103 protein-coding genes and 2 pseudogenes (2 of these 105 only partly in view) are annotated in these 115,343 nt (G+C 67.7%); 35 read left to right on the forward strand and 70 right to left on the reverse strand.

The genetic code is table 11. The features are described 5' to 3' along the window. The 5 genes from MMF94_RS05565 to MMF94_RS05585 all read right to left on the reverse strand — a co-directional run. On the reverse strand, window positions 1–365 hold the start of the coding sequence (locus tag MMF94_RS05565) for a carboxymuconolactone decarboxylase family protein (protein WP_241035178.1). 403 nt of this gene lie to the left of the window's left edge; only the first 365 of its 768 coding nucleotides appear in the window; the start codon lies at window positions 363–365; its stop codon lies off the left edge, out of view. Between the two features lie 189 nt (window positions 366–554). Next, window positions 555–1,427 carry a helix-turn-helix transcriptional regulator gene (locus MMF94_RS05570; protein WP_241035179.1) on the reverse strand — a complete coding sequence of 291 codons (873 nt, stop codon included), beginning with the start codon at window positions 1,425–1,427 and terminating at the stop codon, window positions 555–557. A gap of 131 nt (window positions 1,428–1,558) precedes the next feature. Then, a complete protein-coding gene (locus MMF94_RS05575) occupies window positions 1,559–2,545 on the reverse strand; it encodes an aldo/keto reductase (RefSeq protein ID WP_241035180.1) in 987 nt (328 codons plus the stop codon). A gap of 181 nt (window positions 2,546–2,726) precedes the next feature. Next, window positions 2,727–3,497: a tyrosine-type recombinase/integrase gene (locus MMF94_RS43545; protein WP_338104169.1), complete on the reverse strand. Its 771-nt coding sequence runs from the start codon at window positions 3,495–3,497 to the stop codon at window positions 2,727–2,729. A gap of 389 nt (window positions 3,498–3,886) precedes the next feature. Beyond that, window positions 3,887–4,210 carry an AbrB/MazE/SpoVT family DNA-binding domain-containing protein gene (locus tag MMF94_RS05585; RefSeq protein WP_241035181.1) on the reverse strand — a complete coding sequence of 108 codons (324 nt, stop codon included), beginning with the start codon at window positions 4,208–4,210 and terminating at the stop codon, window positions 3,887–3,889. Window positions 4,211–5,001: 791 nt separating this feature from the next. On the opposite strand from MMF94_RS05585, the gene MMF94_RS05590 reads away from it, so the two are divergent. The 4 genes from MMF94_RS05590 to MMF94_RS05605 all read left to right on the forward strand — a co-directional run bounded on the left by MMF94_RS05590 (window position 5,002) and on the right by MMF94_RS05605 (window position 9,894). Then, entirely contained in the window at window positions 5,002–5,832 is an 831-nt protein-coding gene (locus MMF94_RS05590; RefSeq protein ID WP_241035182.1) for a hypothetical protein, read from the forward strand. Window positions 5,833–6,143: 311 nt separating this feature from the next. Continuing rightward, window positions 6,144–6,599 carry a hypothetical protein gene (locus MMF94_RS05595; protein WP_241035183.1) on the forward strand — a complete coding sequence of 152 codons (456 nt, stop codon included), beginning with the start codon at window positions 6,144–6,146 and terminating at the stop codon, window positions 6,597–6,599. A 32-nt stretch (window positions 6,600–6,631) separates the two neighbouring features. Then, a complete protein-coding gene (locus MMF94_RS05600) occupies window positions 6,632–8,638 on the forward strand; it encodes a hypothetical protein (protein WP_241035184.1) in 2,007 nt (668 codons plus the stop codon). Further along, a complete protein-coding gene (locus MMF94_RS05605) occupies window positions 8,635–9,894 on the forward strand; it encodes a hypothetical protein (RefSeq protein ID WP_241035185.1) in 1,260 nt (419 codons plus the stop codon). Before MMF94_RS05600 ends, MMF94_RS05605 begins: the two co-directional genes overlap by 4 nt. A gap of 459 nt (window positions 9,895–10,353) precedes the next feature. Here MMF94_RS05605 and MMF94_RS05610 read toward each other — a convergent pair whose 3' ends face one another. The 4 genes from MMF94_RS05610 to MMF94_RS05625 form a co-directional block, all read right to left on the reverse strand. Then, window positions 10,354–11,505: a hypothetical protein gene (locus tag MMF94_RS05610; protein ID WP_241035186.1), complete on the reverse strand. Its 1,152-nt coding sequence runs from the start codon at window positions 11,503–11,505 to the stop codon at window positions 10,354–10,356. After that, entirely contained in the window at window positions 11,502–16,670 is a 5,169-nt protein-coding gene (locus tag MMF94_RS05615; RefSeq protein ID WP_241035187.1) for an AAA family ATPase, read from the reverse strand. The genes MMF94_RS05610 and MMF94_RS05615 overlap by 4 nt, the downstream gene beginning before the upstream one ends. Window positions 16,671–17,083: 413 nt before the next feature. After that, window positions 17,084–19,426: an AAA family ATPase gene (locus MMF94_RS05620; RefSeq protein WP_241035188.1), complete on the reverse strand. Its 2,343-nt coding sequence runs from the start codon at window positions 19,424–19,426 to the stop codon at window positions 17,084–17,086. Window positions 19,427–20,082: 656 nt separating this feature from the next. Continuing rightward, window positions 20,083–21,306, reverse strand: coding sequence for a restriction endonuclease (locus tag MMF94_RS05625; protein ID WP_241035189.1), 1,224 nt, complete (start codon window positions 21,304–21,306; stop codon window positions 20,083–20,085). A gap of 375 nt (window positions 21,307–21,681) precedes the next feature. Here MMF94_RS05625 and MMF94_RS05630 point away from each other — a divergent pair, with 375 nt between their 5' ends. Continuing rightward, window positions 21,682–21,828, forward strand: coding sequence for a hypothetical protein (locus MMF94_RS05630; RefSeq protein ID WP_241035190.1), 147 nt, complete (start codon window positions 21,682–21,684; stop codon window positions 21,826–21,828). Between the two features lie 213 nt (window positions 21,829–22,041). Here MMF94_RS05630 and MMF94_RS05635 read toward each other — a convergent pair whose 3' ends face one another. Beyond that, window positions 22,042–22,227 (reverse strand): MerR family DNA-binding transcriptional regulator, encoded by a 186-nt coding sequence (locus MMF94_RS05635; protein WP_241035191.1) that lies wholly within the window; start codon window positions 22,225–22,227, stop codon window positions 22,042–22,044. A gap of 203 nt (window positions 22,228–22,430) precedes the next feature. On the opposite strand from MMF94_RS05635, the gene MMF94_RS05640 reads away from it, so the two are divergent. Continuing rightward, the gene (locus MMF94_RS05640) at window positions 22,431–23,315 is read left to right on the forward strand and encodes a phosphotransferase family protein (protein WP_241035192.1); all 885 of its coding nucleotides are present in this window, start codon (window positions 22,431–22,433) and stop codon (window positions 23,313–23,315) included. Here the strand turns inward: MMF94_RS05640 and MMF94_RS05645 are convergent. Then, the gene (locus MMF94_RS05645; protein ID WP_241035193.1) at window positions 23,312–24,700 is read right to left on the reverse strand and encodes an NsdA family TPR-like regulatory protein; all 1,389 of its coding nucleotides are present in this window, start codon (window positions 24,698–24,700) and stop codon (window positions 23,312–23,314) included. The genes MMF94_RS05640 and MMF94_RS05645 overlap by 4 nt on opposite strands. A gap of 95 nt (window positions 24,701–24,795) precedes the next feature. Between MMF94_RS05645 and MMF94_RS05650 the strand changes: the two genes are divergently transcribed. The 5 genes from MMF94_RS05650 (at window position 24,796) to MMF94_RS05670 (ending at window position 30,438) form a co-directional block, all read left to right on the forward strand. Then, window positions 24,796–25,149, forward strand: coding sequence for a hypothetical protein (locus tag MMF94_RS05650; RefSeq protein ID WP_241035194.1), 354 nt, complete (start codon window positions 24,796–24,798; stop codon window positions 25,147–25,149). Between the two features lie 186 nt (window positions 25,150–25,335). Further along, window positions 25,336–25,776 carry a WhiB family transcriptional regulator gene (locus tag MMF94_RS05655; protein WP_241035195.1) on the forward strand — a complete coding sequence of 147 codons (441 nt, stop codon included), beginning with the start codon at window positions 25,336–25,338 and terminating at the stop codon, window positions 25,774–25,776. Continuing rightward, window positions 25,776–26,108: a hypothetical protein gene (locus MMF94_RS05660; protein WP_241035196.1), complete on the forward strand. Its 333-nt coding sequence runs from the start codon at window positions 25,776–25,778 to the stop codon at window positions 26,106–26,108. Before MMF94_RS05655 ends, MMF94_RS05660 begins: the two co-directional genes overlap by 1 nt. Further along, the gene (locus MMF94_RS05665) at window positions 26,105–28,345 is read left to right on the forward strand and encodes an ATP-binding protein (RefSeq protein ID WP_241035197.1); all 2,241 of its coding nucleotides are present in this window, start codon (window positions 26,105–26,107) and stop codon (window positions 28,343–28,345) included. Before MMF94_RS05660 ends, MMF94_RS05665 begins: the two co-directional genes overlap by 4 nt. Window positions 28,346–28,671: 326 nt before the next feature. After that, window positions 28,672–30,438: a recombinase family protein gene (locus tag MMF94_RS05670; RefSeq protein WP_241035198.1), complete on the forward strand. Its 1,767-nt coding sequence runs from the start codon at window positions 28,672–28,674 to the stop codon at window positions 30,436–30,438. Window positions 30,439–30,759: 321 nt separating this feature from the next. On the opposite strand, the gene MMF94_RS05675 is transcribed toward MMF94_RS05670, so the two are convergent. Next, entirely contained in the window at window positions 30,760–32,955 is a 2,196-nt protein-coding gene (locus MMF94_RS05675) for a GmrSD restriction endonuclease domain-containing protein (RefSeq protein ID WP_241035199.1), read from the reverse strand. Window positions 32,956–33,877: 922 nt separating this feature from the next. Here MMF94_RS05675 and MMF94_RS05680 point away from each other — a divergent pair. From MMF94_RS05680 to MMF94_RS05705, 6 genes are all read left to right on the forward strand, one after another. Next, window positions 33,878–35,605 carry a ParB/RepB/Spo0J family partition protein gene (locus MMF94_RS05680; RefSeq protein WP_241035200.1) on the forward strand — a complete coding sequence of 576 codons (1,728 nt, stop codon included), beginning with the start codon at window positions 33,878–33,880 and terminating at the stop codon, window positions 35,603–35,605. Between the two features lie 540 nt (window positions 35,606–36,145). Continuing rightward, window positions 36,146–36,331 (forward strand): hypothetical protein, encoded by a 186-nt coding sequence (locus tag MMF94_RS05685; RefSeq protein ID WP_241035201.1) that lies wholly within the window; start codon window positions 36,146–36,148, stop codon window positions 36,329–36,331. Next, complete coding sequence (locus MMF94_RS05690; protein WP_241035202.1) at window positions 36,331–36,738, forward strand: hypothetical protein; 408 nt, start codon at window positions 36,331–36,333, stop codon at window positions 36,736–36,738. The genes MMF94_RS05685 and MMF94_RS05690 overlap by 1 nt, the downstream gene beginning before the upstream one ends. Before the next feature lie 508 nt (window positions 36,739–37,246). After that, complete coding sequence (ssb, locus tag MMF94_RS05695; protein WP_241035203.1) at window positions 37,247–37,663, forward strand: single-stranded DNA-binding protein; 417 nt, start codon at window positions 37,247–37,249, stop codon at window positions 37,661–37,663. 283 nt (window positions 37,664–37,946) lie between these two features. After that, window positions 37,947–38,933: a bifunctional DNA primase/polymerase gene (locus MMF94_RS05700; RefSeq protein WP_241035204.1), complete on the forward strand. Its 987-nt coding sequence runs from the start codon at window positions 37,947–37,949 to the stop codon at window positions 38,931–38,933. Between the two features lie 500 nt (window positions 38,934–39,433). Continuing rightward, complete coding sequence (locus MMF94_RS05705; RefSeq protein ID WP_241035205.1) at window positions 39,434–39,649, forward strand: hypothetical protein; 216 nt, start codon at window positions 39,434–39,436, stop codon at window positions 39,647–39,649. Window positions 39,650–40,203: 554 nt separating this feature from the next. Here the strand turns inward: MMF94_RS05705 and MMF94_RS05710 are convergent. Together MMF94_RS05710 and MMF94_RS05715 are read right to left on the reverse strand one after the other, a co-directional pair. Continuing rightward, on the reverse strand, window positions 40,204–41,448 hold the full coding sequence (locus MMF94_RS05710) for an exonuclease domain-containing protein (protein WP_241035206.1): 1,245 nt from the start codon (window positions 41,446–41,448) through the stop codon (window positions 40,204–40,206). Beyond that, window positions 41,445–42,152 (reverse strand): DUF6218 family protein, encoded by a 708-nt coding sequence (locus tag MMF94_RS05715; protein ID WP_241035207.1) that lies wholly within the window; start codon window positions 42,150–42,152, stop codon window positions 41,445–41,447. Before MMF94_RS05715 ends, MMF94_RS05710 begins: the two co-directional genes overlap by 4 nt. A gap of 326 nt (window positions 42,153–42,478) precedes the next feature. Between MMF94_RS05715 and MMF94_RS05720 the strand changes: the two genes are divergently transcribed. Then, the gene (locus MMF94_RS05720) at window positions 42,479–43,573 is read left to right on the forward strand and encodes an IS110 family RNA-guided transposase (protein ID WP_241035208.1); all 1,095 of its coding nucleotides are present in this window, start codon (window positions 42,479–42,481) and stop codon (window positions 43,571–43,573) included. Between the two features lie 938 nt (window positions 43,574–44,511). On the opposite strand, the gene MMF94_RS05725 is transcribed toward MMF94_RS05720, so the two are convergent. Further along, entirely contained in the window at window positions 44,512–45,231 is a 720-nt protein-coding gene (locus MMF94_RS05725) for an MFS transporter (RefSeq protein WP_277398654.1), read from the reverse strand. Then, window positions 45,219–45,494 (reverse strand): hypothetical protein, encoded by a 276-nt coding sequence (locus tag MMF94_RS43270; RefSeq protein ID WP_338104166.1) that lies wholly within the window; start codon window positions 45,492–45,494, stop codon window positions 45,219–45,221. Before MMF94_RS43270 ends, MMF94_RS05725 begins: the two co-directional genes overlap by 13 nt. Before the next feature lie 396 nt (window positions 45,495–45,890). Here MMF94_RS43270 and MMF94_RS05730 point away from each other — a divergent pair, with 396 nt between their 5' ends. After that, window positions 45,891–47,831 (forward strand): ATP-dependent nuclease, encoded by a 1,941-nt coding sequence (locus MMF94_RS05730; protein WP_241035209.1) that lies wholly within the window; start codon window positions 45,891–45,893, stop codon window positions 47,829–47,831. A gap of 1,260 nt (window positions 47,832–49,091) precedes the next feature. Here the strand turns inward: MMF94_RS05730 and MMF94_RS05735 are convergent. The 8 genes from MMF94_RS05735 to MMF94_RS05765 form a co-directional block, all read right to left on the reverse strand. Continuing rightward, complete coding sequence (locus tag MMF94_RS05735; protein ID WP_241035210.1) at window positions 49,092–49,280, reverse strand: hypothetical protein; 189 nt, start codon at window positions 49,278–49,280, stop codon at window positions 49,092–49,094. Between the two features lie 434 nt (window positions 49,281–49,714). Next, entirely contained in the window at window positions 49,715–50,023 is a 309-nt protein-coding gene (locus tag MMF94_RS05740) for a hypothetical protein (RefSeq protein WP_241035211.1), read from the reverse strand. A 305-nt stretch (window positions 50,024–50,328) separates the two neighbouring features. Further along, window positions 50,329–50,940, reverse strand: coding sequence for a 4Fe-4S single cluster domain-containing protein (locus MMF94_RS05745; RefSeq protein ID WP_241035212.1), 612 nt, complete (start codon window positions 50,938–50,940; stop codon window positions 50,329–50,331). A gap of 51 nt (window positions 50,941–50,991) precedes the next feature. Beyond that, window positions 50,992–51,819: a ComEA family DNA-binding protein gene (locus MMF94_RS43685; protein WP_379660268.1), complete on the reverse strand. Its 828-nt coding sequence runs from the start codon at window positions 51,817–51,819 to the stop codon at window positions 50,992–50,994. Further along, window positions 51,800–52,015 (reverse strand): DUF2997 domain-containing protein, encoded by a 216-nt coding sequence (locus MMF94_RS05750; RefSeq protein ID WP_241035213.1) that lies wholly within the window; start codon window positions 52,013–52,015, stop codon window positions 51,800–51,802. The genes MMF94_RS43685 and MMF94_RS05750 overlap by 20 nt, the downstream gene beginning before the upstream one ends. Before the next feature lie 7 nt (window positions 52,016–52,022). Beyond that, on the reverse strand, window positions 52,023–52,475 hold the full coding sequence (locus MMF94_RS05755) for a hypothetical protein (RefSeq protein ID WP_241035214.1): 453 nt from the start codon (window positions 52,473–52,475) through the stop codon (window positions 52,023–52,025). 36 nt (window positions 52,476–52,511) lie between these two features. Then, a complete protein-coding gene (locus MMF94_RS05760; RefSeq protein ID WP_241035215.1) occupies window positions 52,512–54,185 on the reverse strand; it encodes an AAA family ATPase in 1,674 nt (557 codons plus the stop codon). Between the two features lie 910 nt (window positions 54,186–55,095). Next, a complete protein-coding gene (locus MMF94_RS05765; protein WP_241035216.1) occupies window positions 55,096–56,730 on the reverse strand; it encodes a restriction endonuclease in 1,635 nt (544 codons plus the stop codon). A gap of 729 nt (window positions 56,731–57,459) precedes the next feature. On the opposite strand from MMF94_RS05765, the gene MMF94_RS05770 reads away from it, so the two are divergent. From MMF94_RS05770 to MMF94_RS05785, 4 genes are read left to right on the forward strand one after another with little or no spacing between them, the layout of a single operon-like run. Beyond that, window positions 57,460–57,753: a hypothetical protein gene (locus MMF94_RS05770; protein WP_241035217.1), complete on the forward strand. Its 294-nt coding sequence runs from the start codon at window positions 57,460–57,462 to the stop codon at window positions 57,751–57,753. Then, window positions 57,750–59,183: a relaxase/mobilization nuclease domain-containing protein gene (locus MMF94_RS05775; RefSeq protein WP_241035218.1), complete on the forward strand. Its 1,434-nt coding sequence runs from the start codon at window positions 57,750–57,752 to the stop codon at window positions 59,181–59,183. The genes MMF94_RS05770 and MMF94_RS05775 overlap by 4 nt, the downstream gene beginning before the upstream one ends. A 42-nt stretch (window positions 59,184–59,225) precedes the next feature. Further along, window positions 59,226–59,846, forward strand: coding sequence for a hypothetical protein (locus MMF94_RS05780; RefSeq protein ID WP_241035219.1), 621 nt, complete (start codon window positions 59,226–59,228; stop codon window positions 59,844–59,846). Then, entirely contained in the window at window positions 59,843–60,646 is an 804-nt protein-coding gene (locus MMF94_RS05785) for a hypothetical protein (RefSeq protein WP_241035220.1), read from the forward strand. The genes MMF94_RS05780 and MMF94_RS05785 overlap by 4 nt, the downstream gene beginning before the upstream one ends. Here MMF94_RS05785 and MMF94_RS05790 read toward each other — a convergent pair. The 13 genes from MMF94_RS05790 to MMF94_RS05850 all read right to left on the reverse strand — a co-directional run bounded on the left by MMF94_RS05790 (window position 60,595) and on the right by MMF94_RS05850 (window position 71,622). Continuing rightward, window positions 60,595–61,182 (reverse strand): prepilin peptidase, encoded by a 588-nt coding sequence (locus tag MMF94_RS05790; protein WP_241035221.1) that lies wholly within the window; start codon window positions 61,180–61,182, stop codon window positions 60,595–60,597. The two genes, MMF94_RS05785 and MMF94_RS05790, sit on opposite strands and share 52 nt — an antisense overlap. Next, window positions 61,179–64,280, reverse strand: coding sequence for a LysM peptidoglycan-binding domain-containing protein (locus MMF94_RS05795; protein WP_241035222.1), 3,102 nt, complete (start codon window positions 64,278–64,280; stop codon window positions 61,179–61,181). The genes MMF94_RS05790 and MMF94_RS05795 overlap by 4 nt, the downstream gene beginning before the upstream one ends. Beyond that, window positions 64,277–64,711, reverse strand: a complete 435-nt coding sequence (locus MMF94_RS05800; protein WP_241035223.1) for a hypothetical protein — start codon at window positions 64,709–64,711, stop codon at window positions 64,277–64,279. Before MMF94_RS05800 ends, MMF94_RS05795 begins: the two co-directional genes overlap by 4 nt. Next, window positions 64,708–65,145 (reverse strand): TadE/TadG family type IV pilus assembly protein, encoded by a 438-nt coding sequence (locus MMF94_RS05805; protein ID WP_241035224.1) that lies wholly within the window; start codon window positions 65,143–65,145, stop codon window positions 64,708–64,710. Before MMF94_RS05805 ends, MMF94_RS05800 begins: the two co-directional genes overlap by 4 nt. Then, entirely contained in the window at window positions 65,142–65,522 is a 381-nt protein-coding gene (locus tag MMF94_RS05810) for a TadE family protein (protein ID WP_241035225.1), read from the reverse strand. The genes MMF94_RS05805 and MMF94_RS05810 overlap by 4 nt, the downstream gene beginning before the upstream one ends. A gap of 13 nt (window positions 65,523–65,535) precedes the next feature. Next, the gene (locus tag MMF94_RS05815; protein ID WP_241035226.1) at window positions 65,536–65,739 is read right to left on the reverse strand and encodes a hypothetical protein; all 204 of its coding nucleotides are present in this window, start codon (window positions 65,737–65,739) and stop codon (window positions 65,536–65,538) included. A 21-nt stretch (window positions 65,740–65,760) separates the two neighbouring features. Continuing rightward, window positions 65,761–66,645, reverse strand: coding sequence for a hypothetical protein (locus tag MMF94_RS05820; RefSeq protein ID WP_241035227.1), 885 nt, complete (start codon window positions 66,643–66,645; stop codon window positions 65,761–65,763). After that, complete coding sequence (locus MMF94_RS05825; protein ID WP_241035228.1) at window positions 66,642–67,313, reverse strand: type II secretion system F family protein; 672 nt, start codon at window positions 67,311–67,313, stop codon at window positions 66,642–66,644. Before MMF94_RS05825 ends, MMF94_RS05820 begins: the two co-directional genes overlap by 4 nt. Before the next feature lie 236 nt (window positions 67,314–67,549). Beyond that, window positions 67,550–68,923 (reverse strand): TadA family conjugal transfer-associated ATPase, encoded by a 1,374-nt coding sequence (locus MMF94_RS05830; protein WP_241035229.1) that lies wholly within the window; start codon window positions 68,921–68,923, stop codon window positions 67,550–67,552. Beyond that, window positions 68,920–69,672, reverse strand: coding sequence for a CpaE/TadZ family protein (locus tag MMF94_RS05835; protein WP_241035230.1), 753 nt, complete (start codon window positions 69,670–69,672; stop codon window positions 68,920–68,922). Before MMF94_RS05835 ends, MMF94_RS05830 begins: the two co-directional genes overlap by 4 nt. Beyond that, window positions 69,669–70,196 carry an SAF domain-containing protein gene (locus tag MMF94_RS05840; protein ID WP_241035231.1) on the reverse strand — a complete coding sequence of 176 codons (528 nt, stop codon included), beginning with the start codon at window positions 70,194–70,196 and terminating at the stop codon, window positions 69,669–69,671. Before MMF94_RS05840 ends, MMF94_RS05835 begins: the two co-directional genes overlap by 4 nt. An 86-nt stretch (window positions 70,197–70,282) precedes the next feature. Next, window positions 70,283–70,786 carry a hypothetical protein gene (locus tag MMF94_RS05845; protein WP_241035232.1) on the reverse strand — a complete coding sequence of 168 codons (504 nt, stop codon included), beginning with the start codon at window positions 70,784–70,786 and terminating at the stop codon, window positions 70,283–70,285. 341 nt (window positions 70,787–71,127) lie between these two features. Continuing rightward, on the reverse strand, window positions 71,128–71,622 hold the full coding sequence (locus tag MMF94_RS05850; protein ID WP_241035233.1) for a hypothetical protein: 495 nt from the start codon (window positions 71,620–71,622) through the stop codon (window positions 71,128–71,130). A 264-nt stretch (window positions 71,623–71,886) separates the two neighbouring features. Between MMF94_RS05850 and MMF94_RS05855 the strand changes: the two genes are divergently transcribed. The 3 genes from MMF94_RS05855 to MMF94_RS05865 all read left to right on the forward strand — a co-directional run bounded on the left by MMF94_RS05855 (window position 71,887) and on the right by MMF94_RS05865 (window position 74,037). Further along, window positions 71,887–72,069: a hypothetical protein gene (locus MMF94_RS05855; protein WP_241035234.1), complete on the forward strand. Its 183-nt coding sequence runs from the start codon at window positions 71,887–71,889 to the stop codon at window positions 72,067–72,069. A gap of 1,048 nt (window positions 72,070–73,117) precedes the next feature. Beyond that, window positions 73,118–73,312 carry a helix-turn-helix domain-containing protein gene (locus MMF94_RS05860; protein WP_241035235.1) on the forward strand — a complete coding sequence of 65 codons (195 nt, stop codon included), beginning with the start codon at window positions 73,118–73,120 and terminating at the stop codon, window positions 73,310–73,312. Between the two features lie 164 nt (window positions 73,313–73,476). Further along, window positions 73,477–74,037 (forward strand): hypothetical protein, encoded by a 561-nt coding sequence (locus MMF94_RS05865; protein WP_241035236.1) that lies wholly within the window; start codon window positions 73,477–73,479, stop codon window positions 74,035–74,037. 154 nt (window positions 74,038–74,191) lie between these two features. Here MMF94_RS05865 and MMF94_RS43690 read toward each other — a convergent pair whose 3' ends face one another. The 11 genes from MMF94_RS43690 to MMF94_RS05915 form a co-directional block, all read right to left on the reverse strand. Then, window positions 74,192–74,425 (reverse strand): ArsR family transcriptional regulator, encoded by a 234-nt coding sequence (locus tag MMF94_RS43690; RefSeq protein ID WP_379660283.1) that lies wholly within the window; start codon window positions 74,423–74,425, stop codon window positions 74,192–74,194. Then, window positions 74,316–75,674 carry an ATP-dependent DNA ligase gene (locus MMF94_RS05870; RefSeq protein WP_241035237.1) on the reverse strand — a complete coding sequence of 453 codons (1,359 nt, stop codon included), beginning with the start codon at window positions 75,672–75,674 and terminating at the stop codon, window positions 74,316–74,318. The genes MMF94_RS43690 and MMF94_RS05870 overlap by 110 nt, the downstream gene beginning before the upstream one ends. 426 nt (window positions 75,675–76,100) lie before the next feature. Continuing rightward, complete coding sequence (locus MMF94_RS05875) at window positions 76,101–76,829, reverse strand: alpha/beta hydrolase family protein (protein WP_241035238.1); 729 nt, start codon at window positions 76,827–76,829, stop codon at window positions 76,101–76,103. 546 nt (window positions 76,830–77,375) lie between these two features. Further along, on the reverse strand, window positions 77,376–78,440 hold the full coding sequence (locus tag MMF94_RS05880; RefSeq protein ID WP_241035239.1) for a VldE C-terminal domain-containing protein: 1,065 nt from the start codon (window positions 78,438–78,440) through the stop codon (window positions 77,376–77,378). Between the two features lie 88 nt (window positions 78,441–78,528). After that, on the reverse strand, window positions 78,529–79,026 hold the full coding sequence (locus tag MMF94_RS05885; protein WP_241035240.1) for a DUF4913 domain-containing protein: 498 nt from the start codon (window positions 79,024–79,026) through the stop codon (window positions 78,529–78,531). Next, a complete protein-coding gene (locus MMF94_RS05890) occupies window positions 79,013–79,900 on the reverse strand; it encodes a type IV secretory system conjugative DNA transfer family protein (protein ID WP_241035241.1) in 888 nt (295 codons plus the stop codon). The genes MMF94_RS05885 and MMF94_RS05890 overlap by 14 nt, the downstream gene beginning before the upstream one ends. Continuing rightward, complete coding sequence (locus tag MMF94_RS05895) at window positions 79,897–81,324, reverse strand: hypothetical protein (RefSeq protein ID WP_241035242.1); 1,428 nt, start codon at window positions 81,322–81,324, stop codon at window positions 79,897–79,899. The genes MMF94_RS05890 and MMF94_RS05895 overlap by 4 nt, the downstream gene beginning before the upstream one ends. Window positions 81,325–81,346: 22 nt before the next feature. After that, window positions 81,347–82,840: an SCO6880 family protein gene (locus MMF94_RS05900; RefSeq protein WP_241035243.1), complete on the reverse strand. Its 1,494-nt coding sequence runs from the start codon at window positions 82,838–82,840 to the stop codon at window positions 81,347–81,349. Continuing rightward, a complete protein-coding gene (locus tag MMF94_RS05905) occupies window positions 82,837–83,994 on the reverse strand; it encodes a TrbL/VirB6 family protein (RefSeq protein WP_241035244.1) in 1,158 nt (385 codons plus the stop codon). Before MMF94_RS05905 ends, MMF94_RS05900 begins: the two co-directional genes overlap by 4 nt. Then, entirely contained in the window at window positions 83,991–84,596 is a 606-nt protein-coding gene (locus MMF94_RS05910; protein ID WP_241035245.1) for a DUF8175 domain-containg protein, read from the reverse strand. Before MMF94_RS05910 ends, MMF94_RS05905 begins: the two co-directional genes overlap by 4 nt. After that, window positions 84,593–84,862 carry a hypothetical protein gene (locus MMF94_RS05915; RefSeq protein ID WP_241035246.1) on the reverse strand — a complete coding sequence of 90 codons (270 nt, stop codon included), beginning with the start codon at window positions 84,860–84,862 and terminating at the stop codon, window positions 84,593–84,595. Before MMF94_RS05915 ends, MMF94_RS05910 begins: the two co-directional genes overlap by 4 nt. Before the next feature lie 945 nt (window positions 84,863–85,807). On the opposite strand from MMF94_RS05915, the gene MMF94_RS05920 reads away from it, so the two are divergent. After that, window positions 85,808–86,119 carry a transposase gene (locus tag MMF94_RS05920; RefSeq protein ID WP_241035247.1) on the forward strand — a complete coding sequence of 104 codons (312 nt, stop codon included), beginning with the start codon at window positions 85,808–85,810 and terminating at the stop codon, window positions 86,117–86,119. Beyond that, window positions 86,116–87,042, forward strand: a complete 927-nt coding sequence (locus tag MMF94_RS05925) for an IS3 family transposase (RefSeq protein ID WP_241035248.1) — start codon at window positions 86,116–86,118, stop codon at window positions 87,040–87,042. Before MMF94_RS05920 ends, MMF94_RS05925 begins: the two co-directional genes overlap by 4 nt. 568 nt (window positions 87,043–87,610) lie before the next feature. Here MMF94_RS05925 and MMF94_RS05930 read toward each other — a convergent pair. The 14 genes and pseudogenes from MMF94_RS05930 to MMF94_RS05995 all read right to left on the reverse strand — a co-directional run bounded on the left by MMF94_RS05930 (window position 87,611) and on the right by MMF94_RS05995 (window position 98,860). Next, window positions 87,611–89,029 carry an FAD-dependent oxidoreductase gene (locus MMF94_RS05930; RefSeq protein WP_241035249.1) on the reverse strand — a complete coding sequence of 473 codons (1,419 nt, stop codon included), beginning with the start codon at window positions 89,027–89,029 and terminating at the stop codon, window positions 87,611–87,613. 42 nt (window positions 89,030–89,071) lie between these two features. Beyond that, window positions 89,072–89,485, reverse strand: coding sequence for an arsenate reductase ArsC (locus MMF94_RS05935; RefSeq protein ID WP_241035250.1), 414 nt, complete (start codon window positions 89,483–89,485; stop codon window positions 89,072–89,074). Then, the gene (gene arsB / locus MMF94_RS05940) at window positions 89,485–90,588 is read right to left on the reverse strand and encodes an ACR3 family arsenite efflux transporter (protein WP_277398655.1); all 1,104 of its coding nucleotides are present in this window, start codon (window positions 90,586–90,588) and stop codon (window positions 89,485–89,487) included. Before arsB ends, MMF94_RS05935 begins: the two co-directional genes overlap by 1 nt. Next, window positions 90,585–90,953, reverse strand: coding sequence for an ArsR/SmtB family transcription factor (locus tag MMF94_RS05945; RefSeq protein WP_379660271.1), 369 nt, complete (start codon window positions 90,951–90,953; stop codon window positions 90,585–90,587). The genes arsB and MMF94_RS05945 overlap by 4 nt, the downstream gene beginning before the upstream one ends. 58 nt (window positions 90,954–91,011) lie before the next feature. Next, the gene (locus tag MMF94_RS05950; protein ID WP_241035251.1) at window positions 91,012–91,377 is read right to left on the reverse strand and encodes an ArsR/SmtB family transcription factor; all 366 of its coding nucleotides are present in this window, start codon (window positions 91,375–91,377) and stop codon (window positions 91,012–91,014) included. Between the two features lie 10 nt (window positions 91,378–91,387). Then, window positions 91,388–92,179: a winged helix-turn-helix transcriptional regulator gene (locus tag MMF94_RS05955; protein ID WP_241035252.1), complete on the reverse strand. Its 792-nt coding sequence runs from the start codon at window positions 92,177–92,179 to the stop codon at window positions 91,388–91,390. Between the two features lie 11 nt (window positions 92,180–92,190). Next, complete coding sequence (gene pstB / locus MMF94_RS05960; protein WP_241035383.1) at window positions 92,191–92,955, reverse strand: phosphate ABC transporter ATP-binding protein PstB; 765 nt, start codon at window positions 92,953–92,955, stop codon at window positions 92,191–92,193. A 160-nt stretch (window positions 92,956–93,115) separates the two neighbouring features. Continuing rightward, window positions 93,116–94,018: a phosphate ABC transporter permease PstA gene (gene pstA, locus MMF94_RS05965; protein ID WP_241035253.1), complete on the reverse strand. Its 903-nt coding sequence runs from the start codon at window positions 94,016–94,018 to the stop codon at window positions 93,116–93,118. Continuing rightward, window positions 94,018–94,983, reverse strand: a complete 966-nt coding sequence (pstC, locus tag MMF94_RS05970; protein WP_241035254.1) for a phosphate ABC transporter permease subunit PstC — start codon at window positions 94,981–94,983, stop codon at window positions 94,018–94,020. The genes pstA and pstC overlap by 1 nt, the downstream gene beginning before the upstream one ends. A 1-nt stretch (window position 94,984) precedes the next feature. Further along, window positions 94,985–95,954 (reverse strand): annotated as a pseudogene (locus MMF94_RS05975) (PstS family phosphate ABC transporter substrate-binding protein). A 184-nt stretch (window positions 95,955–96,138) separates the two neighbouring features. Further along, complete coding sequence (locus MMF94_RS05980) at window positions 96,139–96,792, reverse strand: arsenate reductase ArsC (protein WP_241035255.1); 654 nt, start codon at window positions 96,790–96,792, stop codon at window positions 96,139–96,141. A 9-nt stretch (window positions 96,793–96,801) separates the two neighbouring features. Continuing rightward, complete coding sequence (locus MMF94_RS05985; RefSeq protein ID WP_241035256.1) at window positions 96,802–97,479, reverse strand: arsenate reductase/protein-tyrosine-phosphatase family protein; 678 nt, start codon at window positions 97,477–97,479, stop codon at window positions 96,802–96,804. 528 nt (window positions 97,480–98,007) lie between these two features. Continuing rightward, window positions 98,008–98,358 carry a hypothetical protein gene (locus MMF94_RS05990; RefSeq protein ID WP_241035257.1) on the reverse strand — a complete coding sequence of 117 codons (351 nt, stop codon included), beginning with the start codon at window positions 98,356–98,358 and terminating at the stop codon, window positions 98,008–98,010. 109 nt (window positions 98,359–98,467) lie between these two features. Continuing rightward, window positions 98,468–98,860, reverse strand: coding sequence for an ArsR/SmtB family transcription factor (locus MMF94_RS05995; RefSeq protein ID WP_241035258.1), 393 nt, complete (start codon window positions 98,858–98,860; stop codon window positions 98,468–98,470). A 77-nt stretch (window positions 98,861–98,937) separates the two neighbouring features. Here MMF94_RS05995 and MMF94_RS06000 point away from each other — a divergent pair, with 77 nt between their 5' ends. Then, on the forward strand, window positions 98,938–99,441 hold the full coding sequence (locus MMF94_RS06000) for an ArsI/CadI family heavy metal resistance metalloenzyme (protein ID WP_241035259.1): 504 nt from the start codon (window positions 98,938–98,940) through the stop codon (window positions 99,439–99,441). 81 nt (window positions 99,442–99,522) lie between these two features. Here the strand turns inward: MMF94_RS06000 and MMF94_RS06005 are convergent, their stop codons facing one another. The 3 genes and pseudogenes from MMF94_RS06005 to MMF94_RS06015 form a co-directional block, all read right to left on the reverse strand. Further along, window positions 99,523–100,737 (reverse strand): MFS transporter, encoded by a 1,215-nt coding sequence (locus MMF94_RS06005; RefSeq protein ID WP_241035260.1) that lies wholly within the window; start codon window positions 100,735–100,737, stop codon window positions 99,523–99,525. 4 nt (window positions 100,738–100,741) lie between these two features. Then, window positions 100,742–102,030, reverse strand: a pseudogene (locus tag MMF94_RS06010) (MFS transporter). Between the two features lie 12 nt (window positions 102,031–102,042). Beyond that, window positions 102,043–103,407: an NAD(P)-binding domain-containing protein gene (locus MMF94_RS06015; RefSeq protein WP_241035261.1), complete on the reverse strand. Its 1,365-nt coding sequence runs from the start codon at window positions 103,405–103,407 to the stop codon at window positions 102,043–102,045. 92 nt (window positions 103,408–103,499) lie between these two features. Between MMF94_RS06015 and MMF94_RS06020 the strand changes: the two genes are divergently transcribed. The 3 genes from MMF94_RS06020 to MMF94_RS06030 all read left to right on the forward strand — a co-directional run bounded on the left by MMF94_RS06020 (window position 103,500) and on the right by MMF94_RS06030 (window position 106,921). After that, window positions 103,500–104,366 (forward strand): helix-turn-helix domain-containing GNAT family N-acetyltransferase, encoded by an 867-nt coding sequence (locus MMF94_RS06020; RefSeq protein WP_241035262.1) that lies wholly within the window; start codon window positions 103,500–103,502, stop codon window positions 104,364–104,366. Between the two features lie 101 nt (window positions 104,367–104,467). Beyond that, entirely contained in the window at window positions 104,468–105,547 is a 1,080-nt protein-coding gene (locus MMF94_RS06025) for a flavin-containing monooxygenase (protein WP_241035263.1), read from the forward strand. Between the two features lie 258 nt (window positions 105,548–105,805). Then, complete coding sequence (locus tag MMF94_RS06030; protein ID WP_241035384.1) at window positions 105,806–106,921, forward strand: phosphate ABC transporter substrate-binding protein PstS; 1,116 nt, start codon at window positions 105,806–105,808, stop codon at window positions 106,919–106,921. A 248-nt stretch (window positions 106,922–107,169) separates the two neighbouring features. Here the strand turns inward: MMF94_RS06030 and MMF94_RS06035 are convergent, their stop codons facing one another. Continuing rightward, window positions 107,170–107,814 (reverse strand): hypothetical protein, encoded by a 645-nt coding sequence (locus tag MMF94_RS06035; RefSeq protein WP_241035264.1) that lies wholly within the window; start codon window positions 107,812–107,814, stop codon window positions 107,170–107,172. A gap of 400 nt (window positions 107,815–108,214) precedes the next feature. Here MMF94_RS06035 and MMF94_RS06040 point away from each other — a divergent pair, with 400 nt between their 5' ends. After that, entirely contained in the window at window positions 108,215–110,467 is a 2,253-nt protein-coding gene (locus MMF94_RS06040; protein ID WP_277398656.1) for a heavy metal translocating P-type ATPase, read from the forward strand. Between the two features lie 192 nt (window positions 110,468–110,659). Here MMF94_RS06040 and MMF94_RS06045 read toward each other — a convergent pair whose 3' ends face one another. Then, complete coding sequence (locus MMF94_RS06045; RefSeq protein ID WP_241035265.1) at window positions 110,660–111,334, reverse strand: cation diffusion facilitator family transporter; 675 nt, start codon at window positions 111,332–111,334, stop codon at window positions 110,660–110,662. Beyond that, window positions 111,331–111,753 carry an ArsR/SmtB family transcription factor gene (locus MMF94_RS06050; RefSeq protein ID WP_241035266.1) on the reverse strand — a complete coding sequence of 141 codons (423 nt, stop codon included), beginning with the start codon at window positions 111,751–111,753 and terminating at the stop codon, window positions 111,331–111,333. Before MMF94_RS06050 ends, MMF94_RS06045 begins: the two co-directional genes overlap by 4 nt. Before the next feature lie 54 nt (window positions 111,754–111,807). Here MMF94_RS06050 and MMF94_RS06055 point away from each other — a divergent pair, with 54 nt between their 5' ends. Both MMF94_RS06055 and MMF94_RS06060 read left to right on the forward strand, forming a co-directional pair. After that, the gene (locus tag MMF94_RS06055; RefSeq protein WP_241035386.1) at window positions 111,808–112,449 is read left to right on the forward strand and encodes a class I SAM-dependent methyltransferase; all 642 of its coding nucleotides are present in this window, start codon (window positions 111,808–111,810) and stop codon (window positions 112,447–112,449) included. Next, window positions 112,446–113,915 carry a phenylacetate--CoA ligase family protein gene (locus MMF94_RS06060; protein WP_241035267.1) on the forward strand — a complete coding sequence of 490 codons (1,470 nt, stop codon included), beginning with the start codon at window positions 112,446–112,448 and terminating at the stop codon, window positions 113,913–113,915. Before MMF94_RS06055 ends, MMF94_RS06060 begins: the two co-directional genes overlap by 4 nt. A gap of 100 nt (window positions 113,916–114,015) precedes the next feature. Here the strand turns inward: MMF94_RS06060 and MMF94_RS06065 are convergent, their stop codons facing one another. Next, window positions 114,016–114,984, reverse strand: a complete 969-nt coding sequence (locus tag MMF94_RS06065) for a M56 family metallopeptidase (protein ID WP_241035268.1) — start codon at window positions 114,982–114,984, stop codon at window positions 114,016–114,018. Then, window positions 114,981–115,343: the 3' portion of a BlaI/MecI/CopY family transcriptional regulator gene (locus MMF94_RS06070; protein WP_241035269.1), read on the reverse strand. The gene runs 6 nt beyond the window's last position; only the last 363 of its 369 coding nucleotides appear in the window; the start codon falls outside the window, past its right edge; it ends in the stop codon at window positions 114,981–114,983. The genes MMF94_RS06065 and MMF94_RS06070 overlap by 4 nt, the downstream gene beginning before the upstream one ends.

A 115,343-nucleotide genomic window follows, 5' to 3' on the forward strand; every position in this document is an offset into this window, starting at 1 on the left:
AGGGGCAGGTCGATATCTCGTTCGGTGAGCAGACCGTTTGTCGAGTGCAGGAAGTCGAACACTCTCGCCATCCCAGCGTACGGGACGGCTTGGTAGACGATCTCCTTCAGCTCGACCGGCGAGACACCCGCGGTAAGCGCGGCCCCGGCCATCACCCGGAACTCCGACAGCGCCCCACAGGCGATCATCGAGGCGAGCTGGACCATCAGCCGCCGTCGTGGGTCGAGACTCCCGTGCTCGAGTATCTCGTCGAACGCGAAGTTCACGAACACCTCGACCAGCTCCGGGTCGGTCCGGGCGAGCGTCGAGACATGGCGGGGAAACAGCTCGTCGTGGTTGCGGCGGGCTCGGTCGTTCGGTGGCATCTACAATCCTTCGAGATGTGGCGGGGTATCGAGCGCATGCGTCGACGGAGCGGTCCGGGCGTAGGCATCGTCCAGCGCGCTACACCGAGTCTGTGACCACACCGCAGGGCAATGGATCCCGATCCGTGCTGGGCGCGGAGGGCACTGACTGCCGTCTTGCGCTGGACCAGCCGTCGCCCGACGACGAGGTCACTGCGTTGGGGAGTCCACATCGGTCTGGTCGCGGCTGGCGGCCCAGCTGGCCAGGATCTCCAACCCGTCGGCCGACGGGGACTGCGGCTCGGCGCCGTAGACGAACAGGGTTAGATCCTGGTCGCCGCGCAGCTCGGCCACCTCGTAGGTCAGGTCGAGGTCACCGAGCACCGAGTGGTGCAGCCGTTTGAGGCCGGTGTCGTGGTAGCGGACGTCGTGCTCGGCCCACCGCTTGCGGAACACGTCGCTGCGGGTCGACAGTTCGCCGACGAGGTCGGACAGGTCCCGGTCGTCGGGGTGCTTTCCGGCCTCGGTGTGCAGGATCGCCACGGCATCCGAGGCGATCCGATCCCAGTCCCGGTAGAACTCCCGCGCCCGGCCGTCGAGGAACGTGAACCGCGCCGAGTTGACCGGCCGGACGTCGGTGTCGAACATCGGGGCGTAGAGCGCCCGACCCAGTGGGTTGACCGCGAGGACGTCGGTCCGCCCGTTGTGGACGAACGCCGGGACGCCGACCATCGCGTCCACCATGCGCTGCACGCCGGGACGAATCTGGTTCTGCGACCGGCGTCGACGCGGCCGGGCCGGCGTGGATCCGGCGCGGGCCAGGTCGAACAGGTGGGTGCGTTCCGGTTCGTCGAGCTGCAGAGCACGTGCGATTGCCTCGAGGACACCGTCGGACACGCCGCGCAGGTTCCCGCGTTCAATGCGGGTGTAGTAGTCGACGCCGACCCCGGCGAGTATCGCGACCTCCTCTCGGCGCAGGCCTGGGACCCGCCGGCTACCGGCATGCGGCAGCCCCACCTGCTCGGGAGTGATCCGCGCCCGGCGCGACGCCAGGAACTCACGGATCTCGGAACGCTGGTCCATGACGACCACGGTAGTTCGGCTCACACTCAAGTGGGGTGGGTCTGCTGGTACCCGGCTCGGTGGGGACTGCCACCTGTGCGCACGGCCGCGAACGCTTCCAGAGCAGCTGCCGGCACGGCGGTACTGCAGTATTAGCGGCCGAACAGAGACTTCAACTGCTCGGGTACGCGCTCACCCTGGACTTGGTTCGCGGCCGCATCGATGCGTTGCAGGTCGCCAGACGTCAATTCGACATCGAGCGCTCCCACATTCTCCTCCAGGCGATGAATTTTGGTCGTGCCGGGGATCGGTACGAACCACGACTGCTGCGCCAACACCCAGGCGAGAGCGATCTGGGCTGGTGTGCTTCCCTTGTCGTCGGCAATCTGCCGCAGCAGGTCAACCAGTGTTTGATTGGCCTGCCGTGCTTCGGGAGTGAAGCGCGGCAGCATGCGGCGGAGGTCGTTGTCGGCCAGCGATGTTCGGGAGTCGATGGTGCCGGTCAGATAGCCCTTGCCAAGCGGACTGTACGGCACTAGACCGATGCCCAGCCTCTCCAAGGTCGGAATGATCTCGGCGTCGAGGTCTCGCGTCCAGAGCGAGTATTCACTTTGCGGCGCCGTCACAGGCTGCACGCCGTGGGCGCGGCTAATCGTCGCCGCACCGGCCTCCGATAAACCGAAGTGCTTGACCTTACCTTCGCTGATCAGCTCCTTGACCGTGCCTGCTACCTCTTCAATGGGCACCTCGGGATCGACGCGGTGTTGGTAAAGAAGGTCAATGTAATTCGTTTGCAGACGCCGGAGCGAGGCCTCGGTCACCCGACGGATCTGCGCGGGTCGGCTATCGAGCCCTGACGTCGGGGTCGGCCCGTGCTCTCCGTGCCTGAGACCGAACTTGGTGGCGATCACCACCTGGTCGCGGACCGGCGCCAGCGCCTGACCGACCAGCTCTTCGTTTGTAAAAGGGCCGTAGACTTCGGCGGTGTCGAAGAAGGTCACGCCGCGGTCAACCGCAGCCTGCAGCAGCCTCGTCATCTCGGCTGGGTCCGGGGGCGGACCGTAGAAGAAGCTCATGCCCATGCAACCGAGTCCCAGCGCTGAGACTTCTAGGTGCTGCCCAAGTTTGCGTTTCTGCATTGGAGAATGCTCCTTCGATACATGCCGTCTGGGCCATTGCAGCCGGAACTGGTTACAGCAGGTTATGTTCGCTTTGTGGCCGGCGGGGAGGCCCTCCTGGGACAGGTACTGTCGATGCCACCCTGGTCCGGCGGGCTGGGCGCATAATGTCAACAGTGCGTTGGAACTGACCCCCTTATCGTTAGCCCTGGCTCTTCATGAGAGGTCCGGCGTATCGGGGTCTGGGCAGACGAAAGTGCCCCGCTACCATGGCAAACTGGGATTGCTGAAGTCTCAGATCTGCCGGGTAGAGGAGCACTTTCGAGGTGCAGTGGGGGTGGGGTTCTCCGGTCAGCGCGGTGAGGGCCGCAGCGATCTCCTCGACATCGGCCCGGAAGTAGGTCGTGGTGGTTCCGGCGCTGTTGCCGCGATCGTTGTGGCCGGCGTAGGCGCGGGCGACGGCGTAGCCGAAGTTGCGTTCGACCCAGTTCAGGGTGGTGTGGCGCAGCCAGTGCGTGCTGACGCCTTGGGCGGTGACCCAGGGGAGATGGTTGCCGAGTCGGGCCCAGATGTAGTCGTAGCGGCGGCGGGTGACCGGCTGTCCGGATCGGTACCGCAGCAGCGCGCCTCCTGGTGTCGCGGCCGCGCCGCGTTCCTTGGCGTGGGCGAGCAGCTGGCCCATCAGCGTGGGCGAGACCGGCTGCGATCGGGTGGTGTCGCCCTTCTCCCGAAGCTGGATCAGGCACTGGTCAGGGTCGAGGTCGATCGGGCGCAGCGCGAGTGCGCCGCCGCGGCGGCGGGCGGTCTCGATGTCCAGCCGCAGAATTAGCGCGTCGAGGGCCGGATCGTCACCGGTGGTGGCGGCGATCTGGACGATCTCCGCGAGGCGGGTGTCGGCGACGGCGCGGCGGGTCGATGGTGGTCGGCGCGGCTTGTCGACCTTCTTGGCCGGATTCTGGGCGGCGGTGATCAGGCCGTCTTCCTGGGCGCGTCGCTAAGAGACAGCGCAATGCTGAGACCAGGTGTTCGGTGGCGCTGCGGCCGCCGCGTCCGCTGCGGCGGACCACCAGTTCGGACTGCATCTCGACCAGGAACTGGCGGATCTCCGAGGCCGTGGGTTCGTCGATTCGCCGCTCGCCCCAGTGTTTGTTGATCCGGTTCCAGTAGCTGCTGTAGGCGCGGCGGGTGCCGGGGCGTGCTCCGGCAGCGACGATCGGGATGTAGTCGTGGAAGGTTGGTGTTGTCGGTTGGGGACCGGTGTGTCGAGGAGGTCTTCGGCCCTCAGCCCGAGGCGTGTCAGCAGGATCCGGGCGGCGTCTACCTCGGCGGTGCTTGGGCTCTGCCGGTCGGACATACCGCTACTCATCGGTCACTGCCCTTCGAGGCCGAGCGCCCGTAAGCCAGTAGCTGGTCAAGTGCTGAGGGTGGGTAGACGACGAGCGTCTGCGGTGTGGGATCGGCGGCCAGCAGTACTCGATCGCCGGTCCGGAGGCCGAGCCGGTGCCGGATTGTGGCGGGTAGCCAGAGGAACCGGTGGTTCTTCACCGCCAATGTGCCGTCGGGCGTCGCGCTGAGCGTGAGGTGGGTGTGGGCGGCCTCGAGGTGCAGCCGGGTGCCGGGTGCCCAGCCCAGCGCGGCGACCGCCGCGCGGTCGGCGATCCGCCCGCCGCCGTCAAGGGCGGACATCCCGTAGACGGTGTTCGTCGCGCGCGACCGGGAGCTCGGGAAGCGAGAGCCCGCGGCGAGGTGCGGCCGTCGCTCCGAGCGAATGGGCTGGTCGGCCGTCCGGTGGTGGTGGACGCCTCGTCGAGAGCAGGGGGGTGTGATGACAGCGTTGGTCACGACGACCACCGCCGGCGCGTAGCTGCCGCGTCCGCGTGTTCAAGCGGCTTCTGACACAGGTACGGGAGGTGTCGCAGGCATGCAATGTTTGAGTGTCCGAGGGGGGACTTGCGCACTAACCACACGCGTCCTGCTCAGCTGACCAATACCGAGCGGCGGGGCTGTTGCCTCCGGTGAGGTTCGACCGGCCAGCGCTGGCGTCTCTCGCGGGGGCGGCGAACCGTGGCCAAGCTGATCTTGAGCCGCCGCTCGTACGTTTCAACCACGCAGCGCGCCCGAGGCTGCCACTGACGTGTCAGGCAGGATGCGCCCGCACCCACACGCGATGCGCAATCCGCCCCGTCCACGTGTAGGTGCAAGATGAGTGCGCCAGGTCACTTGGCCTGCTGTGCCTGTGTGGAGCTTTGGGAGGGAGGGGCGTCGGCGCTACAGCCGATGCTGCAAGAATGGCGTCAATCTACTACCGCATAACGGGCTTTCCTGGGCCGTTGCCGAATGGACTCACGAGTCCATATGGCGATTATCATGAAGTGTCCACCGCTCGACTTGTATGGGCTGCCTCTACAATTGGTAGCACTCCTTTTGGGCCACGCCCCCATCGTGCGCCAGTCCTCGAGTTGCAATGGCGTGCCGCGATGATGCGCGCATCAATCCAGCGGAACGCTAAGGGGTACTTCCGCTCGGATGGATATGCCCGGCTAGACCCATCGGAGAAAGGTGCGCTGAGCTTCTTTCTTGGTCAGGCGCAGGCAAAGGTCTTTGCTCATGACTTCTTCCGGGTTGCTCGATTCGTTCATTACGATGCTTATCTGGCTCATGCCGGACGGCCGCGTCGGAAAACGCGGCCGGACTTCATCGGCTTTTACGGGCGACAGGTCGCCATCGGCGTTGAGGCCAAGGGTAGATCTGGCAGCTTCGCGCAGAACCTGGTTACGCGCGCCAAGCGGCAGGCCGGCAGTCTGCCCGTGATCGCTGGCCATCCAGCGTCAGCGACGTACGTGCATGTTGCTTACTTTGACGGCGATGAGTGGTGTGCCTACCTGGAGGATCCGCCTTCGGCCCGTCAAGGGCAGTTGGTAGATCCGGCGACATTGACCCTTGTGTATTACCTGCCGATCGTCGACTCGATAAGGGCGCGTCGGGCCGAGCTAGTGCGTCTTGTAGACGATGACGTCATGTATCTGCGAGCTTACTTCTCGGAGACAGACATATATGTTGCGGTGCGCAATGATATTGCGGAGCGGGTGTCAGTAAACAGTTTGGTTACTGCAGATGCCAGCAGGGCGGTCCCCGGTGAAGCAGAAGCTGCCACGCTATACGACCTTGTACTTTCCTTGGACGCCGAGTACTCGGACCTGCAGTCGCAGCCAGAGCGAGAGAGCGCGCACTTCTTCCTCGGTGATGATGGCGTGGCGGTCGAGCTCGGCTCCAGTTGGGCTGACTGGGCGGAAGCCGGTATGCGCTGACGCTTTGAAGACCATCGTTGCGATCTGGGCCGCGCCGGTCGCGTGGACGACGGGGATGAAGTTCAGGATCGACGGTGGTACGCCGATACCGAGCCCTCCGGCTGCGCCGCGTCCTGCTAGACGACGGAGCGAACGACGTCAACCGTGCAATGTCCCAATGCCGGCGGCTGAGTTCGCCACGGACGACGGTGTCCCTGGCGGACCGGGTCCAACTCAGACGACCTGTCAGGTGCAAAGGGTCTCGTACAGGTGCTTGCGTTGGCGCGATCGGGTGTGGTCGGCTTGTCCGTAGCGACGGACATGGGGGGCTTGTGGATCCGGTGACGCTGGTAGTGACTGCCGTGGCGTTGGGTGCCTCGGCAGGATTGACGGAGACTGCATCGAGTGCGATCAAGGACGCTTACGCTGGCCTGAAAAGGCTTTTGAGTCACCGGCAGGTCGACCTGTCCGGCATCGAGAGGCGTCCGAACTCCACGGCACAGCGGGACGCGTTGCGCGAGACGCTGGCTGACACGAATATCGTCGACCAGGAATTACTCGACGCTGCCGAACTGATGACCGATGCCGTTGCTGCCTACCGCCCTGACGCGGCGGACGTTGTTGGGGTTGACCTTAAGGATGTACGGACAGAGTTCATCCGGGTGCGGAGCATCTCCTCGAGCGGTTCCGGTTTCCGCGGAGCCAATTTGACCGTGGACGGGGGAGTCGACATTGGGGACGTGCGAGCGGGTCACCTGGAGGGGGACGCGGACCCTCCGGAGCGGTAGGCCAGCCCACACCTACCGCGATCCCCACGGGCATGCGAGTCCTCAGCGATGCGCCGTCGACCGAGCGCGAAGCGGTGGTCGCGCTGGCAGGGTCCACAGTTGGCCGTGACGTCAACGTCCACCTGTACACCGAATCGGCGCGTCGGGCCGTCGAGCATTGGCGGGTGCGCCGTGCGCTGCGGGCCCTAGATCAGCGGTATGAGGAACAGGTTGCTGCGTGGTTCGTCAAACCCAAGGGCTGGGACCGCGCCAATTCGATTCTGCAGCAGCGGCGAATAGTGCTGGTGACGGCTGCGTCGGGATCGGGCCGACGCACGGCGGCGGTCCGCCTGCTGAGCACCGACGACCGTGGCGGCGGTCCGATTCACGAACTGCCGGTCCATCAGGAGGGTCTCGACGAGCGCGTTCTCGATCGGGACGACGTCATGGAGAACGACCGCTTGCTCCTGGATCTCTCTTCGGCCGGTGACGACATCTTTGATACGGTCAGCAGCAAGCTCGCCGGGTTCTGGGGCACGGCGCGCGAGCGGCACGCAGTTCTCGTGGTCGTCCTTCCCGAACAGAACGTGCGCGATCTCGACTCCGAGTTCGCCGACCTGCTGGTCCCCCTGGGACGTCCGGACGGCACATCGGTATTCGAGGGCCATCTTACGTCGTACGGGATCGAGCCTGTGCGCCACGAGCTCCGCCGGTCCGGGCTGGTCCAGGTGGTCGACCACGGCAGCATGCAGGACATCGCGCACCTAGCGTTACTCGTCCGGCAGGCACAGGACCGATCGCGCCGCGAGACGGGTTTCGCGGCGTTGCTCGATCAGGCTCTCGCCGCACACGCCGACCGAGCGGACGATGCTGCGGCACAGGTCGCTGGCCAATCCGGTCGGGGCCGGGCGCTGATGTTGGCGTCGGCCCTCCTCGAGGGGTCCTTCGCCGACACGGTGTTCGAGGCGGATCGTCTCCTGGTCCGGCTGCTGAACCTGCACGAGGAGCAGAATCACGAGTTCGAGCAACCGGACCTGCGCAGCCGACTGGGAGAGATCGGGGTCGATATCGGACGCGACGGCCGGGTCCGATTCCAGACGTTCAACTACGCCGAGGCGGTGTATCGGCATTTCTGGAAGCACTTCCCAGGTCTGCGGGACCGCTTCCGGGATTGGGTTGTGGAGTGCGGGCGCGCCCTGCCGTCCGTCGACGGCGACGACGTCATCGTCGAGCGATACCTCGATGTCTGCCTCAAGGTGAACCGCTCGGCGGACGTCCTCACCGCGGTAGAAGCATGGACATCCTGGGCGCCGCCCCGAGCAGCTCTTGCGTTGAGCGCTCTCGAACGCGGGTTAATCGACTCCCGCGAGGGGTGGAGGTTCCGCCGACGGTGCTATGAGTGGTCAATAAACTCCGGTCTTCCCGTACCGCTGGCCCAGGTGGTGATCGCCGCATGCGTCGACGTGATCGCCCCGAACTATCCGCAGCAGGCGCTCGTGCGTTTGCACCACCTCAGCCGGCACCACGACGAAGAGGTCGGAACGATTGCGCAGTCCGAGCTCCTCCGACTCGGCAGCGACCGCCAAATCCTCCGTCGACTATTGGCCAGATTGGTCAACCCGAAGCGCTCGAACTTACACGAATCGCACGACCGCGGCCTCTTCCTAGCCGTGGCCGACCCCGAACGACTGCTTACGAGGAGCAGCAGCGGACGTCCGCTACTCGCCGAGGTGGGCGTTCGGAGCGCCCTCGTGCGTGGCTGGGCTGTCGTGCTTAGCCATGGCACCAAGGCCGAATACGAAGGGTATGTGCGGCAGTGGTTCGAGGTTGCCACGGGCCGGCAGGTGGACGACGGTCTGGACGTCCTGGTAGAGGCTTGTCGAGCCGACTTCGGGGCGTTGGCGACCCTGGCCTCGGCTGCCTATCGATGGCTGGAGGACACAGGCGGACTGGAGGCGGAGGCACGGCGCCGCACAGTTCGAGGACTCCTTCGTGCCATTGACGACTCCCTGGAGACGGTTGCTTCCGAAGATGACTGGTTTGGCGAGGGACAATCATGAACGAGAAGAACAATCTATCCATCGTGCTCTGCGGCGCCGCGATTGTGATCACGCTTCTCGTCGGATTCTCCACCGGGTGGAGCTTGGTCACGCTGCTGGTTGGCGTCGTGCTGGCAGGCACTCTCCTTGCACTGCGGTTCCTCATGCATCCCAAAACGGGCCCAGAGCCACCTGTTGTGAGGCCGCACGTCCCCGACCTTCCGCTGGACCAGCGGAAGGTCGGGCCCATATCGCTCGAGACCGCGACTCCAGAGTTCCGTGTGCTCTTCTCGGGCACGGTGCGGTGGCATCCAAGTTGCCGAGCCGAGCCGGCTCGCTCCGTGTCGGTTGGTTCGCCGCTTCAACCCCGTGCGATGCCCTCACCAGTCTTGGCGACAACGGCGCTGCGCGGCCCAGACGAGCCAGCAACGACAGCCGTGTCGCCTCCGGCTGTGGAAAGCACTTCCGGCAAGGCCACGCCCCAACAGGATCCGGTTGGACAGACGCCAGCCGGATATCTCAGGGGCGAACGCAACGGCGGCACCGAGCGAGCGTGGCATGCCGACCTTGGGGTCCTCGCGACGGCGGCCGCAGTTGAACGAGCCGCCGAGATCGTGCGCGGTTCGTCGGCTGCGGACAGCGACATGACAGCACAGCAGCTGGCCAAGGACCTGGTATGGGCACGGCCGGATTCAACCGGGATGGTGCGCTGGTGTGTACAGGACGTCGAACTCAAGCTGGCTGATCCGGGTGATGCCGAGCGGCTGCGCACATGGTCACGTATCCGTAAGCAGGTGCACGAATGGGAGCAGAAGCGCGAGCACGAGAAGAGCGTCCGCAAGTACCTCGGCAACGATGCCTTAACGACCGGCGGCACAGCGCTCGTCTGGTGGCTTGCGCGCCACCTCGACGACGACCAGGCCGTCTCTGCTGCTGTCCGCCTGATCAATGACCTTTCCATGCTCAGCAGGGTGGCCCAGGATCGCTTGGAACCCGGTTGGGTCGAGTCAGCGTTCGTGGTCTCTCCGCCGGCGCCTCTCGATTTCGATGGCGATGGTGTTGACCGCCTGGATCTCGTCGTCGCGACCGGTGAGCTGCTGGAGCGCCTGTTCCCCGATTCAGACGACCAGCGCATGATGTTCGCTCGGAGCCTCGCATCGATCGCCGAGCGAAGTGGGCAGTCGGACTATGCGACGCGCGTGCGCGCCCTGTTCGGAGTGCCGGACCTCGACGGCAATCCGCCTGAGCCCCCTGGTGAGGAGCCGCAGGACGGCTGATTGAACGAGTCGCCGGTGGCGGATTGGGCACAGCGAGGTGGAGTAGGCCGAGTTGAATTGCGGTACGCCGCTCCTAGCGGGTGCGCAGGCGTTTGTGAAGCAACTGCTTCGCGGTGTAGAGCTGCCGGGGAAGGGGTGGCGGACGGAAGGCCTTCCAAACTGGCCGCACCAGGGACGAGTAGAGGGGTAAGTGTCTCTCGTACGTCTTGCGTCATCCTAGTTTGCAGCAGGGCCACGAGATCGTCTGCATCCGAGAGTATCGTTGAATGCCCAGACTCGATCGCCTTATCTTGTCGTCGCCGTGCACGATTGCATTACGGGACTGCTCGATGCGGTCGAACTTCGCTCGCGCTCGTGCTTTAGGCCCGATCGGTTCCACGACGTCCTTGGACGTGCGCAACGGGCGTGTCGGTCAATGCCGCCAGCATCACGGTGGCTCGATGGGACTTTCGAAGTGGCTTAGGTCGTGCTGCCAGTGTTGTCCTCCCCCACGTGCGAGCGAACCACTACACCGACTCGGAACCGGCTCTCGCCGATGACGCCGAGCAGCAACTCGAGTAGGTCCGCGCGCAATAGCAGGTCGGCCCCATCGATGGCGGGGAAGACCGGGTGGTAGCTGCCATCATGGACGAGGTGGCCACGCCATAGACGGCCCACCACGGCAGGGCCGTGTTGATCGCTGAGGCTGAAGCCGCAGACGCCCGACGTCGGTTCGAGTCCAAGCGTCACGATGAGGGGAAGTGCGGGGACTAGCAAGAACTGTGGCTCACCGAGACCGGTGGCCCCGAGACGGCTTTCGCCAAGAGCGGCAACCGCCCAGCTGTTGGTCTTCAGGACTGCAGCCGCCCGCTCTGCGTTTGTAGTTGCGTCGATGTGCTGCCACGGCACGGTCCAGACCTGCCACGGTATCGACATGAACGGGAGCGATCCTTCCGGACGTTCCCTGTCGGCTATCTCAAGCCCAACCCCTATAAGTATGGAGCGGTTGGGCCGCTCGGGGTAGCGGTGTCGAGGCGTCCTCTGCCGCTCGATCAGTCCGATCTGTACCCAGCCGACGTGGGGGCCAGCCTCAACGCGGGCTAGCGCCGCGGCGCCGCCCGGCAGGCCGCGCAGGTTGACGGTCGCATCGAGGCCCGGCGGCGGCCACAAGGTGTCGTTGCGGGGATCGCTGGCCCACGGGGCGGGTGTGATTGACCACTGCAGGGGTTGGGGCCGGGTCAGCGGCCGGGGGACTCGGGCGAGTTCGGCGCGGATTGCGAGTCGGGGATCGTCGCCCAGTCTGCGGGCGGCGTCGCGCTCGAAGGATTGGGCGTCGCCAATATGCCCGTTCTGCGCCATTGCCATCCGAATCCCCGCTGCGGCGTGCTGCAGGGCGTCTTCGGCGGCCGCTTCATAGGCGAGGTACGCGTCGGGGATCGCTGTGCTGCTTGGATGCCGAAGTTGACTAAGCTGACCTCGAATGAGCTGCTCGTATTCGCCTGTCTCCAGTACTCCTGCGGCGAGGGCAATGACGGCCTGCCGAAGCCCAGGCAGATTGCCAGCGAAGTTGAGCCGGTCCCCGAGGAGCCCGTCTACGAGGTGGGCGGCCTGTGTCTTCCCATTGTCGCTCATGCCGGTCCCTCTCTGGGGGTGTCAGCCAGGGCAAGCCGAAGGGCTGGATGAGCTGCCGTGGCGGGAGGGGTGGGGATGGGGCGGCCCGCGTTCGCCAGGATGTCAGCGGCCAGTGCCCGTACGGAGAGCGGATCGCTCCGGGCCAGAAGTGTCAGCTGCGTGGCGAGGTCATCGGCTAGCTCTCCGTCTCGGGTGCCCTCCCGCACCACGGTCAGCAGCCAGGTAAGAGGACCGGCGCCGAGGTCGGCGGTGAGGACGTGCGAGATCGCGGCCTGCGCCTCCGTCGGCCGGGCAGCGAGGAGGGCGGTGGCGGCGACAAGGGCACGGCGACGATCGTCGCGGGCTGGCATGGCGAGGGTCGCCAGGGCGAGGCGGGTCAGTCCGATGTCTGTGCTCGACCGTGAGGGGGAAGCGATCGTCGGCTCATACGTCTCGGTGTTGTCGTAGGGAGTGCTGCCCGGGAGCCGCTGCTCGATGACCTCGAAGGCGATGTCCCAACAGGAAAAGGCGCTGTGCAGGTGAGAGTCGGCTGGATGGGGGGACTGGGCGGCGAACGCTGCGACCAGTGCCTCGGTGACGCCGCGGGTCCCGTACTGCCTGCCTCCGATGGTCGTGGCGACCTGGTCAGCGAGGATGCGGGTCGCTATGTCGGCGTCGAGCGCGACGGCACTCTGCCAGAGGTCGGGGCGATCGCGGCCAGCGAAGGTGAGCCAGCCGCCGCCGCGGATCTTGGTAAAGGCCAGGGTGTATGCCGCGCTGGCGAGGCGGATGAGCGTCTGCGGGGCGTCATCGCGTCGGAGGTCAATGCCTGTGGCGAGGTCAGCGAGCACGGCGGTGTCGCTGAGACCGTTGAATTCCTCGACGACGCGGTGGAGGAGACCGGTCGCTGCATCGGCGCCATCCTCGGTGGCAACCTGGAGAAGCCGCCAGCCGATGGCGTTGGTGAGTGCATCGGCGGCCCAACGGGGAGAGGCAGGATCGTCGTTGTAGGGCTTACTCGCATGATCCCGGATTGCGGGGACTACGCCAGCGGCGCCATCTGGCAGTTCTGGCCGCTGGTTGGCATGCAGCACCTGTGCGAGCGTGGGCTGGCTGCGGGAGTTCCAGCGGGAGGCGTGCTCGGCCCCCGGCTTCGACGGGCGGGGAGGCGCGCCGTCTCCGCCGAGCCGATGTGCGGCATCGCGAAGGGCTCGGTCTGGCTCGGGGCCTTCGGCATTTGACGCGTACATCAGTGGCTGGTCGTCGTAGGTGGCGCTGATCGCGTTCGCCAGGACGGGGAGAACACCGACTGACCGTGCCGGGTCATCACCGGATAGTTTGGCGAGCCGGTCCAGCAACGCGATGTCGCCGTCGAGGCTGCGGCCGCCGGGGCCAGCGGTGACTCGCAGTGCGGCCAGGATGATGGGGTCTGCCTCGGCGGCCTGGTTGCGAAGCAGCTGGTTATGGGCGGCGTCGGCGCGCGCGTCTTCAAGGCCGGCCTCGGCGAGCAGCACCGAGGCAGCTAGGTCTGCGGCTGCCAGGGGGTCGAGGTCCGCCAGATGACGCCACCAGTCAACGGGCGTCTGTGAGGTGCCGCGCCCGTCCGTGTGCTGCCTGACGAGGTAGGTCAGGCGGCGGATGCGAGCTAGCCTGGCGCGCGCCTCTGAGGGGTTGACGGCGGCGAGGTTGGGCAGCGGGTCGAGTAGCTCATAGATGGTGGCGTCTTTGTGGCTCCCGTAGCAGGCCATGTAGCGCGCGGCTCGTTGCCAGCACCGGAGCGCTTCACCGCGGTCGCCTGCGGTCACACTGATTCGGGCCATTTCGAGTTCGAAGGCGGCGAGCTGTGGGTAGGGCGTGCCTCGCTGGACCTCGGTGTGCCGCAGCTGATCTGTGAGCCGGTGGAGGACGGGGGCGCAGGTCCGGCCCATCGTGCGGCTGAGCAACGCGAGCAGGTCGGTGGTGATAAGCGGACCCGCGGGCGGCGTGCCCAGGTTCGACGTCGTGGTCGTGCCATCGCTGATCGCGGCCAACGAGGCGAGGGCAGGCTCCAAGTCGGCTTCAGCCAAGAGAGCGACGGCCTCCTGAAGAACCTGATGCACCTGACCGTGGATGGGCCACAGGTCGGAGGCGCGCGGGCGGCCCGTGAACGGTTGCGCTGCCTCAGCAAGCCGATCGAGGGCGACCCGCACGGCCGTAGACGCCGCATCTGGGAGGATCGCGCCGGCTTCCACGTCGCGTCGGAGGCCGACGGTCGTGACAACGAAGCGCAGCCATGCGCGGTAGAACCCGGCACCCTCTAGCTCGGGGAGCAGGCGCATGGGCGAATACGGGTCTACTTCTCGAGCAAGCGTGATCTGTGCCAGCCATCGTCGGACTACGTCGGGCCGGTCGACGCCGCTCTCACGCAGCACCTCGGCCGTGGTCTCGCGCAGCGTCGTGTCAATGTCAGAGCCGAGGACCGTGTCCGCGACGTCGGAGGCAGGAACGCCGTATCGCAGCATCCGAAGAGGATCTGTGGTAGGCGATGCCTTCCACGCTTCGGCGGCAAGTGTGTGGGGAGATGGGAGATCGTGCCGTCCGGCGGCTGAGAGGTCGGCAAGGTGGAGGAGGACCTCGGCGCGTCGCGTCGGCGGGCCGACAAGCCGGGCGCCATCCAGCAGCGGTGCTGCGCCCAGCCCGTCGACTAGGACGTCTAGTAGGCGAGGGAGCGGCGGCATGCTGTCCCTTGTGAGGTGGTCTGCGAGGCGTCTGGCCATCTCCTCAGTCGTGCTCTCGTTGACCTTGTCGGTCTCTTGCTCGTTGGCCCGTCGGTTGGGCAGCCGTAGGCGGCCCCGCTGCACGGCCAGGTAGAGATCGTGATCTTGGTCGAGACCGTACTCGACGTTGTCTCGGCCGCGGGCCTCTTCCCAGGCGGTGAGGTACGTGTCCCAGGGGGCGGCAGCGCCAGCTACGTCGACCGCGGCGCAAAGCTGTAGGCCCCACCGCGCGGGGACGGTCGGGAGCCCGTCGTACAGCAAGCTCGCGGCCACAGCATCGGCGCCGAGGAGAGCGACGAGCACGTCGGCGTAGTCGACGATCGTGTTAGGGATCCCCTCGGCCTCATAGGTGTCGGCGGCACTGCGGAGCTGGGCCAGGCGGACCAGGCCAGGCCAGTCGCGGTGGGCCGCGTGGCGCCGCGCCGCGAGGTTGAGGACATGTGAAATGGCCGTCGGCGGCTGCAGTCCGGCGATCGCCTGGGATAGGAAGTCAGGCCCGATTAGGGTGGCCAGGTCGTCGTGGCGGTCAAGCGCGATGAGCAGCTCGGGAAGATGGCGAAACGCCCGAGCATCGGTAAAGAACCCGCGCTGTACTAGCCAAGCGGCCGCCGCATCGCGGACCGTGGTCAGCCATAACCCGTCGCCGATATCACGGCGGACGAAGCGGCTGAAGCTCTCGTGGTGGATCTTCAGTCCGCCGATGCCGGGCTGCTGTGTGACGATCGGCGCCACAGTGCTGAGTGCAGCCGGAAGCGTTGGCGCGGCGACGGGGAAGATCTCGCGTAGCTCGTCGGCGGAGACAGCGAAGTCGCAGACTGCGAGCAAGCCCACCGCGAACCGCTGCTCGGCGGTCAGCCCGCGGAGCAGGTAGGTGTAGTAGGCATCAAGGTCTTCGGCAGATGCCGGGACGTCGCGGACCCGGTCGAGCGGATCAGCGGTCGGCACTTGCGCCGTCTCGCCGTCGAGGGCCGGAGAACAGCCGACGGCTTGACGGCATAGGTACGTCGCGTATAGGGCGTTGCCGCGGGAGCGTTCGTGGATGAGGCTCACGGCCTCATCGACCCTTTTCGCCTCGGCGCGGTCGGCCGTGCCAGGGAACGCGGCAAAGACGCCTACTCGCTCTGCGAGATCGCGGACCTCTGGGTGGCTCATGGGCGGCACCGTCTCGACTGCGGCGGTCTGCAGAGCTTGCAAATGATCACCGGGCTGGCTTCCGAGCAATAGTGCAACGCCGGGTGGCAACTTCAGGGCCGCGAGTTCATTGACGAGAACGCTGGCGGCGTCCACCGGACGCCCGAAGGCGGCGCCCTCGGTGCGTCCGAGGACGCGGGCGACATGGTCCAAACCGTCGACGATGAGCACGATCGGCAAGTCTTGGCGGACACGTCGAACCTCTGCGACGGCCAGCTGAAGGTTCTCGGCTGTGGCCGCAAAGCGAGGACGCAGGCCGGCGATGGCCTCGGGAGCCGCTGTCTCCAGTTGCCTTAGCAGGCTCCCGATGACCACCTCAGTCAGGACCCGGCGGTCCCGCTGCGAGTCGGCGGTGCCGAGCCAGCAGTGGTGCCGTGCGACGATCCAGTCACGGCGTAGCCGGTCGGCGAGCTGCTCGCACAGCCAGGACTTCCCGATGCCGGGCCCGCCGGACAGCACGACCACCGCCCCTCTCTCCGCCGAGGCGGCCACCGTCGTGGCCACGCGGTCAAGCACCGCTGGTCGGGTGATTTCCACGCTCCGGTCGACTGGGTGGCCCTCAAAGGCCGCGCCGAAGTCGACCGCCAGGTCGAGCCGGGGTAGAAGCTTCGAGGCGGTTACCGTTCCGCTTAGGCTGCGGGCGGCCTTCGCTGCCTCGATGAGCGCGAGCGCCACATCCTCCGGGGCGCGATGCCGGTTCGGCGGGCGGCCGGCGCCCAGTTCGTCCGCGACTCGGCGGAGCAATGCCTGCTCGGCTGGCCCCGGGCTGCGTATGTCGAGCGAGCAGGCTGGCGTACCTACATCGACGACGAGCACCTCGCAGGCGCGACGGAGTGCGTCGTCCTCGATCTCGGCCAGCGAGGACCGCCAGGGGGCCGTGGCGCGCAGCCTAGCCGCATCGAACCGCATGCGACTGCTGCTCAGCCCCTGCAACACCGGCCCCGGGTCGCGCCCGGGGTCGACCGGGACAAGCACAGTGGCCAGATCCGCTTGGTTTGGCGGCATGTCGCGCAGCACGAGTCTGTAGGACGTGTCGGTGTGATCACGTAGATCCTCGTTGATGGAGATGAGGACCTTGTCCAGCCGCAGTCCGCGGCGATCAGCCGTGAAGCTGTCGAGGGTCAGCTCCCGCTCATCAGCGGTGTGCTTGATCTGCAGACGCTCTCGACTCCCGCTTCGCCACGTAGACGTGAGGTCGTCGAACAGATCCCCCTTGAACAGCTTCGTGTCGACGACCACCGTCGTCGCACGCCCCAGAACAACATCGACCAGACGGATAGCTGTGAGCAGGTCCTGGTAGCCGTAGCCGAGGTGTGTCGGCCGCAGGCCCCTCGCCCACCTCCGTCGCCGATCAGCCAACCGGACACCAACGGCCCACCGAGCGCTGGCAGGCTAGCAGCGAGCACCAAGACCAGCTGCAGTCCCTCATGGGTCGACTCGCGGTCGCGTTCGTAAGGGATGCCGTACACCTCAAATTTGCGGTACATGCATCCCATATAGGAACGGGCCAGGCGCAACCCTGATCTCTCGCCGTCGTATTGGAAGAAATTGTCGTCAAAGGCGAAACACTTGATCATACTGTCCAGCTTCTTAGGCGGCATGCACATAGTGGCCCAGACTGGATCGTTCGAAGGTCGCTGAGATCCGCTTACTTACCTGGTAATGGCTACTTGTGTCGTACCACACGGACAGGTCAATGCGACACCTCCGCGACGGACCCAGTCGTGGCAGGACAAACAACGGGTGCCGCGGTAAAGCGCAAGCGCTCCGCGGGCAAGCTGTTCCACATCATGCCATGAGATGCTCTCCGCCCATTCATTGTAGTGGGCCCCAAGTAGATTCCTGATCGAAAGTCGCAGATCCACTTTCTTGGCATGTTCAATGAGGGTCGTTTTGCGAAGGACTTTGAAGATCCCCGGCCACAGGTCCCCGAGTGCGTAGCGGTCGCCCTGCACACGTTCCACGGAAATGCGGAGTCGCCAACTTAACTCGTGGCACACCTGCTCGAGAAGTAGGCCCGCCGTACCGGCTGTCACTCGGGCATCACCGCGGGCGAGTGCGTCCTCCATCGAATCGGAAACCGACCACCCGGAGCTGCCGAGGATTATGCCCCCCTCAAAAGACCATCGAGAAATTATGCGCTCGATGTATGGACGACCGTGTGACCCATATAGTGCCTTGACTTGTGCAAGCCAACCGCGATCATGTCCGGTGATAATTAGTTGCCATCCAGAAAATGCATCGAGGATGTAGTTCATAGCGCCGAGACGGATGCTCGAATCGACACTCTGTAGGGCGTCATCCAGTACTAGCACATTCGCTTGTCCAAGTTCGCCCGCTCTTTTTGTGACCGAGAGGAAGAAGAGGAGTGCGATGAGGTCGAGGTATCCCTCGCTGAATACTTGCTGTGGAAGTGCGCTAGAACCGTTGTTGAAATCAACGACGACATCGAGACTGACTGGACCCGACTTGCCGACAAGCACGCGGATTGCCCTGACATGCTCGGCGTTCGCAATGTCGGCAAAACTGCGGGTCAGGTCTGAAGAAATCTCGCGGAGCACTGGTTTGATACGTCCTAGTTGTGATTGATACGCCTTCGGGTTAAGCGTCTGAACGCCTCGTTGAACCGACTTCTTGATGGTTCCCATGCGAGTCTGAACGGTTCGAAGCTCGCTGATTGTGCCCCTTGCTTCATTCGGAAGAAGATCCCACTTCCTTCCCTCTTCATCTCCGTCTACCGTCAGAAGAAGCGAACCGACAAACTGGTTCAAATCATTCTTCTCGCGAAGCTCGAATCCATGTCCAGGGTATTGATGGTCAAGTTGTCTGGCCAGGTCGTCCCGCACAACCCGCAGCGTATACAACTCTTCGTTGAGGATTCGGATCTCCTCGTCGGGCCTCGCGCCTATCGAACTATCAGGCGATGGGAAATAGTCGAAGAAGACAGTTCCGCGGGACAGTGCGTCGGTGGCAAGGAATCTCAATATATCGGCACGGCGGATGACGACAGGGGCAATTCGGAAACCCGGGCGGACTGCAGATTCGGTCGGTACGTCGCGGCCCGCCTCGTTTTGAAACAGCGAGCGGGATGAAATCGAGCCATCTGAAAGGCTGACACTGGCGTGCGCTTCGGGGATCGTGAGGTTCCGGACGGCGGACCGCAGTGTGCTGTTGAAATCGGCTGATCTATCCACTCTGCCTTGCAGTGCGAACTCGATCCCGTCAATCAGTGTAGACTTTCCCACCCCGTTATCACCCCACAGTAAGGTATCAACGGGCCTCCCCTTCTTGGTGAAATCTAGGACGACCTTACTCGCAGCTCCTCGAAATCCGGATACTTCGATGCTCGTCAGCCTCAGGATTCTTTCGGACTGATCATACTCGGGCAGCATGTCGACTGGATGTGTCTCGTCTGCGTCAGCAATTCGCGAGAGCCTGGTAGCTACGTCAAGGTCGATCGATGCAGGTTCAGCGAGAGTGATTCGATCAGCAATCGGCGTGGCAATGGTGTGAGTAGCCACAACGATGTCGGAGACAAACGCATTCCATTCCTTTGCTGTCATTCCGGTTAGCGTGCCGACATCGCGCGGGCGTGGCGCCTTCGGTGCATCCCGAATGAACCGTTGCGTCCATCCGGGAATTGCCCCAACTCCGGCAAGAATTTCCTTCGCCATTGCCCGTGCTGACGAACGTGTGCTCGGCGATGAGTCAGAAGAAATTTTGAGTATGCTAATAAGAGCTAGCAGAACTCTGGAGTGCTGCCTCACTCCCTGATTTTCCGAGGCGAGCTCGATCTCGCGTATGACGATCTCGACGCCAACTTGGATCGCAGATCCGCGATCGGCCTTCCGTGCATACCCGTCACGAAGATTGTAGAGCAGACTGAGGTCCTGTTTTCCGAGTTGGAAAGCGATTCCACGCCCGCCAGCATGCGTCTGAATCGCGCGAGCAACTTCACGAATCGACTGATATATCTCTGAAAGTTCTAGCGACACGACGTGATCGTAGTGTGCGGCAGACACCGCGTCTGCGACCGGCGTCGCACTGTTGTGGCGGGCGCCCCGGCTCGTCCTGCTGGAAGTCGAGATGGACTGCACCTGTCACCGGAACGGCGACCGTTCCCCTTAATACCTGGGCTGACCACCTACTCGAGGACCTGGCCAGGACCGCCGGCTTCCTGATCTCGCCCGCCGTGAACAGGCCCCAACGAGGTCAACGCGCTCGACACCACAACTGCATGACTAAGCCCGCGTGAGGACCACCCGCGGCGCCCGGCTCACGCAGCGCCGAGCTGGCTACGGCGCTGAAGCGCACCCACAAGGTAGAGGGGCCGGGCCACCCGCGGATCGGCTTGGGTCGTTCCTCCGCCGTGCAAGGTTGGTGCCCTCAGCGCCTTCATCAGCCAGCGCCGCGACGACAGCTGGACAACCCGCGCTACACCGGCTTCGCGTTCTTCGGGCGGTGGAGCAGGAAGGAGATGCTGCTCGATCCCGACGATGTGGCAGCCGGTCACTTCACCCGATTCCGCCGGGCCGCGCCCGACCGCATCGTGCGCTCGCGTCACCCTGCACATCCGGCGATCGTGTCGGTGGAGGACTTCACGCAGGCTGCACTGCTCCGGCGATCCAAAGCGGCAGGGGACTCTAAACGGCTAACGCAATTCATAGCTCCGAATGAGATGCGGGCGTTCGTTCAGTAAGAATTCTAATCGAGCATCGTTCCATACCTCAATGCTCGGGCGCTCTCCGCGAGAATTGTGTCGCTCTATTTTGGCGATGGCATCGGATGTGAAGCGTCCGCTCGTAGCGAAAACTAGCACGTCAAAGGGTGGATCCTGCCAATGGTCAATACTTATGGTAGCTTGATATACGTCAACATCTCGAATTGGCCGACTGAGCCAGTGCTTGCATTGAATGGCAACTCTCTGTGAGCTGTGGCCGCTCAATGGGTCGCGCCTGAGGCGCGTCGCACTTACATCACGACCGTGGTCAGGCGCATTTGTGTGCATGAGCCAATCGACATTTTCGTAGCCTTCAGTCTCGACTACCAGTTGAAAGATGAGACGTTCGAATGATTCCGAATCGATATTCTCCCAGGCAAGTTCGAGCCCGGCTCGTCTAACAGGAAGATCCACTGGCGAATATGCCATTGGATCATCAAGCTGGAGCGCGCGCGAAAAAAGGATGTGAGACAGTGTGGATACTGGCATGCGGGAATCGCGCCGGTAAACGCTAATCTGCCAACCCTGTGCATATGCGCGATCGACATCTGCCGATATCCGGGTTATCGCACTATTGGCTGCCCGTTTCGCCGAAACTTTCTCCCTTGCCTGATAGGCTGCACTGTCTCTTGCTGCTCGCCAGATGAAATAGTAGACTTGACCGATTGAATACCACTTGAGAGCGCGGCGAAACACGTCATCCGTCTTTTGGCCTGGCGTGAAGTCGAGTCCATGCAACTGAAGCATATGAACCAAGTATGCTTTGCATTCCGACACGGCCAGGTCAAGCCAAAATTCGGAAAACTGATCGACCCAGCGATCCGGCCAACTCTCGCGAGAAACGATTGGAGCCAGGCTCTTCAGGTATGCATTCACGCGATTTTCAAGAGGGCCGGTTCCGGGTAGGTAATAGGAAACGAGTGTCGGGTAGTAGGCGTTCGTTAAAATGCAGTCATCTTCCCATGCAAAAGAGTCCAAAGGTGAGGACGGGTGCACTCGTACGAGCTGTTGATCAGCCAGAAGTTTCAGCAGTTCAAAGTCGTAGTCTACCGTCGGCGTTAGCCGATCAGCGCGATCGACGGTCGGGATGATAGTCCCGTCCGAGACCTCCTCGGCATCTTCTAGTAGGGCGGCTAAGGCGAGCGCTGTCGACAAGTCAAGGTCCTCAGCTCGAGGTGTAGACCCGTTAGCCTCCACTTCGAATTTGGTCAGGACTGCTGCTCTCTTTGAAGAATTTGCCCGCTCGCGTTCTTCCTGCTGCCGACGCTTCTCGGCGTCAATGCATGTTTGGCATCGACTAGGTGTGAAGCGAGCACTAGAAGTCCAGTCTGACCGAGACCTAAAGATGAACCCTCTGGCGCACGTGCTGCAACGCTGACTCGCGGAGCGAGCGAAACAAGCTTCGGCAACAGTCTTGCTGACTCGGTAAGCGGCCTGATCGAATCGTTCCGCTATCGCCTTGACGGTGTATGAGAATGAGCCATCTTCGTTGGTGGCCCAATACATGGAGCAGAGTTCGGCGAGGTGAGCATGGTCGGCGTTGACCTCGACCTCGAACTCTGGCACAAGACCTCCCGGCTACTCGTGGGACTGCCCTCGGACCGCCATCCGGCCATGCTGATCGAGATCCGTCCTGACCTCATAAAGCAGGCCTCCGCAGTGTCAGCGGTCGCATGAGTAGTGAGTCTAGCGCGTAGGGTGCATCATGCCCTAATGCGTGGCGGGGTGGGCGACGTCGTCATCGTCCTGCTGCCTCGCCGGCCGGGATCCATCGCCGCACACCTGTATCGCAATGAGCTGGATGCCCGCCTCGGCGCGCTCTGCTGCCGCAGCTGCCCTTCCTGATCGGTCAAACTGCGCTGGAACCGGCCTAATTGCCACCGTTGATGATTATCGCTGATTGCCCGTTAACGCGTAAAGCTGCTTACGCAATCCTTCGACGTCCCAGCGCATATGGCCGCCTGGTGTTCGAAGGTTGGGGACAATTTTTCCTTCAGCTGCCCAACGGGCGATGCTGCGGGCGCTGATGCCGAGGGCCTTCGCGGCTTCGGAGGTATGCACGAGCTCGTCCGGCACTCGGCAAGTATCAGGGCTCGTCCGCATAGTTCGTGATCTTTGACTCGTTTGGCGCGATTGACTCGATCTCTGGGGCTCCTGGCTCGGCCGCGCTGGCGCTACCTGGTGGCGGTGGAGGGGCAGTTGATGAGGGCTTGTGCCACGTCGGAGCAGATCGATCGACACTGCCGTGCACGGCTGTCTCTGCTGTTAGGGTGCGGTTTGTGGATCTCGGCGAGGCCGTAGGGCGTCGGTCTCTTGAAGAGGCTTGTCGGAGGGTTGGCGTCGACGCGAGGTCGGTCGAGCTGATCCGGGTCGGCACGAACGCTGTCTTCCGAGTCGGTCGCGACGTCATTGGGCGGGTCGTGCTGGACGAGGGGAACGGGCCGAGTGTCGAGCGGCAGGTCGCTGTGGCCCGGTGGCTCGAGTCCGTGGGGTTCCCGGCAAACCGAGCGCTCGCGGTGGATCAGCCGGTGAAGGCTGATGGCCTGCTCGTGACGCTGTGGGAGTCGGTCTGCGACGGGGAGGTTTACGCACCCATCGCCGATGTGGCTGCGGTGATCAAGCAGCTTCATGAGCTGAGGTCACCGACAGGCATAGACCTGCCAGATCTGCGGCCGTTCGGTGCTGAGACGGATCCGCTTCCGGGCTTCCCCGGTCTCGACGAGAACGACGCTACGTTCCTTCGTTCGCGGATCGAGCGCGCACGTCTGGAGTTTGGCAACCTTCCTTTCGCGCTGCCCCTGGGAGTCATTCACGGCGATGCGAACGTGGGCAACGTGTTGAGTGGCAAAGAGGGCCGGCCGGTCGTCATCGATCTCGACAGTTTTGCTGTCGGGCCGCGTGAGTGGGACCTCATCCAGACGGCGATCTTCTACGACCGTTTCGGATGGCACACCGCCGAGGAGTACCGCACGTTCGTCGACGTCTACGGCTACGACATCATGACGTGGCCCGGATACTCGGACCTCGCTGACATGCGCGAGGTCGCGATGGTCACGTGGCTGAGCAGGAAGGCGACCGAGTCCGGTGGTGCCGCGGCGGAGGCGAAGAAGCGGATCAACGCGATGCGCACTGGTGGAAGCCGACGTGACTGGGGACCGTACTAACTCGCGCTTGGAGTCCACAGGCGCGACCCGTGGACTCGTGACACGAATTCGCGGACCGCTCCGCTTCGCCGGTATCGCACGAGTCGCTGCTGGAACTCGGTGACGTACGTTCGGCAACGAACTGAATCGAGCGTCTCTCCGACGAGGATGGCCTTCTCGGCCACACGGCAACCTTCGTCGACTTCTCCTCGGTCCAGGTGCGCGTCGGCGAGCACCATCGCGACGAAGAAGTCGCTTCGTGCGTAGTCGCCCGATGCGGAGGCGAGTGCGTCGGTGGCGTGCCGGATCGCCTCGTCCGACCTGCCGAGATCGCGGTAGCAGTGGCCGAGTTCAGCGGACATCTCTGCGCTGTCGAAGTACTGGATCCACTCCGGGCCGTCGCCGGCGACGTGACGATCGAAGAGGTCGACCGCGCTGCCCATCGCGCGCTGGCACGCTTCGGGGTCACTTGTCCTTGCCAGGGCACGCGCCTCCATCGTGTGGAAGTGCGCAGTGAGGATCGGTGCAGCGATCGACTCCGTGCCGAGGCGCGCCGCGCGCGCCATGTTGGCCGCTTCCCGGTATCGGCCGAGGAAGCTCGCTTGATGGCTCATTGCGTCGAGGATGGACGCGGCGAGGAGGCGATCCTCGGCCGCGTCGGCGAGGCTCAGTGCTTGGATGAAGTACCGCTGTGCGAGCCCGTGCAAACCCGCGTCGTACGACATCCACGCGGCGAGCTGGACGAGTTCGCCGGCCGCCGCGAAGAGATCGCGCCGCACGTCGGCCGCTCCGGAGGCCCGCAGTAGTCGGGGAAGGTCGGTGCGCAGGTACTGCACGAGTGCGTTCCGCGCGTGCGCGCCGCCGAACATGTTGTCGAGCCGATCGAACGTCTGGCGCATTGCCCGGAGGCGGACGACGTCGGCCGCACCGACCGTCGCGGGGCCAGGCAGCTCGGCAAGCGGCTTCTGTGACCGCACGAGCCACGCGACCGATGCGTCGTTCCACGCGGCGATGTTCGTGCTGGATTCGGCCACGGAGTTGCCCGACAGGTCGGCGCCCAGCAGATCGGCGATGCTGGCAACGCCCTCTTCTGGCTGCTCGGGATAGGTCAGGCCGACATCGGGCGAGACCGTGCTGTCGATGCGGAAGCCCAGCTCGTCCAGCGCGACTATTCGGCCCAGCCGGGCGCCAAGCGCCTCTCGAATGGCGTCGCGAGTCTCATCGTCCCGTGGAGTCACGCCGCTCAGCCAACGGCCGACATAGGTGTGGTTGTATGCGCGCCCGGAGCGGAGTGCCGCCGGAGCTTCCGTGACCGCTCGCGCGAAGCGTTTCTTGCCGATCTTCCCGTCACGGTCGAGGTACCCGGCTTCGATCATGAGTGCGGCGAGGCGTTCGTTCGTGGTCATCGGCCGCCCCCATCGTCCGGTGTGCCCGCGAGCGTCCAAGTGTGCCCCCAAGTGATCCCTGTTGGCGGCCATTCCGGAAATCCACTCTCGACGGCATGAGTGAACCAGGTCCGAGCACTGATCTCTTCGAGCGTGACGCCGTGCGTCTTGGCCCGTTCGACACCGACCCGGTCGACCTGCTGCCGCACGTGTGCCTGCGGGCGGACGGCTCGTGGCGGAACGGTGAGGAGATCCGGGCCTACAGCGCTGCGTGGTTGATCGGCGCGCTCGCCATCGCCGGTGTGAAGCTCGGTGAGCAGGACCGTGCGGTCGTGGCGCTGATCGCCGATGACGGCTGGCCGACCGTGCAGGTGGTCGCCGGGTGGGTCACGCGCGCGTGGCAAGCACACGGCGACTGCACAACGTGCCGTGTTCGCGCCGAAATGGACCGCCACCCGATCGGTGGCTGAAGGACATAGCCGGTCGGGCGGCCGAAGCGCCTGACCTCATCTGAACGGCCCATTTGCGGGCCGGGCCACCGTGACGCCTGGACAGCAACCAGGTGGCCCGACCCTGGGAACGCGAGTCCCCGATGCCAGAAGGTATCGGGGTATTCGTGCTGCGCGCGAGTGCTCCGAAGGAAAAGGAGCACCGGTATGTCTGCAAATCGAGTCAATCGCGCCAAGTTCGCCAAGTGTGACGAGATTTCCACCGATCAGTCCGCCGTCGAGAGCAATGAAGACTCGTTGGTCGTCATCGCCGAACGGCTGGATTTCCTACGCTCCGCGACGAATGACGCTCTCGGCGCCATCGTTGTCGGTGCCGGATCGTGCATGGCGCGCACATCGGACGGCGATCTGCCGGGATGGTTGTTCGACAGCGCGACGCCGGAGAGCGTGGCCGCGCGTCTATGCGGAACCTGCCCGGTCCGGGATGAGTGCCTGGAGTTGGAGCTTCGGCTTTTCCGTGATCAGAAGCTTGGGATGTGGGGCGCGCTCGGGGAGAGCGGCCGGTGTGCCGTGTACCCGGTGTGGTCGCAGCGCCGCGACGGTGAGGCCGGCTCGGACAGCGACGCCATGGGCGGGGGTGCCCGATGATGGCCGATCTCAGCCTTCCCGGCCCTGTCATCGTCGCAGGTGTCGTGCTTCTCGGTCTGGCGGTGCTCGCCCGGCGGGCTGGTGTCCGGGCAGGGCGCGCGAAGGCGGATGCTGCCTACCGTCGCGCCGGGTTCGGCTCGCTGGCCGGGCGCGTCGTCGTCAACGCGGGATTGATCGTCGCGGGTCAGTGGGCGGTGATCTCGCTCGCCCGGGACTGGTGGTGGGTTCTCGCTGCGCTCGCCGTGCCCGCCCTGTTCGCTGCTTACCCGCTTACCCGTGCGTTGACCATCTCCATCTTCGACATGGACGAGCCGCGCCGGGGGCGACGGTGAGCGGCGCCGGGGCCGGTGAGTTCGACCGGCGAGACGTCGAGGGCAAGGGGCAGGCCGTCCCGCAGTTGCCTGACCGAACGGTCGTCGAAGCAGAGATCCTGACCGACGTCGAGGCGGAGTACGTGACTCGGTGGCTGGCTCATGCGCAGGCGTCGAGATCGATGGAGCGCCGGCCAGCCGCGGAGGTGGCGAGCGCGTCGGGCGTGCGGGTGCGTCGGCTGCTGATCGGTACCCGGCGTGCGGCTGTCCAGGTGTGGCGAGCCGATCCGATGACGCGCCTCCGGACGATCCTGGCTTATCGGCTGTGCAAGGCGCCGTGGGACGTCGTGCGTCTGGTCTGGTTCGCGGTCCGTGGGCATGGGCGGTGGCTGGGTAAGGCGTGGACGTTCTTCACCTATGGCGATCTGCGGGCCGATGCGCGGTCCGCGCGCTTGTCCGGCGACCCGGCAGAGCGGCGCACTGCGCAGGAGCTGATCCACGCCGACTCGCGGGCCCGGTGGGCGCGTCTGGCGATGTTCGTCGAGAACGTCGGTCGCGCCGCAGTATTCGGTGGAGGGCTTGCGCTTGTGCTGTGGCTTGCCGACTCGGTGATGGCTCGGGCCGACATGTGGCCGTGGCTGGCCGGTCTGTACGAGGCCATCGACACGATCGCGGCCTTTGCTGTTGCGTCTGCGCCGTTCGTTGCTCTGGCGGCGGCGCTGGTGTGGTTGGCGGCGAGCGTATGGGAGGGGCGCGACAGGAGTCCAGGGGCCGGTTTCCTCATCCGTCCGGATCGTGACGACGCGGACTCGTGGGTCGACGAGCGCATGATCTCCCGAGCTCTCGCGCATCTCGGGATCGCGCCACTCGATCGTTTCGTCGGCGGTGGGGGAGAGCTGGTGTACAGCGTGCCCGCTCGCAAGGACGGCGACGGGACGTTCGCGCAGGTGCGGTTGCCGCTGGGCGTGACCGCCGACATGGTGGCCGACCGGCGCGACCGGCTTGCCGCGAACTTGGGGCGGGCGAAGCTGGAGACGTGGCCCACCGAGGGTGCCGAAGCCGGGCTGTTGGATCTGTGGGTCGCCGACAAGGGCAAGCTCGGCAAGGGTGCCGGAGCATGGCCGTTGCTGCACGACGGTGAGGTGAACGCCTTCGACGGTGTGCCGTTCGGTCGGTCCCAGCGTGGCGCGCTGATCGACGCGCCGATCCTCGAGCGGAACTACATGATCGGCGGGCAGCCAGGGCAGGGGAAATCCTCGGCCGGGCGGACGCTGTGTCTGGGTTGTGCCCTCGATCCGACCGTCGAATTGCGCGTCTACGTGTTTGCGTCGAATCCCGATTTCGATCCGTTCGCGCCGCGGCTGTCGGCATACGTTAAAGGTGATGATGATGAGGCGGTAGAGGCCGGTCTGAACGAGCTTCGGCGACTTCGGGACGACGTGACGCGACGCGGAAAGATGCTGGAGCGGCACGGTGCGGCGAAGGTCACGCGAAAGCTTGCCTCGGCGATCCGCGGTTTGCATCCGCTTGTCGTCGTCTTCGACGAGTGTCACGAGATGTTCGAGCATCCCCAGTACGGGAAGGAAGCGGGTGAGCTTGCGATCAAGGTCGTGAAGAAGGCGCGCAAGTGTGGAATCACCATGATTTTCCTGACGCAGTCGCCGACTGCGACGTCGATCCCGAAGGATCTCACCCGAAACTGTTCGAACGGCGTCGCCTTCGCGGTGGCTGATCAGCCGGCGAATGACGGCCTTCTCGGAACGGGAAAGTACCGGCAGGGCATTCGCGCGACGGAGCTGCGGCCGGGAGAGGACCGCGGGACGGCAGTAACGGTCGGGCTGACGTCCAACCGGTTCGAGCTGGTCAACACGTTCTACGTCGCGTTCGACGAGGATCGTGACGACGTCTCGCCGGTGATCCGGCGGGCGCTCGCGATCCTCGATGAACACGGCCGCGCGGTGCTGGAGTCCGGATCGGGGGACAGCGAACAGGATCCCGCGCCGCCGCGTGATCACCTCGCTGACATCCATCGCGTCCTGCGCGGTGAGACGCGAGTGCGAACGCAGGTCGTGTTGCGCCGGCTCGCCGAGCTGAACGTCGACGAGTACGGAGACTGGTCTTTCCAGGACCTGTCGACGGCCCTTGCCGCCGTGGGGATCGCCGCTCGCAAGTCGGATGGGCTCATGGTTATCCGCTCGGCGGATGTCGCCCGCGCGCTCGCCGAGCGCGACGAGGACGAGGACGGCGGCGATGACTAGCGGGAAGGGAGGAGGCCCGGGAGCCGGCGAGGGAGGCAGGGAGTCCTCCCGTCCGGCTTCCCTGGTGATTCTCCCTGCTTCTGCCAGGGGAAACGGGGTTCAGGGAGGCGCTGGCGGTGGTGAGACTGGACCCGGTGATCGCGGTAAGAATGGGGACCGCGGCGATGGTCGGGAGGCTCCCTCCCTTTCTCGGGATACAGCCGGTGGGGAGTCGCTGATCGTTCGTGTGCCGGTCGGTTTGCCGCCTCTGACGGTGCCGGTCAGCCGTACACTCCTGGCGATATTGGTCGAGTTGACCACAATCGAGATGATCGAGGTGTCTCCCCATGGTGGATGACATGGCCGCCGACATCAGCCGCGATCCCTGGGCCACCCTCGATGGCCTGCTCGGTGTCGAGCCGGCTGCGCCGGTGGAGGAGGGGATCGGCCGGCTTGCCTTCTACGGCCGGTGCTCCACCGAGGACAATCAGGACCCCGAGACGTCCCTGGGCTGGCAGCTCGGCAATGCGCGGAAGTTCGTCGAGCCGCTGGGCGGCACGATCGTTGCCGAGTTCTTCGATGTGGGTCAATCGCGCTCGGTGCCGTGGGAACGCCGGCATGAGGCGTCGCGGTTGCTGGCTCAGCTCAAGCGGTCGGATCGGGGCTGGGACGCGATCGTCGTGGGGGAGGGGACGCGGTGCTGGTTCGGTAACCAGTTCTCGTTGATCGCTCCCCGGTTCGCGGCCTACGGGGTGGATCTGTGGGTGCCGGAGGTGGGCGGCCGGTTCGATGACCGCAACCCGTCGCACAAGATGTTGATGAGCGTGCTCGGTGGGATGAGCGAGTCCGAGCGGCAGCACGTGCAGGCTCGTGTGCGGGCGGCGATGGACGCCCAGGTGGTCAACGAGGGTCGTCATCAGGGTGGGCGGGCGCCGTACGGGTACGTGGTCGCGGACGGCGGGCCGCATCCGAATCCCCGCAAGGCGGCCGAGGGTTTCCGGCTGCGGGTGCTGGAGGTCGACGAGGCGTCGGCTGACGTTGTGCGCCGAATCTTCCGGGAGTACCTGGAGGGGAGCGGGGATCGGGCGATTGCCGGTGGGCTCAACCGGGACGATGTGCCCTGTCCGTCGGTGCGCCGCCCGGATCAGAACCGGCACCGGTTGGCGGACGGCTGGCAAGGCAGCACGGTGCGCGCCATTCTCGAAAACCCGCGGTACACCGGCTATGCGGTGTTCGGGCGGTGGAGCAGGAACGAGGAGTTGAGCGATCCGGACGATGTGGCGGCGGGTCACGTGGTGCGGTTTCGACGTTCTTCGCCGGATCAAGTGGTGCGCTCGCGGGTTCCGGCGCATCCGGCGATCGTGTCGGTGGAGACGTTCACCGAGGTGCAGTTGATGCGGCGGACGAAGGCGGCCGGTGGTTTGGAGGCGCGTCGGACGCTCGAACGCGGGCCGAGGCCAACGAAGCGCACGTACTGCCTTCGGGGCCGTGTGCGGTGCGGGTACTGCCGGCGGCGGATGGAAGGTACGCCGCGGGGTGAGCGCATCTACTACCGCTGCGCGGCGCGCAGCATCGTGCCCGGCTCGCCCATCCTGGAGACACACCCCAAGAACGTGTACCTGCCGGAAGCGCCGGTACTGGAGCCGATCAACACATGGATCGGTTCGGTGTTCGATCCCGCTCGGCGGGACGAGACGGTGCGCCGGCTACTTGGAGTCGCGCCTGACCAGGCGGACGACGCGCGGACGGCTGACGCCGAGCGCGCGGTGGCGGAGGCCGAGACGAAGCTGCGGCGCCTTCAGGCGGCCATCGAGGCGGGCGCGGACCCCGCGGCCCTGATCGATCCGCTCAACCGGGCACAGGAGCAGCTGACGGCCGCCCGCCTCCGGTGTGAGCAAGCTCCGGCGCTGCATCGTCTCGGACGAGCGGAGGTCGAAGCGATGCTGGACTACCTCGGCGACGTGGGCGCGGCTCTGAGCCGCGCACGGCCCGAGAGGATGGCTGAACTCTATGCTTCGCTGGGCCTGGAGCTACTCTTCCACCCGGAAGAAGGCGCGCTGGACGTGACGATCCAACCGCGTAGGGGTAGTGAACGTGTCCGAGGGGGGACTTGACCATTACGTACACGGACTCCACCAGAGCAGCCGTCTGGTCATCAGCTGATGGTTGCTGCGGAAGGGGCGTGTTCCCGATGCAGCGCCACCTCGGCGGACTCGATCTCGGCGAGAGCGTCGATGTATAGGGCGACAGTAGGGGGCGAGTGGGCGCTGTCGGTACCTGGTCTGGTCGGTTGCCACAGACACTGTGGAGGTTTCCCACCCGTGACATCCGCCAGCCGGGTCGGGCGACTGGACCGCCGACGGATGGGACATCGGGGCTCCTAATTGGCGCTTCAGTCATTACCGGCCGATCGGAGTCTGTCGCGGTGCGGCTAGCTAGCGGGCCACCAGCGTGCGCTCGTCGCGGAACTGGCCAAGCGGCACTGCCGTGCCATCGGTCAGCGTGATGTGCCAGAAGCGCCAGCCGGCACAGGACTTGAGGCCGGTCGCGATCCGTCCGGCTTCGTCGGGAAGGCGGAACGAGTCGGTGTCGGTAAGCCAGAGCTGACCCTCGGCGTCCACCCTCGCCTCGTGCCGGGTGCCTCGGTGCGTTCCGTGGAGCCGTACGCCTGGTGTGATCCGGCCGTCGGCGACGAGAACCGCAAGTTCGGTGCGACGGGTGCGACGGGGCCTTGGTGAGCTCCGCACCGACGGGCCCGAGTCGTTTGTCGTGGCGGGGGTTTCCTCCGTCGCCTCGGCCGGCGGTAGGGCGAGGCCGAGCCGTGCTGGATCCCAGATGCGCTGGGCCAGCGTCTGGTAGAGCTGACCGCGCACGTCGACGACCTTCTGCATGGGGGTCGATGCGCCGAACGCCCGCAGGGTGCGCTCCACGCCGTGTGATTTGCTGATTCGGTGCAGGGCTGGGTGCCGCTTGTCGTAACCCGGTGCGAGAACCGCAAGAAGGGCGGTGTGGCGTTGGTACCACTGCGCCTTCTCCCCGAAGGGGAGGTCCCGGACGCTCGCGTTGTCTGAGGCCGGCAGCAGACCTAGACCACCAAGACGGTTGCGGAGCAGGCGGAACTGCAACGGCTCCAGCTCGGGGTGGCGTTCCGGGTGGTCGGCGAAGACGTGCTCGATCTGCCAGGAGCGGTCCGTGGACAGGTACTTCTCGATGACGTCCTGTTCGCCCATCTCGTTCTCCACGTATGCCGTCAGGCGAGCCAGGACGTAGCGGACTTGGGCGCGGTTGTCGCCGCGGAGGCCGAAGGTTTGCATCACGTCGAAGTCGAGTTCCGGTAGCTGCGCGCCGAGGATCGTGCCGAGGTGGCCAGCCGTCGAACAGCCGCGGACGAGCGGTATCAACTCTCGGACCTCGCGGTTGATGTCTTCCGCGCGAGTCGACTCGTCGTGGACGGCACGTAACACATACAGGAGATCCACGAAGTTGGCTGCGACCTTGGCCTTTTCCTTCACCAGCGACGGCGGGTCGTCGGGGCGGATGGCAGCGAGGATCAGCGCCATCTGAGCGGTCACGCCGTTGGCGTGGTTGTAGAAGAGCGCCGCGAGTTCGTTCTCGTGCCGCGGCTTCACTGTGGCGGCTGCCAGATCCGCGTAGTGCCGGCCGAGATCGATGAGCTCGGTGACGAAATCAAGGTACGATTCCCCGTCATCGCGCAAGCCGATCTTGGCAGCATGCTCGCGGGTCCACTCGTGCGGCGCTCGGTCGATCTTCTCGGCGTCGTCGGAGTCCTGGCGAAGGTCGGCGTGCCGGGCGACGAGGAAGGCCTTGAGGAAATCTCGGGGCGCATTCGTGTCGCCGCGTACCCGGGTGACCTCAGCCAGCATTGTGCGCCAATTCTCGTTGAGTTTCTCCTCGTCCCGATTCGCCCTAGACAGCAGAAAGCTCTTGATGAGATCGACGGACGTCAGCCGGGCCCCGCGATCGTTCATCGACTCGAAGATACGGAAGCCATTGTTCCGGTCCACGGCCTCGATGCCGACCATGACCACGCTATCGAGTAGCCAATCGACGAAACGGCCGTGCTGGTCGGAGTCCAGTCGCTGCGCGAGCTCCTCTTCGATCTGTGCGCTGCGCTCCCACAGCGTCTGTACCGAGAGGGAGACGGCCTTGCCCAGCTCGTAGGGTCGTCCGTTCAGCAGAGCCTCGAGTGGCTTCTGTCGCTCGTCGATGGCGAGCCGGAACCGGGGCCGGCTCCCGTCATAACCGGCGACGATGGCTCGGTTGAGCCGATCCCTCGTCTTGTGGCCGGCGCCTTCGGGGATCAGCCGCAACAAGTGGAGGAAGATCAAATGAAGGGTCGTGAAGCGCTGCTGGCCGTCCACCAGGAAGCGGCGGTCCCCGTCCTCCTCCGTGTAGACGAACGGCCCGAGGAAGAACTGCGCCGGCGTAGCACGCCAGGACCGGCGGACCCCGTCGCTGCGTTCGAACTCCTCGACGAGGTCGGACAGGAGGGTCCGCACATCATCGGCGGACCAGGCGTACTCCCGCTGGTAGTACTCGATCGCGTAGGTGACGCGTTCGAACAGTGATGCGAGGTGGAAGGCCTTACCAGTGATCCCGCCGCCCGCCATCCGACCCCGTTTCGGTGATTGCCGTCCGTGTTCACCCGACGGCTCACCGTTGTACCAGCAGACGGACCAGTACGCGACGTCTTCGAAGCTGAGATCGGACCTCGACCGAGCCGGTTGCCGCCGGCCCTGGCTGCTCAGCCACCGCGACGCCGGCGTCGAGGACGTCATGGCGAAGCGGCTCGATCACATCGATCGAGCGGACAGCAGGATCTGGCGCGGGGTCCGTACCCACTTGACCGCGGAAGCCATCGTCGGCGGCGTGCTGGGCAGCTCGCACAACCCCGAAGCCCCATGGGTCGCCGGTTGGACCTACCCGTTGCACCCCAGCACGCCACGACATCGCGTCAGTCCTCACCGCGCCCGCTGCTGAGCATCCGTGGCCTCCGACGATTCCGTCGAGCCAGTTCGGACAGCGATCTAGCGAACGAGTGAGGTACGTCCAGGTCGCGCCGGCAACCGTCGTGGAACTCCATGTCGACACCTCGTTTGAGAAGCATCGGTGGCGACACCTGCCCGAGGTTCCTCCGCGTCCGCGCGGACCCCACGGCCGAGCGGCGTCTCCGCAGAGCGACCCGTACTCCCAACTCCACCTGCGCAGAGGCCAGCCCTAGCCGCGGGATCGCGGCCAATTCGGCAGCGGTTGCTGTCCGTGGCGTCGGTCAGCGGTCGTTCCGGGTGGGCCGACGCACTGTGGCATCGCCGCCCGGTCTGGTGGCCGATGAACCCTGGCCGGCCCGCGTGGGTGAACCAGCTGCGTGGCCTGCCGACTGGTGCGTGCGTTTCGACTGCTGGTCCACGCCGGGTGGGCCAGCCGGAACCCCCGGCCCGTCCGGGGCGGGCGCTGCCTGGCGGGTGCGTCCCACACCGGGACACACCAACGCCGCAGCCGTAGGGCACGCGGCCAGCATCGAAGGAGCCATCGATGACCGGCGATCACCAGCACGACCAGTACGAGGCGAACGCAGACATCAGCGCGGAGCACGATCGTGAGGAGGTGGCCCCCGACGCCTCGCTCGGGGAGCTTCTGCAGGTCGACCCCCGCGAGTTGATCATCGGTGCGAACGTCCGCGGGCAGGTCGGCTTGGATCGGGAGTTCGTGCGCTCGATCCGCGACCGGGGCGTCCGGGAGCCGATTCAGGTCCGCCGCCGGACCGGTGATGGGGCGTTGGTGGTGCGCAAGGGTAAGCGCCGCACGCTGGGCGCGATCGAGGCCGGCCAGGGGATGGTGCGGGTCCTGGTCGAGCCCGACGTCGACCCGGGCGAGGACGACACCGCCGGGCAGGTCGAGCGGATCGTGGATCAGCTTGAGGAGAATCTGCACCGGTTGGGGAACTCCGAGGTTGAGGAGGTGGCGGCGCATCAGCAGTTGCTGGATCTGGGGTTGACGGCCGGGCAGATTGCTCGCCGCACCCATACTCCGGTGAAGCGGGTCAAGGTCACCACGGCGGTGGCGCGCAGCGAGTTCGCCGCGGCGGTGCTGGCTCGCTATGACATCCCGTTGGACCGGGTCGCGGTGATTGCCGAGTTCGATGACGGCACCGAGAAGGGAGTCGAGGCGATCAAGGCACTGACCGTCACCGCGCAGAGCGAGCCGGCGCAGTTCGAGCACGTGGCGCAGCGGCTGCGTGACCAGCGCGAGGAGCAGCGCCTGGTGGCCGAGCGGGTTGCCGAGCTGACCGCGGCTGGGGTCCGGGTCGTCACCGAGCACACCGATCACGCTGTGCGGATCAGCGGGCTGCGGCCGACCGCGCAGGACCCCAGCGGCACCGAGCTGACCCTCGAGGCCCACCAGGACTGCCCCGGACACTCCGCCACCGTCGACGTGCGGCGCAGCTTCGGAGCACGGGGCACCACGGTGACGACCTCCTACCTGTGCACCGACCCCGACGGGAACGGGCACATCCCCCGCTGGGACAACAGCACGGCCACCACCGGCAGCGGGTCGGGCACTCGGCAGCCCGGCCCGATGAGCGAGGCGGAGAAGGCCGAACGGCGACGGGTCATCGCGAACAACAAGGACTGGGACTCCGCGACCACCGTGCGCCGGGACTGGCTGCAGGCGGCGTTCCTGGCCCGCAAGACGGCCCCGAAGGATGCCGCCCGGTTCATCGCCACCACCCTGGGCCGCGGCGGCCACGATGTGCGTAAGGCGATGGAGTCCGGCCATGCCACCGCGCAGGAGCTGCTGGGCATGGACCCGGTGGTCACCCACGGGGCGCCCAACCCCATTGCGCTCGCCGCGGACACCGCGTCGCCGACACGGGCGACCATGCTGGCGCTGGCGGTGCTGCTCGGTGCGGCCGAGCAGGGCACGGGACGGCACAGCTGGCGCAACCCCAGCCCGGAATCCCGCGCCTACTTCACCGCGCTGCGGGGCTGGGGCTACCCGCTGTCCCCGGTCGAGCAGCTCGTGCTCACCCTGGACACCGCCACCACGGACGGCGAGCCGAGCACCGATGCCGCCAGCGACGAGAACCAGAACGGCGACGCAGCCCCCGATACGGCCGAGACTGACACCCGGATCGAAGCCGACGACGACGGCCACGAGCGCAGCGTCGGCGAATCCGAGGACGCCTCCGGCGCGGCCCGTGATGGCGGGGCCGAAGGCCGAGTGATCGACGGAGGTGAGGACACCGCTGACGTGGCCTGATCACTGCGGTCGGTGAGGTCCTGCGGGGCCTCACCGACCGCGCTCGTACTATCTGGCATCACAGGTCCACGGGGAGGAACACCTCCCAAGGTCAGACAACCAGGCACTGCACGAGCGCGCTGCTGGGGACCTGACGGAGCGCTAATACGAGCTCCCAATGCCAGGCTGCGCGTTCTGCCGGGGAACTGCGCAGCTACGAGTTCGACCTTGCAAGAAGGCGCCGTCCGGCCACCTGGTGACAGGTCGGTAGCTCGTCGCCGATTGGTTGCGCGAGAGCGGGAGAGCGCCCGCGTGCGCTTCCCCCGTGCGTCGCCTGCTGGTGACACGTGCATTGCCGTCGGTTACGCGGCGGCGGGTGCCGCCCGGAGGGCAGCACACCGAGGCGGGGCCAGCGCCGACGAACCCGGCCCACACCATGCCGGTGAGATCGCCTGCAACCACCAGGCCGGTCAAGGGGACCGACATCGCGATCACACCCGCATGGGCGAGCCGGAACCGCCGCCGTCCCTGCGGGCCCCCGCTCCGGTGCGCTGAGTCCGGGTGCGTCATCTCGACGCCGAGCCCCCGGAGGCCCGTATGCCCTGCACACGCCAATCCCGCACCAACAACGCCAGCACCATCTGGCGCGAGTTCACCGATCGCGATGCTCGGGAGGACGCGCTCGCGGCCGATTTCGCTGGGGTGCTCAATCAGCTTGGTTCCGAAGCAGAGGGGAGCCAGTGGTGATGGGTAGGAACCAGATCAACTCCTACGACAATGCCCGCAGCTGGATCCTGCCCGATCACGTCTGCTCCAACATCCCGCGGCGCGGCAGTGAGGGCATGCTCGGTGCGCACAACGCCGCCCGCGGGCTGCTCGTCGAGATCTGCCGCCACACCGGCGCGGTCCCGCTGTGCCTGCACTACCACGAGGCCTCGCACCGCCGCGGCTGGCTGATCATCGTGACCGCTCTCGCAGAAAGCGCGGGGAACTTCCTGCTCGTGACGACCCGCAGTTTCACCGACTGGCACCGAGCCGGTGATGACGGTTGGCGGATCTGCATCAACGGCCAGGACCTGTCCGATGAGGATCGAAACCTGACTCCGTCGGTGCCGATGCAGGCGGCCATCGTCGATCGCTGGCTGCATCCCTGACTCACCTTCGGCGCGGGCCCGTCCTAGGCCCGCGCCAGCCGATCCTTACCGGGCGGCCGCCGAACCTACGCGTGGGAGCGTCAACGCATCGCCATGGGCCGTGGCCACCCTGGGAGGCCACCTCGACGGGACGCTCCTGCCGCGTGAGCGAGCTCGCTTTGCGCGAGGTATGAGCCGGCTCGGATCACCCGGTGTGCCGGTCGAGGTTTGCTTTCCCCGGCGCGGCCTTGACGGGGAGGCGATCGCGCGACGGGTCGTGCTGTTGCTGTTGCCTGTTTGATGACGCCCGAAGGTCAGCACAGCCCGGGTGGGGCAAGCGCCGATGAACCCGCCCCGGCCCATCCCGGTGAGATCGCCTGCGGTCGCGATGTCGGCTGGTGTCGAGGGATGCGATCACACCGGGATGAGCGAGCCGGAACCCCCGCCGTCCCCTGCGGGGGACCCCACCCGCACCGCGCTGAGGCCCAGGCCGCGTCACCCACCGACACCGAGCCCCAGGGAGCCCGACATGAACGAGATCACCATCCACGGCAACCTCACCGCCGACCCCGAGCTGCGCTTCTCACCCGGCGGGGTGCCGGTCCTGACCCTCAACGTCGCGGTCAACCGCAGCCGTTATGACCGCCGCACCGGCGGCTACACCAACCTGCCCCCGGTCTTCCACCGGGTCGTGGCGTTCAACCAGCTCGCCGAGAACGCCGCGACCAGCCTGGCCAAGGGCGCCACCGTCACCATCACCGGCCAGCTCGCCGACGACTCCTACACCAAGGACGGCGAGCGCCGCCGCGGCATCAAGCTCGAAGCCGCCGACATCGCGGCCAGCCTCCGCTACGCCACCGCCCAGATCACCCGCAACAAGCGACCCGACACCGACCCGGCCCCGGAGCCGCTGCCCGAGCCGACCAGCGAAGAGCCCGCCGCCTGAACCCTCCCGCGCCCGGCGGTCCGGACCACCCCGGTCCGGACCGCCGGGCGTCTTTTGCGGGCTGCGGATTCCAGCGGTCGCACCCGCAACCCGGCTGCTGGTTCCCAGGTCGGCTGGTGTTCTGGCGTCGGCCCAGCACGGTGCCCGAGAACCCGGGCCCGCGACACAACCCCGATCTTCGATGGCCCCGATCCTGGCCGGTCGCGGGCCCGGAACCCCGGGCGGTCCCCGGCGTGCCGACGCAAGCACAGCATGCAGCCGACCTGACCTGGAGTTGAGCACGATGACCACGACGACGCCCCACCGGCAACCAGTCCGCCGTCCCGGACTCGGGCAGACGCGGCGGACCGGTATGCGCCTGGGGAACGTTGCTACCGCTGCGGCCACGGCCGGTCGATACGTGTTCCCGATCCACCCGCGCAGCAAGATCCCCGCGGTGACGGACTGGGAGACCGCGGCCACCCGCGACCTCGAGCAGATCCGCCGCTGGTGGGATGCGCGGCCCTACAACATCGGGATCGCCACCGGGAGAAGCGGCCTGCTCGTGGTCGACCTCGACCTCGTCCCCAACGACTGCCCACCCGAGTGGGCCGGCACCCGGGGCGGGTTCGATGTGCTGGCGCGACGCGCGGCCGCAGCCGGTGCGCCCTGGCCGCCGCACACGCTCGTCGTGGCCACCGCGACCGGGGGCACCCATTGGTACTTCCGCCCACCCGCGGGGGCCCAGCTGCGCAACACCCAGGGCGGCCCTCGCCGTGGCCTGGGGTGGTGCGTGGACACCCGCGGGCACGGCGGCTACGTCCTGGGTCCCGGCTCCGTCCGCCCCGACGGCACCTACCGGGTCGTCCGCCGCTATCCGATCGCGCAGCTTCCCGGATGGTTGCTCGCCGCCCTGACCCCGCCGGGACCCCCGCCACCTCCCAGAGCCCTCAGCCGCCGCCCGGTCTCCCAGCGACGAGCCGCGGCATACCTGCGAGCCGTGGTCAACGGAGAGATCGCCGCCGTCGCGGCCGCCGGCGTCGGGGACCGGCACACCACACTGCTGCGCGCCGCGCGCCGGCTCGGCCACTGGGCCGCCAGCGGCGCCCTGGCCGAAGCCGAGGCACGGGCCGCGCTCACCGATGCCGCCCAGCACTTCGTCGGAGTCGCCGGCTACACCGCTGCACACATCGCGCGGGACATCACCGACGGCCTCGCCTACGGCGCCCGGCGTCCACGCCGGATCAAGGACATCCCTGACAGGCGCGGTCCGGCGAACGCGCCCAGCTGACCTGACAGCTGGCCGGGGCTGCTCCACACCGTCGAGGGCGTCGGCCGCGGGAAACACGTGGTCGTGTGCACTGCCGGTGGTGCCGTTCCGAGCAACGGGTGGCCGAGCCCGGCCCGCGCACTGCGCACAATCGGGGGTCTCGCACGTGCCGGGTCCTGATGGCCAGCGCTGGTCAGAGGCGTTGCTGATTCGTGGTCAGTCCGGGTGCAGAGATGACCAGGTGTGGCGGATGCGTGGTCATGTGGTGGCGGGTCGGGCCTCCGGTTCCCAGCTCAGGTGGATCGCCCGGAGGTCAGCACACCGGGGCGGGGGCGAGCGGCGATGAACCTGGCCCACCCATCCCGCCGAGATCGCCCGCACGCTTCGACGTCGGCCGGCGGTTGGCATTTGCGATCACACCGGGATGGGCGAGCCAGAACCCCCGCCGTCCCTGCGGGACCCCCGCCCCGGCGCGCTGAGGCAGTGCCGCGTTCCCCCAACGCCGAGCACCGGAGGCCCTCATGACCACCACCCACGAGATCACCGAAACCGACACCCGCGCGACCCGCCTCACTACCCTCGAGGCCCAGGTCTGCCAGGCCCGCGACGAACTCCAGGTCGCCGCCCTCTGCGGCGAACCCACCCTCGCCCTGGACGCCGTCACCTCACTGGCCACGCTGCTGCAGCACACCCTGCAGGAGCTCGCGCTCCTCGCCGAGGAAGCCAGTCCTCGGTGACCGGCAGCGGGCCCCGGCCACGGGCCGGGGCCCGCGCTGGCGTCGTGCAGCCTCAACCTCGCTGGCGGGAGCGCCGGGGTTCGAAGCGGGCCGCTGCTTCGCGGGGGACGGTGGTCGCTGGTGCGACCACCCGCGCCGTACCGATGTCTCGGGCCGGGCGACCGCGAAAGATCTTGATGTGCGTCGCACCTTCGAACGCAGGGCCTGGTGAGGCAGATCCGTGGTCGGGGAGCAGCGAGATATGTACGAAGCGATGCTTGCTGGCGGCCCGGAGCTGGGCGACGACTCGGGCGGAACGGGGGCGTTCCGGGTGGTCTGGCAGGCAGGGGACATTCCGGAGTTGATCAAGGCGAGTGCATCGTGACCGCGAGCAGTGCCGCGTTGTGGGCTTGTTTGACGGCACCGCGAGATGCCACCAGCGTCCCCTCCGGCGCAGCCGGCGGCTCGTTGCTACTGGTGGAGCCGTTTGCGGCGTGGCCCGGGCGTGTGGCCTTGCGGCGCCTGGGACGCCCCGGGCACTGGGGATAGTGCTCGGGGCGTCCGGGGGGTTGGAGTTATCGACGGAGGTCGTCGAGGGCGCGCATGAAGGCTTCCTCGCTGACCACGGGTACACCGAGGGTGCGCGCGTTTTTGGCCTTGCCGGACAGCGAGTCGGGGTCGGCCGCGACGACGGCCTTCGTCTGGCGGCTGACCGAGGTCATCATCTGCAACCCGACCTGCCGCGCTTCCGCGGTGATCTCGGAGCGGCCCCGCCGCATCTGTCCGGTGAGCACGATTTTGTCGCCGAGGGCGAGGGTCAGTCCGCCAACGGTGACATCGGATGACGTCGAGTCGACCCAGTCCGGGGCGGCCTGTGCGCTGAGGGCGTCCTCCGCGGCCTGGTCGTCGAGCCCGAGAAGAGCAGCGACCGTTGCCACGTCGTGTTGCTCTTGCCGGGTGAGGACACCGTCGGACCAGGCGGCTCGCGCGAGCTCGTGCAGGTACCGGTGATGGATCTCGAGTGCGTCCGTCTTCTGTAGGCCGAGGTCGTGTGCGAGGTCAAGCAGTCCGTCGGCCTCGGTCTCGGAGATCTGCCGGTCGAGCAGAGCCCCGTCGAGCATGGCCATGTAGGCGTCGGTGGTGGGTTGTCCGGTGCGCGGAATCCGGTCGACGAGCCGGGCGAGGAAGTGCGGTGTGATGTAGTCGGATGGCCGCCGCTGAACTGGTGCGACTGTCGAGGGCGGTTGAGCTGGCCATGCCCACCGCGCTGCATGGTGGTGCGCCTCGGAGATCTCGAGCGTGTGGGGAGCGTGGTGGAGGAAGAACACGAGCAGTTCCGCGGCGGCTTCGGCGTCGGCGCCGGCGGTGTGCCAGCTGCGGTCGGCGAGGCCGGCGGCGGCGCAGCACTCGATCAATGATCGCCGTGACCAGGGCATAGCTCGACCGGCGACGCGCATGGTGCACAGCCCGGCCTCGGCATGGAAGGGGGTATCGATGCCCATGCGCTCGAATTCCGCACGCAGGTGCATCGCGTCGAACGGCCAGTTGTGTGCGACGACGATGCGCCCGGCGAGCAGCTCGATCACGTCGCCGGCGAGCTGCTCGAATCGAGGTGCCCGCCGGACGTCGGCGGCACGGATACCGTGGATAGCTTGCGGGCCGAGGTCGCGGTCCGGGTTGACGAGCGTGTTCCACGAGTTCGTGATCGTGCCGTCAGGGTCGACGTGGACGACAGCGATCTCGGCGATGCGGTGGCGGAAGCCGGTGAAGACGCCAGTGGTCTCGGTGTCGACGACCGCGAACCCCATTGCGTGGTTCACAGGGCGAGCCGGTTCACGCCGGCGGAGGTCAGGGCCGCTTGCCACGACGGTGGGAGGGCCTCTACTGGGCCGTGCTTCTCGAGGATGTAGCGGCGGCGTCCCTTCACCTGCTCGGTCTCACCCCAAAGCTCAACGACCCAGCGCAGGACGTTCGCGATCGTGAGGACCTCGGCGACCGCCGGTGCACCGGCGGGAACGCCCAATCGGGCCAGCTCACGCAGCTCTGTCAAGGTGGACGGGAGATTGTCGGTCGGAAAGTCTCGGGACCATTCCAACGCCGCGACGCTGCGTCCAGACTCCTTGGTCTGGGCGACTGTCTGCTCGAAGCTCCCGCGGCGCCCTACCAGCTCGGCGAACGCCTCGGTGAGTGAGAAGACATGCGTGTCCCACCAGTTGCGGCCACCTCTGTCGACACCGGCGGCCGTCGTCAGCTTCGTCAGCGCCTCATCGACGGTGCCGAGATCGGCTGCGGTCAAAGCGCGCCGCTCGATGCAGGTGAGCAGGCGTCTGGCTGTCTCCCGGTCCCCGAAAGCCTGCTCCTGCCGCTCGACCCAGGCGCCGGTCGGTTTCCCGCCACCGCTGATCTGCCAAAGCGCGATCGCGTCGCCGCCATTCTCGTCCTGCCCGAGGGCCAGCACTGCGCTACCCGTCGCCCAGAGCCCCTCCAGCTGCGTTGGTGCGCTGAGCTCGTCGGTCGCTACCACTGCTGATCGCTCCTCCTCACGCGGCCTGCGCCGCGACGGTCGTTGATCAGCACGTCGACGGTCAGCGCATCTGGCGTTACATCATCTGCCGACTCAGCCGACCGGCGTGTCGGGTGGCTCGTTTGACGGTGCAATCGGGTAGGGCCTGCGATCCGGCCGCAGTTCGGCAACCTGCGAGTGGATCCAGTCCCGAGCCCTGGAGATCGGTCCCGAGGGACGTCCTAGACGGTATGGAGGCCTGGGCTGGGGCCTCACCACATGTGAGCGTGGGTTGCCGGGCAGGAGTGGGTCCTGGCCGGTAGAGCCACAAGATGTGGGAGGCCCCAGTGGAGCGGAATCGTACGAGTGTCGGGCTGGACGTGCACGCACGCTCGGTGCTGGCCTGCGGGCTGGACGCGGATACCGGGCAGCTGTTCGAGCGCCGGTTGACCCCGGATCACGGCGAGATCGCCGGATGGCTGCGGTTGCTGCCCGGCCCGGTCGCTGTGGCCTATGAGGCCGGGCCGACCGGGTTCGGGCTGGCCCGGTTCTTGACCGGGCAAGGGATCCAGTGCTGGGTAGCGGCGCCCTCCAAGCTGCAGCGCCCGTCCGGGGATCGGGTCAAGACAGACAAGCGTGACGCCCGGCACCTGGCCAGGCTGCTGCACCTCGGGGAGATCGTTGCGGTGACGGTGCCGAGCGTGGAGCGGGAGGCAGCACGCGACCTGATCCGGGCCCGCGACGATGTGCGCGGGGATCTGATGTCGGCGCGGCACCGGTTGTCGAAGCTGTTGCTGCGCCAAGGGATCGTCTACTACGGCGGCAAACCGTGGACCGGTGTCCACGAGCAGTGGCTGCGCACCCAACGCCGCTCGCAGGTGTTCACCGCGCCTGGGTTGGGGCTGGCCTTCGACATCGCCTACGACACCTTGCTGGCCACGCTTGCACGTCGGGACCGGCTCGACGCCGCGATCACCGAGATGGCCGCCGACAGTGTGTTCACTCCGGTCGTGACTCGGCTCGGGTGCCTGCGTGGGGTCTCGACGTTGACCGCGTTCGGGCTCGCGGTGGAGATCGGTGACTGGCAGCGGTTGACCGGCCGCTCGATCGGGGCCTATCTCGGGCTGGTGCCCACCGAGTCCTCCTCCGGGGCGTCGCGCTCGCAGGGTTCGATCACCAAGACCGGCAACGCTCACGCCCGCCGGCTGCTGATCGAAGCGGCCTGGCACCACCGCCGCCCCTGCACGTCCGGGCGTGGGCTGCGGCGCCGACAGGATCGGGCCACCCCGGCCGCCCGCGACCGCGCCCAGCGCGCCAACCGGCGCCTGCACACTCGCTGGGCCCGCTTCGACGCCCGCCACAAGCAACCCGTGATCGCCAACACCGCGATTGCCCGTGAGCTGGCCGGCTGGTGCTGGTCACTGGCCGTCCTCCACGACTAACCCGCGGACCTCACACACGTCCGGATAAGCCGAGCCGGTGACGGCAGCGCCTGTGAGCGAGACCCGCGACCCTCCTATGAGCACCCCCCTACCCACACCCATCGCTGGGGAGCGCAAGGGGGCGACGCTCGCTACTAGACCCGCGGCCCCCGCTCGAGCCGAACAGTCCGTCCTGCGGTGACCAACCCGCGAATATCAGACTGACGACGCGTCGATACCGACACGCTCGTCACCAGCTTGACCCATCCGGGCCCCCGGGGCGGTGTCCACAGCGGCGGGCCGTGGACACCGCCCCACCTTGCCCACTTGACAAGACCGGCCGACATATCAGGAGGGGCGGACGACGTCGGGTGCCGATCTCGGCGCCTCGGCGGCGGCACGTCGTTGTCCGCTTCTCCGACGACGAGCTCCTCTGGTCCGTCGACGCGTAGCTCTGACTGGCGTCGCCTTTTGCGCCGGGATCGGACGGGCAGCAATCGGCGCAGCGGAGCGGTGGACCTGGTCGTATCCGAGGTCGTCGGGGCCGCCGGTGATCACAAGGTTCGTGCATGGTTGGCGTGTCGGTGGGCTGATTGCTTACCTGATGGGCCGGGGCCGAGCGCCGGAGTACTTAAGCCCTCGGGTGTCCGCCAGCTGGGATGGCCAGGACACAGGTTGGCCGCCGGAACAGGCCGGACCGAATGATTCCACCGCGATCTAGGGCCGCTAATTCGGGCAATGCGGGCGCCGAGGATCAAGTTGACTCCTGAGGAGTGGAGCGGCAATGAGGAGCAGCGGGACGCCTGCAAGGATGGGTGCCCGAATACCGCCGGTAGTTGCGATGACACCGCCGAGTTGTGCGCCGCAGGCCTCGGCGCCCCGTACTACGGTGAGATAGCTGGCGGTGACCCGTCCTAGTAGTTCGGATGGGCTTCGGCGCTGTCTCAGGGTTCGGGCGATCACATTGAAGACGGCAAAAGCGGCGCTGCTGATGGCCAGTGCACGGCTGTAAAGGTGTTCGCGGTCGTGCCGATGAGCAGCTGCGCCGAGGCCATCGCGACGACTGCCGCCCATAGGACGCCAGCAGACCCGAATCGCCGAACCATCCGGCCGCAGGTCAGGCCACCGAGGATTCCGCCGATTGCGCCGACCCCGAGCAGGATTCCGTAAGTAGCCGGCTGCTCGCCGAGGATCTCTGTGACGTAGAGACCTAGGACGGCGAGGAAGGCGCCATCAGCCGTGATCACCAGACATGTCGCCGCTATGAGGTGCCGGAGTTGACGGTCGTTCCACAGCCACACTAGACCGGCGCGGATCTCGTCGCGGATGGTGCGTATGACCGCCGAGCCGGAGGGACGCCGCTCGGACGGCAGAGAAGCGAAGACATCAGGGAGCGTGTAGACGAGTACGACTGCCACCACCAGCCCGGCGGAGTTGGTGATCAGAGGCAGCGCCGCAGCTACACCGAACAACCAGCCGCCGGCCGCTGGTCCGGCCAGCTCTCCCCCGACCAGACCACCGGCCACGAGACGTCCATTCGCGACATCGAGCTGATGATTTGCAACGACACGCGGCAGCGCTGTCGAGGCGGCGGTATCGTGGATCATCGAGCCAAGACCAGTAAGAAATGCCGCCGCGTAGAGCATCAACAGGCTCGCGGCATCGGTCAACACGGCCACGGCCAGTGCAGCACACGGGCGACATCGACGATGACCATGGTCTTGCGCAGGTCAACTCGATCGACGAGCACGCCAACACCCGGCCCCAGGAGCAGCCAGGGCACGGCTTGGATCGCGGTCACGGCGACAACCGCGATGGGGCTGCTGGTCCAAGACACGGCCAGCAGCGGGAAGGCCGCCAACCGAAGGCCCTCACCGAAGTCGGCCAGGAACGCAGCCGTCCAGTAGCGCCCGAACGGCTTCCCAACGCCTGCGATCATCACGGCCAGAGCCTCGCACCGCTCGATTCGCTGTAGGGGAGACCGGGCGAACTCCCGCCGAGTGGAGTCCCCACCGCGTGCCCCCTCCTGAACATGCCCTACAGCCTCGTTCTAGATGCCATCCCTTCACCTGGCAGGGCCCGACTGCGCGGACGCTCAGGGGCGGCCGTCAACGCACACCACACTCCAACTTGCGGACTTGCCCACGAGGAGGGGGTGATAGCCGCCGTGAGCCCCGGGAGGTACGCCCCACCGCGGAGATCTGCCCGCACGGCGAGGGCACGTCTCTTCCCGCGCTCGTTCTCGCGTTCGTGCACATTCCACGTGCGAGAGCGACCGCTTGGCGCGCAGCCTTGGCAGTCGGGTAACAGATGACACTCGGTAGTCGACGTGTCACTCATGCGCATTGACTCTGTCGAGATTGCAAACTTCCGGTGCATAGAGCATCTGGCAATAGAGTTTGACAATATAACAACATTCGTTGGTCCAAACGGAGCGGGAAAGTCAACCGTTTTGCGCGCGCTAGATTGGTTCTTCAATGGCGAGTCCTTGACCGAAGAAGACGTCTTCAAAGGTGCATCGCCAGACTCTCGGCAAATCCAAGTCAGCGTAACGTTCAAAAGCTTGACCTCACTCGACCGCGAAATGCTCGGCCCTAAATATGCTCCCCACGGGGTTGAATTTTTCACTGCGTGGCGAACTTGGTCTGACGGGGTCGACAAGTTCACCGGGAAGGCTCGAGCATATCCGCCCTTTGAGGAGGTGCGAGCGGCGACGACGGCAGCGGACAAGAGAACCGTCCTCAACGCGCTCGCACAGCAGTCGCCGGAGCTTTCGATTCCTCGATGGACAAATCAATCAGCTAGTCTTCAGGCGATGGACTCTTGGGAGCGAGAACACCCTGAACTACTTGTTGAAGCAGAAGTCTCCGACACCCACTTCTTTGGATTTCGCGGAAACAAGAAGTTGTCCGGACTGTTCGATTATGTACTAGTTGCGGCGGACCTACGCGCCGCAGAAGAGAGTGCTGACTCGAAGACGGCCATAGTTGGGAGGCTGCTTGATCTCATCATAGACCGGTCAAAAGCGAATGATGCCGGAGCTCAACTAGTTGCGGATCTGGCAGTGCGCCAAGCTGAGATCAACGCAGAACATCTTGATCGTCAATTGGCCGATGCGGCCGGGGCGATCTCTGGCGAAATGGAGCTGTTCTCAGCTGGTCGAACAGTTAAACTTGAAGTCGATTCACCTCCGGTTCGAGTGCAGGCATCAAAGATCGGAATCCGCATAATCGACGACGTAGTTGAGACAACGGTCGAACGGCAGGGTCACGGCCTACAGCGCACACTCCTGATTTCGACTCTCCGGCTACTCGCATCCAAAGGCGCGCTGCATCCGTCGGAGAGCACCGTGGTCCTCGCAATCGAGGAACCCGAGCTCTTCCAGCATCCAACCCAGGCTAAGCTACTGGCCTCCGTCCTGCGTCAGATTGCATCGGGACCGAACTCCAGCGTTCAGGTTGCGTATGCGACACATAGCCCTTACTTCATCGAGCCTCGATACTTCGACCAACTTCGCAGGATTACGAGAGGTCGAGCGGAAAATTCCTCGGTTCCATCGGTTAGCTTGCACCAAGCATCCATGGAGAGCGTTGCCGCACGCTTGGCCGGCCATCGCTCTCTTGGCGCATTGGTCGGCCGCTGGCAACAAGTCTGTCTGAGCAACTTGGCGGAAGCTTTCTTCGCCAATGCGGCAGTAGTCGTTGAGGGCGATCACGATAAGGCAATTCTCGAAGGGATTGCTGCTCGCACTCGGCCGTTTGAGGTCGATGGAATTGTAGTTGCGACCTCTAAGGGTAAGTTGGGGATTCAGATCCTGCACGCAATACTCGCAGAGTTGGGCATTCCTACCCTTTGCGTATTTGATAACGATTCTGGCCTCGGGACGCGAATGAGCCGTGACGGAAAAGATGTGCGGGTGATTGAACAACAAGAGTTGGCGACAATGCGCGAAAACAGGGAGATGCTGCGATACTTCGGACTTGACGAGATTGACTACCCTGAAGGGATTCTAAGCTCGTCGGTCGGCGCAATGCCCGATATGGTTGAGACTGAACTAAAGGAACACTGGCCAGCATGGGCTAAGAAGCGAGAGGCGCTAATTGAGGAGGGACGCGGAGCATCCGGGAAGAACGGCGCGACGTACGCACTAGCAGCGGAGGAGTCCGTGGAAGAGCCCGAAGGCGCGCTGGTAGATTTCGTAGAAGCGGCTCGAAAACTGATGGTAAATGCTCAGGGAAGCTCGCATCTCAATCGAGCCTCAACTCCGCCCTACAGTTGAAACTTACCGAATTGAGGCAGCGACAGCACTTTTGCGCACTCCGCAGAATGGCTGTAACCGCCACCCAATTCCTCATGCGCCGCGTGAAGTCTCATGACGACTCACGGCGCGAGTACGGTTTACCGCGCAATGCGGACCGCAAGGTGTCGAACCCTGAACCGCGGATTGAAAAGGTGACGGTGTCCCGCCTCACGCAGCCCCTACCTGCACCAGCAGTTTGCGCGCCGGCCATCACGCGACGTGCGTCTGCCGTCGTTCACTGCGTTTCGCGCCACGAATGATCCCACGCGATCCACGGTTGGCGCGGTGGATCGGGCGCTTGATCCAGCGGGGCACATTCCCCCGGCGCGGATCACTGGGAGCGACTCCTTGCAACCCGCGTTGAATTGGTCATGACTCACCCACGAACGACGACCCGGCGCCTGCGCGCCGGATCGTCATCTCGCGTCCCGTTCCTGCTGGGAACGGAGGAGTTGCTTCAGTCGGGGTGGCCGTCAGCCATGCCCACTGATCGCGCGATGCCAAGGTCGGCGCCCCTGCCGGGAGTTTGACTCACGATATAGAACACGTGTTCGATTCGCGCTAGCATCGCGAGGTGGTCGCCCGGTGGGGGAAGCGCCTGGGCACCACCTCGCGTCATGCGGGAGGAGTGGGCCCGCCCGGGCCACAGGGTGGGCGGCGCCAACGGAAGAAGTCCCCGAGCGCGCGCAGGATCTCGGGCCTCTCGGCCGGCTCTGCGCCGTGGAGCGCGATCGCCAGTGCAAGCAGCCGGACGAGCGCGTAAACGACGGCTGCTCCGGCGGGGCCTATTGCCAATGCTTGCCAGTCCGCAGGCACACTTCTCCCTACCTGCTCGCTGTATCCGTGCGAGCGTTTCGGCAGGGGTGGGAGCCGTCCAGAAGGTTACACGATCACTCCCGCACGTCTGGTTGCACTCGCCACTCGTGGCCTGACCAGCACTCTGGTGGGGCCCGAGACGGTGCTGGCGGACGCGCTGCTTATGTCCCGTAACGGTCCGTGGCTACCGATCGACTACTGCCTTGCCTTGTCAATGATCGACGGGAGCGCGGCAGTGGCGAATAAGTACCCGAGGATCAAGCTCGGGATCCGGGGCGGCGTAGCCGCGTTCGCGGCGATCGGCGCGTCTCGGGGGCGCTGCAAGCCGCCTCGACCTCGGACCCGGCCATCTGGCTCCTCGCGGCCACTGGCACTGCCGCGCTGTTCTGCCTTGCCTACCTGATACGGCCGTTCCTTCCGGGATCATCGAGCGGCAGCAGCCAACTGCCCCCTCCGCACATGACGGTAGCCGGGAAAGTGGAAGCGGTCGTTGCGGTTGTAGCTGCAATAGGGGTCGTCGGGATGTTGATGGTCGTCGGGCAGCAGGTGGTTGCCGGCGAGGGACGCGCCCGCTGTTGTGGTGCCAGTGCGGCTGCAGAAGAGGATTCCCACGATTGAACATCCACAGGGGCCTGTTAGCGAGGTCGAGAGTGCCGGCGGCCAGGCAGGAGATCTGAGCCAAGGCGAGACGCTCTGGGTGTTCGTGAGCGAGTTCGGCAGCGAAGATGGCAGCGACGACCGCGACTTCTACCTCCAGCCGGGGCCGTGCATCATCAAGGACGATCGAACTTGGAGCTGTGGGGAGGTATACATAGGGGAGAATCCAGGCGATAAGGCTCACGTCTGGGTCGTCCGCGCGGACTCACGGCGGACGGATGAGTTCGTCCGCATGTGGCAAGACCCACTTTTGTGGGACAGCGACACGAACACGCCGAATCCGGAGAATGACGCGCGTCGCTATCCGGCTCTACCGGCAGGTGTGGTTGCGTCTGAACGGCCGCTCCTGGCAACCAGACGGTAGAAGATCAGGCCCGTCAGTCGATCACCTACCGCTCCCGCATGATCTCGCCGGGATGTCCCGAGCTGCCGTCCGGCGGCTCGGGTGCCACGGCGGGAAGCCAGCGGGCCGCTCGAACGAGATTGGCGAAGCGCTGACGATCTGCCTGCTTGAGTGCACACTCGGTGATCTCGCCGCGAGGAACGCCGCAGACGCTGAACACAGCAGCCATGAGAACGTAGGCCGGATACGCGATGGGCGCGATCAAGATGCCCCAGTGCATAGCAAAGCTGAGCAGGGAAACCCTCACGTTGTCGCAGCGCCGAGGATCATCGCGGACGACTTGGACATCAAGCATGACTGCCCCGATGCGACTCGGAAGAGGCCTGCGCACGCCAGTCGATCTCCAGACGCTCCCGCCTGACCCGGTGGCGTGCTCGTGAACCCAGGCCGTCCGAGCGCGGCGTCCTCGAGGTCTCGGTGCGCGCCCTAACCGGCCGGTCCCGCTGGCTCGCTCACTACACCTCCGGCTCGTGGCGGCCGCCGGTCTCGGCTACCCCGCCCTCGCCCGTGGGGCACGCGAGACGCGAGATTGCGCAGTTCTGGTCCACACCAGCGACGGGTCGCTGGAACACGACGTGTCTTCTGTACCGATAGGACCGGCTATCGCTGGCGTCGTCCCAAGTCTTCGAGGAGCAAGTCGAGGGTCTCGTCATCGGCCCAGCCGTTGACCGCGATCGATCCGTCAGCTCGGACGTGCACCTCAAGGCGGTCGGGGATGCCTTCGAGTCCGTCGAGGAGCGTCTCGTACCGTTGGCTGAGGGCGTGGAAGCTTTGGTTCGCGGAGCCTGCCCAGGGGCGCGCGTGGTCGGGCGATCCGGCTCGATAGGGCCCATCGACGAGAAGGTCTGTCGATGCGAGTAGGGCTTTGATGTCAGATCGGGTTGCAGACCACTCACGCAGCGTCTCGAGTTCGTACCCGGTGAAGGTCATGATCGAGAGGCCTGTGGCGCGAACGCGTTGTGCCACGGCGGCGAGGGGCAGTGCCTGATCGAAAGGCTCTCCGCCGAGCAGAGTTATTCCTTCGACGCCGTTGATTTCGGCGAGATTTATCAGTTCGCGGGCGAGATCGCCTGGGTCCCGCGGCGTGCCGCCGCGGTTGCTCCAGAGGTGAGGGTTGAAACAGCCGGGGCAGCGGATGGTGCAGCCCTGTACCCAGAGTGCGGTGCGGAGTCCCGGGCCTTCGGCCCGGGTTTTGCCGAGGATGCGGTTCACCGCGACGTGGTCGGCTGGGGCTGCGGGTGGAGGACTCGGCATCATTGACGATCAGTAGTCCAGCACTCGGCCGTAGCCGGTGTGCGGAGCGGGCCCACGACTGGGCGGGGAGCACGTGACGAGCGGCCGGATGCGCTGATGTTCGTGTGGCGCGAGGCCGGCGGCGTCGGCGAATTCGGAGACGCTCGTGAAGCCTCGTCGGGCTGCGCGCTCGTGCATGACCCGTTGGATGCGTTGCGGTGTCATCCCGGGCAGCGCTGCAAGTTTCTCGGGGCCAGTCGTGTTGACGTCGACCGGGCGTGGCGCCTCTGTCGGGGGGGCCGGGGGCTGGAACCCGGCGACTCCTGGTCCAGGAGCGTGAAGCCATGGGGAACTAGTGATGCCGGTTGACCCGGCGTTGCTCGGAGGGGGTGCGGGTGCGTAGTACTGGCCGGCGTCGATGCCCATTGCCGTGACTTCGGGAGGCAGATGATTCTGCGGGGGTGATGGTGAGCTGCTCTCCTGTGCGGCGTACCAGGGCGCGTGGTTCTGACTACGCCACCGAAGCCAGCTCTTGTTGCTCAAGACGGCATGCACTATTCCGGCTGCCCAAAGCGCGAGCATGACGCCACCGAGCCACTCGTTTGGCTTGCCGTTCGGCCCTTCAGTACCGTCCGTGAAGAAGAAGATCGCGGCGGTTGCGGCCGCGTAGAGGCCGCCAGCGATCTGCCAGTCTCGTCGGGAGGCTTTGGTGCCGACGTAGAGGAATGACGCCCAGGTTATGATCCCGATGCCCACAATGGGGCCAAGGAGCCAAATGCTGTGTCGTATACGCCAGGCGCGATCGGCGAGTAGCTCCTGCGGCGCCCGGGAGCGGCGGTCACGACCAGCCGAGCTCATTGCGTGCCTCCTGGATGTTCGTGGCTGCACTTCGCGTGTAGTCCTCGGTGTAAGAGCTATCCGTGGTGGTGGCTCCGAGTAGGTCCTCGAGTAGCCTGATGTAGTCGAGGCATGCGGTACCGGTGACGTTTTTCGTCTCAGCTGAGACGGTGCCGTCCGGCCTGATCAGGACAATGATCTGAGCGGGGGGATTCATCGGAGGATCACCTTTGCACGCTAAGCACGAGGGCGACGGAATCGTCGGCGGATACGGTCTCAGACTCCACCTGAAGGCCGGCCAGTGGAGCGCGTTCGCGTAGACGCGCTAGAACGGCCGCCTGCACCCGCCGGCCGTAGGCGGAGTCGATCGAGGCGATGATGCCGCGGGCGCGGCTCTCGTCTACCTCACCGGTCAAGTGTGCCGACCAGGTGCCTTCGTGATCGCGGGCGAAGTACGCGGTGACGCCATGCCATGACGCCGTGAGCTGGTGCGGGTTCTCGACCCGGACACCCGCGCCGACGTCGGTGAGCGCCTCGGCAAGCAGTCCTGTGTCGCGCATGCGCGTGCCGACCTCACAGACGTTTCGACCCTGGGCGTCCACGCCGGAGCCCTTGGCCGTATGCACGGCCGTCACGGCAGCGATTGCGAGGGGGAGCAGCACCAGCGAGATGCTCACAGCAGACAACTCCTCATTCGATGCGGCATAGATCGGTCAGAAGTCAACTGTGCGTCCTCCGCGGGCGTGCAGCACACCGGGAGTGAGGGGAGTGCCCCTGTCCGCTGGGGTCGGTGCGGGGTGGAAGTCGGCGACCCACTCGTCCGGCTCGGACCGGTCTTCCGCAGCGGTGGCCGCGACTGCACGGACGTTCGCCCATGAGCGGATCGCCTGGATTTGCTCGGACTGGGTGATCGATAGCGGCACCATGTTCGCAACGGCGCGCAGTAGGTCATCGCGTCGGAGCGAGCGACGTTCGGCGAAGGCGTCAAACAACGCGGCGATGACGGCCTGTTCGATCTCGGCGCCGGAGTAGCCTTCACTGGCGTTCGAGAGTTCGCTGAGCAGGGCGTCGCTGCGGCGTAGATCGCCGGCGACGGCGCTGGTCCGTAGGCGCTTGCTGAGTTGTAAGTCCCAAATGCTCTGGCGCTCGGGATCGGTGGGCAGGTCAACGAAGAAGATCTCGTCGAATCGGCCCTTACGGAGGAACTCCGGCGGCAGGTTCTCGATGTTGTTAGCCGTCGCGATGACAAAGACTGGTCGGGTCTTCTCCTGCATCCAGGTTAGAAAGGATCCGAAGACCCGGGAGGATGTTCCCGAGTCGCCGCTGTTCCCAACCCCGGCGAACCCTTTTTCGATCTCGTCGATCCAGAGGATACACGGAGCGGTCGCCTCCGCTGTTGAAATGCTAGTGCGCATGTTCTGCTCACTTGAGCCGACCAACCCTGAGAAGACTTTTCCGATGTCCATCCGAAGCAGCGGTAGGCCCCAGGCGGAGGCGATCGCCTTTGCCGTCAGCGACTTGCCGCAACCGGGAACGCCGGTGATGAGGACGCCCTTCGGGGCTGGTAAGCCATAGGCAGCGGCTTCGGCGAGCCAGGAGTCGTTGCGCTTAGCCAACCATCGCTTGAGGTTTTGCAGTCCGCCGACGTCGTCCAGTGCGACGTCGACGGTTACGAACTCGAGGAGTCCCGATTTGCGGATGGTCTGGCGCTTCTCTTCCAGGACAACCTCGACGTCGTCAATGCTGAGGACACCGTCTCTCACCATCGCGCGGGCGAATGCGTTTTCAGCCTCGGCGAGTGTCAGTCCGAGAGCAGCTTTGACGAGCTTCTCTCGGTCAAAGGTGTCGACCAGGACCTGAATTCGGCCGCCCGCAGCATTGGCGTTGATCATGCCGTCAAGAAGATGTCGGATCTCGGCTTCACCTGGAAGCGGGAAGTCGACGAGCGTAATGTCCTTTTCCAATTCTGGTGGGATCCGAAGAACCGGACACACAAGGATGAGCGCGCGCGCTGCTGTCCCCGCCTTGAATGCCGCGGCGATGTCGCGAAGTCGACGGACCACTGCGGGATCAGCCGGTCGCTGGCCGTCTCCGAGCGACGCGTGGAGGTCGCGAAAGATGAATACTGTGGGGTCGGTCGTGCGGAGGGCCGCGTCCAGCGCGGCTGTCGGGGTTTCCGTTCCACCGCGGGCGGAGCCGTCCTCCGAGACTAGACCCTCAGTCGCGGACCACATCGCGACCGCGCGTGGAGTACGAAGCTCGTGGGCGTTAGACGCCAAGGAGAGGATCTCCGTAATGGCTCGCTGCTCCTCGAACGTCTCCACGTACAGGATGGGGAAGCGCGCCTTGAGCATCTCCCCGAGGACCTCGCGGAAGGATCCGCTCACTCGCTAACCCCCGGTTTGGTAGAGCTGTGTTTGGGCAGGCTACTGGGCATGGCCGACAGACCTAACACGACTCGCGCATCCTTGGCGACGGACCTCTCCGTCGGCGTCGAGGTTTGCTCGTCGAACCTGCGGGTCCAATCTTGTCGGTTCGACGTCACGAGAGGCCGTCCTTACCCCGGAGGGAGCAGTCCATCGGCGCTTCCAGCGGGGAACACAGGGACCGTCCACTGTGCTCGAGCGTGCACGAGTGACCTGTCGGCCGACCACTGCCTTACCCCTCCGATCGTGACCAGTTCGCACGCGAGCTGTCTCATCCGCTCTGCTGCACCCAAAAGCGTCTAGCGCAGCTAGCCCGCGTCCGGAGCCGATTGTCGGCTGCAGCGGCGATCGGATCAGCCAAACGAGGCCATCTTCGTGCTGGCGATGCTGAGTCTTCGAGTTGACGATGTCCGTGACCAGCGGCGGGATCCCGGCCGACAGGAGGTCGTCCGGTTCGGAGAGGTCTCTTGCAGTCATGACGGTGCGCCTCCCGTATCGCGTCTCGTGATCCGTCCGAAGTCTCACGACCATGTCGGCGTGAGCGCAGAGAACGTTCCGACGCCAAACGGGTGATAGTTGAGAGGGTCGGCGTAGCTGTGAGTGCTAGCGCCGATGCCAGCAGGGACCAGGGGACGCGTTGTGGTCGTCAGTGACGCAGCCGGAGTCGGGCTGCGGCTGGTCGCGGCGCAGAGGACCAGGTCGCACAGTCCACTGACGAGGTCGTAGTTCTTGGTCGGCACCGGACGGGTTCGGCCGTCCGAGCAGTGGCCTGCCATTCTGGCTGGAGCACTGCAGCAACCAACGCACTAGCGCCGCCTGCACGGCAAGACCACGGCCAGCCGCATGCCGCAACGTGATGGCTGGGGCACGGCTAGGGAGTTGAGGTTGAGGTTCGGCTTTGGTGAGGTGACTTTGCTTCGCGGTGGCGATTCGCTGGCGGCTCGTTCGAGATGACGACGTCAATTCCGAGCAGTTTTTTGATCATCGAGGCGAGTTGGTTCCGCTCGATGGTGTGGATGCGCTGGCTGCGGGCGCGCTGCCGGGACCGGGGGCTTAGCCACGAGGTCGTGACGAGATAGCCGTGGGTCGCTGTAGGTTTCTCCGCCATCGCGCCCATTAACGCCTGCACTTCCTTCGGTGCCACGGCTCCCCGGAATCGCTTGGCTTGAACGATGCATTCGACGGGCATGTGCGGGTCGGACTTAGTGGCCACGGCGTCGATTCCGTCGTCGCGAGATGATTCGGTTCGCCACGTGTCGTATCCCATTTTCGCGAACAGGTCCCGCACCAGCCGTTCGAACTCGTACGGGTTCATGGCCAGCAGGTCCATCCGGTGGTCGAGCTTGGCCAGGGCTTCCGGCCCGTGCGCGATCCTGTATTTGGCCATCTCGAAATTGACGATCGGCTCGATATGCTCGAGGTCATGCGGATGCGGGGACATCTCGGCACCGAGCTTGCGCAGACACGCCTTGGAGTCGAGCTTTGGATGTAGCAGGTCGAGGTCGGTGAAGGTTGCGCGGTCCGTCGTCACGGTGACCAGGCACGGATGATCCGGGCGACCTGTCGCCGGGTCGGTGGTGCGGACGTGGCCGTTTACGGAGATCGCGTCGACGGACTCTGGTGATATGCCGCGGAAGCACCCGTCGAGGACCGCCAGGATGAGCTGTGCGACCATGCCGGCGTATATGTCGGCGGCATCCGCGGCGCGCCATTTCACCTGCTCGACAGCTTTTCGGGCGGCGACGTATTTCCAGCTGCGCTCACAAGGAACGACATCCGTGTCCGGAATGTCGATCTCCAGTACGAGTTCGCGGGCCGCTGCTTCGTACGTAGCTCGACCGCCCTCTAGCAGGCCGCGTACCGCCGGGGACGATTCCAGGATCATGCCGGCGAGATTGCTGACCTCTTCCGGGTCGGCCGAGGACACCGCCACGGCGATGGCGTCCCATTTCGCCTCGTGCTCGCGTCGTCGCTGCGCAGTCCGAATCTCGTACTTCCGGGTCAAGTCGGTGAGGGCTCTCTCGAGTGTCTCGTCGTGGTGGGCGAGCGCGGCGTCGAGCTCGGCACGTGCGACGACGAGGGCGCGCTCATAACGTCGGCGCCCGAACAAGCCGGGAGGCGGGGGAGCGTACTGCGACCACTGTGGCCGAGGTGGAGCGGCGACGTCGTCGAGTGTGGGGGGCCGTTCCTCTGGAAGGGTGCGACGGAAATGTGCCAGGTCCCGGGCGGGCTCGGCGGCGGCGGCGCGCAAGAGCCCGGTGAGTTGGTCGCGTTCCGCCTTCGAGTGGGCATCGAAGCGGGCTGCATCCGCTTCCTGTCGTGCCCGCAGATCTCTTGCCTGCTCGGCTCGTTCGGTCCGGTTTGTGATGTCCTCGACTCGTCGTCGCTCGTGCGCGTGCTGCTGGAGGATGCCGTCCTGGCGCCGCTGTTGCTGCTCGCGAGCTCGGCTCCTGCCGACGGCATGCCCAGCCATCCCGTCCCAGATCGACCCCATCCGGTCACTCACAGGAGTCACCTCATCACGTGACATTTGACGACGGCACCGCTGGTCCGGTGATCGCTGCGGGCTGTGGACGAGCTCGAGATTGCGATCGGGTGAGAGGTGCGTGGGCCCGCGTGCGCGTCCCGGTGCCCGGTGCGGCCGCCGCCTGAGGTCCTGCTACCACTCCACCATCCGTCCGCATCCGGTGATCATTGCGGGCGCGTCCGGAGTGAGGGCGATCGTCTGGGTACGCAGGCGGGACAACGGGGGCAGGCGGTGCGAGGACTGATGCGGGTGGTGCAGGCCCCCGATCGTATTTCCTGTCGGTTCTCTCTCGAGACTCCGCACGTTGGCCTGGGGCTTCTCTCGCGACCGCGTTGGTTAGGAGCGTGCGGCGGACAGCTCGGCAAGGTGGGAGCAGCAGGTCGTCGAGGCCCGATGGGCTTGGGCGCAACGGTTGAGACCGCGTTCGAGCAGATGCGCTGTCAGCAGCGGTCTGGTGCGACTGTGCGGAATCCGAGCTAGCAGTCTGACTTGTTGGCACCAAAGCGATTGAATCTTCTCGTGCTGCCAGATGAAGCACTCCTGTCTGCGGTCTCCATGTAGTCGGTCGGGGCAACTGCGGCGTTGGGCGACCACGGATCGATAGCCTGCGAAGTGTCGAGTGCGGGACTTGTGGAGCGCACCCACGAGGAACCGTCCGGCGGAGCCCGGCGGCGTCGGGCGCGGACGTCGGTGCCACGGCGTCGGCAGGTGGTTGTCCGGTTCTCTGGTCCCGAACTGGGGTTGGTCCGAGATCGTGCGGCGCTTGCTGGCCTTGCGGTTGGTGCCTGGGTCGGGCAGGCCGCGCTCGAGGCGGCAGAAGGCGGCGTTAGCACATCGGTCGGGCTTCCGGATTTGCTGCGGCTGCATGCTGACGTCGCGCTCGCTGGGCAGGTGGTCGGTTCGGACGGCGTCGAGGTTGCCGAACGTGTGGTGTGTCTGCTCGCGCGGTTGGACGCGGCGATCGACCTCGTTGTGGCGGAGTTGGAGCGGGGCCGTCGGTGATTACGAAGGTGGTGCATGGCTGGCGGGTCGGTGGGCTGGTTGCTTATTTGATGGGGCCGGGGCGGGCTCAGGAGCATGTGCGGCCGCGGGTGATCGCCAGTTGGGACGGGCGGGATGCGGGCTGGCAGCCGGCGCAGACCGGGCCGGGGGAATTCGACCGGGACTTGGGCCCGCTGATCCGCGCAGTGCGGGCGCCCGCTGTCGCGGCCGGTCTGCCGGAGCGGGACGTGGACGGTAAGCGTGGGTATGTGTGGCATTGCTCGGCGCGGGTCGCGGCGGGTGATCGGGTGCTGTCGGACGCGGAGTGGGCGTCTGTCGCACGCGAGCTACTCGATGGCGCCGGCGTCGCTACGCATGGGGACGCGGGCGGGCCCCGGTGGGTGGCGATTCGGCATGCCGATGACCATGTCCATATTGCGGTGGTGCTGGTGCGGCAGGACAGCTGTCGCAGGTTCTGGCCGAGCCGGGACTACCCGCGGCTCAGGGAGACCGCGCAGCGGATCGAACAGCGCTTGGGCCTGACGGCGACTGCTGCCGCGGATGGGACGGCGGCACGTGCACCGGGGCGAGGGGAGATCGAGAAGGCTCGCCGGCAGGGCAGGGAGCCGGCACGGGTCGAGCTGGCTCGGGCGGTGCGCGTCGCAGCTGTCGCTGCCGATGGTCCGGTCGCGTTCGTCGCGGCGCTCGAGGAGGCGGGTTATCTCGTGGAGCTGCGGCGGGCGCCGTCGGGTGATCCGCTGGGGTACAAGGTTGCTCGTCGAGGAGACATGACTGCGTCGGGCGAGCCGGTGTTCTACAGCGGGAGCAAGGTAGCGCCGGATCTGTCGCTGCCACGGTTGATGCGGGCCTGGGACGAGGCGGCGGAGGGGCCGGAGGCGGCAGCGCCGATGGCGGCCGCGCGACGGCGGGTCGAGCGGGCTCGTGTCGCGGTAGGTGGCGCGCGCAGCGGTCGAGGTCACGAGGACCCCGACGGGATCGCCCACGCCACCCGGGATGTGCTGACCGCACTGGCTGGATATGGGGATGGGCTGAGCTCCGCTGCGGATGCGTTCGACCGTGGTGCCCGACCGCCGCGTGGTGCAGGTGTGCGGTTGGGGCGGTCGGGGGCGGGGCTTCGGCGAGTTGCGCGCCAGCTGGTCCGTCGCCGCCGCGGAACGTTCGGATCTACGAATGATGGCGGGCCGGCGATGGTTGCGTTGGTCTTGGCTTTGGCGGCCTTGTTGCGCGAGGTGGCTGCGTGGCAGCGGGAGCAAGGCCGGGAGCACCAGGCCGCTGCGTCACTGAGTGCGGCGGGCATGGCCACCAGCTGGGCCGAGACTAGAACGATGTCGCCAGCGTCCGCGACTGAGGTGCCGGGCCACGAGATGGTCACGCATCGACCACGGCGCGATCTGCCTGCGCCGCGACGCTCCGGACAGCCGCGCGGCTGATCCGCATGTCGCGCCCAGGATGTCTCTCGGAGGCGGAGAAGGATGCAGCGGAATCGGCAGTCGGTCAGCGTGATCGTCACGCTTGTCGGTCGGCAGGACACCACGGTGAAGGTGCATCGGCCCAATACCGACGGTGCCGCGGTGAGCGTGCGTGTCGGGGCGGCGCTGCTTTACATGCACGATTCCGAAACCGTGGCGAAGTTCGCGCGCACATGGAATGACGCCGGTCCTGCTTCGTTGTTTCTTCCTAGGGAGACCGACCTGAGCAAGGTTGCTCCTATCGCAGGCACCTCTGAGCCCGCGGTCATGTTCGAGGCTCGTGACTGTCCACCGGCTGTCGCGCGCCTGGAACGACCGGTGGGTCGCCCGAGCTACCTTCGCGTCACGCTCGGACGTGTGCTGTTCGATGTTCGTGATCGGGGTGCGTTTCATTCCACTGCGATGGCGTTCCGCCGGGCTGAGGAGCTCGCGGTGGCCTCGTTCTACCGGCCGTGGACATTGACACCTCGCGAACAAGCCGAACTCGCCGCGGCCCGCATTTTCCCCGCGCCGGTCAGGACGCCCGCACGTACCCGCGGCGCCGAATCGCGGATCGGGACTGCACGTCCTTCTCCGCCGGTTCAAGCACGAACTCCGTACAGCGCTGGGGGTGCGCTCCAGTGACCGCGTCGGACTATCCGTTGCTCGCGTTGGGCGGCTACGAGACCTACCAGCTCGCGCACATCGCCACCTACATCGCCGAAAGCCTGGCGCGCCATCGCAGCAGTGAACGTGGCTGGGCGGGTCGGGCAGCTCGAGCGGAGGCGGTCCGGGATCTGGCTGGTGCGGCGACGGCCCTGGACACCGCGTTCGGCGCGACCGAGCCCACGCCGAGTGGCCGGCTGCCCCGACCGCTGGACGCGGCCACGTACGCGACGGCGCGGGAGCTTTTGAGCACGGGGCCGCGGTCGGCCGACGTCGTGTCGCTCGCGGGCGTGGGCGGGCACGGGTGGGCCGTGGTTGGCCAGGTCCCAGGGATCGGGGCGGTAGGTGCCGCTGCTGACACGCGCGAATTGGCGGAAGCACTTCGCTCCCATCTGCTCACCAGACCGGTCGAGGAACTGGGGCCGTGGGCGGTGACGAAGGAGCCAGTCGCAGTACCGAAATTGCCGAACCAGATTGATCTCGCGACGTTCGTCGAACGGCTCAACCCTGAGAGAGCTGACGATCGTGTAGTTGCGCGGGCCTTGCGCGGGGTGAACCGGCGGACCGATGCCGCGATCCGGGCTCGCTTCGGCGGGTTCAACCTGGATGCTCCGTCGATTGTGCAGCCTCCTGCCGGCACCAAGCGTGCCCCATCGGCTGTCGCCCGCCGGGTGGTGCGGCCGGTCGTTCGTGGTGCGCAGCATCCAGCTGGACGCCGGTGGGGCATTCAGAGGCCCGCCGCCGCGCCGAGTGTCCCGAAGACGAGCGCCGGGCCGTAGGGGACGACGCTGCGACGCTCGCGCAGACCGACGATCACGGCGGTGACGGCGACCAGCAGCACCGCGTGGATCAGGCCCTCGAGCAGGGCGTTTTGGTGGCTGACCACGATCGTCAAGGTCGGGATCAGCTTGACGTCGCCCCAGCCGAGCATGGCACCCGGCAGCGTCGCGACCAGGCTGGCGCCGGCCGTCGCGAATGCGGCGACGGCGATGCCGCGGAGGCCGGCCGAGCCGGACCCCAGGGCGACGAGGACGGTGGTCCCCAGCAGGGGACCGGTGAGCAGATCGGGAAGGCGGCCCTCGCGGGCATCAACGATTGCAGCGGCCGGACCGAGCAGCACGAGAGGCACGAGGACGGCTGCTGGTTGCGGCCCGTACAGGACGAGGGCGAACCCGATGCCGGTAATGGCGGCGACCGCGGCGGTCTCGCTGATCCCCGGCGCCCACGGGCTGTGCATCCGCTGGCGGGCGAGCAGGAGCGCGGTGGGCCCCAGCGTCGCCGCCGCGACGCTGGCGGCGATCGGCGCGTATGTCATGTTCGGGGCCGTCGCGGGCCGGCGGGAAGCAGTTTGTTGAGCACAGCGAAGCTGTCCGAGGCCAGTTCTTCGGGCACCTCGAAGCCGCGAGCGTCAAGCAGCAGGGTTGCGTAGAGCTCGAGTTCGGCGCGGTTGTCCTCGGCGTGGGCGATGCGCATCAGGTCGGTGAGGGGCCGGTCGAAGGCCACGTCGATGTCGACCAGCCGGGCCTGCTCGGCGGCTCGTCGGGCGAGCGCGGTGTCGCCTTCGGCGAGGGCGATGTCGACGAGTTCGTGGGCGGCGTCGACGATGAAGCCGGGGATCTGCAGGTCGTGGCGCTGGTCGTGGTTGTTCAGCCACGCGTACCCGCCGGGGCGGAGCGCGCTGAGCACCGGACCGCGGACGAGGGCGAGGGCGGCCTCGTAGTCGGTAACGGCTTCAGGGTGGCCTGCCTCGCGGCGGGCCTGCCCGCGTTTGCGGAGCCGGCGGAACAGGTCCCAGTCGAGCAGGTGTCCGCGCAGGCGGTAGGTGCTGTCGTTTTGCATGTCGCTGACGAAGGTGGCCTTCGGGTCGCCGGCCAGGCCGCGGCCGGCCCAGCGGCGGGCGCCGTAGAAGGCGTGGCGGATGGTGGCGGGGCTGATCCGGTGGCCGTCGGGCCAGAGGTCGGTGACGGCCTTGGCCGCGGTGACGCCGGCGGGATGCAGGCTCAGGTAGACCAGCACCTCGGCGAACCAACTGGGTCGTGCGGTCGGCGTGGTCCCGGGCGCCCGGACGGTCGGCTCGCCGAGGATCGCGATCATCGGGACGGACGGCGGGCCGTCGTGATGCCAGGCGGCGAGGTCGGCGTCGAGATGCGGGTCCTGGTGCTCCACGATGGCCAAGCGTCGCGCCGCCTCCGGATCGGCCGGGGGTGCCGGCGGAGTAGGCGTCGCGCTGGCAGCTGCTGGTGCTTCCGGCTCCTCCTCGTCGTCTTCCGCTGGTTCGTTGATCACGTCGCGGAGCGATCCGTCCTCCTGCATCCCTGCCGCCCACGGCTGCGGGTCCTGGGCAGGCCCGACCGGAAGTGCGGGCTCGTCTGTCGGGCCGAGGATCGCGGCCAGGTGGGTGCCGGCGTGCTCGGTGAGCTGTGCGACGCGCCAGGGGCCATCGTTGATGTCGGGTAGCGCGAGGGTGCCGTCATCCCCGATGAGAAGGGTGGCGTTGGAGGGATCTAGTACGACGATGGACACCGCGGTGGTTCCGGGTGTGGTGGCCTCGAGCGCGTCGAGCCGGACACGCTCTCGCTCCCCGGGTTCATGCCCGATGAGCAGGACGGTGGGCAGCCAGGAGTCTGCGGCGACATCGCGCAGCCTTCCTTCCACGACGGACTCGATCCCGAGCCGTTCCGCCGCGGCGGCGGTGGCTGCGGCGCGGTCCTCGATTTCGGTCAGGGCGGTGTCGAGGTCGGGCATCGCGCGAAGCTGGTCCGGGTTCAGCGCTTCCAGGTCGTCGCCGAGGTCGACGAGGAGCACTTCGGTGTCTTCCGCGGTGCGACTGGTGGCGAGCTCGGCGGCGATGTGACGCAGGAGCGCTCTGGCCCGGGATCGGTTACCGCCGACGCGGAGCACAGCGCGTTGCTCCAGGTCGATGAGCAGGGTGCGGTCGTGGTCGGTGGCGATCGATACCAGGGTGGGGAATGGTGCGCACCGACCGGATGCCTCCTCGGCGGGGACGGGAAGCGGGTCGTCGGCACCAAGCGTCCAGTCGTCGTGCTCTCCGACCGCCACGAACGGCGGCGGCATCCCGGCCCGGGCCGCGAGGGTGATCAACGCGTCCACGTCCGTCAGCCGGACCGATTGCAGGATCGGTAGCGAGATCCCGTGGTAGTTGGCGAGGCCAAGTGACCGGAGCGCGAGATCCAGGCGAGCCGTGGCCGCGGTGGGTGTGTCGGTGTTCGCTGACCACTCGATGCGGCCAGGCACGTCGGCGGGGACCGGGATCCGGTGGCGCGCAGGGCGGTGTCGGAGCTGACGGCGCCGCCGGACCGCCAGCCTCGTGAGAAGGCCACCCACCACGAGCGACGACACGCCGAGCGCCGCAATGGTCAACGCGGGGCCCGTGCTGTCGCTGTTCGTAGCTGGCGGAACGGGTGTTGCCGCAGGTGCGGATGGTGGGGGGCTGGGAGCTGAGGTGCGCACCTCAGTCGAGGCCGTCGGAGGCGGGGGCGGGCTCTGGGGTGGCTCGACGGGCTCGGGCGCGGTGTCGGTGGGCGGTGAGGAATTCGGTGCCAGCGGGGCGGGTGTGGGCTCGGTGTTCTGCGGTGGGGTTTCGGGCAGGAACAGTGTCCAGCCGGGTTGGAGCAGATCGGGTTGTTCGAGCACGACACCTCCGGGCTGCGGGGTGGCGGTGTTCGCTGCAAAGAGCTCGTCCGCGCGGGTGGGATCGCCCAGGTACTCGCTGGCCAGCTGGGTCAGGGTGTCGCCGGGCTCGACCCGGATCGTCGCGCGGGCGTTGGCGGGCAGGATGAGTTGCCACCCGACGGTGAGCACGGATGCCTGGGTCAGCCGGCCGCCGTCGGGTTGGGTTCGCCCGACGTTGAGGTCGTAGATCTCGCGCCAGCGCAATGGGTCGCCCAGCGTGGTCTCGGCGATCCGCCACAGCGTGTCGCGGGGCTTGACGATGTGAACCGGCCCCGTTCGGTCGGGTCGGCTCGCCGCTGGCGTGCTGGACGCGACGTCGGAGCTGACGGTTGTGAGGGCCACTGCGGTTACGGGTGCGGCGATGGCGGGGCTGGCGCCGAGCATGGCCGCCACGAGCGCGGCGGCGATGCTGCGGCCCAGCCGAAATCCCGGCAGGTCGATCCGGGGAGCCGTCCGATGCGCCAGCGTGGCGATCAGCTCAGCAATGATCGAGACGGCCAGGACCAGCCACGCGCAGGACCCGACCAGGAGGAGGAACGCCATGAGGAGGGTGCCGTCGTCGGGACGCAACAGCAGATCAACGGGGGATAACCCGGATAGCGGCACGGTGAGGAGGAGCTGTCGGGCGAGCAACCACAGCAGGAGCGGAACGCCGAACAAGATCGCGACAACCGCTACGGCCGCAGCAAAGCCGGTAGCGAACCGACGGAGTGTGATCATGGCGCTCCTCCTGGTGGTATCGCCACAAGCTGTGCGTCCGCGGTGCCCTCGCTGACGATCTCGGCCTGGCCGAGCAGGCCGAGAAGCACCGTCGGACGGGTGATCCGGACCTGCACCCGGACCCGCTGGGGTGCGACCACCGTGACGGTCCCGTCGACGCCGGCCGCGGCGAGGTATGTGCGTGCCGCGGCGATCGCCCTGGTGGGGTCGACGGCGGCGGTGCCGCGGCGCAGCGCGGCGGTGTCAAGGCTCTGGGCGGCGGTTCGGGCGGTTTCCTCGGCGATCGCGTCGGCGTTGGCAAGCCCCTGTGCGGCGCGGACCCCGTCGATGCCGAGCCCGATGACGACGAACAACGCGATCACCACGATCGCCATCGGTGCGCTGACCGCGCCGCCGCCCCGCTCCGATGTGTGCCGTGGGTGCGTGGTCACGTGCGTTCGCGCCACTGGTCGATGGGGCTGGTGAAGATCGACGCAACGGTGCGGCTGCCCGGTGCACCGGGGAGGCCAAGGTCGGCCCAGGTGACCTCGCATCGGACCGCGGCGCTCACCGACGCCGGACTGCCGATGGGACGAGCAAATTCAGACGTATCCACGGCGACGTCCAGCGCCTGGCAGCGCAGCCCTTGCTCGGCCAGGCTGGCCGCGGCAGCCTCCCGCGCGGCCGTCACGGCTGTCGTCTCGCCGCGGTGCAGCGACGCCACCCTGGCCGCCGAGCGGGCGGCGTGATCAGCGCCAGCCTCGGCGGCCGCGAGTCGGCCCCCCGCCACCGCCAGCGCGATGAGCAGCCCGATCACGATCGAGAGGATCGCTGCCTCGACCGATGCGCTCCCGCCCCGCTCATCGATGGCGATCGCCGCCGTCATGGCACGACCCGTTCGAGTCCGCCCACAGCCTCTCGAGACACCTGCAGGGGAACACCCGGGATGAGGGAGAGCCCGGTACCCTCCACCCGAACCCGCAGCAGCCCGACACCTTCGTCCACACTGGCGGTCACGGTGACGTCGGTCAGGGTCGTGCCGGCAGCCCGCGAGAGAAAGTCGCTGGCGTCGCGTTGAGCGGTCGCGATGATGGATTCGGCGCCGTAATAGCGTCCAGAGCGCAGCCCGTCCTGTGCCGCGGTCAGGGCAAGTTGCCCAGCGAAGAACAGGAGGGCGACCTGGACGACAGCGAGGATCAACAGGATCACCGCGCCCCACAACAGCGCCATCTCAACGCTGGCGGCCCCGCCGCGCTCGTCCACGACCGGGCCCGGGTTACTTGAGGACGCCGAGCTTGTTGGCGACGAACGCCCCGACGCCGGCTGCGATGGTGCCGGCGATGATGGCGCCCGCTGAGATGTGGAAACCCTCGTCGGTGTTGCGGCCTCCACCGCGCTCGTCGACCTGACCGATCCGGGCGCGAACGGTCCACGCGAGCTCCATCAGCCGGGCGCGGGCCCGGGTGGCGAGCAGGTTCATGATCGGACCTCCAGAGTGTTGTCAGACGCTGGTCAACAGCGCGGTACCTGCCGGGAAAAGAACCCACGCTGCGATGAGGAAGACCTGCAGCGCCCCGGGGGTGCTCATCTGCCCGCTGGCCCGATGGGCGGCGGCGTGCTCGTCGGCCAGCAGCTCGTCGCTGAGGCTCTCCGCGCGAGCGAGCAGGGTGCCGACCACCGCGGCGCCGTCCTGCCCGGCGGTTGCGGCGATGGTGGACAGGTCGGTGAGTTCGTCGATGTCCACGCGTTCGCCGAACCGGCGCAGCCCGTCCCAGGGCATCTCGCCGGCGCGTTGGGCGAGGTCGAGCTCGTCGCGTAGGCGTCGCATCGCCCAGCTGTCGGTGAGCAGCATCCCGGGAACGGTCAGAGCGGTGGACACCCCGGCGCCGCCGCGGCGCAACAGACCGACCTGCTGAAGGTAGGAGACCAGCGCGGACCGCAACTCGTCACGCGCCTGATCGGCACGCTCCTGGATACGGCGGGCGTGGCTGGTCCAGCCGACGAGAAGCCCCACGACGCCGAGCCCCGTCGGCACCACCAAGGGGATCCCGATATCGAGCACCGCGAGAACACCGCCGAGTACCGGACCCGCGGCGGCAAGACTCAGCGCGGACGACGCGGCGCCGATCAGGAACCGGTCGCGACCGAGGCCGAGCAGCTCGAGATCGCCGTCAGCGACCGCGATCGGGAGCCGCCGAAGAATCGGCAGCAGCAGCCGCGACCGGCTCCCACGCTCGGGCAACGCCGGTAGGGGCGTTCGCTCGTCGAGGGCGGCGAGGGCATCGGCGAGCATCGGGTGGCGGTGGGTGATAGCAGCGATGACCAGGGCAGCGGCGGTGCCGATCAATGCCCCGGCGAGCAGAACGAGAGGCAGTCCAGCGGTCATGATGTGCCTGCCGTTTCGCCGAGGAAGCGCGGCGCGCGGCGGCCGAGTGACAGCCGGCGCATCCAGACCAGCAGCGCGATGGTTCCGGCCAGCAACAACGCCATGACCGTCTGCCCGATCGGGGTGCTGTACGGGGCGGCGAACGCCGGGGTGAGGGCCAGCAGCACGAGCAGTCCCACCTGGATGATCAGCAGCATGCGCAGCGACTGGCGGGACTCTGCGCGGGCGGCCTCGATGTCGCGGCGCGCGCGGATATCGCGGGCGACCCCGTCGGCGAGCTGACGCAACACCCGCGCGACCCCGGTGCTCTGCTGATGCAGCGCGAGCAGCAGCGCCGCGGCCACGGCATCACCGGTGCGGTCGTCGATGGCGTCCGCGAACTCACGCAGGGCCGCCCCCGGGTGTCCCTGATCGAGCTGCAAGCGGCGCGCCAACGTGCGCACAGGGGCCGCGACCGGCCCATCGACCCGTGCGGCAGACGTCACGATGGCCTGGGCGAGGCCGATCGCGCCGCCCCCGGCGAGCGTGTCGGCCATCCGGCGGCACCAGGTCTCGAGCGCCTCCAGGGTGTCTATCCGTTCCTGAACCAGGCGCGCCGAACCGAGCAGCCACGGCAGCCACAGCCCGGTCGCGAGCGTCGCGAGCCCGGCTACCGGCCATCCGGTCACCGCCCACACCACCGTCGCCGCGACCAACCACCCCAGTACGCGTCGCCTGCGCTGGAGACGTGAGTGGGCCGGATTTGCCGTCGCGGCCCACGCGCGTTTGAGACGACGAACCCACGAGCGTGCGGGGACAGCGGGCTGGGGAGACGCGGGCGGTTGGAACCGGAAGCCGACGATGAGCAGAGTGGCAGCCAGGGCTAGACAGCCTCCCGCGGCCGCGGCGGCCAGCTCGACGAGTGTCATCGCTGCCATCCGTCGGTCACGTTCTGGAGGAATCCCAGCTCGATTCCGGCTTCCTCGAAGGGACGCCGGTTCTGGGGCATCAGCTGAAAATGGGCCCTTGGGTCACCGGCCTGAGCAGCGGCGAACACGCGGTTCATCGCCACGCCACCGTTCTCACCCAGCGAGGTCACTTCCGCGACCTCAGACACGACCCGGGTCCTGCGTCCACCGGGGATCGTGGCCTGGCGCATGTGTACGACGTAGTCGATGCCTTGGGCGGCGAGTCGGGTGACGAACGAGTCCGACCAGCCCGAGCCGGCTGCCTTCATCGTCGCGGTGACCAGCCGTTCGAAGGCCTCGGCCGCGGATCCCGCGTGCAGCGTGCACATCGAGCCGGGCATCCCTGCGTTCATCGCCTCGAGCATCGGGAGCGCTTCCTCCCCGCGCACCTCTCCGACGATCACGCGCGTGACCGACATGCGCAGCGTCTGGTGCAGCAGGTCCGACAGGGTCATCTCCCCGGCCGGACGTCCGGTGGCCGGATCGCGCTCGGTTGAGCCGGAGCGGCACTCCGCGGCGTAGAGCAGCGGGGGCCGGTTCGGGAGGCGGTGCAGGTTCAGCTCGAACTCGGTCTCCAGCGTGGCGAACCGCTCCCGGGGATCGATCTCCCGAGCCAACGCCCGCAGCAAGGTCGTCTTCCCGGACGCCGGAGTCCCCGTCACAAGAATGCTCAAGCGGGCCCTCACCAGTGAGGCAAGGAAGCGAGCCAGCGTGGGCGAAATGGTGTCGAGACGGACGAGATCCCGCAGCGATATGTCGACAAGCCTGTGCTTGCGAATCGTCACGATCGGGCGCGGGACGACCTCGCGCATCGCGGCAAGCCGCGAGCCATCGGGGAGCTGCATGTTCAGACACGGCTGCGCGGGGGAGAACGCCCGCTCCGAGCTGCCGTGGTGAGCCGCGATGTACTGCACCTGCTGCACGAGATCGGCGTCAGTATCCGCGATGGGCCCATCAGCAGCGCGTACCGAGCCATCGGTCATGCGCAGAACCGGTACATCGCAGCCGGTGATGTGAATGTCCTCGACATCCGGCAGATCAAGCAGCGCTTGGATGCGCCCGAGGCCCCACACCGTGTTCTCGACCGTCTGGACGACCGCCCGCTCGACACCGGGATCGAGCTGCGGCTCGCCACGAGCGATGCGCCGGCGGGCCTCAGCGTCGAGTTCGGACTGAATCCAGGCGAGCACCAACTGTCGCTGATCAGCTGGATCGAGGCGGTCGCGTCCGGGTTCGTCCGCCAACCGCTGCAGCACCGCGGCGTGCACCCGCCGGACCAGGTCCTGATCCGCCCGAGGGGAACGGGCAGATCCGCTCAGCGTGGAGGTCATGTCGCCGACCCCGACGACACGACGCCTGCCAGCCTTTCGGCCATTCGGCCCGCCGTACGCTGCAAAGCACTCCTGGCAAACGACCGCCCAGGCCGCGCTCCATCGCTCCAGACGGCGGCCGCACCCGCGTCCTTCGGCATGTCACCCAGCAGTGGCAGCCGGCATCCCTCGGCGATCTCGGCCGCCGAATAAGGCTCGTCGGCCGCCACGACCATCAGCGACACCCGAGGATCGCCCGGCTCCACGCCCGCTGCCTTCTGCAACTGAGGGCTGATCCGTGCGGCGGAGCGGACGGCGCGCAGCGACGACGTCGTGACCAGGACCAATGCGTCGCAGGTTCGAAGCAGCGGCTCGACACCGTCGACGAGGGCAAAGCGTCCGCAATCCGCCACGACGTCGGCCGCATGGATTCGAGCCAGCGACGAGCCCAGTTGAGACCACGGCACGCTGGCCGACTGCCCCACGCAGCCCAAGCCGGCGAGCACCGGCGGTGCGTGTGGTGCCGGTCGGTGCACTCGCCGGTTCAACGCCTGATCCAGGTTGGTGTTGCGAAGGTCGACGACCAATTCCGCCAGTCCCGCGGCGGGGGGCCAGTCGCCGCCGCCGAGCCCGGCGCGTACATCGCCGCCGAACGGATCCGCGTCCAGAAACAACGCGAGCCGCGGCCATTGCGACGCTAGTGCCAGCGCAGACGTGGTGACCCCCGGACTTCCCTTAGCCGACACCAGCCCGACCAACACCGCGCTCACCCCCGCCCCACGAGCACGACCGCAACCCGGCCATTGATGGCCGCGAGCGCCAGCTGTTCGGAGTCGGCCTGCGGGACGAGAACATCGATACTGCGCCTACCCGAGACATCCGGATCTCCCGCCCGCACCACCGACGCGCGACGTGGTGGACTCCCGTCGCCGGTGATCACCAGGACCTCGTCGCGGACCTCCAGCGACGTCGACGGCGCGTGGCCGGCCTCGACCGACAACCCGACCACAGCTTGACCGGGCACCGGGCTGACCTCGGCGGTCACGGCGTCTCGCGTCAGCGTCTGACCGCTCATCAGGTCGGTGCCCGCGTGCCGGCCCACTATCGTGTCGACCTCGCTCCACGGGACCGTCACTAGACCGGTGTCCGGTGGGAGCCGTACCTCGCGGAGGTCGGAGAGCTGGATGAGCGCGCCAAACTGCAGCGGCCGGGCGGTCGCCACGACGCCCTCGCGGGCGACTGCACCGCGATAGGCAAACGCCCCGAGCAATGCCCCAGTCACTGCGAGCGTCACGCCGAGAAGCAACAGCCGGGACGACCGTCGACCGCGCAGTTGTCTGGGCGCCGGTTGATTCTCGATGGCGTGTGGGATGGTCGCGGTCACTGGCCGTCACCGCCGACCAAGACCTGGACCTCACCGACCGCCAGAGACGTGTCAGTCGAGACGCGCACGATCTGCTCCCCGTCGACGGGAGAGCCGTTCGTCGTTCCCGACCACGTCACCGTCCACACGCTGGTCGCGGTGATCGTCCAGCGACCGGTGCCGTCGGTGCGCTCCGGTAGTGAGCGCTGTTCGTAGATGTAACCGCAGTCGGGTGAGGGGCCGTCCTGACCGGTCCACGGCGTCCCGGGGCCTAGGCACCTGACCGTGGCGCCCGCCGGCCCCATCGTCCATTCGACCGTGGTCAGCCTGCCGACTGCGGTGACGCTTGCGGCGCCTGCCGTCGCTGTCGCCGATACGGGCCCCGCAGAGGCGCCCCGGTCGTCGATCCACAACCACAGCGGCACCCCGACAAATGCATCGCCCTGAGCCGAGATGTGCAGAACGGGTGGTTCGAGGGTCAGTAACTCCAAAGCCTGCTGAGCCAGCACTTCGGGCGTCACGACCGCTGGAGTGCCAGCTCGACGGCTGGCCCCGGGTACCGGATCGACAACGTCGCCGGGCGCGGGTTCCTCGCCAACAGCCCAGCCGCCGTTCCCGAGCGGCAACGCTGCAACCGGCGGTGGCTGTGGTGCCGTCGGGACCTTCGCTGTCTTCGGCCGAGCCCGGGTCTGGAGGGTCGGGGAACCGTCGCCCGAATCGCGCGGACCGCCAGGTCGGCCGGGGTCGACGGCGGCAACGAGGCACCTTCCTTTGCCGTCGATGAGGGCGCAGCCGGGTGGCGCCGGCGTGCTGGCGACCGTGAACAACAACGACGGAAGGACGATGGCGAGCGCTGAAGCGGTCAGCATGGTTCGCCCATCAATGGCACCGTGCGTTCCACGAGCCAGCGGTCCTCGACTTTGGCTAGCTCGGCCCGAAACCGGTAGCGGGGAACCCGGTTCTCCAGATCGTCGAGCACATCCCCGGTCGTGTCGGAGACGAGTCGTGAGTCGCCGAGATCGACGCAATCGAGGATCTCGATCCGCTGGTCGGACACCTGGCCCAGCGACGGGCTGCGCGTGATCGCGCCTACTGAGTGAGCTGGGAAGCCGGCGTAGTTCTCCACGTCCGCACGCGCCGTTTCCAGGGCCTGTCCTGTCGCAACTTCTCGCAACCGTGGAATCCAGTCACGCGACTTCGGTGCGGCGTACGCGGCGTCGGTGACTGTCCAGAAATTCTCGTACGCGGCGAGGGCCTGTCGCTCCGGAAGATCAGGTGGGGCCGGCAGTGTGGTCGGTGCCGTTGGGGCGACAGATGCTGACGAGCAGCCCGCGACAACGGCGGTGAGCAGCAGCATCGTCGGGATGACTCCGTGGAACCTCATGCCGTTGCTCCTCCCAGTGGCAGTGCGGTCGATGCTGCGGCCATCTGTGGTCGTTGCGTGGTTGCCGCGTTGCTCCGCGATCACAGGAGGAGGGCTTACCAGGGGCGCTGTGGCTTCGTTGCTGATCGGGTGTTCGTACCCCAAATGGAGTAGGGGCCACCGACGTGTCGGACTGTCACTCCGGCACGTCTGCGGAGTTGGGTACGAGCTGAGCATCTGCGCGGAAGAATGACCGGCGTGTCCGAAGAGACCTCCGACACCGTCGTGACCGTGCTCGACCGTCTCGTCGCCGCTGGGCTGAGCCCGGAACGGGCGGAGGAACATCTGCGGTCGGGCAGGGTGCAGGTCGACGGGGAGACAGTGACCGATGGAGACCGGGCGGCGCCGGCGCCGGCGCGGCTGGTGCTGGTCGCCGGATGACGAACCACCTGGTGGTGGTCCGGCAGACTCGCTCCTCCGGGCGCGGCAACACGTAGACTTCTGCCTGCCGCGCTTCCCCCGCGATCCACGACCGGACTACGCAGGGGGTGCCATGCCTGACATCGACCAGCTCGCCGTCAACGCCGGTAAGCACATCGACAATCGCCACGGGTCCGCCGCCTCTGGCTTCAGTCACGAAGCCCGTGAAGCCGTCCGCGACCTAACTGTCGCCCTCGCCGGGGACGTCGGGCAGCTCCTCGCCGAACGGGCTGTCACCCGCTGGATCATCACGCGCGTGGGGGTCAACGAGTGCGTGAGCGCTGCGCGGGCTGACGGCTTACGAAACGATGCGAGCTTGCGGCGGCAGCGGCAAGCGTGCGCCTTGGACCGAGCCGAAGGCGGAGTATCAGGTCCGGAGTGGTAGCGCGGTTTCGCAACCTCCTGCATCTACCTCACAACGCTCATCCGCTCCTGGCCGGCCACGACGAATCGACCGGCTCGGACGCGCTATCTCGAAGAGGATCGTCGAGGGCAGCCCGTGTAGGTCGCGTGGCGAGGCTCGACCGCCCGCAAACTCTGATCTATTGCCCGAGCTCTGCCGGGCAGCGAGCCTGCCCGGTATCACGCGACGTCAGTGACGGCATACGGCTACGTCGGTGTCGAGAGTTGCTTGTAGTCGGGGCACGCGCTGATGTTGTCGATGGCGAGCGATTACTGGGCCACACTTATTTACCTCAGTGGCGCCCATGATTTCGCTCACCGGCTTCCCTTGCTGCGTTCGCTAGGCCACACGGCCACCGTGCCCCGGGCCGCCCTGTGCCGCCCACCGTGCATCCCCGGCACCGGCCGTGTTGATCGGGCTGGTGGGTGGCAGTCAAGGCCGTGACGAGATCAGGCATCGAAGCCAACACGGCTATAAGCGTCTGCCACCGGTAGCGGTCCACATACGCAGGGTAGAACAAGTGACCCAACTGAGACAACTGACTCAGTCGACCCGGATGACTCTGACACGTATGTCTGACCCCGCTGGTCACCTAGCGTGGCTGGGGTGCCGGACGCGAAGCTCCTGACAACCGCGCAAGCGGCTGAGCATCTGGGGATCGACCGGCGCACACTCGCCCGCTACGCAAAACAGGGGCTGCTCAAGGCGACGGTGGTGCTCCCGAGCGGTCATCTGAGGTGGGACCTGGACGACATCCAGCGACAGATGCGCGAGCTGCGAGAGCAGGGCAAGGGCGGCTAATCGTCGGGCACTGAGAGTGTCGGCCGTTGATCCTTGGCGACTCACCGTGCTAATTGCGCCGAGCGCGCCCCTTATCACCCCTACCCGGTGTCGGCGCTGGCGGCAGATGGCTCGAGTCGTGCGTCGGAGGACATGTGTGACGGCTGTCCACATGTTCCGAGCAAGTGCTGTCGGGCGTCGCGGTGTTCATCGAGTCTCGACGCATGTATCGGACATGGATCGCCGCCAACGCTCTGCTTATCCTGCTCACGATCTGTTCCTGTGACCTGGCAAAGTCCGGAGACGTCGGTATGCGCGACCGCTGCACCGGCGTCCTGATGGAGCGGCGCATGTCAGGGCCGCTAGTAGTGCTCGAGGCGAGCGCGCAGGCGTGCTATGACGTTGATGGGAAGCTGCTCTCCTACCGGGATGCCGTAGACCGGCTGGGGCAGGTTGCGTGGTCATCAATGCGGCTGCCTGTCGACGCAATCCACGTGCGTGTGTATCGAGCGTTCGACGCAGATATAGCCGTGCCGCCTGCTTCTCTACAGTTGTCGGCGGCTTCGCTCAAGTGTCGATTTGGCCCTGGTCCGATGGGCATCACGCGTCCCGTGTTGCGACGTCCCGATACGCAGTTGCTGTGGTTCTTACTCCCCATCGCGTATCTCGCCGTCGCCGTGACTGCAGTTGGCATAGCTCGTCGAGCGCAGCGCTCGGGCTTGACGGTCGTTCTGCTCCGTCGGTGAAGCTCGTAGCTGGCGCCAGAAAGGTCGAAGGGCGCCTTCGTCAAGGACCTGTACTTATTTGGCGCGCCGGCCCCTCGGGAAGCAGGGCGAGGGCGGCGGCCACGGTGCGCGGCTTCGCAGCGAGCAGCAGCAATAGGGCCGCGGGTGAGGCGCCCTAGGCGTGCAGCACGGCCTTGGACACGCTCGGGTTGGGCTCGGCAAAGAGCGCTGCGGCGAGGTGAGTCAGCGGGTTGGTCAGTTTCCGGGCGGTCAGGTACAGCACGGCGCGACCGTGGCGTTCACCAGTGAAGAGGCCGGCGTCGCGCAGAACTCTGAGATGTTGCGATACCGCGCTGGGCGTGATCTGTAGTGGGCACGCCAGGTCTGTGCCTGTGGCGGGCGATCGCAGTGCCTCGGGCAGTTGAGCGCGTGGCCGCGCCAGCAGACGGATGGCGCTGCCAGGTGCTGCACGGGTCCCAGCGGTCGATAGCGCGCCGACGCCACGCGCTGGGTAGCGCACGGAGCTGCATTTTCTGGCTGTTGACCGCCCATGGGAGCGGGCGAACGTTGTCGTCGCAGGCACACCTTTGATCGATCACGACTCCGTACGTGAGGTCGTGATCGCTCCACCGTTTGACGCTGTCTGAGCGACTCGATTGCAAACCAGGCCCGACCGACGACCTTGCGGCCAACCCTCGCCGCGGGCTACCTGAGGTCGTCGACTTGGAGGTCGTGCCGTACCCGCCGGAATGTGGCTGGATGCCGCCACACTGGCCGACTCCGCACCACTCCACTGCTGCGTCGACAGCGAGTTCCACAACGAGCGTCGGCTCCACCGGCGTGTATTCGACGGGAGCGGCGTCGCCGAACCTCGCCGGTGGCAGAACAGCGGGCCACGGATGTTGCTGCCCGGCAGGGCGCAGGAGGGCACCCAGCGCGGGTCTGGTGTCGCGTGGGAGTGTCCCGGTGCGCCCGACCACCCGCAGACGTCCGGTCTTGTCGTAGCGGCCGAGTACCAAGGACACCGGGGTGGCGATCGAGCCGAGCACGCCGCCGACCACGGCCTCCGCACTGGTCTTGGTCTTGACCTTCCGCCAGGCCCGCCTCGCCGGTAGGTAGCTGTGGTCGAGGCGTTTCGCGACGACACCTTCGATGCCGGCGTCGAGGTGCCCTGTGAGCCATGCCCGGGCTGCGTCGGCGTCGGTGGTCATCGGGACGACCGCGAGAGGTGGGGCGGCGTCGTCGAGCAGCCGGAGGAGCAGGGCGCGGCGCACCCGGTAGGGGTGGGCACGCAGGTCGGTGCCTCCTGCGGCGAGCACGTCGAACACGACGAACGTGGCGGGTGTCTCGGCCGCGGCCCGGCGTGCATTGGTGAGGCGGCGTTGCAGCGCCATGAAGTCCAGCCCGCCGGCCCGACAGATGACGAGTTCGCCGTCGAGCACGACGTGGCCGGCGAACCGGTCGGCGATCGCGGCGACGATCTCGGGGAAGTAGCGGGTCAGGGGCCGGTGCTGGCGGGAGTGGAGCCGCACTCGCCCTCGGTCCGCGGTGGCGAGCGCCCGGAACCCGTCGAACTTCGGCTCGAATGCCCACGGCCCTGCTGTGGGCAGGTCCGGCGCTGGTCGGGCGACCATCGGCTGGAGCGGCGGGCGGAGCACCTGGGGACGGTAAGCCGGTCACAGAGCGGTGACCTGCGGCGGGCTCTCCGCAATGGGGTGTCCTGGCTCGCGACGTTGGCTCGTCCGAGTTGGACGAGCCAAATGCGGCGTCCCGTGCCACTAGGAAGGTCGCGGCCATCGGTACCGGATACAGCGGCACCACCCTCGACAAGGTCGACCGGATCCGGCCAACACCAAGTCAGCGCCTGCCACTACCGCCGCGGCGAACGACCGCCCGACTGATCAACTGCAGTACTAGGTCCGGTCCCTGAGTAGGTGAGTTGTTCGGACAAAGATTGCAGAATCGACAACGCTGCCCGCACCGCATCTGCTGGCCACCGCCATCGAGGAAGGCCGGGGCCTGTCCTCGAAGCGGCATCCCGACCGACAGCTCCTATCGTCTGCTGCCGGCCTGACGGCCCGGCCTCACTTCAGGTGCCGGGCGAAGAACCGGTTCCCGTCCCCCTCGAACTGCGGGACGCCGGTGTGTCCGCCCATATTGGCGTGCAGGGTCTTCTCCTTGGTGCCGAAGGTGTCGAACAGGTCCAGGGCCATCTGCCGGTCGTTTCCTTCGTCGTCCCACTGCAGCAGGACCTGCAGCGGAATGGTGACCTGCCGGGCCTCCTCGAACAGGATGCGGGGCACGAAGCTCCCGGCGAACAGAAGGGCGGCCGAGATGCGCGGCTCGACCACCGCCAGCCGGATGCCGATGGCGATCACCCCTCCCGCGTACCCGACCGGGCCGCCGATCTCGGGCAGCGAAAGCAGGGCATCTAGGGCGGCCCGCCATTCCGGGACCGCCTTTTCGACCAGCGGCAGGACGAGCCGGTCGACGATCTCGTCGTCGACCGGCTCGCCGGCCTCCAGCGCCCGGCGCAGGTCGGCGCGGGCCTCCTGGGCGGCGGCGGAACGAGGTCGGTCACCGCTCCAGGGGAGCTCGATGGTGGCCGCGGCGAAGCCCTCGGCCGCGGAGTGCTGGGCCCGGGCAACCAGTCGAGGGTACATCTTGTGCAGTCCGCCGGGGTGGCCGAGCAGGATCAGCGGGGCCGGTGCGGATGCGGATCCGGGCGTCCACAGGATGCCGGGGATCTCGCCGAGGGTGAACCCGCGTTCGAGGACGCCGTCGTCGAGGCGCTGTTCGGAAGTGAATCGCATGGTCGTACCTTTCGGGAGTGCTCGTGAACGGCGCTCCCGGACGACCTATCGCCCGGCCGTGACCCCGAGGGGGAGCCCCCATGTCGATACTGCGTTCACGGGTACCACCTCCTCGATCTCTCACACGGCCGCCGGGAAAGTAGCTGTGGTCGCCGTGGTCCGCCAACGGGTTTTCGCGCAGGCTCCGTGCCCGGACCCCACGCAGCCACTCGCCTCAACGCCAAGGGCGTGCAGTCAAGGGCTTCGGCCTGAGGCGTGATCGCAGCACGGCGAAGGCACACCTTGGTCAGCGGCTGGCACCGGGACATGCCCCAGCGTCTCCGGGCTCAGCCTCTCACGACACACGGAAGTGCCGGTGCAGTACTAGATCGCTCCAAGCCGCCTGAAATATTTCGGTTTCGGATAGCTCCATGCGTGAGCTCGTCGAGGCCAATGTGGCGTTCATCATCGGCTGGTCGAACGTTGCCAACGTGAGTCCGGACCAAACAGCCGACACAATCATCGCCATAGCCATCGTCAATCCACTTCCGAGACGCGACGCTAGTGCTATGGAGCCAGGCCGCGTCCGTTCAGGATGCTGAGGTGGATGTGGTCGTAGTGGCTGCCGGTGACGTCGTTGGGGTCGTAGATTCCGCCGCCGGTGTAAGGCCGTCCCCAGCCGTTGGTGTCCGGTGTGTCGGGTGACCAGAACCGGCCTTGCCAGATCACGTACTTCACCCGAAGTGCAGCGGCGTGAGTTCGGAGCCAGGTCGCGAGTCGCCAGCCGTTCTGGAGGTCGTCCCCCTCGGGGAATTGTCCCGCGCTGGCCGGGAAGTAGTCGCAGGCAGTTCCGCGGGAATGGTCGCTGTCGGGGTTCCATGCGTGTTCGTCCCAGCAGCCGGCGGAGCGGATCGGGGCGTCGGGGCCGGGCTTGCCGAGGGCGCGGATGATTTCGTCGTGGGCGTGGCGGGTGGCCGGAGTGAGGCACCGCCCGCCGGTGGGGTCAATGGCGGTGCAGGTGGTACTGGCTCCTGTGAATGATGTCGGTGCCGGGAGGTCGTTGATGGAGACCGGTCCGGCTGGGGCGCTGTATTGCTCGACGAGGGCGTGAACGTGGTCGATGTATTTCCTGATGAGCTCGATGCAGGAGGTGTCGCAGCCGGCCTCGCCTGGGTTCGGGATGCCGGTGGCTGAGCCGGTGAGGCGTCCGCATCCGGCGATGTGGCAGACCAGCATGCCGTCTAGCGGTGTCGTCGGTTTCCCGGTAGCGCGCAGGTGCGCGGCGGCGAGGCGCAGGTTGCGGCAGACCCAGGGGATCGCGAGGCGCAGGTGTTCCTTTGGCTGGAGGATGCTGGCATTGGGCGGCGGTGGGCTGCTGGTCCAGGCGGCGCCGCCGGCATCTCGCCAGTTCGTCTCGTTGAGTTGGTAGAGCCCGGCGGCGCCGCCGTTGCGGTCGGTACTGAACGCTGTCGGGTTCCAGCTGGACTCGGCTTGGACGTGGGCGATTACCCAGACCGGCGGGAGTTCGGGACAGCTCGTGCTGGTGATTGAGGTGATGATGTCGAGGGACTCAGCCGCCAGCGCTGGGACGGCCGCGGTGTTGACCCCGATCGACGATGCCGAGGTGCTCATGCCGCCCAGCAGGGCGCCGATGACGAGCAGGGGAACGAGCAGTGCCGCGACGAGGCCAGTGCCGACGATGGCAGCTGTGCGCACGAGCTCAGTCGGTCTGCTCGGGTGTCTTTGTTGGCAGTGTGGGGAGTGGAGTGTGTCCGTTGAGGGCGCGGTAGCGCTCGTTGTGGGTGCAGTCGGCGAAGGGGCCGAGTGGGGTGAGGAGTTCGCGCAGGCAGGGGTCGAGGTGGTCGCGGATCCAGATGGACATGGCCGTACCGGGTTCGGGCGCGAGTTCGGTCCAGGCGCGGCGGAGTGCTTCGAGGCGGAAGACGGCTTCGGGGTGTTCCCACCACAACGGGCACCAGGTGAGTTCGCCGCGCAGGGGTCGGGCGATTACTGAGGTGACGGTGTCGTGGACCCAGTCGATCAGGGCGTCGGTGTCGAGCTGTTCGTCGTCCTCGGCGAGTGTCATGTCGACCGGCTCGGCGGTGGGGATGCTGTTGAGGAGTTCGTCGAGTTGATCGGATTGGTGGGTGCGCCAGGCTTCGAGGGCTTGGACGCGGGCGCACAGCTCGGCGATCAGCCGGTCATCAGGCGTGGTCATCCTCTGGCTCCTTTGGACGGTTGACGGGGTTGTCGGGACCGAGTGCTGTGAGGACCTGTTCTCCTGCGGCGTGGAAGAACGGGTCACGTCGGTCGCCGCCGATGGTGCCGATGAAGTGCCCGGCGAGCCGCGCGGCGGCTTCGACGCGTTCGGCCGGGTCGGCGTCGGCGATGCTGCGCAGCGGATCCCACCACCAGGTCTGCCGAGCATGGGCGATGCGTTGCGGGTCGAACGTCCAGACCGGACCGGCCTGCCCGCGCATCCCGGCGGTCAGGGCCCACAGGTCGGCCTTGTTCGAGGTGGCGACGACCAGGCCGGGTGCGGCGAGCACGGTGGGCACGGCCAGCGCGCTGGTCTTGTTCGACCGCGGCCCCATGATGACCAGGCCAACGTCCTCCCAGGACATCGACACCGGCCGCCGGTCGACCGACATCAGCCGCAGCCCATGATCGGAGCTGCCGAACTCGCGGGCACCGGGTCTCAGCTGTCGCGCCCGGCGGACCGCGGCCGCACCGGTCAGATCGCCCAGCTCCGTGGAACGCAACATCGCACGCCGCGGATCCCCCGGTGCCCCGTGTCTGGCGATGACGCGGCCGACAACGAACGCCGGACACGCCTCGATCAGGAGCAGCAGCGAGAAGACGCTGTAGAACGTGGTCGCGCTGGCGCCCGGCGCGAGCACTCCGGCTGCGCCCGCGCGCGCCAGGCGGACCAGTAGTTCGAGGTCAACCGCAGGTGCGACCCAGACTCCGATGCCGACCAGCGCGGCGGCGCTCGCAGCCACCCAGGTGTTTCCGACGAGAACTGCGACGGACCCGATTGCGCCGAGGAGCAGCAGTGGTGCCGTCGCCTCGCGGAGCAGCCCCGGTGTCACGTCTGCTCTTTGCGGCGGAAGGCGCGGTCGGTGTCGTGCAGGGCGAGCTCGGTCGGTGTCAGGGTGAGCGCAACAGGCAGTCCGACCCGCTGTCCGGACTTGATCAGGTACTTGCCTCGCCCGGGGTGGATGCGCCCGGCATGCCAGGTCGGGGGTGCCGCCCAGGAGGTGATCAGCGCGGCCTCGCCCTGGCTGAGCGCGGTGATCCGGCGCAGTCCGTCGAGTTCTTTCGCGGCCATGCCGCCGAGGAGCAGCACGCCGTTGCGGGAGGCCATGCCGCGGGCTTTCGCGCGGTCGGATTCGGTGGGTAGGGCTTCGAGGTCGTCGAGGGAGTGGGTGACTTGGAAGGACACGACGCCGCGGTGTCGCCCGAGGCGGGTGATGCGATCTGACCTCTCCACCAGCCCGGGAGCGACGCGCAGGGCGCGCCACAGCTCGTCTTGCACCTGCACCACGTTGCGACGGTGATCGCCGTAGGCGGCGGCATCGGTCAGGGCGGCGGACCATGCCCAGGAGCAGAGCATCGCGGCGGCGACGACGTCGTCGTCATCGTCGTCCAGGGCGCTGATGTCCAGGGACAGCGCCGGGGTGGTGGGGTCGAAACGGGCGCTGCTGGGCCGGTCGAAGATGCCGCGGATCGCACCTTCGCACAGCAGCCCGAGTGCGTTGGTCAGCGAGCGGGTCAGACGCCGGTAGTCGCTGTCGTCGGCGGATGCTGCGATCAGCTGGAGCGGGGATGCGGCGGACAGCAGCACGGTGAGCACGTCGGGAATGAGCGGCTCGCGTCCGTGCGCGGCGTCGACGGCGATGTCGAGGGCCGCGCCGAGTAGCCGGCGTTCGGTGACGTCGGGTTCGTCGTGGCGGACGATCGTGATCAGTGCCTCGAGCAGTGACAGCCGGCGAGCTCGGAGGGTTTCGATCAGGCGGGTGCGGTCGGTGGCTGGGGCGGTGGCGATGGTGGTGCGCAGTGGGCCGGCGTCGAGTGGGTTGAGGGCGTGTAGTCCGCGGCCGATGTGCCAGACCGAGCCGCCGAGGGCGGTGATGAGGGCGGTGTATTCGCCTTTGACGTCGCCGGGGATGACGGCGCGCATGCCGAAGCCGACGAGGCCGGTGAGCATGCGTTTGGTGATCGAGGATTTCCCGATGCCGGGTTGGCCTTGGACCCAGACTCCGGTGTTGGAGACCAGGCCGGTGCGTAGCCAGTGTGCGGGGTCGAGTCCGACCGGTTCGGCGGTGTGCAGGTGTCGGCCGATGGGGACGCCGCGCACGTCGCTGCCGGAGGGGGTGGCGAAGGGGAACAGGCCGCAGACCTGGCTGGTGGTGGCGGCGAAGCGGTGGCCGGCTTCGACGTGCCCGGCCCGTCCTCCGCCGCGGACCGGCCATCCCCAGGCGCGGGGGATCGGGTCGTGGTCGGGTGTGGTCATCGCGTGGTCCGATCTTTTGTGGTCAGCGGCCGCGGCGGTGGGTCAGCAGGTCGGCCGGGTCGATACCGACACCGAGCGCGGTGGCGAAGCCGGCGGCCTGGGCCCCGCGCAGGCGGCGCAGCCTCAGCTTCGATTGGCCGGCACGCTGTTCGACGTCGGCTACGGCGGCGGGTAGGTCGTCGTCGTGGGTCACGGTGGTGGTGACGTAGAGGGTGAATCGGCCGACGCCGGCGCCCTGGGCCTCTTCGCGTGCGGATTGAAGGGCGCGGGCGCGGTCGTCGCGTTCGCGCTGGGTTTCGTCTCGGCGGGTGCGTTCGGCCCAGGCGCGGCGCACCTGCCCCGAGGTGACCTCGGTTTCCACCTTCGCTGCGGCTTGGTCGGCTGGGTAGGGCTGGTACAGCCAGGTGGTGCGGCGGGGGAACGGGCCAGGGGCGAGCAGCGGGGCGAGCACGCCGGAGCCGACGGCCTGCCGCGGTGCCTCCCGCAACGCCCAGGTAACAGACAGGCCGCCCTCGTGACGGTAGTTGTCCCAGCGTTCACGGGCCGCGACCGGCCCAGCGTCTTGCCAGGACAGGACCGAGTCAGTGTCGGTGAGGCGGGTGATGTCGGGGCGCAAGTGGGGGTCGAAGGCGGCGCGGATGCGGCCGGTGATCCAGCCGGTGGAGGCGCGACCCAGGACGGCGACGCCGCATGAGGCGAGGCTGTTCTCGATCGCGGGTAGGCGACGTCCGACTTCCACCGCGGCGGCGAGCAGGTCGGCAGGGCGTGGGGTGGCGCGAGCGGGGTCTAGGCACACGGACACGCGGGTGTCGATGTCGGCGGTTGTGGCCGGGGTGAGATCGACGAGCTCGGCGAGGATGCGCTGCGACAGGGCGGGAGCGGCGGGGTCGAGTTCTCGGGCGACGTGGTCGCGCACCGTGGTGCCACCGGCCGGTGCGGTGTCCACGGTGACGGCGATGTGGCGGATCAGCGGCAGGTAGCCCAGGTCGGCCAGCAGCGCCCCCCAGGAGGCGACCCACGTGTCGGCACGATCGGGGTCGGTGAGGTCGAGGCCGATCGGCGAGCAGCGCAGGATCGCGGTCAGCGTGCCGGTGCGACGGTGCCATAGCAGGGCGTGCCGCCCGCCGCGGCCGTCGTCGACATCGAGGGGGCGAAGCGGCGCGAGCACGCCGGGCAGGTCCGCCGCTCGGGGATGCTCGGTCAGCACCCCTGCGGACAGTTCCGTCCACCCCGCCGCTTGCGCTCGATGGAACCGCAGGCGGCGAAGCACCACGTCGGTGGCGCTGACGCCGCCGATGCGCACGACCACCGCGGCAACCACGACGGCCGAGGCCGCGAGCAGCGGGATCGTTGCGGCCGGGACGGCGGACACGGCCAGCAGCGGAGCCAGGACCGCGCAGAACAGCACGATGGTTGAGGAGGTGGACAGCGACCCGATGCCCCAGCCGCGCTCGGCGCGCCAGTTCCCGTACAGCCGCGTCCTATTGTCGAGGCTTCGTGAGTTGTCGATGCTCATTCGCGGTCTCCCGCGTCCGGCTTGCCGAGCATCTGTCCGGCGGCGCCTTGAGCGGCCTTTGTCGCCGCGATGCCCGCTGCTGCTGCCGCGCCGCCTAACGCCGCGCCGGCCGAACCTGCGCCGGCGGCAGCGCCGGGGCCGACCTGTCCACCGCTGAAGGCGGCACCGCCCGGAGCTGCCTGGCCACCGAAGGTTGCGTAGGAGCCGGGGCCGCTGGCCTCCATCGTGGCGGCACGTCCGACTGCCCCGCCTGCTCCGTGGCCCTGTGACATGGCGATCGCGCCGGCGGCGCCGAGGAACCCGGAGCCGTTGCCGCCTCCGCCGCTGATCTGGGTGCCGGACCAGGCGAAGAACTTCAGCAGTACCGGCATCGCGATCACCGCGAGCAGCAGCACCATGAGTCCGGTGATCATCGTCGCGGTGCTGCCGCCCTCGGCCGCGCTCGGTGAGGACAGGTAGGAGAAGCCGATGTAGTAGATGAAGGCGGCCGCGGGTTTGTAGGCGACCATCGCGATTAGCCAGACGATTAGCTTGTCCAACCAGCCCCGGGTGGAGCGGGTCAGTGACCCGGCCGCGGCCAGGGGCAGCATCGCCGCCAGTACCAGCAGCCCGGCTTGGCGCATTGCCATGAGCACCCACTGCACGAGTGAGAGGACCGCGGCGATCAGCGAGACGAGCAGCACTAGGAACGTGGCGTCGCCATCGGTGAGGACTTGTTGCATGAGTAGGGCGAAGTTGTTCGCGGCGCCGTCGAGCAGCTGACTGGCCAGAGCGTCGCCGGCGCGCAGCGCGCTCTGCAGAATGACCAGCCCCAGAGCCGATACGACCGCGTAGCGGATGAGTCCGGTCGCCACCATGATCAGTGGCTCGCCCTTACGGGAGAGAATGAGCCGGATCGACTGCACCAGCACCGAAGCGACCAGGATGATCAGGATCAGGTCGCGGGTAGCGCCCTGCGCCGCGATGACAGCTGGGTCGCGGGGGTCGACGCTGTCGGTCTCCACCCACCATGTCGCGGTGGTCACCACGAGCTCGGCCGCGCCGCGCGCGACCTCGGCGATCATGCTCTGTAACACCGACCCGAAGGCCTGGCCTGCCTGGCAGCCCAGGTCGAAGGTTCCGCACTCCTCTGCGGGTTGCGTGGGGGCGATCACTGCGTCGGTCCGAGCAGGCGATAGCCGGTGGTATCGGGATAGACGCTGGGGCGGGGGACCGGCACGCGCAGCTGCCAGTCGAGTCCGGACCAGCGCATCGTGGCGTCGACCCGGGAGAAGCCGCCCAGCGCACGGGCCTGCGGGGTATCGGCCAGCAACGACAGCACCACGAACTCACCGCGAGCGTCGCCGGCGATGACACGGAAGTACATCGCCGTCGCGCTGACCATGTCCCGGGATGGGGCGTCGGGGCGGGGGAGAGCGGTGAACAGGCGTTCACGGGCACGCGCTACGTCGCCCCAGCACTGCTCGTCGAGCGTCGCTGCGACGGCATCCGACCCTGCAACGGAGGCCGTGCGGGCTCCGATGTGGGTCGCGGCTAGTGCGGCGCCCACCCCGTCGTGACTGAACCCCGTCGCGCGGCCGTTGAACTCGTGAAAGGGGCCGTGCCGCAGCGACGAGGCCCCTACTCCGCCGGGCACTGCGACGAGCACGACCGCGTCCGATGTCGGCTCCTCGGGGCTGGGCGTGGTCGAGCAACCGACCGCGGCGGCCAGCACGACCGTCGCGGCAATCGCAGGTGGAAGGAGGCGCTTGGTCATATCTGGAACGCCCCCACCAGCAGCGCCGCCACCGAAGCCAGCGCGAGGCCCCCGATCACCCACGCCGACCCGACGAGGCCCTCGTAGGCGGTGGCTGAGCGGTTGCGCCGGCCGATGATGAGCATCAGTGCGCAGATGAAGATCCCGAGTATCCCGGCGACGATCACGCCCCACTTGAGCCACCCGAGCAGCTCACCTGCGAGCTCGTCGAGGCCTGGTGGAGCAGTAGGCGGTGGGTTGGGAACGATGGTTCTGAGAGCGATCATGGTGTCCTTCCTCGAGTGGGGATTGCGGCCCGCCCGGCCGTAGCTGCCGGGCGGGCCGTGGCCGGGGAGCGGCGCTCCAGGGCAGCGCACAGGTCGTTCAGGGCGGCGGCGTAGCGCCGCATTGAGCGGGGCACCTCGGCCCGGGGGAGGGCGAGTAGGCCGCGTACCTCGTCAAGTGGAGTGGCGAGGTCACGCCACCGGCGGACGAACGGCAGCACAACCACCGCGACCGCATGCGGCTCCAGGAGACGCAGCCGGGCGGTCACTGGGCGGCTCGGGCCTGAGGCGTCCGCCGCCGTGACCGCCAGCACCGGCTTGCTCCCAGTCGCTGCAGCCACAAGCTGTGCCGCGCGGCCGGCTCGGATCAAGGAGTCGCCGGTGGCTCGGCAGACCAGTACGCCGACCGGACGTCCAACGAACACACCGCCATCTACGGCGCCGATGGCGGTGGCGACCGTCGTCGCGCCGACGCCACCCGCGACACCGGCAACCGACAACCGGACCCGTCGCGCAGCTCCCCGATGGCGTCGCGTAATCGGCGCCTCCGTCGGCCCGGCAACCACGGTCACCGACCCACCTCCCTTCGTGTCGATGGGAAGCGTCGGGTCGGGGTGCGGCTGGGACGTGTTCGTTGGCACGGCGGCCTCGTGGTCGCGCGGTGACCACGGCGCACGACACGAGGGAGCAACACGCGGCTCCACGCTTGGCCGATGTGATCAACCGCCAGTACGTGGTACCCGGACCCTCCAGACGCGAGGAACGTCGGTGGCAGAAGGTCGAGAACCTGTGCTGCCCGGTCTGTCGTCGCGCGGTCCGCGCACAGCGGCCGGGCTACTGGCGCATGGCCGACGGCCCCATACCCGCCTGGTCACACACTGATGGCTGAGCTTCCCCCGCTAGCCCGGAGACCGACGATCATGGCTGTAGGCCGTGAAGGGAGTCTCTGTGGCAGCACCGAAGAAGTACCCCGACGAGCTGCGTGAACGCGCCGTCCGTCTCTACCGGGAGACACACCCGCGGCCGGTGATCCGCCGGCTGGCCGAGCAGCTGGGCGTGCACCACGAAGCCTTGCGCATCTGGATCCGCCAGGACGAGGCCAACCGCGGCGAGCGCACCGACCGGCCCACCACCGCCGAGACCGAGGAGCTGCGCCGGCTCCGCAAAGAGAACGCCGAGCTCCGCCGGGCCAACGAAATCCTGAAGGCGGCGAGCGCTTTTTTCGCCCAGGAAATGGACCCGACAAGGAAGAAGTATTGAAAACCGTCGGGCATCTCCGCGACCGGTTCGGGGTCGACCCGATCCTGCGCGTCCTGGGCATCGCCCCATCGACCTACTACGGCTGGCTCGACCGCCAACGACGGCCATCCGAGCGGCAGCAAGCGGACGCGGTGCTGCTCGCCGAGATCGCCACGATCCACGACCGCTCGGGCGGCACCTACGGCTCCCCGCGGATGCACGCCACCCTGCAACGGCGCGGCGTGCGCGTCTCCCGCAAGCGAGTCGAGCGGTTGATGCGGGAGGCCGGGGTGCAGGGCGCGTTCCTGCGCAAGAAGTGGAGAACCTCCTCGACCAGGCAGAACCCCGCCGCGACACCGGCGCCGGACCTGGTCAACCGCAACTTCACCGCGCCGGCGCCCAACCGGCTCTGGGTGGCCGATGCGACCCGGATCCCCTGCGCACAGGGCGTGTTCTGGCTGGCCGCGGTGCGCGACGCGTTCTCCAACCGGATCGTCGGGTGGCGGTGCTCGGACCGCTGCGACACCGACCTCATCCTCGGCGCGCTCGAGTACGCGGTCTGGTCCCGCGGGATCCGCGACGGGCAGGTGGTCCACCACTCGGACAGGGGTTCGAATTACACGTCGCTGCGCTTTGGTCAGCGCCTGGATGATCACGGAATTCTCGCGTCGATGGGCTCGGTCGGGGATTCCTGCGATAACGCTTTGATGGAGAACTTCTTCTCCACCATGAAGACCGAGCTGGTCTACCGAAAATCGTGGCGGACCCGGGACGAGGCGGAGAACGACCTGTTCGCCTACATCGATGGGTGGTACAACACCGAACGCATCCAACACCCGCTCGGCTGGCGCTCACCCGACGAGTACGAAGCGGCCTGGCATGCTCGATGCACCGATCATCCGGCGGCACCTGCCGCTGGGCCCGACCCGGCTGCCGCCAGGTAGCCAACCCTCCGAGCTACCGGGGGAAGCTCAGGCCGCGCACTGTGCCGAATCAGGACCGACAACGGCACGAAAGTCGCCGATCCCGTACCGCGGCATGCCGCGCGCTCCACGCCCCGCCACAACGGTCCGGCTGGGGCCGCAACGCCTGACCTCTCCTGAGCGAACCGCCATTGATCGAATCGGTCAGCCTGCCGCCTCGCGATCGAACACGAGGTCCGAGTACTCATCGTGAGCGGTCGAGGAGTGCCGCCACGTTGCCGGGACCTGCCCACGAGTCGTGCCGTCCCGACCGGCGTTGGCGCGCCGGCCTTGCTTGAGAGCTCCAAGATCACCGGGAGGCCACGACCCACCCTCGTGATCCACAGGTTCCAAGCATTGCTCGCGGTGTCGCGGAGGACCTCCGGCTAGGACTAGCTAAGACGCCAGGCTCCCCCAGGAACCCGGGCACAGGAGACCTATCAGCTGACGTCGTCTCTGCGTGCCGCCTCGATCAATCCCGTGCGTCGGATCGGCTTGCTGGCGGCCGGTGGTCTCCTCCGCGTGGCGGTGAGGCTCAAGGAGCCCGTCGTCAGTGAACGGGGCGCAGCCGTCGTGGTGCCGGATCGGCTGGGAGGGTTGCGACCTGGGATTCCCAGGCCTGCGCGGCCAGCTGTACGGCGTCCCAGGGCGAGCCGAGGGGCGGGGTGTAGGACAGGTCGAGGTCGGAGATCTCGGCGACGGTCATCTGGTGGTGGAGCGCAGCGGCGTAGGTGTCGACCCTCTTGGACACCTCGGTTCCGAGCCAGCCGACGAGTTGGGCGCCGAGCAGCAGCCCGGTGGTGGCGTCGCCGGTGAGACGGATGGTGATCGGGTAGGCCGTCGGGTAGTAGGCCTTGTGGTCGTCGGGCGAGCTGGTGACGGTGATTGGCTGGTGCCCCCGCGCCTGTGCTTCGTGGTCGCGGAGGCCAGTACGGGCGATGACGAGGTCGAACACCTTGACGACCTGGGTGCCGAGGCTGCCGTGGAAACGGGCATGGCTGCCGACGGCGTTGGCGCCGGCGACGCGGCCCTGCTTGTGGGCGGTGGTGCCCAGGGGCAGGTAGGACTCGCCGAGCTGGCGGTGGTGCGTGATTACGCAGTCCCCGGCGGCCCACACCCCGGGCAGGGACGTGGCCATGGTGTCGTCGACGAGGACTGCCCCGCGCGCGCCGGTCTTCACGCCCGCGGCGGTGAGCAACGCGGTGTCGGGCCGGACCCCGACCACGACCAGAACAAGATCGACGTCCCACTCGATGGAGCCGGTGCTGGTGGTGCCGGCGACGGATAGCCCGTTGGCGGTGCGGCTGATCTGCGTGACCGTGGCGCCGGTGACGACGTCGACGCCATGCCGGGTGAGTTCGTCGTGCACCAGCGCGCCGAGTTCGGGATCGACTGTGGGCAGAACCTCGGGGAGCTGCTCGACCTGGGTGACGCGAATGCCGCGGGCGGTAAGCGCCTCGGCCATCTCGAGTCCGATATAGCCGGCACCGACGATGAGCGCAGTGGCAGGGCCTCGGGCGAGCGCGCGCTGTAGCGCGAATGTCTCGCCCATGGTGTGCAGCAGGTGGACCCCGTCAGTCTCGCCGAGCGCGTCCGGCCCCGTGAGGCCGACGATGGGCGGCCGGACCGGAACCGCGCCGGTGCCGACGACAAGAGCGTCGTACCCGATGCGCGCCGTAGCGCCGTCCGCTTCCGTCACGGCCAGCTCGCGGCGGTCGTGGTCGATACGGGTAGCGCGGGTGTCGAGGCGCAGCGTCAGCCCGGCCACCTCGAGGTCTGCCCGGGTGCGGTGGGCGAGGTTGCGCCAGTCGACGACGTCGCCACTGATGTAGTAGGGGATGCCGCAGATGCTGAAGTTCGGGTAGGCATCGGCGACCACGAGGGTCACCTCGGCTGAGGGGTCGAGCTGGCGGGCGCGCAGGCCGGCGCTGATCCCGGCGTCGCTGCCCCCGACCACGACGAGGTGCATTCCTGGGCTCCCTGCTTCGGCGCCGCCGAGGTCGAAGAGGCGTCAGTTGATGGGGCTGGGCACCAGCTCGGCGAGCAGTGACCGGACGCGGGCGTCGATGTCGTCGCGGATCGGCCGGACGTCCTCGACGCTCTTGCCGGCTGGGTCGGTGAGCTCCCAGTCCAGGTAGCGCTTGCCGGGGAAGATCGGGCAGGCGTCGCCGCAGCCCATGGTGATGACGACGTCGGAGGCCTCGACGGCGTCGGTGGTGAGCCGCTTGGGCTTTTCGGCCGACAGGTCGATGCCGAGCTCGGCCATCACCTCGCGCACGGCAGGGTTAACGGCGTCGGCGGGCTCGGAGCCCGCCGAGCGGACCTCGACAGCTCCGGCGGCGTGGCGGGCGAGCAGAGCGGCGGCCATCTGCGAGCGCCCGGCGTTGTGTACGCAGACGAACAGGACGGTCGGGATCTCGGCCATCAGGACTCCTGAGGGGTGGGGGCCGTGGCGGGCGCCGTTCGTGTGCGGAACCACCGGCGGCGCGCGGCGAGCGAAACGTAGACGAGCGCAACGAGCACCGGAACCTCGATGAGCGGCCCGACCACCCCTGCGAGGGCCTGGCCGGAGGTGACGCCGAAGGTGGCGATGGCGACGGCGATGGCGAGCTCGAAGTTGTTTCCCGCGGCGGTGAACGCCAGCGTGGTCGTTCGCTCGTAGCTCAGGCCGACGGCCTTGCCCAGGGCATAGGAGCCGGCCCACATGATCGCGAAGTAGGCCAGCAGCGGCAGCGCGATACGGGCGACGTCGAGCGGTCGGGAGGTGATGGCGTCGCCTTGCAGCGCGAAGAGGATCACGATGGTGAACAGCAGCCCGTAGAGCGCGAAGGGGCCGATCCGGGGCAGGAATCGCGACTCGTACCAGTCGCGGCCTTTCGCCCGCTCGCCGACGCGGCGGGACAGATACCCGGCGACCAGCGGGATCCCGAGGAAGACCACGACCGAGATGGCGATCTCCCAGGGGGAGATGTTGAGTGCGGCCTGTGGCAGGCCGAGCCAGCCGGGCAGGACATCGAGGTAGAACCAGCCGAGCCCGGCGAAGGCGATCACCTGGAACACCGAGTTCAGCGCGACGAGCACGGCCGCGGCCTCGCGGTCGCCGCAGGCGAGGTCGTTCCAGATGATCACCATGGCAATACAGCGCGCCAGCCCGACGATGATCAGCCCCGTGCGGTACTCGGGCAGGTCGGGCAGCAGCAGCCAGGCCAGGGCGAACATCAGCGCCGGCCCGAGCACCCAGTTCAGCACCAGCGAGCTGACCAGCAGGCGGCGGTCGCCGGTGACGGTGTCGAGCCGGTCGTAGCGGACCTTGGCCAGTACCGGGTACATCATCACGAGCAGGCCCAGAGCGATCGGCAGCGAGACACCCTGGACCGCGATGGCGTCCAGCGCGCCGCCCAGGCCGGGGATCAGCCGCCCGGCACCGAGTCCGACGGCCATGGCGACGAGGATCCAGACCGGCAGGAAGCGATCCAGGGTCGACAGCCGCGCGACGACCGGGGCGTCTAGCTCGGGGGTGGCGGTCACGCGGTCACTTCCAGTTCGTGGGTGGCGGGCGAGAGCGCCTGCGAGAGGGCGGCCAGGGTGTCGCGGACGACCCGGTAGTAGATCCAGGTGCCGCGCCGCTCGCCGGTGATCAGGCCGGCCTCGCGCAACACCTTGAGGTGGTGGCTGATCGTCGGCCCGGACAGGTCGAATTCGCCGGTCAGGTCGCACACGCATGCTTCGCCGCCCGCGTGCGCGCCGATGAGGCTGAGCAGCCGCAGGCGGGTGGGGTCGGCGATCGCCCGGAGCGCGGCGGCGAGCGTTGCGGCGTCGGCCGGGCTCAGTGCGGCACCGGTCAGGGTGGTCGGTTCGCACACCTCGACGACAGGCAGCTCATTCTTCGACACGCGTCTATTTTGAAGCGGTTCGAAGCAGCCTGGCAATGTGACGGGCGCCTCCCTGCCGCTAGGCGCTCTCCTCGAGGCATTTCGCCGAGGGCGTGAGTAGGAGACCGCCGGGGCGGATCGCGTCCTGCAGGAGCAGGAAGGGCTCCTCGCGTAGGCGGTACCAGCTCCAGGTGCCGCGCCGTTCGCGTTCGAGGATGCCGGCGTTGACGAGCACCCGGAGGTGATGGCTGAGGGAGGACTGGGGCATGTCGATGCGTGTGGCGATGTCGCAGAAGCAGATGCCGTCGTCGGTGGCTGCGCCGGCCATGGCGACCAGTTGGATCCGCAGCGGGTCGGCCAGCGCCTTGAAAACGGTGGCCGCGCGTTCCGGAGTGACGGAGTCGGCGGGGACGGCCTTTTCTGGGGGCGCGGGCTGGAACGGCACGATCTGCACCTTATGTGTCGCCACCCCCCGCAGAAGGTGAAGGGACGGTGAACTGGTAGCCGATTCCACGTATCGACTGGATCCATTGTGGGTCCTGGTCGTCGTCGCCCAAGCGCCTGCGCAGGCGCATGACGTGCACGTTGAGGGTGTTGCTGCCGCGGACGCCCTCGACGCCCCAGATCGCGCGGATGACCTCGTGGCGGGACACAACCGCGCCGGCTCGTTCTGCGAGGTAGCGAAGCAGGAGGTACTCCCGCATCGGTAGTCGGTACTCGGTGCCGTCGAGCCACATCTTGGGTGCGGCGCCGTCGATGCTGAGCCGGCCGAGTTCGAGGCGCAGCGGCTTGACCTCCAGTGGTCTTCTGCTCGAGGTCAGTGAGGACAGCAGCCGCAGGAGTTGGTCGATGCGGTACGGATGGGCGAGCACCGCCGCTCCGAGCAGTGCAGCGTGGCCGGCCAGTTCCGGCTCGTCGGGGCTGATTCCGACGACGATGGGCAGCTCGGGTTCGTTGTCGCGCAGGGCCTCGAGGAATGCCGCGGTGGTGAGCCGTCCCTGAGTGGGGCCGAGTAGGACCACGTCGGGGCAGGTGCGTCCGACCAGGAGAAGCCCGGTGGCAGGGTCGTGGGTGGCTGCGATCTCCACCGGCTGGCCGACCAGGGCACGGCGGAGCTCGATTGCGAATGCGGGTGTGTCGATCAGGAGGACGGCCGCGCGGTCGGGCATCGCCGCGCGGCCGGCGAGGCAGGCCCGGCGGCGGGCGTGGAACTGGGAGTTGTCGTTCTCCCAGGCGGTGACCGACACGGTTGCTTTGCTCAGCCGAACCTCCCGGAGATGTAGTCCTCGGTGCGATTGTCGTTCGGGTCGCCGAAGATGACTTTGGTGTCGTCGAACTCGACGAGCATGCCGACCCGTTTGCCGGCCTCGTCGGCTTCGGCGGTGAAGAACGCGGTGCGGTTGGAGACGCGGGCGGCCTGCTGCATGTTGTGGGTCACGATGATGATCGAGTATTCCTTGGTCAGCTCGATCATGAGATCTTCGATCTTCGAGGTGGCGATCGGGTCGAGGGCGGAACAGGGCTCGTCCATGAGGATCACGTCGGGATGGGTCGCGATCGCGCGGGCGATGCACAAGCGCTGCTGCTGGCCGCCGGACAGGCCGTAGGCGTTCTGCTTGAGCTTGTCCTTGACCTCGTCCCACAAGGCGGCTCCGCGCAGCGCCTTCTCCACGGTCTCGTCGAGGTTCCCCTTCATGCCGGTGACCCGCGGCCCATACGCGACGTTGTCGTAGATGGATTTCGGGAACGGGTTGGGCTTCTGGAAAACCATGCCGATGCGTCGACGCACCTCGATGTCGTCGATGGTCGGGCCGTAGATGTCAATGCCGTGGTAGGTGACCAAGCCCTCGACGCGTGCGCCGAGGACGAGGTCGTTCATGCGGTTGAGGCAGCGCAGCACGGTCGACTTGCCGCAGCCGGAGGGGCCGATCATCGCGGTGATCTCACCTCTGCCGAATTGCAGGTCGACGTCGCGCACGGCGAGGAAGTCGCCGTAATAGACGTTAAGGTCCTCGACGGCCATCACGGCCTCGGCGCCGCCGTGGCGGTGTTCGGCGCTAGCGGCCACGTCCACACGCACCTCTCGGTGGTGGCCGGTCGCCGTTTCGGGGTCGGTAACTGTGGTCCGCTCCGAGCTGGTCATGGTCTGAGTGGGTCCTTCCGGGCTGTCGGGCGGACGCTGGTCACCAGCGACGCTGGAACCGGTTGCGCAGGTAGATGGCGACGGCGTTCATCGCGACGAGGATCAGGATCAGCAGCAGGATCGCCCCGTAGGCGAGGTCCTTCGACGCCTGGTCCGGTTGCGGGACCAGGGTGTAGATCTGGACGGGCATGACGGTGTAGCGGGAAAACAGACCGTCAGGGCTGAACGTCACGAAGGTGGTGGCGCCGACGAGGATCAGTGGCGCAGCCTCGCCGATGGCTCGGGACAGCGCCAGGATGGAGCCGGTCGCGATACCCGGGACCGCGGCGGGTAGCAGTTGCCGCCATACGGTCTGCCAACGTGTGGCCCCGAGCGCGAGCGAACCGTCACGGATCTCCCCGGGAATTGCGCGCAGTGCCTCGCGGGTCGCGATGATGACGACCGGCAGGATCAGCAGGGCGAGCGCGATAGCTCCGGACAGCGCCACGGCGCCGATGTTGAGCGGCGTTCGGACCACGAAGGCCAGAACGAGGATGCCGAAGATCACCGACGGGACCGCGGCGAGGTTCTGGATGTTCAGCTCGAACATCCGGTTCCACCATCGCGTGCGGTCGCCGTACTCCTCGAGGTACACCGCCGCAGCGACGCCGATCGGGAGTGCCAGGAGTGCGGTGGTGCCGACTACGAGCAGGGTTCCGAGAATGGCCGGGCGCACTCCGCCGTTCTCCGGTCGAACACGTGAGGGCGCCGCGGTGAGCAATTGCAGATCGAACCGGGCGAGGCCACGACGGACGACTTCGATCATGATGAACAACAGGAACAGCGAAGCCAGCGCCAGGCACAGCCACAGCACGCCGAGGAACACGGCTGATGCAGTGTCATGGCGGCGCCCCTCACGCAGCGGAGTGGCAACGTCGACCGCCGCGGAACTCGTCACGCTCATCAGTAGGCCTGCCGGAATCTGCGGACCAGCCGAATGCTGATCAGGTTGATGACCAGGGTGATCGCGAACAGCAGCGCCCCAACGGCGAACAGCGAGTAGTACACGGGGCTGCCTTGGGGGGCGTCGCCGCTGGCGATCTGGGCGATGAACGCGGTCATCGTCTGGGCCTGGTCGCGAGGATCGGCGGTGAGGCGGGCGATGTTGCCGCCCGCAACGGCCAGGATCATGGTCTCGCCGACCGCGCGGGACAGGGCGAGCACGATCGCGGCGATGATGCCCGACAGCGCCGCGGGGAACACCACTCGTAGGGTGGTCTTTCGCTTGTTCGCCCCCAATGCGTAGGAGCCCTGCCGCAGCGCCTGTGGCACTGCGGACATGGCGTCCTCGGACAGCGACGCGACCGTCGGCACGATCATGAAGCCCATGACCAGGCCCGCGGTCAGGATGCTGAAGATGTTCGGGATACCCAGCAACGGCTGCAGCGCCGGGGTGATCGCGGTCAACGCGAGGAACCCGTAAACCACGGTCGGGATCCCGGCCAGCAGCTCGAGCACCGGTTTGAGGGTCTTCCGGGCCCGCTGGTTGGCGTACTCGGACAGAAACATGGCGATACCGAGTCCGAGCGGGACGGCGACCAGCAGTGCGATGGCGGTGGCCGTGAACGTCGCCGAGACCAGGGGCAGCACGCCCCAGTCCTTGTCCCAGGAGAACTTGTCACCGAACGACGCAGTCCAGCTCGTGCCACTGAGGAACTCGATCGGTGAGACGTGGGCGAAAAAGGTGAACAGCGGCACGACCAAGGCCAGCACGATCCCGATCGTCACCACCACTGACAATCCAGCTGCGGCGGCGAGGAGAGTCTCGATGATCCGCTCGCCGATCCGCGATGATGTCCGCTGCAGGGTGAGGGACGGACCCCCCGAGCCGGAGCTCGGGGAGGCCGCGTCCACTGTGGAGGCTGTCACCTCAACCGCCGGCGCGCTGACGCAGCGCTTCCAGCTCGGTGGTCGACTCCTGCTTCTGCTCCGGCGTCAGGGGGATGAACCGGGCGACTTCCACGATCTGGTCGTTCTGCTGCAGGTAGAACTCCACGAAGGCCTCGACCTGCGGCTTCTTCAGACCGGCGTTGGACGGGTAGATGAACAACGGCCGGGCCAGCGGTGTGTAGGTGCCATCCTGCGCCGCCTGCGACGAGGGCGCGACACAGCCCTTCCCGCCGTCGATCTGCACGGCCTTGAGGTTGGCCTCGTTCTCCTCGAAGTAGGAGAACCCGAAGTAGCCCAGCGCGCCCTTTGACCCTTGGACTCCCTGCACCGTGACGTTGTCGTCCTCGGTGGGGCTGTAGTCGGTCCGCGAGGAGCCCTCCTTGCCGACGATCGCGCCGGTGAAGTAGTCGAAGGTGCCGGAGTCGGCGCCCGCCCCGAACAGTGTCAGTGGTTCGTTCGGGAAGCTCGGGTCGACCTGGTTCCAGTTCTTCACTGTCGAGCCCGGCTCCCACATCCGCTTGAGCTGGTCGACGGTCAGGCAGTTGGCCCAGGTGTTCCTTGTTGACCACGACGGTCAGTGCGTCGTTGGCCACCTGGATCTCCTCGAAGGAGATGCCCTTGGCGTCGCACTGCGCCTTCTCTTCGTCCTTGATCGGCCGAGAGGCGTCGGAGATGTCGGTCTCGCCCGCGCAGAACTTCTGAAAACCACCTCCAGTGCCCGAGGTGCCGACCGTGACATTGACGCCGGGCTGCTCGCCCTGGAACAGCTCGGCAGCAGCCGAGGACAGGGGCTCGACCGTGCTGGATCCATCAATCACCACCGGGCCAGCCAGTGCTGCGTTCCCGCCTGCTGCTGACCCGCCGCCCCCGCCGCCGCAGGCCGCCAGCACGACGCTCACGGCGGCGAGGGCGAGCGCGGCACGTGCGGGGCGTACCCACCGAATGCTCACGAGGATCCTTCCTGGGGCTCTAGTGACGATCTGGGAGGAACGTCACCTCTGCGGAGTGCTTGGATCGAACAATTTCGATCTAAACGACAGATGAACGTGGACCAAACAGTGACAACTGGATCGGAAAAGTTCGATGCAGTGGATCGACGGGTGTGGCCGCACGGACCACCGGGAGGGGTAGGAGCTAGTCGAGCGGAACGGCGAGCTCGGCGAGAAGCCCGCGTACCCGGCGCTCGAGGTCGTCACGGATCGCCCGGACCTCGATGACACCCAGGCCGGCAGGGTCCGCCACGGCCCAATTCTCATAGCGCCGGCCGGGGAAGACCGGGCAGGCGTCCCCGCAGCCCATGGTGACCACGACGTCCGCGGCACGGACGACTTCGTCGGTCCAGGGCTTGGGGTACTCGCCGGAGATGTCGATGCCCCGTTCGGCCATGACTGCGATCGCGGCGGGGTTGACCCGCGTGTCCGGTTCGGAGCCGCCGGACCAGGCGATGGCCCGGCCATTGGCGAGCTGGGAGAAGAGGCCCATCGCCATCTGAGAGCGCCCTGCGTTGTGGGTGCACAGGAACAGCGCGACGGGAGTCCCCATGATTGCCTTGCCTTCGACCTTCGCCAGGGCGCGCAGCCGCTGGCGGGCGAAGCGTTCGGCGAGCAGTGGCAGGTAGTTGATGACGACGGCCCGATCGGCGAACTCGTCGTAGGAGGTGTGCAGGAACCGCTCGATGGTCTCGGGCCCGAAGGTCCCGTCGAACTCTCGGGCCAGGTTCGACGCAGCCGTCCGGAGCGCCAGCACTTGATCTATTGACAGCTCGGGTCGGCGGGCGGTGACCGGCATGGGTCCTCCTCAGGTGACGGGCCGGATCGCGGGAGCGATCCGGGAGATGCGGTCGGTGAGCTCGTCCACGGCCTGATCGAAGGCGGTGTCCTCGCCGCTGCGTGCCGGGTCGGAGACCGACCAGTGCAGCCGGTCAGGCCCGGCGCCGAGCTCCTCATGGGCCGAGTCGCAGACCGTGATCACGACGTCGTCGGGGTGGAGAACTTCGTTGAGATGCCGCGGAGTCGCGGGGGTCAACGCGAGGTGGTGGCGGCGCGCGGCTGACACGGCCCCCGGGTGTACGGCCGGCGCCGGGTGCGTCCCAGCCGATGTGACGGGAACGGCGCTCTCGCTCGACCACAACGCCGCCGCGAGCTGTGAGCGGGCGGAGTTCTCGGTGCATACAAAGACCACCCGCACCGCGTCCCGTGTAACGGTGGGGCGAAGTGTGTTGAGCGCTCCCGGGGCGAGCGCCAGGTAGGTGCGGCGGCGATCACCCTCGGACCGGCGCCGGGCGACTACACCCGCCCGCTCCAGTACGCGGACGTGGTGGGCCATCAGGTTGGACGGCATGTCGAGCAGTTGCTGGAGCTCCGAGGGGGAGGCCTCCCCGAGTACGAGGGCGTCGACGATCGCCAGTCGGCCAGGGTCGCCCAGCGCGGCGTGTGCAGCCGCCCGAGCTGTGAGGTCGCTCTGTTCAACATCCATTGAGTCAATGATGGCTGAGCTACTGGACGGCCGTCAATGGGAGGGTCCGATCGGCCCCTTCGGCGGTTTGCGCGGACAAGATTCGCCCGCACCTGACGATCTCGGCGCTCGGCTGCTCGCAGTCCCTGCGCGGCCACTGTCGCCGCCAGCAGTGAGAACTGCCGGTCAAGATCAGGCGCGCAGCGCCGACTGAGTAGCACGACCGGTCTTGACCGGGCGGGATGACTCCGCCACTATTGACTCAATGTTTACTGAGTTACCCTCTCGAGCTGGTGATGTTGTGGCCTTGTGCAGAGTCCTCTGCTCCTCGGTAATCCCTCGCAGCTCCTAGGGAGGCCGCCCTGCGTCAGCGCTCGCGGCGACACGCTGCCACGTAGTGCTCCAGGCGGGCGTTCCTCAAGATCGACCCTTCCCACATCTTGGTGCTCCTGACTAGATCACCGTTCTCGCGACTGTCTGATCTCCGACTTCCTCACTGAAGTGGAAACGGGCTCCGGATATCACGGCGAGGTGGCGACCGTGAAACGTCTACCTTGGATGCAGGGCGAAAGGCTCGGCGGGCGTCGACCATCTCTGATGGCCGACGACGAAGGGGGCGCCGGGCGCCGGCCAGTAGCGGCCGGCGCAGCCGTGCTCGACGTCTCGGCTCGCCGTGTGCTCGTAGAGGGACACGTCGTGCACCTGCCGCACCGAGAAGTGGTGCTCCTCGAGGTGCTCATGTGTAGCGCCGGGCGAGTGATCGACGCGGATGAGATACCAGTGGCGATACACGGTCAGATTGCTGACCCGCAGCTTGTGGACAAGCTGGCGCGTCGCCTCATCCGCCGCCTCGCGGTAAGCCCGTTGTTGCCGCCGTTGGTCGAACGGGTCGGACCACACGGATACCGCCTCGCATCGATCGGGACGGATTTCTGACGTCCGGGGCGACCTGAAAACGCTTCGGGACCTCGGCGCCATCGCGGTACGTCAAGAACTGATCGCGGGCTCGTCAGTCGAGCGGTGCCGAGATGCCGGAGGCGGGAGTCTCGTCAGGCACGAGGACCGCGGAGAGTTGCCGCAGAGCCGCGGTTTCCGCGCGGTAGTAGACCCAGGTTCCGCGCCGCTCGCCTGTGATCAGGCCGGCCTCGCGGAGCACTCGGAGATGGTGGCTGATCGTCGGGCCGGTCAGGTCGAATGCGGCGCTCACATCGCACACGCACGCCTCACCGCCGGGATGTGAGGCGATCAGCGACAGCAGTCGCAGGCGGACCGGGTCGCCCAGGGCTTTGAAAGCGCGGGAGAGGTCAACGGCCTGGGCTGGCGAGAGCGGCTCTCGTACCAGCGGGGCACAGCAACCCACCTGGTCGTCCAGGAGGACGAGCAGCTGCTCCTGATTCGGCACCTCTCTACCTTGACAGACGTCGAACCAGGCGTGCAACCTTTGTATCGACAGATGTCTAATCAAGGGGAGTGGTGGGTATGTCGCGCGTGCAGCTGGCTTTGCGGGTGTCGGACCTGGAGGCATCGATCGCGTTCTACCGGTCGTTGTTCGGGACGGAGCCGGCCAAACGACGCCCCGGCTACGCCAACTTCGCCATCGCCGAGCCCCCACTCAAGCTGGTGCTCATCGAGGGCGGCGCGGATGAGCCGACGGTGCTCGACCACCTCGGCGTCGAGGTCGAGACCACCGACGAGGTCAACGCCGCCACCTCGCGGCTGTCGGGGCTGGGGCTGTTCACCGACGTCGAGAACGACACCACCTGTTGCTACGCGCTGCAGGACAAGGTGTGGGTCCGCGGCCCAGGCGCGGAGCCGTGGGAGGTCTACACCGTCAAGGCCGACGCACCGGACGCCACCTCGATCCACCCGGTGGGCACTGACTCGATCGGCAGCTGCGAATGCGGCACGCCCGCGCGGGAGGACTCCACCGGAGAGGCCGCTGTCGCCGACGCTCCGTGCTGCGCGCCGGTGACGGCCAGCTGACGACGCAGCTGATCGGCGGCGTGCCGCCCCGCCGGCAGCGCGCCGCCGATCCCTCCGGTACGGGGTGATGTCGCTCGTTTGTCAGTCGGTTGTCGGCGCCTTCTCGCGCACGGGAGCAGGGACGCTCCCGGCGATGAGGATGGCTGCCACCGCTGCCAGCACGGCCAGCAGGAGGAAGACGTTGGCGTAGCCTCCGAGCACATCGGCGAGCGCTGCGCCTGCCCAGGGGGCGAGCGCGGTAGCGAACATCGCGGGCGCCGCGAGCAGGCCGCCGAGGCGGCCGTAGTGCGCCGATCCCCAGCGTTCGCTGATCGACGTGGCTTGGAGCAGGGTGAGAATCCCACGGGCCGCGCCGACCAGCATTCCCACGGCGATCAGTAGTGCCGCGGGGCCGGGCAGGACTGCCATCAGGGCAGTGGTGACGGCGCCGGCGCCGATGATCAGCACACCGCGGGTGCGGACCCCGGTCGTGCGGGTGATCAGGCCGTAGGCGAACCGGCCGAGGACCTGGCCGACGCCGCCCAGGCCCAGTGCCCAGGCCGCCGTGGTCATCGATAGTCCGTGCTCGAGCAGAAGCGGGATCTGGTTGACCACCACCGCGAAGGCGCTGAACGTCGCGAGCCCGATCGCGACCACCAGCAGAATGAACGGTCGGCCGCGGGCGATCGCGCCTGGGTCCTGTTCCACCTCGTGGGGCGGTGGCTGCGGCCATGCTCCGCGCAGGCCGAACAGGTGGGCGGGGATCGTGATTGCGGCCAGGATCACGGCCAGCACGAGGTAGGTCTGGCGCCACTCGAACCGTTCGACCAGTGCTGCGGTCGACGGGGCGAAGATCGTGCTCGACAGTCCGGCCAGCAGAGTCAGCACGGTGAGCGCGGTGACATGGCGAGGCCCCCACCAGCGGGTCAGCGCCGCGAACGCTGGCTGGTAGAGCACCCCGCCCATGGCAATCCCGGCCAGCGCCCACGCGGCGAAGAACCACGGCAGCGATCTCGCCGTCGCGATCCCCAGCACCGCCGGCACGGCCAGCACCGACCCGATGGTCATCACCGGACGCGGACCCCAGCGGTCGAGCCACCGCCCGGCGGGGATGCCAACTAGTGCGGAGATCACCAGGCCGAGGGAGAACGCGGCGGTGATCGTGCTGACCGACCAGCCGGTGTCGGCGGCGATGCCCGGGGCGAGGACCGGGAAGGCGTAGTACAGCACGCCCCAGCTGACGATCTCGGTGACGCACAGGACGATGAGCACCCGACGTAGCCCAGCACGGGACAGGGCGCCGGGCTCCGCGATCATCCGTTCAGGCTGCACCAGACTCGACTCCTCCACCGGCGCCGCCATGCTGCGCCGCGAGCGTCTGCTCGGGCGGAACAGCAGGCGGGACGCTGCCCGCAGCCAGGGCGGCCGCGAGCAGCGCGACTCCGCTGAGGAGCCAGAACAGGGTGGGGTAGCCACCGAGCACCCCTGACAGGGCGGCGCCGGCCCAGGGCGCGAGGGCAGTGGCGACCATGGCCGGGGCGGTCAGGATCCCGTTGAGCCGTCCATAGTGCGCAGCCCCCAGCGATCGCTGATGGCGGTGGCCTGCAGCAGGGTGAACACGCCGCGAGCGGCGCCGACGAGCATCGCTGCGGCGATCAGCAGCGCGGCCGGGCCGGGGAGCACGGCCAGCAGCACGGTGGCCGCGGCGAAGGCGGCGAGGATGAGCACCCCGCGTAGCCGCACGCTGGTGCGGGCGGTAAGGGTGCCATAGCCCAGCCGTCCGAGCACCTGCCCGAGTCCGCCCAGCCCAAGCGCCCAGGCCGCGGTAGAGGTCGACAGGCCCCGCCCGATCAGCAGGGGGACCTGGTTGACGACGACGGCGAACCCGGCGAAGGTGCCGAGCCCGATCGCGGCGACCAGCAGCACGAACGCCCGGCTGCGTGCGATCAGGCCGGGCGCGCCGTGGACGTGCTTGTGATGCTCGACCGGGTCGGCACGGGGCCAGCGCCCGTGCAGCCCGAACAGGTGCGCCGGGATCGTGACTGCGGCGAGAACGGCGGCCAGGACGAGGTAGGTGTGGCGCCAGGCCAGGTGCTCGGCCAGGGTCGCGGTCAGTGGGGCGAAGACGGTGCTGGCCAGACCGCCCGACAGCGTGACGGCGGTCAGCGCAGTGACTCGCCGTGGTCCCCACCAGCGGGTCAGTGCGGCGAACGCGGGCTGGTAGAGCACGCACGCCATGGCCACCCCGGCCAGGGCCCAGGCGGCGAAGAACCATGGCAGGGACGGGGCGGTGGCGATGCCCAGCAGTGCTGGTGCGGCCAGTACCGACCCGCCGGTCATGATCAGACGCGGGCCGAACCGGTCGAGCCAGCGCCCGGCGGGGATACCGACCAGCGCGGAGACGACCAGGCCGAGGGAGAACGCGGCGGTGATCGTGCCGATCGACCAGCCGGTGTCGGCGGCGATGCCCGGGGCGAGGACAGGGAAGGCGTAGTACAGGATCCCCCAGCTGGTGATCTCGGTGACGCACAGGACGGTGAGCACCCGGCGGAGCCCGCCGCGGGACAGGGCGGCGGGCTCCACAGAGGTCTGTTGCGGCTGCACAGGCATTTGCCTGCCCGGTCAGCGGTCCGCTCCGGCCCCCGTCGAAGAGGCTAGGGACAGCTCGACCGGCGCCGTCGGGCCGCAACACCCGTCCGCCGCTGCCTCGGCGTCGTCGGTCTGATCGACCAGCCCACCGCCGGAGCACACGCCGGTCTCGGGCAGCACCAGCTCGACCCGTTCGGCGGCCTCCCGGTCACCGGCGATCGCGGCGACGACGGAGCGGACCTGCTCGTAACCGGTCAGCGACAGGAACGTCGGCGCGCGCCCGTAGCTCTTCATCCCCACCAAGTAGAGGCTCGGCTCGGGCTGGGCCAACTCCACCGCGCCGTGCGGGTACACGGTGCCGCAAGAGTGCACGTTCGGGTCGATCAGCGGCGCGAGCGCCCGCGGGGCCTGCAGCACCGGGTCGAGGTCCAGCCGAATCTCGGACAGGAAGCTCAGGTCCGGGCGGAAGCCGGTCAGCGCCAGGACCTCGTCCACCGGGCCCGTCCTGGCCCCATCGAACGACTCCAACACCAGTCGATCGCTGTCGCGGTGCACGGCGCTGGTGCGGAACCGGGTCACCGTGGTGATGTGCCCGGCCGCCACGGCCTGGGCGGCGCGCTGCCCCAATGCGCCGCGGGCGGGCAGCTGGTCGGCTTCCCCACCGCCGAAGGTGTCGCCCACCTCGCCGCGGCGCAGTAACCAGAGCACGTGGGTGCCGGGTGCGTCCTCGGCAAGCTCGGCCAACGCCACGAGTGCGGTCAGTGCCGAGTGGCCGCTGCCGGCGACCGCGATGCGCGTGCCCGCGTAACGGGCCCGCTCACCCGGGTCGGTCAGGTCCGGCACCCGGTACCGGATTCGATCTGCGGCCGCGTGCTCGCCCAGCGCGGGCAGCCCGTCCCCGCCCAGCGGGTTGGGCAGTCCCCACGTCCCGGACGCGTCGATCACCGCTCGCGCCGTGATCCGCTCCTCCCCATCGGGGGTCTGGACCCGCACCGTGAGCGGCTCGGCCGTACGCGCGGCGTCGACAACGCGATCCCAGCCCAGCCGTGCCACCCCGACGACCCGGGCCCCGTATCGCACCTGATCATCGAGCACGTCGGCCAGCGGCTGCAGATAGCGCTGCGCCCACTCCGCCCCGGTCGGGTAGGCGTCCACGTCTGGTGCCACCCACCCGGTCGGAGCCAGCAGCTTCGCCCCAGCGGCATCGACGAGCTCACCCCAACGGGAGAACAGCCGCACGTGATTCCACTGCCGCACCGCCGCACCCGCCGCCGGGCCCGCCTCCAGCACCAGCGGCGTCAGTCCACGGCTCACCAGGTGCGCCGCCGCAGCCAGACCGGCTGGCCCCGCACCGATCACGACGACCGGCAGTCCGGTCCCGTTTGCAACGTCCGTCATGACGTCCTCCATCGATGTGCGTCGATCCAACGACCGTCACTTTATCGATGCTCATCGATTGACGCATCGATGTGGGCCGATAAAGTGTCCTCATGAGCGCGCCTGTGACCCTGACCGTCGTGCCGCCACCCCAGCCCGGGCAGCAGCTGTCGACCCAGGACGCGGCGACCTACGCGGAGTGGTTCGCCTGCCTGGCCGAGCCGATGCGGGTACGGCTGCTGCACGCGGTCGCCGTGGCCGGGCGCGAGGTGACGGTCGGAGAGCTGACCGCGCAGCTGGCCATCAGCCAGTCCACGTGCTCACACCACCTGCGCAAGCTCGCCGACGTCGGGTTCGTACAGCTGCGCAAGGAACGCACCGCCACGCTGGTATCGGTCAACCCGACCTGCTGCACCGGGCTGCCGCACGCCGCGGACGCGGTAATGGGCATGCTCGGGCCGCGCCCGTGCTGCCCGCAGGACCTGCCCGCCGACGTCACCATGCGCGCCCTCGAACCCGACGACTGGGCGGCCGTGCGCCGCATTTACGCCGAAGGCATCGCCACCGGCAACGCCACCTTCGACACCACCGTGCCCGACCGCCGCTCACTCGATCACGCCTGGCTCCTCGGCCACCGCTGGGTCGCCGAGCTCGACGGCCAGGTCGTCGGCTGGGCCACCGCACGCGCGGTCTCCACCCAGCCCACCTATGCCGGGGTGGCCGAGACCGCGATCTACGTCGGCGACGGGTTCCGCGGCCGCGGGGTCGGCAAGGCACTGATCCACCGGCAGGTCACCGCCGCCGACGCCGCCGGCCTTTGGACCCTGCAGACGACGATCTTTCCCGAGAACCGCGCCGCGATCGCACTGCACCAGTCCGCCGGATTCCGCACCATCGGCCTGCGCGAACGCATCGGCCAACACCACGGCGTCTGGCGCGACACCGTCCTCCTCGAGCGCCGCCGCACCGACGACGTCTAGCCCCGGGCCCGCAAAGCACACGACTGCGCAGCTCTCGCGGCCCTATACCCCCGAACCCACCGTTCCTCGTCCATGCGGAGAACTAGATCTTTGAGGTGGCCATGAACAGCCCCGACGCGATCGTCATCGGCGCCGGCCAATCCGGCCTCGCCGCCGCCCACGCACTCACCGCCCGCGGTCTGCGGCCCGTGGTGCTCGAAACCGGACCCGAACCAGTCGGGTCCTGGCCGCACTACTACGACAGCCTCACCCTCTTCTCCCCGGCCGCCTACAGCACCCTGCCCGGCCTGCCGTTCCCCGGCGACCCACAGCGCTACCCCCACCGCGACGAGGTCGCGGACTACCTGCGCCGCTACGCCGCCACCCTCGACGCCGACATCCAGACGGGACAACGCGTCCTCGAGGTACAGACCGACGGCGCCGGCTTCGCCGTACACACCCCCACCCGGACCCTCACGACGCCGCTGCTTATCGCGGCCACTGGCGGGTTCGGCAACCCGTACCGGCCTCCGCTGCCCGGGCTGGACGCCTTCACCGGCGAGATCCTGCACGCCAGTGAGTACCGGTCTCCGGACCGGTTCGCCGGGCAGCACGTCGTGATCGTCGGCGCCGGGAACTCCGCGGTCCAGATCGGCGTCGAACTCGCCCACCACGCCCGCGTCACGCTGGCCACCCGCAACGCCGTGACGTTCGTGCCGCAACGTCCGCTGGGCCGCGACCTGCACTACTGGTTCACCGCATTTGGCATCGACCACCTGCCCATCGGCCCGCAGCTGCGTAACAAACCGACCGTGCCAGTCTTCGACACCGGCGCCTATCGATCCGCGATCAACGCCGACCAGCCACGCCGCGTGCCGCTGTTCACCGACGTCGACGGCGCTCGCGTCACCTGGCCCGACGGACACAGCGAACACGTCGACACGATCCTGCTCGCCACCGGCTACCGCCCCGACCTGGGCTACCTGGCCAAGCTCGGCGCGCTCGACCGCACCGGGGCGCCGCAACAGCTGCGCGGCCTGTCCACCACGCATCCCGGCCTGGGCTACGTCGGGATCGAATGGCAACGCAGCCTCGCCTCCGCCAGCCTCCGCGGCGTCGGCAGGGACGCGGACTACGTCACCGCCCACCTGCTGCGCCGGGTCAACGTCCGCGCTCGGTGTTGTGCCGCCCTGCGCAGCTGATACCTGTCAATGCCTACGCGCATGCCGTCACCGCACCGAGACATCCAATTCGCACATTCGAACCGGACGAACCCGCGGCAGCGGAGCTGCCTTTAGGCCTAGAACGGTTTCACGGCGCTAGTGCCATCCCGGCGACGCTGCGGCGAAGAAGTCCCGATCATTTATCAACGGTGACATGATCACCTTTGATGCCTAGAGTAAGCGCGGAGCTGCGTCCCCATTCCTGGCAAGCGTGACGGAGGCACTCAGGTGCAGATCATGCAGCACGGATCGCGGATCTTGGTCGGGGCAGTGGGTCTTGCCGCCACTGGCGTTCTGCTGCTCGCCGGCTGCGCGCAGCCCACGCGGGTTGGTGGCGACGCCGGGAATATCGCCAACGATGCCGCAAGTTTTTCCGGCACCGCACGCGGCGCTGGCGCTACCTCGGCGGAGGTCGCGATGCAAACCTGGATCACCGGTTTCACAGCCGACAACCCTGATGCGTTCATCGACTACAAGCCGGTTGGCTCGGGTGCCGGTCTCGAACAGTTCGCCGCCGGCGATGTTGACTTTGCCGCCAGTGACGAGAGCTTGGCCGACCAGGAGCTCGCCAAGGCCAACGCCCGCTGCGGCGGTGAAATCGTCCAGGTCCCGCTGTACGTGTCACCGATCGCGATCGTCTACAACGTGCCGGGTGTGACCGACCTACAGCTGGCTCCGTCGACCTTGGCCGGGATCTTCGACCACCAGATCACCAACTGGAACGATCCCCTGATCGCTGCGGACAACCCGGGAAAGACGCGGCCCCTGCTGACGATCACCACGGTTAGTCGCGCGGACCGGTCCGGCACCACCAACAATTTCACCGACTACCTGAAAGCCGCGTCCGGCTTCAGCGGATGGCGGCATCAGGTCAGTGACGCCTGGCCGGCGCCAAGCGGGGTCGCCGCCCAGGGCACGTCGAACGTCGTCCATGCGGTGACGGAACGCGCCGGGGCGATCGGTTACGTCGACGCGAGCCAGGCCCGCAGCCTCAGCACAGCCAAGATCAAGGTCGGTAACGAGTACGTTGGGCCGAGCGCAGAGGCGGCCGCCAAGGTGCTGGAGACGGCCAAGCGTGCGGATAACCAGGGCAGGTACTCGTTCGCATTGACCCTCGACCGCGACACCACGGCGTCAGGTACGTACCCGGTGGTCCTCGTGTCGTACGGGATCGCGTGCGCCAAGTACCCCAACTTCGCCAAGGCCGCGCTGGTCAGGGGCGTCTTTACCTACCTGGCCAGCGCAAAGGGTCAGGCCGCGGCTGCCAAAGCCGCGGGCTCGGCACCGCTCAGTGAGGCAGTGCGCACCCAGATCACCCCTGCCGTAGAGGCCATCTCCGCCGGTCCCACCTAAGCCTGAATCCGCCGCGCGATCGTGGGACGATCTTGGTTGGCTGAATGTCCAATGTGGCGATCCCCGTTCCTCCAGGCGTCTCGTGCGGCCGCTTAAGCGTTGTTGCTAGTAGCGGCTGTGGTGTATCCGGAGCTGCCGTCTTGTAGGCGGTAGGTCGGTTCGATCCGGCCATGACGTCGCGGGTGACGTCCTTGACGCCGTCGCAATGACGGCGAAGCGGGCAATCTGGCCGGGGGCCGTGTCGTAGGTCAGAGGCCAGCCGGAAACGTGTAGGGCTGGGGCGGGACGACCGGGCCTCCGACGTCGAGCTGGATCAGGGCGTGCGCGTCGAGCGGGATGGCGCGTGGGTCACCGTTCACCTGCTTCCCATTGACGAACGCGGTGACCGGCCCGGTCAGCGAGCCGACCTGGTTGGGCCCCAGCGGCTGGTGCCAGACGTCGAAAAAGTCCCCGAGCGTGAAGGTTCGCTGCACGGGGGACTCGACGTGGATCACGCCGGTCTCGTCGTGGGTGTGCAGCCAGTAGATGGCGCTGCCGGCGTCGACGAACGGCCCGTTCTGCGACGACTCGAGCTGATAGGGCGGCACGATCCCGACTCCGTAGGGCACCAGCTTCTGCTGCCCGTTCACGTAGATCTGCAGGTGCGCGTGGATGTGGAAGACCAGCTGCTCGGTCGAGTTGGCCTCCACCCCGTCGACCGGAGCACCGTTGGCCTCCCCCGCGGTGGTCGCGACCAGGGCAGCATTGGTGTCCATCCGCGATGCCGATGACGCCCCGGCGGCCGAAGGGCGGCTGGTCGTCACCGCGAGGATGGCGATCACCAGCACGATGACGAGAGCGCCGCCGCCACCGATCCACCAGCCCCATGCCCGGGTACGGCGGGCGGAGGCCACCGATCCGCCTCGGGCCCGGGCTCGCGCCGAGGACGCAGCCGGATGTCGTTGACGGGCTCCCTTTCCCATACAGCTATCATCCTACGGTCTCCGTACGGAGGCAGTAGATGATGCTGTGCGTCACGTTATCCGCGCATGAGCCGCCCCGATGGAGGTGCGGTCGTAGGTTCGAATGTATGCGCTCGCCGCAGCGTTCAGCCGTGACCCGGTCGACGACCACAGGGACTGCTGGCGGGGACAAGCTGGGCGATGTTGCGCCGCCACGTGGAGAGGCGACCCAGGGCGGGCCGAATCGTGGAAATCGTCGAGGAGCTGGAGATTGTGAAGTCTGGCGAGCACGTGTTGCGGCCCCCGGTGGTGACGACGGGGGTGACCTGGACGGAGAGCAGGCGCAGCTCTGATGACTGACACCGCCGAAACCCCGGTGACTGCTGCCCGAGGAGCCGGCTCCCCTGAGGCCACGGGTGGCACGCTGGATTTCCTGGTGAAGGGGATGACCTGTGGTTCGTGTGCCAACCGGGTGCAACGCGCGCTGCGTAAGCAGCCTGGAGTGGCTGGCGCGGATGTCAACTTCGCGACCGCGACTGCGCGGGTCCTGCTCGACGCCGACGGTGCTGACGCTGCGACGCTCGAGGCTGCCGTAGCGAAGGCGGGCTACGAGCTGCAGCGGCCCGACCTGCCAACGGATAGCGCTGACCGTGGCGACGACGGCAGGGCAGATGCCGATGAGGACGCGAGGCAGCGGTCGTGGTTGTGGCGGGTGCTCGTGGCGTGGCCGTTGGGCCTGGCGGTGATGGGCATCGGATTCTGGCCTGCTGCTGTGGACCAGGCGTGGGGTTCGTGGGTGCAGCTGGCGCTGGCGACGCCGGTGCAGTTCGTGGTCGGGTGGCCGTTCCTGCGCGAGGCGGGCCGCCGAGCCCGGGCGCGGTCGGCGAGCATGGACACCCTCGTCGCGCTCGGCACCCTGACCGCGTATGTGTTCTCGCTGGTCGAGCTGCTGCGCGGGGGGCACGCGCTCTATTTCGAGACGTCGTCGTTGCTGATTGCCTTCCTGATTCTGGGCCGCTACTTCGAGGCTCGAGCCAAGCGGCGCGCGGGCCGGGCGATGCGGGCGTTGCTCGAGCTGGGCGCGAAGGAAGCGCGACTCGTCCGTGACGGCGCCGAGGTGATGGTCCCGGCCGATCAGGTGCGGCCCGGGGACGTGTTGCGGGTGCGGCCGGGGGAGAAGGTTCCCACTGATGGCGAGGTGATCGACGGCGCGTCTGCTGTGGACGAGTCGATGCTGACCGGCGAGTCGGTGCCGGTGGACAAGACCGTCGGATCCACCGTGGCCGGGGCGACGGTGAACACGAGCGGTGTGCTGACCGTTCGGGCGACCGCGGTCGGTCGGGACACCGCGTTGGCCCAGATCGCGGCGCTTGTCGCGGCCGCGCAGAGCGGCAAGGGGCAGGCCCAGCGTCTGGCCGACCGTGTCTCGGCGGTGTTCGTCCCCGCAGTGATGCTCATCGCCGCGGCCGCCTTCGCCGGGTGGTGGCTGATCGGCAGCGATCCACTCACCGGGTTGGTCGCGGCGGTGGCGGTGCTGATCGTGGCGTGCCCGTGCGCGCTCGCGTTGGCCACTCCGGTGGCGATCATGGCCGGGACCGGGCGCGGCGCGAGCCTGGGAATCCTGATCAAGGGTGCGGAAGTGCTCGAACGCACCCGGAAGATCACCACGGTGGTGTTCGACAAGACCGGCACCCTGACCCGCGGCGAGATGAGCCTGATCCGCACCCACGTCGGCGTCGGAATCGACGAGGCCGTACTCCTGCGCCGGGCGGGAGCGGTGGAGGCCGACAGCGAACACCCGATCGGCCGGGCCATCGCGGCTGCAGCTGGCAGGTCGGCTGGGGCGCTGCCGCAGGTGAGCAGATTCGCCGCGGTGGCCGGGCACGGCGTGCGGGCCGAGGTCGAGGGCGTGATGGTGTGGGTGGGACGGCGCAAGTTCCTCGCCGACGCCGGGCTCGTCCTGTCCGACGAGCTCGCCGACACCGCTGATCGGGTCGAGGCGCAGGGCCACACCGCCGTGTTCGTCGGCTGGGACGGCCATGTCCGTGGGGCGCTGGCCGTTGCCGACACCGTCAAGGACCGCGCCGCCGACACCGTCGCCGAGCTGCACCGGATGGGCCTGCGGGTCGCCATGATCACTGGTGACAACACCCGGACCGCCCAGGCAATTGCGCAGCAGGTGGGTATCGACACGGTGCTGGCCGAGGTGCTGCCCGCGGACAAACAGTCCGAGGTGGCGCGGTTGCAGGCCACCGGGCAGGTCGTCGCGATGGTGGGCGACGGAGTCAACGACGCCCCCGCCCTGGTGGCCGCCGACCTGGGCATCGCGCTGGGCACCGGCACAGATGTGGCCATCGAGTCCTCAGACCTGACGCTGATCCGCGGGGACGTGGCAGGAGTGCCGACCGCGATCCGACTCGCCCGCCGCACCTACCGCACGATCTGGCAGAACATCGGCTGGGCCTTCGTCTACAACCTGGCACTGATCCCGCTGGCCGCGTCCGGGCTGCTCAACCCGATCATCGCCGGCGCGGCGATGGGCTTCTCATCGGTCAGCGTGGTGGCCAACTCACTGCGGCTGCTGCGCTTCCGTGACCGCGGTTGAGGAGATAGTCCTGTTTCGGTTCCGCGGCGCAGCCGTCGGGGTGGATGGTGTGAAACTGCGAGGGCACGGCGAGCATTAGGCGCCCCAGATACTCGACGCCCGCTATGCCCAGCCGTGCAACCACCCGACGGTAGGCGGGTCGCGGAAGGTCCGACGCGGTGGACGGGCCGTGGTGAAAGCCGGCCGCTGGGCTCAGTCGTCGTCCTCGTCTTCGTCGTCTTCGACGAGTTCGCCTTCCCAGGCTTCGCGGCCTTCGTGGATGGCGAAGGCGGCGATGATGAAGCCGGCGACAGGGTCGAGCCAGGCGGCGCCAGTAAGGGCATAGAGGCCGAGCCCGACGAGGGTGGAGATGCTGAGCAGGACACAGATCCGGGTTTCCGCGGCATCGGCGAGGATGAGCTTGTCGCCGCCGAGTTGTTCGCCGACGCGCCGCTTGGCGCGGGCGAGCAGCGGCATCACGACGATGGACGCGGCGAGCAGGACGAGTCCGACGATGGAGGTGTCGGGTTCCTCGCCGCCGATCAGGCCGCGGATGCCTTCGATGATCACGTAGGCGGCGAGCACGAAGAACGTAACGGCCACGGCCTTGAGGGCCCAGCGTTCCTTGGCTTCATCGGCGACACCGTGGCGCAGCCGGGCGGCGAGGCGGAGCCCGACCAGTACGGCGGAGGCGGACTCGATGCCGGAGTCGAAGCCGAACCCGACCAGGGAGACGAGCCCGGCCAGCAGCCCGGCGGTGATCGCGATGGCGCCTTCGACGACGTTGTAGGCAACGGTGAACTGTGCCAGCCGCAGTCCGCGGCGGGTGAGCCGTTCGGTCTGGTTGTCGGTCAGCTCGTTGGCGGGGGTCACGGGACGCTCGCTCATCGCGTGACCTCGTTCCGGCGGGAGGCGTCAGTGCTGGTGTCGGTCGGGCTGGGAGGGTGCTCGATGCCGTAGTTCGGGCACAGCGCCACCGCGTTGCCGGTAGCGGCGAGCAGGGTTTCGGCGGCGGCGAGCATGTCGAGCAGTTCCGGGCGGGCCAGGGAGTAGAACACCTGCCGGCCCTGCGCCCGCCCGACGACCAGGCCGCAGTCACGCAGGCAGGCCACGTGCGCGGACACCGTGGACTGGGCCAGGCCGAGCTCGCCGACCATGTCGGCCACCCGGGCTTCGCCGTCGGCGAGGCGGCGCACGATCGCCAATCGCGCGCGGTCGGACAGGCTGTGGAACAGCGCGACCGCCGCGTCCACTCCGGACCCGGGACTGCTCGACGCGAGGCAACCCGCTGTGCTATTCATCGTCACACATCGATGATAACCGGAGATTGACGATGAAACGAAGGGTGGGGCGTCGTGCTGATGAACCGGGTGGAGACGGCGGTGGTGAACTCGCCGCCGCGGCGGTGGTTGCAGCGCTACGAAGCGCGGCTCCTGCACCGGCTCGGCGGGCCAGTCACCGCCGGACGGGTGCTGGAGCTGGGTTGTGGTCGGGGGTTCGGGACGCGGTTGATCCTGGATCGGTTCGGTGCACGGGAGGTGGATGCACTGGATCTGGACCCACGGATGGTGACCCGCGCACGGAGTCGGCTGGCGCCGCTCGGCAATCGCGCGCGGGTGGTGCGGGGCAGCGCCACCGACCTGCGGGCGGCGTTCGATCCCGGCGGCAGCGGGAGGGGCGGAGAGTCGGGCGGGTACGACGCGGTGTTCGACTTCGCGATCGTGCACCACGTGCCGGAGTGGCGGCATGCGGTTGCCGAGGTGGTGCGGGTGCTCAAGCCGGGCGGGCGGTTCTACTTCGACGAGGTCACCGCAGCCGCGCTCGCGACGCGGGGCTACCGGTGGCTGTTCGACCACCCCACCGAGGACCGGTTCACCGGCGAAGAGTTCGTCGCCGAGCTGCAACGCCAGGGCCTGCAGGTTCGCGGCTGGCGCACCTACCTGCGCGGGCACTACCTGCTCGGGGTGGCCGAACGCCCCCGCGGCGACGGGAAGTCCCGATGATCGGCCCACCGGCCCAGGTTCCGGGCACCGCGATCGACCTGCCCGCCCACGAGCGGGTCCAGCCCCTGGCGCTGCTGCTGGATGCCCGCCGCGCCTACCGCGGCGGACCGGCCGCCATCGCCGCCCGGCAGCGGGCCCGTCTGGCCGCCCAGGTGGACTACGCCCGCACCCGCTCACCGTTCTACCGGCAGCTCTACGCGGGCCTGCCGGAGCGGGTCGAGGACCCGCGGGTGCTGCCGGTCACCGGCAAGGCCGCGCTGATGGACCGGTTCGACGACTGGCTCACTGACCCGGCCGTCACCCTGCAGCGGGTGCAGGAGTTCGTGGCCGACCCCGCGCTGATCGGCCGGCCCTTCCACGGCGCCCACGCCGACTACACGGTGGCCACCACATCGGGCACCACCGGCACCCGCGGGCTGTTCCTGCTCGACGGCCGCGCCCTGGCGGTGGCCAGTGTCATCTTCGCCCGCGCGCTGTCGGGCTGGCTGCGCCCGGTCACCCTGCCCAGGGCCCTGCCGCGGCTAACCGCCAACCGTGGGCGACTCGCCCTGGTGGTCGCCACCGGCGGGCACTTCGCCTCCGCCGCCGCGGCCGCCCGCCTCGGCGCCGACCGCACTGGGGACGGCGGGCGCGCGGGCCGGACCCGGTTGTTCCCGGTCGCCACTCCGCTGCCTGAGCTGGTCGCCCAGCTCAACGCCTTTCAACCCGCGGTGCTCGCCCCCTACGCCACCACCGCGGCGCTGCTGGCCACCGAACAACAGGCCGGCAGGTTGCGCATCCGCCCGGCGCTGGTGGCGTTGGCCGCCGAGGGTCTTCCCGACGGGGAACCCGCGCGGATCGCCGCCGCGTTCGGCGCGGTCGTCGGCAACTCATGGGCGGCCACCGAGTGCCCGTTCCTGTCCGAGAGCTGCCGGGAGGGCTGGCTGCACGTCAATGCCGACTGGGTGATCCTCGAACCCGTCGACGCCCACCACCGTCCCACCCCGCCCGGGGAGCAATCGCACACCGTGCTGGTCACCAACCTGGCCAACCGGGTCCAGCCGATCCTGCGCTACGACCTCGGTGACAGCGTCCTGCAGCGACCCGACCGCTGCGGCTGCGGGAACCCGCTACCCGCGTTCCGGGTTCAGGGCCGCACAGCCGACCTGCTCACCTTCCCCAGCTCCTCTGCAGGGGAGAGCGTCACGCTCACCCCGCTGACCCTCTCGACCCGGCTCGACCGGCTCCCCGGGATCGCCCTCTTCCAGATCGAACAGACCGCACCGACCGAACTGCTGCTGCGCCTGCAACCCACGCCCGGCGCCGATCCCGAGCAGACCTGGAGGGCCGCACACCACGAGCTGGCAGATCTGCTCGCCACCAGTGGGCTGCGGCACGTCACCGTTCGCCGCGCCGACCACGGCCCGCAGCCGGCGACCGGCGGCAAGTACCGGCTCGTCCAGCCCCTTGCGTACTCAACGAGCTGAAATCGAACAACGCACGTCTCGGCATGACCGCACCGCCCCCCGCGCGCCCCGGTCTGAGAGAGGGGAGGAGGCAGTAGTCAGCCTGCGCGTGCGCGACCCGTCAGATCAGGGCGGCACACATCGGGGCCTGGGTGAAGACCAGCGCGGCCAGTACGGCCGGCCCCAGGAGCAGCGCCGCCACCGCAGCTGTTTGGGCAAGGCGGGCGCGGGCCGGATTGGGCGGAAACAGCAGCCGTTCCACACGGTCGGCCACACCGACTTTGGCTGCGCCGAGCCCCGGAACCGGGAGCGGGCTTGGCGCCGCGACACCGGGGGCGCACAGAGAGAGCAGCGCGTCGACGACACTGTCGCGGCCATGGCGGCGCGCGGCCTCGTCGTCGGCGGCCAGCTCGGCCAGCCGCGCGATCTCGCAGGCGCCTTCGGTGAACAACCGGCTGCCGGGCAGGATCCGCGCCAATGCCGCGGTGAAGGCCAGCAGCTGATGGTGTCGCCCGGTCAGATGGGCGCGTTCGTGGGCCATGACCGCGGCCAGCTGGGATGAGTTGAGCGCGTCGAGCGCCGAACGTGTGATCACGATGGTGTCGGTCCGCCCGGGCAGGCAATAGACGCTGCGATGCGGAGCGTCCACGACGAGCGCGCCGTCGGGGCCGCGCGGAGTTCCGCGGGCGGCCAGCAGCGCGGCCTCAGCGTGGCGGCGGGTGTCCGCGCGGCTCCGGTGCAGGGCGAGCGCCACCCGGGCGCCGACCACCGCGATCCCTATGGCGGTGAGTGAGGCCGCGGCGGCCATCCCCGCTTGGACGATCCCGCCGCGATCTCCACCGGCCACTGCGGCGAGCTCGGTGACGCACCCGCCGACCGCCCCGTCGAGGTGACCCGAGGTCTTCATCAACTCCCCGCCGAGCAGGCCCGCCGCTGCCGCCCACGACCCGAGCACACTGCCCATGGCAGCAATCCACGCCGCCATCCCCAGTCGCGGTGCGATCCCGGAACGTGTGGCTCGGACCAGCAGCGATGGCCCGATGACCATCACCACCACGGCATAGGCGAGAAAGCAGACGGCCAGGCTCATCGCGGCGTTCCACCGGCGCGGCGGCCCAGGACCTGTTGCAGCCGGGTCAACTCGTCATCGGACATCTCACCGACGAAGTGGGTGAGCACCGCTTCGGAGTCGGTATCGGTGTCCAGGGCCTGGCGCATCAACGCGGCGGTGTGCTCGGCGTGGCTGACCACAGTGTGGAAGCGGTGGGCCTTCCCTTCCCGCACCCGGGTCAGGTGGCCCTTGCGGTACAGGTTGTCCATGGTGGACAGCACCGTCGTGTAGGCGATCGAGCGGTCCCGCTGCAGCTGCTCGAGCACCTCGCGCACCGTGCCCGACCCGCCCATGGCCCACAGCCGGTCCATCACGACCGCCTCCAGTTCACCGAACCC

The sequence above is a fragment of the Pseudonocardia alaniniphila genome (assembly GCF_022524485.1).
GTDB classification, from domain to species: domain Bacteria; phylum Actinomycetota; class Actinomycetes; order Mycobacteriales; family Pseudonocardiaceae; genus Pseudonocardia; species Pseudonocardia alaniniphila.

Coding starts and splice junctions, on each gene's coding strand:
- MMF94_RS05985 (WP_241035256.1), bottom strand. CDS start 97,479: ATGGATGTTGAACAGAGCGACCTCACAGCTCGGGCGGCTGCACACGCC.
- MMF94_RS05650 (WP_241035194.1), top strand. CDS start 24,796: ATGAGTGAACCAGGTCCGAGCACTGATCTCTTCGAGCGTGACGCCGTG.
- MMF94_RS06030 (WP_241035384.1), top strand. CDS start 105,806: ATGCAGCACGGATCGCGGATCTTGGTCGGGGCAGTGGGTCTTGCCGCC.
- MMF94_RS05750 (WP_241035213.1), bottom strand. CDS start 52,015: ATGAATCCCCCCGCTCAGATCATTGTCCTGATCAGGCCGGACGGCACC.
- MMF94_RS06020 (WP_241035262.1), top strand. CDS start 103,500: ATGAGCGCGCCTGTGACCCTGACCGTCGTGCCGCCACCCCAGCCCGGG.
- MMF94_RS05600 (WP_241035184.1), top strand. CDS start 6,632: ATGCGAGTCCTCAGCGATGCGCCGTCGACCGAGCGCGAAGCGGTGGTC.
- MMF94_RS05880 (WP_241035239.1), bottom strand. CDS start 78,440: ATGAGCACCTCGGCATCGTCGATCGGGGTCAACACCGCGGCCGTCCCA.
- MMF94_RS05850 (WP_241035233.1), bottom strand. CDS start 71,622: ATGCTGCTGCTCACCGCCGTTGTCGCGGGCTGCTCGTCAGCATCTGTC.
- MMF94_RS05680 (WP_241035200.1), top strand. CDS start 33,878: ATGACCGGCGATCACCAGCACGACCAGTACGAGGCGAACGCAGACATC.
- MMF94_RS06045 (WP_241035265.1), bottom strand. CDS start 111,334: ATGAGCGAGCGTCCCGTGACCCCCGCCAACGAGCTGACCGACAACCAG.
- MMF94_RS06055 (WP_241035386.1), top strand. CDS start 111,808: ATGAACCGGGTGGAGACGGCGGTGGTGAACTCGCCGCCGCGGCGGTGG.
- MMF94_RS05605 (WP_241035185.1), top strand. CDS start 8,635: ATGAACGAGAAGAACAATCTATCCATCGTGCTCTGCGGCGCCGCGATT.
- MMF94_RS05805 (WP_241035224.1), bottom strand. CDS start 65,145: ATGACGGCGGCGATCGCCATCGATGAGCGGGGCGGGAGCGCATCGGTC.
- MMF94_RS05730 (WP_241035209.1), top strand. CDS start 45,891: ATGCGCATTGACTCTGTCGAGATTGCAAACTTCCGGTGCATAGAGCAT.
- MMF94_RS05700 (WP_241035204.1), top strand. CDS start 37,947: ATGACCACGACGACGCCCCACCGGCAACCAGTCCGCCGTCCCGGACTC.
- MMF94_RS05690 (WP_241035202.1), top strand. CDS start 36,331: ATGGGTAGGAACCAGATCAACTCCTACGACAATGCCCGCAGCTGGATC.
- MMF94_RS05910 (WP_241035245.1), bottom strand. CDS start 84,596: ATGACCAAGCGCCTCCTTCCACCTGCGATTGCCGCGACGGTCGTGCTG.
- MMF94_RS05875 (WP_241035238.1), bottom strand. CDS start 76,829: ATGCGATTCACTTCCGAACAGCGCCTCGACGACGGCGTCCTCGAACGC.
- MMF94_RS05570 (WP_241035179.1), bottom strand. CDS start 1,427: ATGGACCAGCGTTCCGAGATCCGTGAGTTCCTGGCGTCGCGCCGGGCG.
- MMF94_RS06060 (WP_241035267.1), top strand. CDS start 112,446: ATGATCGGCCCACCGGCCCAGGTTCCGGGCACCGCGATCGACCTGCCC.
- MMF94_RS05630 (WP_241035190.1), top strand. CDS start 21,682: ATGGTCGGCGTTGACCTCGACCTCGAACTCTGGCACAAGACCTCCCGG.
- MMF94_RS06065 (WP_241035268.1), bottom strand. CDS start 114,984: ATGAGCCTGGCCGTCTGCTTTCTCGCCTATGCCGTGGTGGTGATGGTC.
- MMF94_RS05705 (WP_241035205.1), top strand. CDS start 39,434: ATGACCACCACCCACGAGATCACCGAAACCGACACCCGCGCGACCCGC.
- MMF94_RS43685 (WP_379660268.1), bottom strand. CDS start 51,819: ATGAGCTCGGCTGGTCGTGACCGCCGCTCCCGGGCGCCGCAGGAGCTA.
- pstB (WP_241035383.1), bottom strand. CDS start 92,955: ATGGCCGTCGAGGACCTTAACGTCTATTACGGCGACTTCCTCGCCGTG.
- MMF94_RS06000 (WP_241035259.1), top strand. CDS start 98,938: ATGTCGCGCGTGCAGCTGGCTTTGCGGGTGTCGGACCTGGAGGCATCG.
- MMF94_RS05980 (WP_241035255.1), bottom strand. CDS start 96,792: ATGCCGGTCACCGCCCGCCGACCCGAGCTGTCAATAGATCAAGTGCTG.
- MMF94_RS05590 (WP_241035182.1), top strand. CDS start 5,002: ATGATGCGCGCATCAATCCAGCGGAACGCTAAGGGGTACTTCCGCTCG.
- ssb (WP_241035203.1), top strand. CDS start 37,247: ATGAACGAGATCACCATCCACGGCAACCTCACCGCCGACCCCGAGCTG.
- MMF94_RS05585 (WP_241035181.1), bottom strand. CDS start 4,210: ATGTCCGCCCTTGACGGCGGCGGGCGGATCGCCGACCGCGCGGCGGTC.
- MMF94_RS05675 (WP_241035199.1), bottom strand. CDS start 32,955: ATGGCGGGCGGCGGGATCACTGGTAAGGCCTTCCACCTCGCATCACTG.
- MMF94_RS05935 (WP_241035250.1), bottom strand. CDS start 89,485: ATGGCCGAGATCCCGACCGTCCTGTTCGTCTGCGTACACAACGCCGGG.
- MMF94_RS05660 (WP_241035196.1), top strand. CDS start 25,776: ATGGCCGATCTCAGCCTTCCCGGCCCTGTCATCGTCGCAGGTGTCGTG.
- MMF94_RS05610 (WP_241035186.1), bottom strand. CDS start 11,505: ATGAGCGACAATGGGAAGACACAGGCCGCCCACCTCGTAGACGGGCTC.
- MMF94_RS05740 (WP_241035211.1), bottom strand. CDS start 50,023: ATGCTTGATGTCCAAGTCGTCCGCGATGATCCTCGGCGCTGCGACAAC.
- MMF94_RS06040 (WP_277398656.1), top strand. CDS start 108,215: ATGACTGACACCGCCGAAACCCCGGTGACTGCTGCCCGAGGAGCCGGC.
- MMF94_RS05895 (WP_241035242.1), bottom strand. CDS start 81,324: ATGACCACACCCGACCACGACCCGATCCCCCGCGCCTGGGGATGGCCG.
- MMF94_RS05795 (WP_241035222.1), bottom strand. CDS start 64,280: ATGATCACACTCCGTCGGTTCGCTACCGGCTTTGCTGCGGCCGTAGCG.
- pstA (WP_241035253.1), bottom strand. CDS start 94,018: ATGAGCGTGACGAGTTCCGCGGCGGTCGACGTTGCCACTCCGCTGCGT.
- MMF94_RS05645 (WP_241035193.1), bottom strand. CDS start 24,700: ATGACCACGAACGAACGCCTCGCCGCACTCATGATCGAAGCCGGGTAC.
- MMF94_RS05820 (WP_241035227.1), bottom strand. CDS start 66,645: ATGACCGCTGGACTGCCTCTCGTTCTGCTCGCCGGGGCATTGATCGGC.
- MMF94_RS05815 (WP_241035226.1), bottom strand. CDS start 65,739: ATGAACCTGCTCGCCACCCGGGCCCGCGCCCGGCTGATGGAGCTCGCG.
- MMF94_RS05830 (WP_241035229.1), bottom strand. CDS start 68,923: ATGACCTCCACGCTGAGCGGATCTGCCCGTTCCCCTCGGGCGGATCAG.
- MMF94_RS05575 (WP_241035180.1), bottom strand. CDS start 2,545: ATGCAGAAACGCAAACTTGGGCAGCACCTAGAAGTCTCAGCGCTGGGA.
- MMF94_RS06005 (WP_241035260.1), bottom strand. CDS start 100,737: ATGATCGCGGAGCCCGGCGCCCTGTCCCGTGCTGGGCTACGTCGGGTG.
- MMF94_RS06015 (WP_241035261.1), bottom strand. CDS start 103,407: ATGACGGACGTTGCAAACGGGACCGGACTGCCGGTCGTCGTGATCGGT.
- MMF94_RS05670 (WP_241035198.1), top strand. CDS start 28,672: ATGGTGGATGACATGGCCGCCGACATCAGCCGCGATCCCTGGGCCACC.
- MMF94_RS05915 (WP_241035246.1), bottom strand. CDS start 84,862: ATGATCGCTCTCAGAACCATCGTTCCCAACCCACCGCCTACTGCTCCA.
- MMF94_RS05780 (WP_241035219.1), top strand. CDS start 59,226: ATGCAGCGGAATCGGCAGTCGGTCAGCGTGATCGTCACGCTTGTCGGT.
- MMF94_RS05900 (WP_241035243.1), bottom strand. CDS start 82,840: ATGAGCATCGACAACTCACGAAGCCTCGACAATAGGACGCGGCTGTAC.
- MMF94_RS06025 (WP_241035263.1), top strand. CDS start 104,468: ATGAACAGCCCCGACGCGATCGTCATCGGCGCCGGCCAATCCGGCCTC.
- MMF94_RS05885 (WP_241035240.1), bottom strand. CDS start 79,026: ATGACCACGCCTGATGACCGGCTGATCGCCGAGCTGTGCGCCCGCGTC.
- MMF94_RS05790 (WP_241035221.1), bottom strand. CDS start 61,182: ATGACATACGCGCCGATCGCCGCCAGCGTCGCGGCGGCGACGCTGGGG.
- MMF94_RS05930 (WP_241035249.1), bottom strand. CDS start 89,029: ATGCACCTCGTCGTGGTCGGGGGCAGCGACGCCGGGATCAGCGCCGGC.
- MMF94_RS05655 (WP_241035195.1), top strand. CDS start 25,336: ATGTCTGCAAATCGAGTCAATCGCGCCAAGTTCGCCAAGTGTGACGAG.